Origin of the sequence: Parvularcula sp. IMCC14364 (assembly GCF_030758415.1) — a bacterium.
In the GTDB taxonomy this organism is placed as follows: Bacteria; Pseudomonadota; Alphaproteobacteria; order Caulobacterales; family Parvularculaceae; genus Aquisalinus.
Genome location: NZ_CP132334.1, coordinates 1 through 115,343, shown reverse-complemented (window position 1 = coordinate 115,343; position 115,343 = coordinate 1). Strand labels below are relative to the sequence as shown.

General features: G+C 53.7%; 96 protein-coding genes, 1 tRNA gene and 5 pseudogenes (1 of these 102 running past the window's edge). 41 read left to right on the top strand and 61 right to left on the bottom strand.

Translation table 11 applies throughout. From position 1 onward, the window contains the following. The 3 genes in view from RAL90_RS00510 to murJ are tightly spaced (at most 60 nt apart) and all read right to left on the bottom strand, a layout consistent with a single transcriptional unit that may run on beyond the window. Positions 1-1,138 carry the 5' portion of an endonuclease/exonuclease/phosphatase family protein gene (locus RAL90_RS00510; RefSeq protein ID WP_306252579.1) on the bottom strand. Its footprint begins 134 nt before the window's first position, so 1,138 of the gene's 1,272 nt are visible here — the first part of the coding sequence; the start codon lies at positions 1,136-1,138; its stop codon lies beyond the left edge, outside the window. Between the two features lie 21 nt (positions 1,139-1,159). After that, positions 1,160-2,185 (bottom strand): tryptophan--tRNA ligase, encoded by a 1,026-nt coding sequence (trpS, locus tag RAL90_RS00505; RefSeq protein WP_306252578.1) that lies wholly within the window; start codon positions 2,183-2,185, stop codon positions 1,160-1,162. 60 nt (positions 2,186-2,245) lie between these two features. Continuing rightward, positions 2,246-3,850, bottom strand: a complete 1,605-nt coding sequence (gene murJ / locus RAL90_RS00500) for a murein biosynthesis integral membrane protein MurJ (RefSeq protein ID WP_306252577.1) — start codon at positions 3,848-3,850, stop codon at positions 2,246-2,248. A 189-nt stretch (positions 3,851-4,039) separates the two neighbouring features. On the opposite strand from murJ, the gene RAL90_RS00495 reads away from it, so the two are divergent. Beyond that, complete coding sequence (locus RAL90_RS00495) at positions 4,040-4,267, top strand: hypothetical protein (protein ID WP_306252576.1); 228 nt, start codon at positions 4,040-4,042, stop codon at positions 4,265-4,267. Positions 4,268-4,271: 4 nt separating this feature from the next. Here RAL90_RS00495 and glnD read toward each other — a convergent pair whose 3' ends face one another. Both glnD and mutS read right to left on the bottom strand, forming a co-directional pair. Next, positions 4,272-7,043: a [protein-PII] uridylyltransferase gene (gene glnD / locus RAL90_RS00490; protein WP_306252575.1), complete on the bottom strand. Its 2,772-nt coding sequence runs from the start codon at positions 7,041-7,043 to the stop codon at positions 4,272-4,274. Next, complete coding sequence (gene mutS / locus RAL90_RS00485; RefSeq protein ID WP_306252574.1) at positions 7,036-9,759, bottom strand: DNA mismatch repair protein MutS; 2,724 nt, start codon at positions 9,757-9,759, stop codon at positions 7,036-7,038. The genes glnD and mutS overlap by 8 nt, the downstream gene beginning before the upstream one ends. Positions 9,760-9,865: 106 nt before the next feature. Here mutS and RAL90_RS00480 point away from each other — a divergent pair, with 106 nt between their 5' ends. Continuing rightward, positions 9,866-10,618 (top strand): M48 family metallopeptidase, encoded by a 753-nt coding sequence (locus RAL90_RS00480; protein ID WP_306252573.1) that lies wholly within the window; start codon positions 9,866-9,868, stop codon positions 10,616-10,618. Between the two features lie 2 nt (positions 10,619-10,620). On the opposite strand, the gene RAL90_RS00475 is transcribed toward RAL90_RS00480, so the two are convergent. After that, entirely contained in the window at positions 10,621-12,888 is a 2,268-nt protein-coding gene (locus RAL90_RS00475; protein ID WP_306252572.1) for a PBP1A family penicillin-binding protein, read from the bottom strand. Between the two features lie 411 nt (positions 12,889-13,299). Here RAL90_RS00475 and RAL90_RS00470 point away from each other — a divergent pair, with 411 nt between their 5' ends. Next, complete coding sequence (locus RAL90_RS00470; RefSeq protein WP_306252571.1) at positions 13,300-14,502, top strand: glycosyltransferase family 1 protein; 1,203 nt, start codon at positions 13,300-13,302, stop codon at positions 14,500-14,502. Positions 14,503-14,512: 10 nt separating this feature from the next. Further along, positions 14,513-15,172: a MarC family protein gene (locus tag RAL90_RS00465; RefSeq protein WP_306252570.1), complete on the top strand. Its 660-nt coding sequence runs from the start codon at positions 14,513-14,515 to the stop codon at positions 15,170-15,172. Positions 15,173-15,558: 386 nt separating this feature from the next. Here the strand turns inward: RAL90_RS00465 and RAL90_RS00460 are convergent, their stop codons facing one another. Next, positions 15,559-16,779 carry an OmpA family protein gene (locus RAL90_RS00460; protein WP_306252569.1) on the bottom strand — a complete coding sequence of 407 codons (1,221 nt, stop codon included), beginning with the start codon at positions 16,777-16,779 and terminating at the stop codon, positions 15,559-15,561. A gap of 404 nt (positions 16,780-17,183) precedes the next feature. Here RAL90_RS00460 and RAL90_RS00455 point away from each other — a divergent pair, with 404 nt between their 5' ends. The 5 genes from RAL90_RS00455 (at position 17,184) to RAL90_RS00435 (ending at position 21,890) form a co-directional block, all read left to right on the top strand. Continuing rightward, complete coding sequence (locus RAL90_RS00455) at positions 17,184-18,548, top strand: NAD(P)/FAD-dependent oxidoreductase (RefSeq protein ID WP_306252568.1); 1,365 nt, start codon at positions 17,184-17,186, stop codon at positions 18,546-18,548. After that, entirely contained in the window at positions 18,545-19,369 is an 825-nt protein-coding gene (locus RAL90_RS00450; protein WP_306252567.1) for a DUF1365 domain-containing protein, read from the top strand. Before RAL90_RS00455 ends, RAL90_RS00450 begins: the two co-directional genes overlap by 4 nt. Positions 19,370-19,577: 208 nt before the next feature. Beyond that, positions 19,578-20,180, top strand: a complete 603-nt coding sequence (locus RAL90_RS00445) for a superoxide dismutase (RefSeq protein ID WP_306252566.1) — start codon at positions 19,578-19,580, stop codon at positions 20,178-20,180. Positions 20,181-20,380: 200 nt separating this feature from the next. Continuing rightward, positions 20,381-21,289, top strand: a complete 909-nt coding sequence (locus tag RAL90_RS00440; protein ID WP_306252565.1) for a TraB/GumN family protein — start codon at positions 20,381-20,383, stop codon at positions 21,287-21,289. A 157-nt stretch (positions 21,290-21,446) separates the two neighbouring features. Beyond that, positions 21,447-21,890, top strand: coding sequence for a hypothetical protein (locus tag RAL90_RS00435; RefSeq protein ID WP_306252564.1), 444 nt, complete (start codon positions 21,447-21,449; stop codon positions 21,888-21,890). A gap of 154 nt (positions 21,891-22,044) precedes the next feature. Here RAL90_RS00435 and RAL90_RS00430 read toward each other — a convergent pair whose 3' ends face one another. From RAL90_RS00430 to RAL90_RS00395, 8 genes are all read right to left on the bottom strand, one after another. Further along, the gene (locus tag RAL90_RS00430) at positions 22,045-22,755 is read right to left on the bottom strand and encodes a hypothetical protein (protein ID WP_306252563.1); all 711 of its coding nucleotides are present in this window, start codon (positions 22,753-22,755) and stop codon (positions 22,045-22,047) included. A gap of 343 nt (positions 22,756-23,098) precedes the next feature. Further along, on the bottom strand, positions 23,099-25,018 hold the full coding sequence (gene dxs, locus RAL90_RS00425; RefSeq protein WP_306252562.1) for a 1-deoxy-D-xylulose-5-phosphate synthase: 1,920 nt from the start codon (positions 25,016-25,018) through the stop codon (positions 23,099-23,101). 154 nt (positions 25,019-25,172) lie between these two features. Beyond that, entirely contained in the window at positions 25,173-25,415 is a 243-nt protein-coding gene (locus tag RAL90_RS00420; protein WP_306252561.1) for an exodeoxyribonuclease VII small subunit, read from the bottom strand. 23 nt (positions 25,416-25,438) lie between these two features. Then, positions 25,439-26,065: a histidine phosphatase family protein gene (locus tag RAL90_RS00415; RefSeq protein WP_306252560.1), complete on the bottom strand. Its 627-nt coding sequence runs from the start codon at positions 26,063-26,065 to the stop codon at positions 25,439-25,441. 27 nt (positions 26,066-26,092) lie between these two features. Next, complete coding sequence (locus tag RAL90_RS00410; RefSeq protein ID WP_306252559.1) at positions 26,093-27,022, bottom strand: histone deacetylase family protein; 930 nt, start codon at positions 27,020-27,022, stop codon at positions 26,093-26,095. After that, positions 27,019-27,975, bottom strand: a complete 957-nt coding sequence (locus RAL90_RS00405) for a metallophosphoesterase (protein WP_306252558.1) — start codon at positions 27,973-27,975, stop codon at positions 27,019-27,021. Before RAL90_RS00405 ends, RAL90_RS00410 begins: the two co-directional genes overlap by 4 nt. Beyond that, positions 27,972-28,673 carry a YceI family protein gene (locus RAL90_RS00400; RefSeq protein ID WP_306252557.1) on the bottom strand — a complete coding sequence of 234 codons (702 nt, stop codon included), beginning with the start codon at positions 28,671-28,673 and terminating at the stop codon, positions 27,972-27,974. The genes RAL90_RS00405 and RAL90_RS00400 overlap by 4 nt, the downstream gene beginning before the upstream one ends. Positions 28,674-28,703: 30 nt before the next feature. Next, positions 28,704-29,810 (bottom strand): 2'-deoxycytidine 5'-triphosphate deaminase, encoded by a 1,107-nt coding sequence (locus RAL90_RS00395; protein ID WP_306252556.1) that lies wholly within the window; start codon positions 29,808-29,810, stop codon positions 28,704-28,706. 167 nt (positions 29,811-29,977) lie between these two features. On the opposite strand from RAL90_RS00395, the gene apaG reads away from it, so the two are divergent. From apaG to RAL90_RS00365, 6 genes are all read left to right on the top strand, one after another. Beyond that, entirely contained in the window at positions 29,978-30,370 is a 393-nt protein-coding gene (apaG, locus tag RAL90_RS00390; protein WP_306252555.1) for a Co2+/Mg2+ efflux protein ApaG, read from the top strand. 60 nt (positions 30,371-30,430) lie between these two features. After that, a complete protein-coding gene (locus RAL90_RS00385) occupies positions 30,431-31,906 on the top strand; it encodes a TrkH family potassium uptake protein (RefSeq protein ID WP_306252554.1) in 1,476 nt (491 codons plus the stop codon). Between the two features lie 184 nt (positions 31,907-32,090). Further along, a complete protein-coding gene (locus tag RAL90_RS00380; protein WP_306252553.1) occupies positions 32,091-34,475 on the top strand; it encodes a hybrid sensor histidine kinase/response regulator in 2,385 nt (794 codons plus the stop codon). A 181-nt stretch (positions 34,476-34,656) separates the two neighbouring features. Next, positions 34,657-36,465: a type I secretion system permease/ATPase gene (locus RAL90_RS00375; RefSeq protein WP_306252552.1), complete on the top strand. Its 1,809-nt coding sequence runs from the start codon at positions 34,657-34,659 to the stop codon at positions 36,463-36,465. A gap of 21 nt (positions 36,466-36,486) precedes the next feature. Continuing rightward, positions 36,487-37,800 carry an HlyD family type I secretion periplasmic adaptor subunit gene (locus RAL90_RS00370; RefSeq protein ID WP_306252551.1) on the top strand — a complete coding sequence of 438 codons (1,314 nt, stop codon included), beginning with the start codon at positions 36,487-36,489 and terminating at the stop codon, positions 37,798-37,800. Between the two features lie 6 nt (positions 37,801-37,806). Then, positions 37,807-39,096 (top strand): TolC family protein, encoded by a 1,290-nt coding sequence (locus RAL90_RS00365; protein WP_306252550.1) that lies wholly within the window; start codon positions 37,807-37,809, stop codon positions 39,094-39,096. Positions 39,097-39,103: 7 nt separating this feature from the next. Here RAL90_RS00365 and RAL90_RS00360 read toward each other — a convergent pair whose 3' ends face one another. After that, positions 39,104-40,390: a S9 family peptidase gene (locus RAL90_RS00360; RefSeq protein WP_306252549.1), complete on the bottom strand. Its 1,287-nt coding sequence runs from the start codon at positions 40,388-40,390 to the stop codon at positions 39,104-39,106. A 206-nt stretch (positions 40,391-40,596) separates the two neighbouring features. Beyond that, positions 40,597-41,292 (bottom strand): sugar transferase, encoded by a 696-nt coding sequence (locus RAL90_RS00355; RefSeq protein WP_306252548.1) that lies wholly within the window; start codon positions 41,290-41,292, stop codon positions 40,597-40,599. Positions 41,293-41,565: 273 nt separating this feature from the next. Between RAL90_RS00355 and RAL90_RS00350 the strand changes: the two genes are divergently transcribed. Beyond that, on the top strand, positions 41,566-42,858 hold the full coding sequence (locus RAL90_RS00350; protein ID WP_306252547.1) for an O-antigen ligase: 1,293 nt from the start codon (positions 41,566-41,568) through the stop codon (positions 42,856-42,858). Between the two features lie 19 nt (positions 42,859-42,877). Here the strand turns inward: RAL90_RS00350 and RAL90_RS00345 are convergent, their stop codons facing one another. After that, positions 42,878-43,510 (bottom strand): hypothetical protein, encoded by a 633-nt coding sequence (locus RAL90_RS00345; protein WP_306252546.1) that lies wholly within the window; start codon positions 43,508-43,510, stop codon positions 42,878-42,880. Between the two features lie 174 nt (positions 43,511-43,684). Between RAL90_RS00345 and RAL90_RS00340 the strand changes: the two genes are divergently transcribed. Then, the gene (locus RAL90_RS00340) at positions 43,685-43,942 is read left to right on the top strand and encodes a hypothetical protein (RefSeq protein WP_306252545.1); all 258 of its coding nucleotides are present in this window, start codon (positions 43,685-43,687) and stop codon (positions 43,940-43,942) included. 32 nt (positions 43,943-43,974) lie between these two features. Here RAL90_RS00340 and galU read toward each other — a convergent pair whose 3' ends face one another. The 5 genes from galU to RAL90_RS00315 form a co-directional block, all read right to left on the bottom strand. Continuing rightward, positions 43,975-44,841, bottom strand: a complete 867-nt coding sequence (gene galU, locus RAL90_RS00335; RefSeq protein WP_306252544.1) for a UTP--glucose-1-phosphate uridylyltransferase GalU — start codon at positions 44,839-44,841, stop codon at positions 43,975-43,977. A gap of 89 nt (positions 44,842-44,930) precedes the next feature. After that, complete coding sequence (locus RAL90_RS00330; protein ID WP_306252543.1) at positions 44,931-46,202, bottom strand: UDP-N-acetylglucosamine 4,6-dehydratase family protein; 1,272 nt, start codon at positions 46,200-46,202, stop codon at positions 44,931-44,933. Between the two features lie 89 nt (positions 46,203-46,291). Further along, positions 46,292-47,998 carry a heparinase II/III family protein gene (locus tag RAL90_RS00325; protein ID WP_306252542.1) on the bottom strand — a complete coding sequence of 569 codons (1,707 nt, stop codon included), beginning with the start codon at positions 47,996-47,998 and terminating at the stop codon, positions 46,292-46,294. Positions 47,999-48,004: 6 nt separating this feature from the next. After that, on the bottom strand, positions 48,005-48,670 hold the full coding sequence (gene rpe / locus RAL90_RS00320) for a ribulose-phosphate 3-epimerase (RefSeq protein ID WP_306252541.1): 666 nt from the start codon (positions 48,668-48,670) through the stop codon (positions 48,005-48,007). A 383-nt stretch (positions 48,671-49,053) separates the two neighbouring features. Next, complete coding sequence (locus tag RAL90_RS00315; RefSeq protein ID WP_306252540.1) at positions 49,054-49,680, bottom strand: hypothetical protein; 627 nt, start codon at positions 49,678-49,680, stop codon at positions 49,054-49,056. A gap of 275 nt (positions 49,681-49,955) precedes the next feature. Between RAL90_RS00315 and RAL90_RS00310 the strand changes: the two genes are divergently transcribed. Continuing rightward, complete coding sequence (locus RAL90_RS00310; protein WP_372340490.1) at positions 49,956-50,576, top strand: YdeI family protein; 621 nt, start codon at positions 49,956-49,958, stop codon at positions 50,574-50,576. A 12-nt stretch (positions 50,577-50,588) separates the two neighbouring features. Here the strand turns inward: RAL90_RS00310 and RAL90_RS00305 are convergent, their stop codons facing one another. From RAL90_RS00305 to RAL90_RS00290, 4 genes are all read right to left on the bottom strand, one after another. Beyond that, positions 50,589-50,870 (bottom strand): YggT family protein, encoded by a 282-nt coding sequence (locus RAL90_RS00305; protein WP_306252538.1) that lies wholly within the window; start codon positions 50,868-50,870, stop codon positions 50,589-50,591. A gap of 339 nt (positions 50,871-51,209) precedes the next feature. Then, positions 51,210-52,229 carry a sterol desaturase family protein gene (locus tag RAL90_RS00300; protein ID WP_306252537.1) on the bottom strand — a complete coding sequence of 340 codons (1,020 nt, stop codon included), beginning with the start codon at positions 52,227-52,229 and terminating at the stop codon, positions 51,210-51,212. Beyond that, the gene (locus RAL90_RS00295; protein WP_306252536.1) at positions 52,222-52,653 is read right to left on the bottom strand and encodes a hypothetical protein; all 432 of its coding nucleotides are present in this window, start codon (positions 52,651-52,653) and stop codon (positions 52,222-52,224) included. Before RAL90_RS00295 ends, RAL90_RS00300 begins: the two co-directional genes overlap by 8 nt. 3 nt (positions 52,654-52,656) lie before the next feature. Continuing rightward, entirely contained in the window at positions 52,657-53,625 is a 969-nt protein-coding gene (locus RAL90_RS00290) for a carbon-nitrogen hydrolase family protein (RefSeq protein ID WP_372340489.1), read from the bottom strand. A gap of 167 nt (positions 53,626-53,792) precedes the next feature. On the opposite strand from RAL90_RS00290, the pseudogene RAL90_RS00285 reads away from it, so the two are divergent. Further along, positions 53,793-55,082, top strand: a pseudogene (locus RAL90_RS00285) (7TM-DISM domain-containing protein); the annotation flags it as partial. Positions 55,083-55,323: 241 nt separating this feature from the next. On the opposite strand, the gene RAL90_RS00280 reads toward RAL90_RS00285, so the two are convergent. After that, on the bottom strand, positions 55,324-56,487 hold the full coding sequence (locus RAL90_RS00280) for an IS30 family transposase (protein ID WP_306252534.1): 1,164 nt from the start codon (positions 56,485-56,487) through the stop codon (positions 55,324-55,326). 71 nt (positions 56,488-56,558) lie between these two features. On the opposite strand from RAL90_RS00280, the gene RAL90_RS00275 reads away from it, so the two are divergent. Continuing rightward, positions 56,559-58,088, top strand: coding sequence for an adenylate/guanylate cyclase domain-containing protein (locus RAL90_RS00275; protein ID WP_372340391.1), 1,530 nt, complete (start codon positions 56,559-56,561; stop codon positions 58,086-58,088). On the opposite strand, the gene glk is transcribed toward RAL90_RS00275, so the two are convergent. Continuing rightward, complete coding sequence (gene glk, locus RAL90_RS00270) at positions 58,089-59,093, bottom strand: glucokinase (protein ID WP_306252532.1); 1,005 nt, start codon at positions 59,091-59,093, stop codon at positions 58,089-58,091. Between the two features lie 111 nt (positions 59,094-59,204). Between glk and RAL90_RS00265 the strand changes: the two genes are divergently transcribed. The 6 genes and pseudogenes from RAL90_RS00265 (at position 59,205) to rarD (ending at position 67,109) form a co-directional block, all read left to right on the top strand. After that, complete coding sequence (locus tag RAL90_RS00265; RefSeq protein WP_306252531.1) at positions 59,205-60,797, top strand: alpha-amylase family glycosyl hydrolase; 1,593 nt, start codon at positions 59,205-59,207, stop codon at positions 60,795-60,797. Between the two features lie 220 nt (positions 60,798-61,017). Then, positions 61,018-61,766, top strand: a pseudogene (locus RAL90_RS16220) (IS5 family transposase). A 226-nt stretch (positions 61,767-61,992) separates the two neighbouring features. Next, positions 61,993-63,489, top strand: a complete 1,497-nt coding sequence (locus RAL90_RS00250) for an NAD(P)/FAD-dependent oxidoreductase (RefSeq protein ID WP_306252529.1) — start codon at positions 61,993-61,995, stop codon at positions 63,487-63,489. A gap of 104 nt (positions 63,490-63,593) precedes the next feature. Continuing rightward, positions 63,594-64,823, top strand: coding sequence for an alpha/beta fold hydrolase (locus RAL90_RS00245; protein WP_306252528.1), 1,230 nt, complete (start codon positions 63,594-63,596; stop codon positions 64,821-64,823). A gap of 138 nt (positions 64,824-64,961) precedes the next feature. Beyond that, positions 64,962-65,990: an aspartate-semialdehyde dehydrogenase gene (locus tag RAL90_RS00240; protein WP_306252527.1), complete on the top strand. Its 1,029-nt coding sequence runs from the start codon at positions 64,962-64,964 to the stop codon at positions 65,988-65,990. 75 nt (positions 65,991-66,065) lie between these two features. Further along, positions 66,066-67,109, top strand: a complete 1,044-nt coding sequence (gene rarD / locus RAL90_RS00235) for an EamA family transporter RarD (RefSeq protein ID WP_306252526.1) — start codon at positions 66,066-66,068, stop codon at positions 67,107-67,109. On the opposite strand, the pseudogene RAL90_RS16215 reads toward rarD, so the two are convergent. Together RAL90_RS16215 and RAL90_RS00225 are read right to left on the bottom strand one after the other, a co-directional pair. Then, a pseudogene (locus tag RAL90_RS16215) lies at positions 67,083-67,289 on the bottom strand (PaaI family thioesterase); the annotation flags it as partial. The gene rarD and the pseudogene RAL90_RS16215 sit on opposite strands and share 27 nt — an antisense overlap. A gap of 140 nt (positions 67,290-67,429) precedes the next feature. Continuing rightward, the gene (locus RAL90_RS00225; protein ID WP_306252524.1) at positions 67,430-69,004 is read right to left on the bottom strand and encodes a cation:proton antiporter; all 1,575 of its coding nucleotides are present in this window, start codon (positions 69,002-69,004) and stop codon (positions 67,430-67,432) included. Positions 69,005-69,100: 96 nt separating this feature from the next. Here RAL90_RS00225 and RAL90_RS00220 point away from each other — a divergent pair, with 96 nt between their 5' ends. Further along, positions 69,101-69,376 (top strand): hypothetical protein, encoded by a 276-nt coding sequence (locus RAL90_RS00220; RefSeq protein ID WP_306252523.1) that lies wholly within the window; start codon positions 69,101-69,103, stop codon positions 69,374-69,376. On the opposite strand, the gene recQ is transcribed toward RAL90_RS00220, so the two are convergent. Continuing rightward, positions 69,373-71,205, bottom strand: coding sequence for a DNA helicase RecQ (gene recQ / locus RAL90_RS00215; RefSeq protein WP_306252522.1), 1,833 nt, complete (start codon positions 71,203-71,205; stop codon positions 69,373-69,375). The genes RAL90_RS00220 and recQ overlap by 4 nt on opposite strands. A gap of 98 nt (positions 71,206-71,303) precedes the next feature. Here recQ and RAL90_RS00210 point away from each other — a divergent pair, with 98 nt between their 5' ends. Then, positions 71,304-72,272: an alpha/beta fold hydrolase gene (locus RAL90_RS00210; RefSeq protein ID WP_306252521.1), complete on the top strand. Its 969-nt coding sequence runs from the start codon at positions 71,304-71,306 to the stop codon at positions 72,270-72,272. Here RAL90_RS00210 and RAL90_RS00205 read toward each other — a convergent pair. The 7 genes from RAL90_RS00205 to RAL90_RS00175 form a co-directional block, all read right to left on the bottom strand. After that, positions 72,269-73,387: a serine hydrolase domain-containing protein gene (locus RAL90_RS00205; protein WP_306252520.1), complete on the bottom strand. Its 1,119-nt coding sequence runs from the start codon at positions 73,385-73,387 to the stop codon at positions 72,269-72,271. The two genes, RAL90_RS00210 and RAL90_RS00205, sit on opposite strands and share 4 nt — an antisense overlap. Before the next feature lies 1 nt (position 73,388). Next, the gene (locus tag RAL90_RS00200) at positions 73,389-73,697 is read right to left on the bottom strand and encodes a hypothetical protein (protein ID WP_306252519.1); all 309 of its coding nucleotides are present in this window, start codon (positions 73,695-73,697) and stop codon (positions 73,389-73,391) included. A gap of 13 nt (positions 73,698-73,710) precedes the next feature. Continuing rightward, positions 73,711-74,355, bottom strand: a complete 645-nt coding sequence (locus tag RAL90_RS00195) for a 2-hydroxychromene-2-carboxylate isomerase (RefSeq protein ID WP_306252518.1) — start codon at positions 74,353-74,355, stop codon at positions 73,711-73,713. A gap of 18 nt (positions 74,356-74,373) precedes the next feature. Further along, positions 74,374-75,897 (bottom strand): AMP nucleosidase, encoded by a 1,524-nt coding sequence (locus RAL90_RS00190; RefSeq protein WP_306252517.1) that lies wholly within the window; start codon positions 75,895-75,897, stop codon positions 74,374-74,376. After that, positions 75,898-76,125 (bottom strand): hypothetical protein, encoded by a 228-nt coding sequence (locus tag RAL90_RS00185; protein ID WP_306252516.1) that lies wholly within the window; start codon positions 76,123-76,125, stop codon positions 75,898-75,900. It lies immediately after the preceding gene. Between the two features lie 98 nt (positions 76,126-76,223). Then, complete coding sequence (locus tag RAL90_RS00180; protein WP_306252515.1) at positions 76,224-76,892, bottom strand: SdpI family protein; 669 nt, start codon at positions 76,890-76,892, stop codon at positions 76,224-76,226. Further along, on the bottom strand, positions 76,885-77,208 hold the full coding sequence (locus RAL90_RS00175) for an autorepressor SdpR family transcription factor (RefSeq protein ID WP_306252514.1): 324 nt from the start codon (positions 77,206-77,208) through the stop codon (positions 76,885-76,887). The genes RAL90_RS00180 and RAL90_RS00175 overlap by 8 nt, the downstream gene beginning before the upstream one ends. Before the next feature lie 124 nt (positions 77,209-77,332). On the opposite strand from RAL90_RS00175, the gene RAL90_RS00170 reads away from it, so the two are divergent. Beyond that, positions 77,333-78,511 (top strand): hydroxymethylglutaryl-CoA reductase, encoded by a 1,179-nt coding sequence (locus tag RAL90_RS00170; protein ID WP_306252513.1) that lies wholly within the window; start codon positions 77,333-77,335, stop codon positions 78,509-78,511. A 24-nt stretch (positions 78,512-78,535) separates the two neighbouring features. On the opposite strand, the gene RAL90_RS00165 is transcribed toward RAL90_RS00170, so the two are convergent. From RAL90_RS00165 to RAL90_RS00135, 7 genes are all read right to left on the bottom strand, one after another. Beyond that, the gene (locus RAL90_RS00165; RefSeq protein WP_306252512.1) at positions 78,536-79,165 is read right to left on the bottom strand and encodes a pentapeptide repeat-containing protein; all 630 of its coding nucleotides are present in this window, start codon (positions 79,163-79,165) and stop codon (positions 78,536-78,538) included. Between the two features lie 176 nt (positions 79,166-79,341). After that, a complete protein-coding gene (gene rpsA, locus RAL90_RS00160; RefSeq protein ID WP_306252511.1) occupies positions 79,342-81,036 on the bottom strand; it encodes a 30S ribosomal protein S1 in 1,695 nt (564 codons plus the stop codon). A 210-nt stretch (positions 81,037-81,246) separates the two neighbouring features. Beyond that, the gene (gene cmk, locus RAL90_RS00155) at positions 81,247-81,915 is read right to left on the bottom strand and encodes a (d)CMP kinase (RefSeq protein WP_306252510.1); all 669 of its coding nucleotides are present in this window, start codon (positions 81,913-81,915) and stop codon (positions 81,247-81,249) included. Between the two features lie 76 nt (positions 81,916-81,991). Further along, the gene (locus RAL90_RS00150) at positions 81,992-83,311 is read right to left on the bottom strand and encodes an MFS transporter (RefSeq protein WP_306252509.1); all 1,320 of its coding nucleotides are present in this window, start codon (positions 83,309-83,311) and stop codon (positions 81,992-81,994) included. Positions 83,312-83,314: 3 nt separating this feature from the next. After that, positions 83,315-84,277, bottom strand: coding sequence for an alpha/beta fold hydrolase (locus tag RAL90_RS00145; protein ID WP_306252508.1), 963 nt, complete (start codon positions 84,275-84,277; stop codon positions 83,315-83,317). Positions 84,278-84,355: 78 nt separating this feature from the next. Beyond that, positions 84,356-86,722, bottom strand: coding sequence for a TonB-dependent receptor (locus RAL90_RS00140; RefSeq protein ID WP_306252507.1), 2,367 nt, complete (start codon positions 86,720-86,722; stop codon positions 84,356-84,358). A 97-nt stretch (positions 86,723-86,819) separates the two neighbouring features. Beyond that, entirely contained in the window at positions 86,820-87,872 is a 1,053-nt protein-coding gene (locus RAL90_RS00135) for a helix-turn-helix transcriptional regulator (protein ID WP_306252506.1), read from the bottom strand. A gap of 186 nt (positions 87,873-88,058) precedes the next feature. Between RAL90_RS00135 and RAL90_RS00130 the strand changes: the two genes are divergently transcribed. Continuing rightward, the gene (locus RAL90_RS00130) at positions 88,059-88,304 is read left to right on the top strand and encodes a transposase (protein WP_306252505.1); all 246 of its coding nucleotides are present in this window, start codon (positions 88,059-88,061) and stop codon (positions 88,302-88,304) included. Positions 88,305-88,396: 92 nt separating this feature from the next. Then, positions 88,397-88,909, top strand: coding sequence for a glutathione S-transferase N-terminal domain-containing protein (locus RAL90_RS00125; RefSeq protein WP_306252504.1), 513 nt, complete (start codon positions 88,397-88,399; stop codon positions 88,907-88,909). Positions 88,910-88,997: 88 nt separating this feature from the next. Here RAL90_RS00125 and RAL90_RS00120 read toward each other — a convergent pair. The 3 genes and pseudogenes from RAL90_RS00120 to RAL90_RS16210 form a co-directional block, all read right to left on the bottom strand. Further along, positions 88,998-90,097 (bottom strand): IS3 family transposase gene (locus tag RAL90_RS00120; protein WP_306249654.1). Its coding sequence is split into 2 segments (ribosomal slippage): positions 88,998-89,836 and positions 89,836-90,097, totalling 1,101 coding nucleotides; the frame shifts between segments, so codons are not numbered across the junction. An 87-nt stretch (positions 90,098-90,184) separates the two neighbouring features. Further along, positions 90,185-90,679, bottom strand: a complete 495-nt coding sequence (locus RAL90_RS00115; protein WP_306252503.1) for a hypothetical protein — start codon at positions 90,677-90,679, stop codon at positions 90,185-90,187. A 12-nt stretch (positions 90,680-90,691) separates the two neighbouring features. Beyond that, a pseudogene (locus RAL90_RS16210) lies at positions 90,692-90,823 on the bottom strand (TadE/TadG family type IV pilus assembly protein); the annotation flags it as partial. Between the two features lie 118 nt (positions 90,824-90,941). On the opposite strand from RAL90_RS16210, the gene RAL90_RS00110 reads away from it, so the two are divergent. Together RAL90_RS00110 and RAL90_RS00105 are read left to right on the top strand one after the other, a co-directional pair. Continuing rightward, positions 90,942-91,481: a TadE/TadG family type IV pilus assembly protein gene (locus tag RAL90_RS00110; protein WP_306252502.1), complete on the top strand. Its 540-nt coding sequence runs from the start codon at positions 90,942-90,944 to the stop codon at positions 91,479-91,481. Further along, positions 91,475-92,722 (top strand): TadE/TadG family type IV pilus assembly protein, encoded by a 1,248-nt coding sequence (locus RAL90_RS00105; protein WP_306252501.1) that lies wholly within the window; start codon positions 91,475-91,477, stop codon positions 92,720-92,722. Before RAL90_RS00110 ends, RAL90_RS00105 begins: the two co-directional genes overlap by 7 nt. Positions 92,723-92,785: 63 nt before the next feature. Here the strand turns inward: RAL90_RS00105 and RAL90_RS00100 are convergent. Together RAL90_RS00100 and RAL90_RS00095 are read right to left on the bottom strand one after the other, a co-directional pair. Then, positions 92,786-93,885 (bottom strand): IS3 family transposase gene (locus RAL90_RS00100; RefSeq protein WP_306249654.1). Its coding sequence is split into 2 segments (ribosomal slippage): positions 92,786-93,624 and positions 93,624-93,885, totalling 1,101 coding nucleotides; the frame shifts between segments, so codons are not numbered across the junction. A 164-nt stretch (positions 93,886-94,049) separates the two neighbouring features. After that, complete coding sequence (locus RAL90_RS00095) at positions 94,050-94,229, bottom strand: hypothetical protein (RefSeq protein ID WP_306252500.1); 180 nt, start codon at positions 94,227-94,229, stop codon at positions 94,050-94,052. Between RAL90_RS00095 and RAL90_RS16205 the strand changes: the two are divergent. Beyond that, positions 94,155-94,436 (top strand): annotated as a pseudogene (locus tag RAL90_RS16205) (recombinase zinc beta ribbon domain-containing protein); the annotation flags it as partial. The gene RAL90_RS00095 and the pseudogene RAL90_RS16205 overlap by 75 nt on opposite strands. Before the next feature lie 562 nt (positions 94,437-94,998). Here the strand turns inward: RAL90_RS16205 and RAL90_RS00090 are convergent. Both RAL90_RS00090 and RAL90_RS00085 read right to left on the bottom strand, forming a co-directional pair. Next, positions 94,999-95,075 (bottom strand) — tRNA-Arg (locus RAL90_RS00090). A 188-nt stretch (positions 95,076-95,263) separates the two neighbouring features. Next, the gene (locus RAL90_RS00085) at positions 95,264-95,986 is read right to left on the bottom strand and encodes a YbjN domain-containing protein (protein ID WP_306252499.1); all 723 of its coding nucleotides are present in this window, start codon (positions 95,984-95,986) and stop codon (positions 95,264-95,266) included. A 237-nt stretch (positions 95,987-96,223) separates the two neighbouring features. Here RAL90_RS00085 and RAL90_RS00080 point away from each other — a divergent pair, with 237 nt between their 5' ends. From RAL90_RS00080 to RAL90_RS00070, 3 genes are all read left to right on the top strand, one after another. Then, positions 96,224-97,615 carry an RsmB/NOP family class I SAM-dependent RNA methyltransferase gene (locus RAL90_RS00080; protein WP_306252498.1) on the top strand — a complete coding sequence of 464 codons (1,392 nt, stop codon included), beginning with the start codon at positions 96,224-96,226 and terminating at the stop codon, positions 97,613-97,615. 99 nt (positions 97,616-97,714) lie between these two features. Then, the gene (locus RAL90_RS00075) at positions 97,715-98,440 is read left to right on the top strand and encodes a Bax inhibitor-1/YccA family protein (RefSeq protein ID WP_306252497.1); all 726 of its coding nucleotides are present in this window, start codon (positions 97,715-97,717) and stop codon (positions 98,438-98,440) included. 145 nt (positions 98,441-98,585) lie between these two features. Next, complete coding sequence (locus RAL90_RS00070; protein WP_306252496.1) at positions 98,586-99,827, top strand: hypothetical protein; 1,242 nt, start codon at positions 98,586-98,588, stop codon at positions 99,825-99,827. 243 nt (positions 99,828-100,070) lie between these two features. Here RAL90_RS00070 and RAL90_RS00065 read toward each other — a convergent pair whose 3' ends face one another. Beyond that, positions 100,071-100,421, bottom strand: coding sequence for a DUF2794 domain-containing protein (locus tag RAL90_RS00065; protein ID WP_306252495.1), 351 nt, complete (start codon positions 100,419-100,421; stop codon positions 100,071-100,073). 302 nt (positions 100,422-100,723) lie between these two features. Here RAL90_RS00065 and RAL90_RS00060 point away from each other — a divergent pair, with 302 nt between their 5' ends. Then, a complete protein-coding gene (locus tag RAL90_RS00060) occupies positions 100,724-101,677 on the top strand; it encodes an AEC family transporter (protein ID WP_306252494.1) in 954 nt (317 codons plus the stop codon). A 38-nt stretch (positions 101,678-101,715) separates the two neighbouring features. On the opposite strand, the gene bioB is transcribed toward RAL90_RS00060, so the two are convergent. Both bioB and RAL90_RS00050 read right to left on the bottom strand, forming a co-directional pair. Further along, the gene (gene bioB / locus RAL90_RS00055; protein ID WP_306252493.1) at positions 101,716-102,675 is read right to left on the bottom strand and encodes a biotin synthase BioB; all 960 of its coding nucleotides are present in this window, start codon (positions 102,673-102,675) and stop codon (positions 101,716-101,718) included. A gap of 9 nt (positions 102,676-102,684) precedes the next feature. Continuing rightward, a complete protein-coding gene (locus tag RAL90_RS00050) occupies positions 102,685-104,331 on the bottom strand; it encodes an MFS transporter (protein WP_306252492.1) in 1,647 nt (548 codons plus the stop codon). Between the two features lie 405 nt (positions 104,332-104,736). On the opposite strand from RAL90_RS00050, the gene RAL90_RS00045 reads away from it, so the two are divergent. Beyond that, positions 104,737-106,326 (top strand): SulP family inorganic anion transporter, encoded by a 1,590-nt coding sequence (locus tag RAL90_RS00045; protein ID WP_372340488.1) that lies wholly within the window; start codon positions 104,737-104,739, stop codon positions 106,324-106,326. A gap of 94 nt (positions 106,327-106,420) precedes the next feature. Here the strand turns inward: RAL90_RS00045 and RAL90_RS00040 are convergent, their stop codons facing one another. After that, positions 106,421-107,419 carry a TIGR00266 family protein gene (locus RAL90_RS00040; RefSeq protein ID WP_372340390.1) on the bottom strand — a complete coding sequence of 333 codons (999 nt, stop codon included), beginning with the start codon at positions 107,417-107,419 and terminating at the stop codon, positions 106,421-106,423. A 42-nt stretch (positions 107,420-107,461) separates the two neighbouring features. Next, positions 107,462-109,900, bottom strand: coding sequence for a DNA topoisomerase (ATP-hydrolyzing) subunit B (gene gyrB, locus RAL90_RS00030; RefSeq protein WP_306252490.1), 2,439 nt, complete (start codon positions 109,898-109,900; stop codon positions 107,462-107,464). 371 nt (positions 109,901-110,271) lie between these two features. Between gyrB and RAL90_RS00025 the strand changes: the two genes are divergently transcribed. After that, positions 110,272-110,526 carry a hypothetical protein gene (locus RAL90_RS00025; protein ID WP_306252489.1) on the top strand — a complete coding sequence of 85 codons (255 nt, stop codon included), beginning with the start codon at positions 110,272-110,274 and terminating at the stop codon, positions 110,524-110,526. A 41-nt stretch (positions 110,527-110,567) separates the two neighbouring features. Continuing rightward, positions 110,568-111,002: a hypothetical protein gene (locus tag RAL90_RS00020; RefSeq protein ID WP_306252488.1), complete on the top strand. Its 435-nt coding sequence runs from the start codon at positions 110,568-110,570 to the stop codon at positions 111,000-111,002. A 38-nt stretch (positions 111,003-111,040) separates the two neighbouring features. Here RAL90_RS00020 and recF read toward each other — a convergent pair whose 3' ends face one another. The 3 genes from recF to RAL90_RS00005 form a co-directional block, all read right to left on the bottom strand. Next, complete coding sequence (gene recF / locus RAL90_RS00015) at positions 111,041-112,174, bottom strand: DNA replication/repair protein RecF (RefSeq protein ID WP_306252487.1); 1,134 nt, start codon at positions 112,172-112,174, stop codon at positions 111,041-111,043. Positions 112,175-112,187: 13 nt separating this feature from the next. Next, positions 112,188-113,303 (bottom strand): DNA polymerase III subunit beta, encoded by a 1,116-nt coding sequence (dnaN, locus tag RAL90_RS00010; protein ID WP_306252486.1) that lies wholly within the window; start codon positions 113,301-113,303, stop codon positions 112,188-112,190. Positions 113,304-113,472: 169 nt separating this feature from the next. Beyond that, a complete protein-coding gene (locus RAL90_RS00005) occupies positions 113,473-114,978 on the bottom strand; it encodes a DnaA ATPase domain-containing protein (protein WP_306252485.1) in 1,506 nt (501 codons plus the stop codon). Between the last annotated feature and the right edge of the window lie 365 nt (positions 114,979-115,343).

The window sequence follows — 115,343 nt, the reverse complement described above, 5'->3', positions numbered from 1 at the left end:
CGTATTTCGACGGTAATACGTAGTCAATACGCAGATTACCTGCAGCATTATTTCCATCATCCCGGAAGTCTGCTGTATCCAGTTCATGCGGACCGGTTTGTGTCTCATTCGCGCCGCCCTGCACCTCAGAAGCCGTCCAGGCGCCATCACTTGAGGGCTTTGCATCTATAATGGCCGGGTGATCCAGTAACTGCTGGATAGCGCCGGTCACACTGTCTCCGTCATTCGGGTCTGCATTCAGATCGCCCAGAATGACAAAACGTGTGTTCTCTGCAAGGCCACCTTTGCGGCCTTTTTCGCCCTCGGTATTCAACCAGGCATCATCGTAAATATACTCTGCTTTTTCCGGCGAAATATAATCTGCAAAGAAACGGATTTCATCATGGTTACGGCGTCCATTGCGGTCTTCCGGACCATCAAAGGTTGGCGGTGTAGGGTGCATCATCAAAAGGTGTAGTTCGTGATTGCCAACTGCCACGGGTATATCGACATGGTTCTTGGATGAAAGACGGAAAATATCGCGCGCTTCCTCGCTGTAATAATCTGCAGGCATCTTGTCGTTTGGCATGTCCCGCCATTTGAACTGCTTGAAGCTGCGGCCAAATTCCGAAAGAATGCGCTTTTTGGACAAGATAGCCATACCATATTGTCCGGTGAATTTGCCGTAGCCAAATGAATCACCGGCATAAGCGGCAGAGCCTGGCTCTGTGACGATCTGGCCATTATTGTCAAAGTCCACCGTGCCGGGATTAAGCCCGGTATTTGACGGAATCATTGTTATGAACGGCCAAGAGAGCGGCTTGATACCCGCTTCGTTGGCCGGCAATGTCAGATAGTTGTCCCGAAACACGCCAAGCGGAATGAAGTCCCGGTGCCAGTCAATCTCGTTCAGCACCAGAATATCGGGATCAACTTTCAGGATGATGTCGGCAATGGCCTGAATTTGCGGATCATCACCGCGCATCATGTCTTCCACCAGTTGCCCTTCTTCGTCCCGGTACAAAGAGACGTTGAATGTTGCAATTCGCAGAGACCCTTCCGGTTTTTGCAGACGCTCTTCCAGTGTCGGGGCCGCTTCATCACTGCCCCCGCACGCGGCCAGCAGCAGGGCCAACCCACCCGCAACAAGTTTTTTCATCTGCAACACCCCAATCCGGTTTTAGAGAAATCCGACAATACGTTTTACGTCGTCCAGAACAGGCGTGGCAATGGCTTCAGCCCTTGCCGCACCAGTTTTCAAAATAGTTTCAAGAAAGGCCGGGTCTGCCTGGAGCTTGCGCATTTCAGCCGTTATCGGGCTGAGCTTCTCTACCGCAAGTTCCGCCAGCGCCGGTTTGAAGACGCCGAACCCCTGTCCGGCATATTCGGTAAGGACATCCTCGCTGGTGCGGTCGGAAAGGGCGGCATAAATACTGATCAGGTTCTCTGCTTCAAGCCGTCCCTCCAGACCTGCCATCGTCTCCGGCAGTGGCTCGGGGTCTGTCCTGGCCTTCTTGATTTTTTTGGCAATCGTGTCGGCATCATCCGTCAGGTTGATACGCGACAGGTCAGACGGATCCGATTTGGACATCTTGCTGCTGCCGTCCCGCAACGACATGACCCGTGCGCCAGCCCCTTTGATGAGCGGCTCCGGCAACGGAAAGAACGGGCCTGCGTCAAACTCGTTGTTGAATTTCGTGGCAATGTCGCGTGTCAATTCCAGATGCTGTTTCTGGTCCTCGCCCACCGGCACATGCGTCGCCTTATAGAGCAGAATGTCCGCCGCCATCAGGCTCGGATAGACAAACAGCCCGACAGAAGCGCGCTCCTTGTCCTTGCCCGCTTTGTCCTTGAACTGCGTCATGCGATTGAGCCAGCCCATGCGCGCAACACAGTTGAATATCCAGGCCAGTTCCGCATGACCGCTGACAGCGGACTGATGAAAAATCACCGCCTTTTCCGGGTCGATACCTGCCGCCACATAAGCGGCTGCGATTTCAAGCGTTTGCGCCCGCAACTCTTTCGGGTCCTGCCATTGCGTAATGGCGTGCATGTCCACCACGCAAAAAATGCACTCCATCTCATTCTGGAGCGCGACAAATTTCCGGATCGCACCAAGATAGTTGCCAAGATGCAGATTGCCGGTTGGCTGAACGCCGGAAAACACGCGCTCCGGTCCCTGATAGATATTCTGAGGCTCGCTCATACTGGCTCCTGTTTGAGATCGCCCTGTTACCGGAAAAATTTTGTGCTTTCCAGCCGCAAATCAGACGCGCGGGGCGCGGCCTATGGCTGTCGAAATATCCTGCAATCTTGCGCCCCCGAGCAGCAGGCACAAACCACCATAGAGCGCAAGGCCGATAAAAGTGAGCGCGATCAACACCAGCCAAAGCTGGCCCAGCATCAGGTCTACCAGTTGCGCCTCCCAGTTCAGCGCAAAATAAATCGCAAGCCCCATCAGCAGAGCGGCAATGATGATACGCGGCGCGCGGGCGAGGAGACGCAGGTCCGGTTGCAACACCTTGTCCCGGCTGAGTTGTCGGGCCAGCAAGGTAACCTCTACCCAGGAAGCAATGCCGGTAGCCACTGGCACCGCAAGATAGCTGAGGCTCGGAAACAGGCTGATAGACAGCACCGTATTGATCGCAATCGCCACGAGGGAGAATTTCATTGGTGTGCGTGTGTTTTCACGGGCAAAAAAAGCGGAGGCGAGCACTTTGTGCAAACAGAACGCGGGCAGGCCAAAACCAAACAGCATCAGCGCCATGCCCGTCGCTTCCGCATCAGCCAGCGTATAGGCACTTTCTTCGCGCCCGACCAGTTGCAGCGCATCACCGGCAAAATCCGTATAGAGTGCCGCACAGATCAGAACCGGCATGGCAACCAGCGCCGCGGCGGCGGGCACGGCAAACAGTAGTGCCAGTTCCAGTCCACGATTGAGGCTGTCACGCGCGCCCGCTTCATTGCCCTTTTTCAGGGCGCGGGACATGGATGGCATCAACACGATGCCAAGGGTAATGCCAATCATGGCCAGCGGCAGTTGGTAAAGCTGATCGGCGTTCATCAGCCAGCTGATCGCCCCGGCTTCACGCGAGGCAATATTGGTGCCGATGAAAGTATTCACCTGTAGCGCACTGGCACCAATAAAACCCGGTGTTCCCAATATCAGCAGGCGCTTCACATGCGGCGTCACTTTTGGCAGCCGCAAGCGCAGCAGAAACCCGGATCGCCATGCGCCAAAAACAAGGATCGCCAGTTGGGCGATGCCACCGGCAAAAACACCCCAAGAGGCGGCATACCCTGTCACCACGACATCTTCATTTGCGAAAACCAGCACGGCGATAATCATGCAGATATTGAGTGCCAGCGGCGCTGCTGCGGCGGCGGCAAATTTGTGCAGGGAATTCAGTATGCCCCCGCCCAGTCCGACCAGTGACATCATGGCAAGGTAGGGGAACATGATCCGGATGAACGCAACTGTCAGGTCAAACTTTTCAGGGTCTTCCTTGAAACCGGTTGCCAGCAGAAAAACAAAAAGCGGCGCAAAGATCATCACGAACGCAGACAGGCCCGTCAGGATGAACACCAGCCAGGCCAGAACATCTTCCGCAAACCGCTTGGCCTCCTCGTGACCGCTCTCCACATGCCGCCCCTGAAACAGCGGGATAAAAGCGGCCTGAAAAGCGCCTTCCGCCAACAGACGGCGAAACATGTTGGGCAGGCGAAAAGCAGCCCAGAACGCGTCTGCCACCGGTGAACCGGAGGCACCAATGACCCCGGAAATCAGCACTTGCCGGGCAAAGCCGAAAACCCGGGAAAGCATGATCAGCCCGGAGACCGTTGCCATTGATTTGAGAATACCGCGCGCCATCGCAATGTTGTGCCTTTTACATCGTTACTTTGCTGTTAACCCGAAAAGGGGCCTGACAGGCAAGATTGACGGTTGAATGCCCTGTTTTTGGTCATGTTGAGGCCGCCGGCCAGAATCTTACCTTCAAAACGAACCGGATGCGTCCTGACGTGTTCATTCAGTAACCACACCTGAACACAGGAGATATCAATGACAGCGCATTTCAATCATGCCCTCGCCCATGGCAGCGAAGAAAAAACTGAAGTCGAGCAACAACAGACGGGCTCTGGCGACACAGTGGAAGGCTGGATGATCCCTCACGAGAACGAAGCCAAAGAAGAGAACGACCCCGTTGGCCTTGGCGGCGCTGAAAATTTTTTTCATCTGACACGCAACATGGCGGGCAACCGCATGCAACACAGGCGTCTCAGGCATTGACGCACTATTGCTGCAACAGGACTGTCTTCAATTTTCGCCTGATTACTTCCTGTCGGCGCTTGTCCGTGATCTTGTACCCGGGCAAGTCCTGAACGTAGAAAGTATCTATCGCCAATTCGCCGTAAGTTGCAACGTAGGCAGATCTTATTGATACGCTCACGTCTCTCAACGCTGACGAAAGTTCATAGAGCAGGCCCGGCCTGTCGAGACCTCTCGTCTCTACGATCAGGGAATCTTCAGACGCATCCTGATCGAAGATAATCTCCGGTGCCACCTCGAACATGCCCGTTCTGTCCCCGATACGCGGTTCCACATTCAGGCTAATCTCACCGGGCGATGTGATCGCCTCGTCAAAGCGCTCTGTGAGTTTTTCGAGTGCCTCGCTATCGCTTTCGCCCGCAGCAGCAACACGGCCCTCATCCCTTCTGAAAACGAAAATGTTCGCGGCCATGTCAACGCCTTTGCCCACGGCCGTCACCGGAAAAGCACTGGAAGCCCTGACACTACCGCCGACAGCCGCAATCGTGCCAGCAACTGACGCATACAACCCCGGACGATCACGCGAATAGACCATTACTTCGGTCAGTCCGCTATCAAGCTCAGTAACGATCGACTTTCCAGAACTGCTTGTCTGATCAACAGACTTGGTCAATCGGGCAAAGCGGGCCGCCGATAAAGGGGTTGCGCCATCAAAGAACGCCGGATCAAGGCGGGCAAAGAATTTTTCCAGCTCGGGTACTGACCAGTCGTTCAGATACCGCGCGGTCTTGTTCCTGAATGACTGCCGCCGCTTCAGCAGTAATTTTTCCAAACCGTCATTACCATTTTCAAGCCAGGCCCTCGCTGCCTCATACAGCACAGTGATGTCGCGCCGGGTCCAGTTATCAGACGACTGTAACCCAAGAACCCTCAACCGACATGCTGTCAGCACCATGAGAAGATTCAGACGTTCTACAGAGCCAACATCTTCACAAAAACTCTGTACAAGCCGCGCCTCCATGATATTTCGCCGGGCCGCTGTCCCAGCCATCAGTTTATGATTAGTAACAACCCAGATAATATCACTGATGCGAGCTTTATCTGCGAGCAAGGGGCGGATTGACTTTCGCACTTCTCTCTCTACCCGGTCTACGGACAGATGCGGCAACGCCTCGTGCGCTTCCTGCAATGCCACTGCGAGAAAATACGGCAAGACGGACTCAGCATTGAGGATGATACCTGTCGAAATGGGATACTCTTTTTTGAGACCCTCATGCATGATATCAATCAATATGCCGATTGATTTCAGGGTATGTTCTTCAAGTGTATACGTTCGGAAAAGGCCATATTTCACACGCCCGACAAGGCGACCAAAAACAGGGAAATAGCTGCCCAACAGAGAGACCTCCGTCATGTCGCGCAGAATACTCTCCGTATCTTCAGTATCAGTCAGAATAGCCTCAAAACACGTGGCAATTTCCGGATCGCTTATTGTTGCCTTATCCAGAAAACGTGCCTCAGACGCGACAGTCTTCAAGGCATCGGGGTGAATATCGCAAGCTGGTGCACGCCCGGCAATGCGAAACAGGCGAAACATGTCAACAGGACTTTGCGCAACACTGGCGTGATCGACAAAATCCAGCCTGCCATTACGCAGGGCGAAATTATCGGTATGACCTATTTCATCCGCCCTGATCCTTTTCGCTGATGCACCGAACAATCCTTTGTTCAGCGACTGAAACAGGGACGACACGAAAAGGCGTGGGCTCTTGAGTTCAGCTTCTTCGAGGCTTGCGCAGATAACCCCGGTCAGGCGGCCGACTTCTGCCGCGGTAATAAAATAATGCTTCATCAGACGCTCAGCCGCGGGCATGCGCTCGCGATCCTGATAGCCAAGCCTTTCAGCAATCGCAGGCTGAATATCAAATGTCAGGCGTTCATCCGCCCGCCCGCGTAAATCATGCATCTGCACCCGGACAGACCACATGAAATCCAGCGACTTCCTGTAGCTGGCAGCCTCTTCATCGGAAAACACACCAGCCTCATGATGCTCCGGCAGGCTGGCGCTGCCTTGCGTATAACGGGCCAGCCAGTGAATCGTCTGGAGATCTCTCACCCCCCCCTTGCCTTCCTTCACGTCAGGCTCAACCTGGTAGCGGGAAGCATGGTCCTCCGACAACCGCTGCTCGCGCTCTTCCAGCTTCGCCTCAACGAATTCCCGCACTGTCTGTTGGCGGTGTTTTTCATACCTTGCCCGAAAATCGTCGACGATTGACTGTTCACCAATCAGCATACGCGCATCAAGAAAAGATGTATTGCCTGACAAATCCTCTTTCGCGAAAGCAACGGCACTGGCAGGAGAATGCACGCATTGGGCAATCGAAAACCCAGTATCCCAGAGCGCGTAAAGAATAAAATCTGTAAGCGGCTTTATTTTCTGGCGCGCATAAGGGGCATGCAAAAACAGAAGATCGATATCAGAATAGGGAGCGAGTGCCCCGCGCCCATAGCCCCCAACAGCCAGGATCGCAAGATAACGCGCTTCTTCGGGAAAATGCCAGGCCCCCGCCTCAAACAATCCCTTGATGCCAGCATCAGTTACATCCGACAGGCGCTTGTTGATGATCTCCCCCTTGCGGGTTCGATTGAATACTTTCGCATAGGAATCACTGCGCGTATCACGGATCAGCTGCCCCAGCTTGAAGCTCGACTCACGAAACGAAAGTTCCGGGGCGATTCTGGTAATTGCCGTGCGCAGATTTTCTGATGCGCGTTTCTGCCCGCCACTTTTACTCATGTTGCTGGAGCATTTCTTTCAACTGATAAAGGGCCTCAAGGGCTTCACGCGGGGTCAGCGAATCCGGCTCCACCTGACGCACCTGTTCCGCAAGTTCGCCCCAATCCGCCCCCCCTTCAACTGGCGGCCCAGCAGAAAACAAGGGTAATTCCTGTATCAGGGCGTCAACGCCGCCATGCTTGTGCACTTTGCCCTCTTCCAGCAACCGCAAGACCTCTTCCGCGCGTTTGACGGCGGATGCGGGCAAACCTGCAAGCCGCGCCACAGCCACTCCGTAAGAGCGGTTGGCTGACCCGGGCACCACTTCATGCAGGAAGACAATTTCCTGCTGCCACTCCTGTACTTTCATGGAAACATTCTGCAGACGGTCAAGTCTTTCGGAAAGAACCGTCATTTCGTGATAATGCGTGGCAAACAATCCGCGGCACTGATTGACATCATGCAGATGTTCCGCCGTTGCCCAGGCAATGGAAAGGCCGTCAAATGTTGCCGTTCCCCGACCAATCTCGTCCAATACGACAAGAGACCGCGCCGTAGCCTGATTGAGAATGGACGCCGTTTCCACCATTTCCACCATGAATGTCGAGCGCCCGCGCGCGAGGTCATCAGACGCGCCGACACGCGAAAAGACACGGTCAACGATGCCAATTCGGGCCTGTGACGCAGGGACAAAACTGCCAATCTGCGCGAGGATGGCAATCAATGCATTCTGGCGCAGAAAAGTTGATTTACCGGCCATATTGGGACCGGTGACAAGCCACAACTGTGCCCGATCATCATTTGTCAGCACACAGTCATTGGGAATAAAACGGGCATTCTCATTTTGGGGTGCATGGCGCAGGGCCTGTTCCACAACAGGGTGTCGCCCACCAGTCACTTCAAACGCGAGGCTGTCATCCACGACCGGGCAGAAGTATTTCTGCGTGATGGCCAGTTCCGCCAGCCCGGTGAACACATCAAGATCGGCCAAAGCCTCAGCGATGAGCGAAATTTCTGCAGCCAACTCAACGACCCGTCTGCAAAGTCCCCTGAACAGTTCCAGTTCGCGGGCAACAGCACCATCGCGCGCGCGGCTGATTTTCGCATCCAGCTCTGACAATTCTACGGTTGTGAAGCGCACAGCACTGGCAAGGGTCTGACGGTGAATGAACTCACCCGTGCTGTCCCCCTCGGTCAGACGCTCCGCCTGGGCAACCGGCGTCTCAATGAAATATCCCAGTACGTTGTTATGCTTGACTTTGAGGGATTTGATTTCTGATTGCTGCCGATACTTGTCTTCCAAGCCCGCAATCACCTTGCGCGCATTGTCCCGCAGATGAATCAATTCATCGAGCGTGTCGTCGTAGCGTGATGCAATAAAACCACCATCACGCGTAAGCAGCGGCAGGTTATCACCCAGCGCCTCTTGTAACTCCGCACACAGGGCGCCTGTGGTTTCCGGCACTGCGGCCAGCCCCTCGCACAACTGGTGAATGTGGGTTGGTACGGCTGTGTTGGTGAATGTTTCCGGCAGTGACTGCGACAGCAACTGGCCTAACTCACCCGCCAGAAAGATACCATCGCGCAAGGCTGCCAGGTCACGCGGCCCACCCCGATCCAACCCCAGCCGCGAGATGGCGCGCTGCATATCCGGTGCTTTTTTCAGTATGGTTCTTATTTGTTCCCGCTGCGCGGGCTCATCATGAAAATACTGTACTGCTTGCTGGCGTGCACGAATTTTCTCAACCTCAGTTAGCGGGCGTGCCAGCCAGCTACTGAGATGGCGTGCGCCGGGGCCCGTAACGGTCTGGTCAATCGCTGACAGGAGAGAGCCATTGCTGTCACCGCGTTGTGTCTGGTCAAGCTCCAGCGAGGCACGTGTTACCGCATCAATCGTCATTGTCTCGGTGCGCGCGGTGCGCTGCGGCGTCTTCAACGTCGGCAATTTGCCAGCTTGCGTTAATTCCAGATAGGCAACCAATGCCCCCATCGCCATGATTTCACTGGCCTGAAAATCGCCATAGGCATCAAGTGATCTGACCTGATAAAAGTCAGTCAAGGTGCGTTGAGCCGACTGCAGGGTATAAACGGTAGAGGCCTGCATCGTCAGACAGTGATCGCCATGCAGATCACTTAAGGAACCTTGCCAGGCGTCGCTTAAATTGTCCGACAACAGAACTTCCCGTGGCGATAGAGCAGCAAGTTCTGACGCAAAATCATCCCGCGTCACTGGTCGCGTCATGATCTCACCTGTGGACAAGTCCGCCCAGGCTATGGCCCCGTTGTCACCGCGATTGACGGAAAGGGCCAGAAGGTAATTGTTGCGGCGTGTCTCCAGCAACGTCTCTTCCGTCAACGTGCCCGGTGTGACGAAGCGGACAATCTCACGCCTGACCACAGATTTTGGACCACGCTTTTTCGCTTCAGCCGGGTCTTCTGTCTGCTCGCACAGCGCCACCTTGAACCCAGCCTTGATCAGCCGTGCCAGATAACCCTCATGGGAATGCCAGGGCACGCCGCACATGGGAATGTCTTCCCCCTTGTGCTGCCCACGCCGTGTCAAGGTGATGTCGAGTGCCGCAGCGGCCTTGACAGCATCTTCAAAGAAAAGCTCATAAAAGTCGCCCATCCTGAAGAACAGCAAGGCGTCACCCGCCTGCGTTTTCATCTCCAGATACTGCGCCATCATCGGCGTAACCGGCTTTACGACTTTGCCGGGCTGTGCGCTTCCATCCATAAACCCTCCGATAACCCTGTCTTATACGTGGGCAAGAGGCGAGTCGAAAGGGCGCGTTTATAACAGCGCATCACTTGATCCTGATTTCAACCTGATAGAGGGTAGAATGATGAGACGCCCCCCGCCACAATCCCCAGTCATGATCGTAAATGGCCGCGAAATTCCCGTGGATATTCGTGTGAACCGCAGGGCCAGACGCTTAATTCTGAAAGTAGACCCTTTCCGACCAGCCATTCTCCTCACCTGCCCGTCTGCACGACAGAAAAAGACCGCCCTTGCCTTCGCACAGGAAAGGCAGGAGTGGATCCGGGAGCAATTTTCGGACGCGCCGCCAGCACAGCCCTTTATTGCGGGGGCCACCATTCCCTTGCGCGGTGTGCGCCATGAAATAATCAGCGCACCTGCGCTGCGGCGCAGTGTCGATGCGCACACATCCCCATCACAGATTATTGTAGGCGGTGACCCGACACATCTGGGGCGGCGCCTCCATGACTGGCTGCGCCGTGAAGCGCGCAAGGAATTTTCCGACCAGGCAGACGAGTTCTGCAAGGCGCTGGGTGTTACACGACGACGCATCAGCGTGCGCGACACAAAAACAAGATGGGGCTCGTGTTCATCGACAGGCACGATTTCTTTCAGCTGGCGTCTTATTCTTGCTCCCCGATTCGTGTACAGATATGTGATCGCCCATGAAGTGTCTCATCTCAGGCACATGGACCATTCAGCATCCTTTTGGCAAACGGTTGACACCCTCATCTCTGACAGGATCGAAGCAGAAGACTGGCTCAAACTGAATGGTGCCAGCCTCTATGGATATGGCACAAACCTGCGCGATGAAGCCTCTCAGGCCGCGGCCTGATTTTATATATCAGGTTGCTGGGCCTGCTCATCTGCCGTCATGACGTCAACCAGCAAGTCATCCATGGATTGAGGTTGCGGCCCGGCCACCAGTTGCGGTGCCACGGCGTTATCTGTCATTTGTGGCGGCAGGACTTGCACCTCCGGTTCGGGTGGCAATTCAGCCATGACGCTCTCGGGTGTTGCCTCAGAGCGCATCATCTGCTCAAGCCATCTCAGCAAGCCAGGGTTGCGAGAGCGTGGCTGCCATGGCGTGTACGATGTATCTGGTCTGTTTCTCAATGATGCATACATCATCTCGCGCCAGATAGTCGCTGGTGTATTCGAGCCGCTGATCGCCTCGACACCCGAAACCATGGGAGTATAATTGTCTTTACCGAGCCAGACACTGCCCACCAGGCCAGCCGTATAGCCTACAAACCATGCATCCCGGCTGTCCTGTGTTGTGCCTGTCTTTCCCGCTGCCACATAACCGGGCACTGCCGCCGCCCGACCTGAACCGCTAGTGACAACCTGTCGCAACATGTGTGTTATTGCAGTGTGTGTTTCAGCATCAATGAGCTGCCGCGAGGGCTTGATCTCCCGCGCGTATAACAATTTTCCTGCTTTACTGTAGACGGATGTAATTGCGTATGGCTCTGCTGTATAACCATCATTGGCGAATGGAAGATAAGTCGTTGTCAGATTAAAAGGCGTCGTTTCATTAACCCCCAGCCCAAGCGCCGCGCCCGGGTCAAGATCACCGCGCAGGCCCAGACGCCTCGCAACGGCGATAACTCTGTCTCTGCCTGTTTCTTCCTGCACATGAAGAACAGCAGCATTGAGAGAGCGCGCCATCGCTTCCTGCATTTCAATGCTGCCATAATACCTGTCTTTATAATTGGCTGGCTGCCAGTCACCAATATGAACTGGTGTATCCAGTATAATATCATCAGGCTGCATACCATTTTCAATGGCCGCGAGGTAGACAAAAGGCTTGAAGGCTGAACCAGGTTGACGCTCGGCGTTCAGCGCCCGGTTGTACTGGCTGGCAGCGTAATCCCGGCCACCGATCAGTAACCGTATCGCCCCTGTTCTCTCCATAGTGATGGCAGCGATCTGAACATCATCCGTAAACAGGCTGTCCCTTTGTGCTAAACGTTCCAGATAATTTTCTGTTTTCCGGTGTGCCATTACATCAAGCGTTGTGTGCACAACAATATCTTCACGCGCCGCACCGAAAACATCCTGCAGCTCTGCCATGACATAGTCCGTGGCGTAGGGCACAGGATTATTCCGCATGTTCAGTATCGCAATCGGGCCCGCCAGAAGGGACTCCATCGTATCACGGCTCAGATAACCTGCATCATGCATGGCCCGGATCACAATACGCGCCCGGTCACGCGCCGCTTCCGGACTGGCAGAAGGAGAATAGCGTGACGGTGCCTTGAGAAGCCCGGCCAGCATGGCTGCTTCACCCACTGTCAAACCTTCCGGGGCCTTGTCAAAATAGCGGTGACTTGCCGCACGCAATCCGTAAGCACCCGCACCGAAATAAACATTATTGAGATACAGGGCGAGGATTTCATCCTTGGAATATGCTGTCTCCAGCCTGAAGGCGAGCAGCATTTCCTGCACTTTCCGCTTCAGCGTTTTTTCAGGCGTCAGAAAAGCATTCTTGGCAAATTGCTGGGTAATTGTTGAACCGCCCTGCCGGATATCGCCGCTTTTCAGATTGACCAGCAAGGCGCGCCCGATGGCGAGCGGGTTGATGCCGAGATGGTGGTAAAAGTTGCGATCTTCGGTTGCTACGAAAGCCTGCACAACATGCGGCGGCAACGCGGCAATGCGCACCTGTTTGCTGTGAACATTGCCATAGTGAGTGATTATGTTGCCATCCATATCAAGAAGCGTGATCTGGTTCTGGACCTGCCTCTCATCCAGAGCTGAGACAGAAGGCAAATCCCGTGAGAAATAAAGCAATCCTGCCAGACCTGCGATGAAGCCCAGAAAAGCAACAAAACTCGCACGGTACAGGAATGCCCCCGTGAACCGCAGAAAAGCATACCAGAACCACTGCTGCTGCCGTTTGGCATTCGGGCGCTTACGCCGCTTATGAGCGCTGCGCCGCTTGGGTGCAGGTGTTTTTCTCGAAACCGCAGCGACATTTTTTTTGCGTGGCTTTGCCGTCGCCTTGCGGGCAGCAGGGCGCTTTGACGGCGCACGCACCGTCTTTTTCCTGATCGTCTTTCCGGAACGCCCCTTGCCAGACGTCGTGCGCTTGCGGCTCATGGGCTGACCGTCGCCGCAAGCTGTTAAAAGAGTTTGAATATCCGAGCGGCAAGGCCCGTAAAATGTGGTATTGTCGGTGAGCAAAACAGCCTAAAAAAAAGCCGCAGCACGAGGCTGCGGCAGTTTAATAGGGAGGAAACGCCCAGAAAGGGCATCGACGTCCAGAGACGTCTGAGATTAAGCTAGAAGACCCATCAGGATCGCACCAACTCTTTTTGCAGCGCAACATAATTTCGCGATAATATCCCAAATTTACCGATTATATTGAAATATTACGCCCATAAAATGATCAAAAATAGATTAATATTCCAAGTCCTGAATTCGAATTTAATACTTACACTCTCAAAAATAATTCGACTTCCAAAAGACGGGCAAGACCCATAAACAATCATACCAAGCATAAGCGGTGATATGATGGAAGAACAGAACCAGCCTGACCCAGACAAGCCTGAGAAACGTAAAAGCACCCTCAAGAAGATAGGGTCTGGTGTTGCGCGACTGGCCAAGGCCAAGCAGAAGTTTCCGATGCCAAATCCGCAAAGTGGCTTGAAGGTCGTTATCGCAACTGACGCGTGGAAACCGCAACTCAACGGCGTGGTGACCACTCTTGATACACTGGGCAATATCCTGACGGCGCTGGGCAACCAGGTGATTTACATCACGCCGCAAGATTTCAAATCAGTTCCCATGCCGACCTATTCAGAGATACGCCTGTCACTTTTTCCCAACCGAAAAGTGGCCAAAATCGTCAATGAATTCAAACCGGATGCTATACACATTGCCACCGAGGGGCCTATTGGCCGTGCAGCCCGTCGTTTCTGCAGACGCCGTGGCTATCCGTATACGACATCATTTCATACACGCTTTGCCGAATACACTCATGAGCGCTTCAAGGTGCCTATAGACTGGGGATACGCCTTCCTGCGTGACTTTCACAAATATGGTGAGACCATGATGGTCGCGACGCCCGGTCTGATGACCGAGCTGGAGGATCGTGGTTTTCAGAACATGAAGCTCTGGAGTCGGGGGGTCGATACAACTGTATTCAAGCCAACACCTTCAGATATTATGGCTGACTTGCCAAAGCCGATTTTCACCTATGTCGGCAGGATCGCTGTGGAGAAAACGCTTGAAGATTTTCTGGATCTGGATTTGCCTGGCTCAAAAGTGATTGTTGGCGCAGGCCCACAGGAAGAAGAGCTGAAAGCGAAATATCCGGAGGCTCATTTCGTCGGGAAACATTTTGGTGAAGACCTGGTCAAATATTATTCAGCATCAGATGTTTTCGTGTTCCCGTCTCGCACAGACACGTTCGGTCTCGTCAATGTAGAAGCTCTCGCGTGCGGCGTGCCTGTGGCGGCCTTCCCTGTAAGGGGACCTCTTGAGATTATGGAAGAGGCACCCGAAGGTGCGGGCTGTCTTGATGAAGACCTGAAAGTTGCCTGCATGACTGCTCTGGAGAAACGTGACCCGGAAGCCTGCCGGGCGCACTCGATGAATTTTTCCTGGGATGCGGGTGCCCGTCAGTTCATTTCCAATCTTGAAATACCGGGCTTCGATGAAGAATTCTGGTTACGGTCTGCGAAAATGATCGAAGATCCGTTCCTGCCTTAGGTCATCAGTGATGCTTTCAACTTTCCTCTCTTCGTTCGTTGCAGCGTTTGTGACGCTTTTCATTGTGATCGACCCGATCATGGTGACCCCCATTTTTGCTGCACTAACACAGAATGACAGCCGCAAGAAACAACGGCGCATTGCCTTGCAAGCATCTCTGATTGCAGCGGGTGTACTGACATTCTTCGCTTTGCTTGGCAGTGGGATGCTGCACCATCTCGGCATCTCCATGGCAGCCTTCCGGACAGCTGGCGGCATCCTTCTATTCCTGATGGGGTTCCGGATGTTCTTTGAACCCGAAGGCGAACTTGATGCCAAGACCCCGGGACCCAAAGCCTCAGCGCGTGACAACATTGCATTCTTTCCTATTGCCTTGCCGCTTCTTGCAGGACCAGGCGCGATTGCAACCATCATGCTGTTGATGAACGGTGAGGACGGAATAAGCGGAGCGGAGAAAGTTGCAGTTCAGGCGGGCGCGTTGACTGCTGTCTATGCGACCTTGCTCACGGGACTTGTCATCATGGCATTTGCCGGGCGCATCGCACATGCTTTAGGTCGCACCGGCATGAACATGATCTCACGATTGCTGGGCATGCTCCTGATGGCCCTTTCAACACAATATATATTTGATGGTGTGCGCATTGGTATTCTGGAACGGGTTGCCGCGTAAGACCTAGTCGACGCCGACATGGCAATATGTGCAATCCCCTGACAGGACATCTTATTGGGCAAGCGGAATATACGCTGCTTTGACTTCCGTACTCTGCGCTTCTACGCGCTGATCCACCAAAGACAGGTCAACAGAGATGGTGCCATGGGATATCTGAACCACTGGCTCAACTCAGGGGGCAACAGGCGTGGGGCAGCAGTACGCTGTCCTGATCGTCAGGAAGAACACCCGCCAGTGATAAAAATTGCGCGGCACAAATATAAGATCAAAAAGTTGCGGCCCCTCAGACAGGACATAGCCAAAAACTGGCAAGCCGAACTCTGAGCAATAAAAAAACCGGCGCTCAAAGAACGCCGGTCTTCAAATCCCGTAGTGGGAATTTATTTTTAATTGTCGAAAGTGAACTCGACGTCTGTACGACGGTTCAGAGGCTCACGAACACCATCGGCTGTTGGCTTGGCAAGGTTGTTCTCACCAAGAGCAGCAACATCGATTAAGCCGCCAGATACACCATTGGCAACCAGTGCGTCACGAACAACGGCTGCACGACGTGCAGAGAGTGCGTTGTTGTAAGCAGAGGAACCGGATGTGTCTGTGTTACCCGCAACATCTACGTCAGCAATGTCATACTGCAGAGCTTCGCTTGTGCGCTCATTGATAACACGACGGGCAGCGTCAGACAGGTTCGACTTGTCGTAGTCGAAGTACACTGTGAAACCGAGCTCTTTAGGTGCAACAACTTCTTCCACGATAGCTGCCGGGCAATCGAGAGATGCTTCGATGCGGCTGCCATCAGGGCAGTTCTTGTAAGTTACTGTTGCACGCGGCGCTGGTGTAGCGACAGGTGCAGGAGCACCAAATGTCCAACGGAAGCCAGCTGTCAATTCGTTGGCTTCAAATTCGGAGTCCAGTGATGTCAGTGGACCATTAACGAAACCATCATAATCAAACTCGCCAGTGAGCAGATATTTGTAGCGAACATCGAAATCAAGATTTTCAGCCAAGTCAAATACCAAACCAGCCATCGCTTGATAAGCAACTGCATTATCGCCATCGGCAACGACTACAGTGTAAGGGTCAGTCGTGGACTGGGCCAAAGCCCCACCAGTTACGTTAACATTGTTAACTTCTGACCGCATCCGCGCGAGACCGATACCGGCACCAATGTAAGGGTTCACACGAGAACCGATGCTGAAGTCCAAGTCTTTGTAAACGTTAAACATCAACGTGTTGACTGTGACATCGCCCAAATCACCATCCGACGGAATTCCACCAAATCCGGGTGTAGGAGCAGCAAAACTGTCGACTGTCTGCGTACGGGTGGCGAATTCAACCTCGGCACGATGACCGTTGCTCAATTTTTTACCAATAGCGCCGTAGAGGTTAAGCGCTTCGTCCAAGTCGTAATCCGTGTTAAAACCGAATGTAGCTGATCCTGGAGTACCACTTGATCCTGGTATCGCCGTGTTTGATTCAAAATCATTCTCGTCATTTGAGAATGTGTAGCCAGCGCCGAGAGCTGTGTACCAGCTGCCATCACCAGCATGAGCGACTGAACCAAGAGCCAGTGAGCCCGCGGCAGCCAAAAGTGCAAGTTTCAATTTCATAACCCCTCCTGAAGGTGTACTTTGCGCCGAAACGCGATGGAATCTCATGTAGACACATTTAACTGGATGGTAACCACGAGAGCAACTGTTTTTTCTCAAAAACCCTGTGGATAAAGGAAAATTGAGCACCTGTTGCAAATTCGCCGCGCCTTGGCCCTTTTCATCGGGCCTGACGGTTAATGGCCGGTTAATATTCAGTCTCCCGTGTCAGTTATGACCAGTCATGTCTGCAGTAATGGTGCCGGAATATGGTAGATTCAAGGCAATTCGAATCTCACATCCTGACACTGCAACTATAACCGCATTTTTGCCTGCTGGTTCCCCGAAGAATTAAATTATATCCTTACCGCTGGACGCAGGCGGCAAATAGCCTAGTTTAAATGGGAATTTGAGATAATCCCGCCATGAAAATCGCCATTATCGGCTCCGGCATCACCGGACTTGCCGCCGCTTACAGCCTTCACAAACTGCATGAAATTACAGTGTTTGAAGCTGACAATCGTGTTGGCGGGCATTCTCACACTGTAGAAATGCCTGACGGTCTGGGAGGCACCGTTGCCGTAGACACGGGCTTTATCGTCTATAATACGCATAATTATCCCAATCTGGTACACCTCTTCGATGAGTCCAATGTCACTACAGAAGAGAGTGACATGTCGTTCGCCATTTCGATTGGTGGCGGCAAAACAGAATATCTGGGCGAGCCGCGCGGCATGTTTGCCCAGAAGCGCAATCTGCTGCGCCCGAGTCACTGGGCGATGATTCGCGACATCATGGATTTTTACAAAAAAGCCCCAAAACTGATGGAAAGCGCAAAGCGCGAGCGCAAAACCCTCGGGGACGTCCTGACTGAAGAGAATTATTCCAAGGCTTTTCGCTATCGCCACATCCTGCCTATGGCAGGCGCAATCTGGTCGATGCCAGTTGAGAAGATAAACGACTTCCCGGCTGAAGCCCTCATCAGCTTCCTCGAGAATCACCGGCTTTTTGAGATGGACCTGCTGGCCCGGCCAGTCTGGCGAACAGTCTCCGGGGGGAGCAGGGAATATATCACTAAGATAACCGCCGGTTTTGCTGACCGGATCGTCACCGGCTCCCCCATTGTCAGCGCACAACGAAAAGAAAACGGCGTGCACCTGCAAATTGCCGGAAAGACTAATTCGGAAGACGTGTTTGACGAGGTCATCTTCGCCTGCCACCCGGACCAGGCACTGAACATACTCGGCAACGATGCGACACCGGAAGAAAGCGCCATTCTTAATGGCATACAGTATGAAAAAAATACTGCCGTCCTGCATACAGACCGCCATCACATGCCACGCCGCGAAAAAGCGTGGGCAAGCTGGAATTATATGGCAGACCGCGAAGCGCACAGTGATGAAACGCTGTCTCCTGTTGCCCTCACCTACTGGATGAACCGGCTGCAGAATCTGAAAACGGCGGAACCGGTATTCGTAACCCTCAACCCCTTACGCGCACCAGATCCGGCAAGAACCTATGGCTCTTTTGACTACGCCCACCCACAATTCTCCCGGGCCGCCCTTGATTCTCAACAGGCCCTGAAGAACATTCAGGGCATTGGCGGCCGCTGGTATTGCGGCGCATGGTGTGGACACGGGTTCCATGAAGACGGCGCCGCGTCTGGATTCGCCGTTGCAGCGGCTCTTGGTGCCCCGCCATCCTGGGCAGGCAAAATCACACAGATGAGCCCCGCTGCAGAAAACGCCATGCCGGTACGCTTGTCTGGCACAGGCATCGCGGCTGAGTGACATTACAGGAAAGAGAGCGCGCCCTGAAAGACGACGTGGGAAATTTTGACACAAGGATATATGTGGGGGCTGTGTCCCACCGCCGCGTAAAACCTGTGTCACATCGCTTCACGTACAGCATATTCTCCCTACTGATCAACATAGATGAACTGCCCGATCTGGATCGGTCCAGAAGCTGGTTTGTTTATAACCGTTTCGGCCTGATGGGGTTCAGGGACAAAGACCACGGCGCCAAGGATGGCAGCCCCTTGCGCCCCTGGATTGAAGAAAAACTGCGCGATGGCGGTTATGCGTTCACGCCGGGGGCCATCCGTCTGCTTTGTTTTCCGCGACTGTTTGGTCTGGTGTTCAACCCTCTGTCCATCTGGTATTGTTACGACACAGAAGATAATCTGCGCACCGTCCTTTATGAAGTGCGAAACACTTTCGGTGAATGGCGCGGCTACATGCTGCCTGTCGCAGAAAACAATGCCGGCCGCAGCACCGGCATACGCCAGTCCTGTGACAAGACTTTTTATGTCTCCCCGTTACTGGACATGAATTGCCGGTATAATTTCACCCTGAATGACCCGGCTGAAAAACTCAGCATCGGCATTCGCGAAACGCAGGCCGACAAGCGCACACTTCTTGCTGTACAGACTGGCAAACGTGTCTCCTTTACAGCACGTAATATACGCCGGACACTCCTGTCACATCCGTTGATGTATTTCAAAATCATCGCAGCCATTCACTGGGAAGCCTTGCGCGTCCTGCTCAAAGGCGTGAAATTTCATGTGAACCCGCGCAGCAAATCTGGCGATGTGACGTATCCGGATAAATAGGCACGCCGGGCACCAACCGCAAAATCTGCCTCAATCGGGCCGACTGCGTGACGCCGCGCTGCTTTCCTGACGCCGGTAAGCATTTCCGCGAAGCTGACCCCGGGCCATTGCCACAATTCACCCGCGTCAATGCATTGTGAAACGACCAGTTGACCTTTGCGTTAAGGTGACTAGGTAAGACCAGACGCAACAAGAGAGAGGATTGCCCATGTCCGTAACCCTGCCAGACCTGCCTTATGCGCAGGATGCCCTTGAACCCCACATTTCTGCCAACACCCTGTCTTTCCATTATGGCAAGCACCACCAGGCCTATGTGGACAATCTCAACAAGATGATTGCCGGCACACCCCATGACGGTGCCAGCCTTGAAGCGATTGTCACAGAAAGTGCCATCAATTCAGACATGCAGGGCGTATTCAATAACGCTGCCCAGATCTGGAATCACACTTTTTACTGGCACTCCATGAGCGCCAATGGCGGCGGCAAGCCAACGGGCAAAATTGCCGAACTGATCGACCGCGATTTTGGCTCATATGATGAATTCAAATCTGCTTTTGCCGCAGCGGGCGCAACACAGTTTGGCTCCGGCTGGGCCTGGCTGGTACTGAAAGGCGAAAAGCTGGAAGTGCGCAAGACAGCCAATGCTGACACCCCCCTGACGGAAATTGGTGTCACCCCGCTTCTGACCATGGATGTCTGGGAACACGCCTACTATCTCGATTTCCAGAACAAGCGCCCGGCCTATATCGAGACATTCCTCGATAAACTTGTGAACTGGGACTTTGCCAACCAGAATCTGGCGGCCGCCTGACGGCTTTCTGCCATCACTGACATGACTGACATGCCAAACCCCGGCCACGTGCCGGGGTTTTTTATGCCCGGTGATCGCCGCGCCCTGCCTGCGCCCAAAAATATCTGTAAAGCCTCCTTGACAACCCAGCCTGTAAAGCCCACTTTACATCCAGTCTTGCCGAAGAAGAAGTGTGGGGCGGGCAAAAAGGAGATAAACGGATGATTTACAGTTTTTTGAAGACAACAGGCGTCAGCCTTGTGGCACTGGCGGCCAGCGGCACTTTTGCCGCAACGGCAGAAGAGATGGAAACAACAGCGCCCGATCCGGCCATCTGGTCGGTGAGTGACGCGGATACCACCATCTATCTGTTCGGCACCGTACATATTCTGCAAAAGGATGTTGCCTGGCGCAATGAGGCGTTCAACACCGCATGGGAAAGTGCTGATACGGTCTATTTCGAGACAGACATTTCAGCCGAAGCACAGGCCGCCTTGCAGCCCCTGATATTTGAACTGGGCCTCAACCCGGAAGGCACAACCTTGTCGTCCTTCTTCACCGAAGAAGAACTCGCCCTGATTGAAACAGAAGCAACGCCGCTTGGCCTGCCCCTGTCCAGCCTGCAACCCTTCCGGCCCTGGCTCGCCAGCCTGACCATTGGCGTCATGCGCATTGTCGCCGATGGCGGTGATCCGGAGGCTGGCCTTGAAATGATTCTCGGCAAGGAAGCCGTCGCGGACGAAAAGAACCTGCGCTTCTTCGAAACCGGCGAGCAGCAACTGCGCTTCTTCGCGGACCTGCCGGACGAGATGATGGCTGACATGCTGATTGAGGGCATTCAGCAGACGAATGACTTCCCGAATTTCTTCAACGATATGGTCAGCGCCTGGCAGGCCGGGGACATGGACCGGCTTGGTGACATGATCAACGGGGCCATGCAGAGCAGCGATGGCACCATCGCTGATGTGCTGCTGTATAAGCGCAATGCCAACTGGGCTGACACGCTGGAAACTGTGCTGAATGAAGAAGCAGGCACATTCTTCGTCGCCGTTGGCGCCGGTCACCTCGCGGGGGAAAAATCCCTGCAGGACTATCTGGCCGAAAAGGGCATCGAGGCCGAGCGCCTGTAGGAGGGTCCGACGCTCACCACAGGTCCGGGTTGTAACAAACCCGCCTTGCCACGGCTTGTCCGTAGCACCCACCTCCCGCCGGTCGATGTCATGACTGGATAAATTTTATAACAGTACCCCCCCGGATCGCTGAAAAGCAGTCCGGGTTTTTTGTTTCATGGCATCAGAATTTCTGGTAAATTGGGTTATGATCTTAAAGGAAATGCCTCTTATCAAAGCGACTGCCAAGCTTGGCGCGCACCCTCAATGGGTCTTTGCGAATACACTTATCAGCGGCATGATCGGTTCTTTAATGGTCGCTGTTTTCGGCGCAACAGCAGCCATGTTCGTAGCCGGATTTTTGACCGATGACGGACGGCATCTTTTTCTTGTTCTCGCCCAAGGTGTCGCCTGGGGACTCGGTTTGGCCAGTCTGATATTTCTGGCGCAGGCCATCTCTTATTTGAAGATGGAAGATCGAGACGAAGCAAGAGCCCGAATGAGCGTCATCTATGGCGGCTTCACCGGCATAGCACTGATTGTTTTCTCATTGATTTTGATATGGGTCTTCTTTGAAGAACAATTATCTCAAATAGGACCAGTGGTTCCAAAGGCAGGATAGTTATTACTAAATCTGATCACCATCCGCCCTGACCGAATAAACACCCGTTACAGTCATCACATATAGCTCCCCTCGAAAAATATCAGAGAACGACTTACCCTTGGTACGCCCGCCCTTCCAAAAAAAGAAATTGGTTATTTTCCTTGAAACGGTCTTATACGGATGAAAAATTGAATGTATTATGACCATTCACCTCCTCATCTTCACCACCGAACCTCCCCAGCGAGGTTGATCTGTAGGTCTCATTAATGCCAACATGCTTTGCTAGTACCCCGACGCTGACTTTAGGTGATAACTGCCATGAAACTCCAGCGCGTGCCTCATAGATGGCAAGATATTCATCTTCATCAAAGACGATAGGCCCCACAGTATCCGCAAACTGGGATTGATTCTTTCTGTCTGTAGCTATACCAAAATTGTCAAAATAATCTATGGAATACCCAACACCTGCTCCGATAAAAGGTCTGAGTTTCTTCCCTGCGCGGGCAACATAATCAGCCGTCAACATCACATTTGTCATGTTCTCTGTTCCTGACACCTTGAATGGCTCCACAAAAACTTCGTTCAGTTGAGGGATGAAAGTAAAGTTTGTGCGTTCTTCAAGATGCAGTTTACTCTCTTCTACAGCCAATCCAAGACGAAGCCTTCGCAACGGCCAATATCCAATATTGAAGCCAAATACTTCACCATAATCATAACTTGTTGTACTTGTGAGAAATTCGTCGAATATCTGCCCTTGAGAGGCATCGCGATCGTAGGGATGATTAATTCCTAACTCAAATCCGACATCCCATTTTTCCGAAGACCAAGCTGGCGTCAACAGACCGAACCCAACAATAGATATAGTGCAAACTACCCTCAGCATGAATTTATCACACTTCAATATTTACTAAAATCTTATAGTAGGGGCAGTGAATAAGCAAACCTGATCAAGGTAGAGTATTTGGCATCTGGCATATCCGATATAATATGTTGACTTTGTATTTTTTTTGTTCTATATAAGATCTGGATTATACTCGCAACGAGAAACCCATGCCTTATTCACTAAACCCGCACAGCCAGACCGCCCCGCGTTCTTTGAACGCAGACGCTGCGGCCATAGCGATGCGCGCGCACCCCCGGGGGGAGAGGGCGAAAACTTTTATCAAAACTGTGGCAGATCCTGCTACGCCAGCCAGACGCAACGCAAAGACGAGAAGAACAGGTACTTACGCCCTCAGGTCGCCGCTTTGCTGTTGCAGCTCCACGCCCAACGCATCTGTCACGGTTTTCGCGATCTGCGGGGCGTTCAACGCGGCCATTTCATACATCCGGGCAGGTGACGCCTGATCCTGGAAAATATCCGGCAGGGTCATGGTGCGGATTTTCACGCCGCTATCCAGAAGACCTTCGCGGGCAAGGAAATGCAGCACAAAAGCCCCAAAGCCGCCGACAGAGCCTTCCTCCACGGTCACCACAACTTCATGATGGGCAACAAGCTGGCGGATCAGTGCTTCATCCAATGGTTTGGCAAAACGGGCATCTGCCACTGTCGTGGAGAGCCCTTGCGCGGCCAGCATGTCAGCGGCGCGGTGACATTCAGACAGTCGGCCCCCAAGGCTGAGCAGGGCGACACTGGTCCCTTCACGGACGATACGGCCCTTGCCGAATTCAAGGAACTGCGGCGTTTCCGGCAGCTCAAGACCAACACCTTCGCCGCGCGGGAAGCGGAAGGCAATCGGGCCACCATCATAAAGGGCTGCCGTATGCGTCATATGAGTCAATTCAGCCTCGTCCCCTGCGGCCATGATGACCATGTTGGGCAAGCACCCGAGATAGGCAAGGTCATAGGCGCCGGCATGGGTCGCGCCATCAGCGCCGACCAGACCGGCACGGTCCATCGGGAAGCGGACAGGCAGGTTCTGCAGGGCAACATCATGCACAACGGAATCATACGCGCGCTGAAGGAATGTCGAATAGATCGCCGCAAACGGCTTCATGCCTTCCGCGGCAAGGCCGGCAGCGAACGTGACCGCATGTTGCTCGGCGATCCCCACATCATAGGTCCGGTCAGGGAATTCTTCCATGAACTTGTCGATGCCGGTGCCGCCGGGCATCGCCGCCGTGATGCCGACAATCTTATCGTCATTTTTCGCATTGGCGATCAGTTGTCTGGCGAACACGGACGTATAGGACGGGGCATTGCCCTTGGCCTTGTGCTGTTTGCCGCTGATGACATCGAATTTGGCAACGCCGTGATATTTGTCTGCGGAGGATTCCGCCGGGGCATACCCCTTGCCCTTTTGTGTTACCACATGCACGAGCACTGGCCCGGTTTCCATATCGCGCACATTTTCCAGAACCGGAATCAGGTGATTCATGTCATGGCCATCAATCGGGCCGACATAATAAAAACCAAGCTCTTCAAACAGGGTACCGCCCTGCACCATGCCGCGCGAAAATTCTTCTGCCTTCGCCGCGCTTTTATAAAGGGCTTTTGGCAACTTCTTGACCAGCTGTTTGGCAAAATTGCGGAAGCCCTGATAAACACCGGACGAACTCATCCGCGCGAGATAGGCACTCATCGCGCCAACCGGCGGCGCAATGGACATGTCATTGTCGTTGAGGATGACAATCAGCCGTTTGCCGAGATCACCGGCATTGTTCATCGCCTCATAGGCCATGCCGGCAGACATGGACCCGTCACCAATGACCGCGATGACGTTGTTGTCGTCCCCGCGCATGTCGCTGGCCACCGCCATGCCAAGAGCCGCAGAAATGGATGTCGCAGCGTGTGCCGCGCCAAAAGGATCGTACTCACTTTCACTGCGCTTGGTGAAACCGGACAAACCTTCTTCCTGACGCAGGGTGCGAATGCGCTCTCGCCGCCCGGTGATAATTTTGTGCGGATAGCACTGATGGCCCACATCCCAGATCAGCTTGTCCTTGGGCGTGTCGAACAGATAATGCAGCGCGACCGTCAACTCGATCACCCCAAGCCCGGCCCCGAGATGCCCGCCGGTCGTGGAAACAGCGTCGATAACTTCATCACGCAACTCGTCAGCCACCTGCCGCAGCTGGCCGACCTCCATCTTGCGCAGGTCTTCGGGATAAGTGATCTGGTCCAGAAGGGGGGTGTCTACAGCCATGTAAAAAACTCTCTTTGGGCATTGTGCGCTTATTGTGAGGCGTCGCGCGCATCTACGGCACAATAATGACTGCGCTGCGATAAGACAATGATTTCTCTAAGATTTAGGGGTTACGGGTTTTCAGGCAACTTGCGTGCATCGGCCTGACGACAGGTCAGTCAAAGCGTGCAGGTTCCGCTTTGGGCTCGCCATTTTCATCGAGAATAATTTTCTCGACTTTCTCGCGGGCAGATTTGAGGCGCGCTTCACAATGGGCTTTCAGCGCGGCACCACGCTCATAAAGGGTAATGGACTCTTCCAGCGGCGCATTGCCGCTTTCCAGTTTCTGGACAATTTCTTCGAGCTCGCCAAGCGCATCCTCGAACGATTTTTTTGCGATGTCTTTATGATCCGCCATCCGGCCTGTTCTTTCTTCTGTTTTTATTTCGCGGCTTGCGTCGCTGGTTGCGACCGGTTGGCCGCAGCCTGCGGGGCGCTCATTTCATACGCGCGCCATGACCAGTAATTGTTGCGCCGCTGGTGATCGACCTTGTCCCATTTGCGCCGCTTGCGCATGTGAGAGTCGATCATCCAGTTGAGATACCCATGGGCACACAGGACCACGTCACCTTCACCGGCAAGATCAATCAGCCGGTCTGCAATCATCCGCACGCGCTGCCAGGCAGCACTGTGGTTCTCCGCCCCGTCCGGCGCAAAACCGAAAAACCAGAAAGTGCGCGAAACCACCCCCCAGGTCCCGGGCCGCAAGCGCAGGAAAGGCACCGGCGGGGGCGGCAGCGGCGCTTCAACGAAAAGGGAGTCCTGGGGCACAACGCGCCCCTCCTCCACAATCATACTGGCAGTCTCGATCGCGCGCGGCATGGTTGAGCAGATAATATGCGTGGCATGTTCGGTTGCTTTCAACAGAGAGTCCGGCGGCTGCTCCGCTGGGTCGAGACCGCTGCGATTATATTGCGCCCACCAGTCCCCGTATTCACGGGCTGTGATACGCACATCCCGCGAGATATCCGGCTTGCCATGCCGCACTGTTATAATTCTACCGACCATCGGGCCATGGAATTAACCGATTTACGGTTAGCTGGCGAGGGCTTTCACGTGCGCAGCCGCACTTTTTGCCAACGCCTCCAGATCATACCCGCCTTCCAGAAATGACACGATCCGGCCCTGAGACTGCGCAGCCGCCACAGCCCTTATCTCCTGTGTGACCCAGGCAAAATCGTCCTCGACGAGATTGAGGCCGCCCAGCGGATCAGCCGCATGGGCATCGAAGCCAGCGGAAATGATAATGAAATCAGGGTCAAAGTCCGAGAGCGCCGGGAGCAAATTTTCTCCCCAGACGCGCCGGAAGGCATTCCCCGCCTCCCCGTTTTGGAGCGTTGCGTTGTGGATATGACCGAAAACGCCTGTGTCTGCTTCGCGCCCTGTGCCCGGATAATGTGGCCACTGGTGAGAGGAGGCAAAGAAGACATTTTCCTTATCCCAGAATATGGCCTGGGTGCCATTGCCGTGATGTACATCGAAATCAACCACGGCGACCCGCTCACAGCCATGGGCCGCCTGAGCGTGCAAGGCAGCAATGGCAGCAGAATTGAAGACGCAAAACCCCATTGCCCGGTCCTGCTCTGCATGGTGACCGGGCGGGCGGGCCGCCACAAACGCATTATCCGCCCTGCCCGCCATGATTTCATCAATAGCAGCAACACCGGCACCAGCCGCACGGCGCGTGGCAGAAAGCGAATGCATCCCCATCCAGGTATCGGGATCAAGCTGGATGATACGCTCAGCAGAAGGGGCGGCATCCCGCACGATCTGCGCGAATGGCTCAGGGTGGGCGAGCGCTATACGATCCCAGGCAACTTCCTGTGCCTCTTGGCGCTGAAGATGATCGAATGCAGGCGCAGCCAGTGCATCGCGTACATAGGCATATCGCGCCTGCCGCTCCGGGTGGCCCGCGGGCACTTCATGATTTTCGAAATCGTTATGGCTGTAGAGAAGCGTGGTCATTCAACTGCCTGCCTGTTCGTACAAGGTGCATATTCGATATTCAGCACATCAACAACAGGCGGCACCGCAAAGCGAACCGGGATACCACCCAGACCTGTGCCGGAAGAGACAAAAATGTTGCCCCGACGCTTTTCGGCAAAGCCATAACGATGCACATCGCAGGCGAAAGTCAGGGCGCAGGTGAGAACCGGAAGCAGGACCTGCCCGCCATGGGTATGGCCTGACACCATCAGGTCAAAGGCAGGCAGGCGACGCCGCTCATACAGAACATCCGGATTATGCTGTAAAGCAATCACAAGATCAGCAGGCGTCTCTGGCAGGGCCGCATTAACCGGTTTCTGATCGCGCTGGGCAGTCCAGTGATCACGCATGCCAATGATGCGAATAATATCATCCCCATGCGGCACATCCATATTGCGCCCGTCCAGCACCACGATCCCTGCCCGCGTCAAAACACGGGTCAAGGGGGCGATGACATCAGGGCCTTTTTTCAACCCTGCATCATGGTTGCCCATGACGGCAAAAGTCGGCACCTGCAATTTTGCCATGGGCGCAAAGACATCGGCGATTTCTTCCTCGGGCAGATAATAGGTAAAATCCCCGGGGATGAACACCATGTCCGCCCCAAGGCCGTTGATCCGGCGCACGACGCGCGGCACCGGCATCACATTGCCAAAAATGCCCGTCTGCGGATCAGCCCAAACAGCTGCCCGCAAACTGCCCTCACCTGCGGCGCATAACTGCACCTCATGCTCGCGGGTCAACAGAATGCGCGGCTCAACAAACCGGGCGTAAGCCAGAACAGATATTCCGAGCAAAAACAGACCTGCTGCGCCCTTGAACTTTCGCCCGCTGAAACGACCCCTCTCACGAAACAACAGCCAGATCAGGAAAGGAGTAACGAGAAAATATACATAGCTTGCATGATAGATGAACAACATTAAATCAGTCATGGCCTCGCCTCAAGGTCAGCCAAAAAGTCATCTACAACAGGCGGCAGTGCAAAACCTGGCTCAGTGAGCAAACCCACATTTTGACGCTGCAAATTCCCACTGAATGTCAACACGATATCCTTACGGACAATGCCCTGCAGTCGCGTCATCCCGAACCGCGTGCGATCCACAACCATGCGGGCCTCAAACGGAAAGCTGTCAGGATACGGCTCAAAAAATGGTGACGCCTCCGGAAAGACAATCTCGATCTCTGCCTCACCTGTTATGCCTTTCATGGTCATGTCGCCTGAGACGATGGCCGTTTTTTCACCGGTCATCTGCATGGTATAACCATGGAAGTGACCCGTCGGATGTTGCTCAAGCGCAAACCAGTCCGGCCCGGTTACATCAATCGGCGGCTCGCGCTCGGGATTGAAACTGGTCATGTCCACCACCCCCAGAAAATCAATCACCGAAGGGGCGCGCTCATCAAAAGCGAAAAACGCTTCGAACCGGTCAAAGCTGCCGGTCACCGTTGAAAACGGCATATGTCTGACAGTGAAACCAACATGGGTATCTTCGGGCTGCAACCGATAGAGTTGCACCGGCTCAGGCAAGGCCTCTTCTGGAGCTTCCGGCTGCTGCATGGCAGCCGAGGCCGAGGCGTTTATCATCAGCACACTTATCAAGAGCACATGGTTCAAAAAACGCAACGTCATTTGTCTATACCTGGCCCATCTTTACCCGGCTCAACCTTGCCATGGCATGAAATGTTTGGACAGTTTCAATCCCTGCCCCTGATAATTCGAGGCCATATCCTGACCGTAAAGTTTTTCCGGCGTACCGCACAATCTCTCATAAACCAGTCTTGCCACCAGTTGACCATCCTCAAGCACAAACGGGGCATCATGCCCCCGCACTTCCAGCACTGCCCGGGAGCCTGCATCATCCTGCCCCTCCCAACCGAAACCGGGATCGAAGAAACCGGCATAATGGGCCCGAAACTCGCCAACAAGCGGATCAATCGCCACCATCTCAGCCGCCAGATCCGGTGGAATACGAAGCCATTCCTTTGACGCGAGAATGTAGAATTCATCCGGATCAAGAATGAGGTGTGGGTCGGCGCGCGCAAAAATCGGCTCCCAGTAATCTGCCGGATCTAGCGCCCCGATCTGGTCTACATCGATCAAGCCCGCATGACGCCTGGCCCTGTAGCCGATCACATCACCTTCAGCACCTGACAACTGTACCGTCAGGCGCAAGCCTTGAGCAATGCGTCCGGTATGCGACACAAGCGGCGTTGCTGCATGGCGCGTGGCAAGGTCAGCATCATCTAACAGAACCTGCCCGCGTTTCAGGCGCAACTGGTTCAGCGAAGACCCAGCACGCGCAAGAATTGAGAACGTCTTTGGACTGATTTCAGCATATAGCTTGCCATGGTAGCCGGCTGGCACCTGCTCAAAAGCAGTACCCTGATCCGTTACGAGGCGCACAAAAACATCAATCCGGCCTGTGGAGCTTTTAGGGTTTGCAAAGGCCGAGACATCCTGCGGCAACTGCAACCGCTCACGCAATTCGACCAGATAAACGCAGCCACGTTCCAGAACAGCACCTTCACGCAGGTTCAGTTCATGCATGAACAAACGCCCGGACAGGCAATCTGAGACGTTTCGCGTCGCCCCCGGCAGGAAGGATGCGCGCACACGCCAGGCGCGCTCCCCGAGCGTGAGATCAAGACTGGCAGGCTGAACCTGACGGGTCGAGGCCGCACCAGCGAGCTGAATTACGTTCTCGGCAACTGCTGCCTGCAAGGCCGCGGCGGTGAACACGCCCTGAGTGTTTGACTGAATAGACATGCGCTGACCTTAGCGGCGATTCCTGCAACTGGAAGCGTTTCCTTGTGATGTGCCTTGCACCAGTCGGGCGACACACACGCGATAATTATCAGCTTGCTGCTTGCCGAGTACAGTCCGGGTCGCTATTTTTCTTGCTGTTTGAGATTTAGTATAGCAGGGCAGTTGCCATGTACGAGAACGAAACGCGCGGTATTCGCATTTCCGTCGAACCGGATTACCTTGAAGACCAGTCAGAACCTTATGACGATCATTACGTCTGGGCCTACACAATCCGTATCGACAATACGTCAAGCGATGTTGTCCAGCTTAAAACGCGCCACTGGCGCATTACAGATGCGGATGGTCGCACGGAAGTTGTCAACGGGGATGGCGTCGTTGGTGAGCAGCCAATGCTTTTTCCCGGCGATGTGTTTGAATATACATCCGGCGCGCCACTGACCACGCCCTCTGGCTTGATGGTTGGCAGCTATGGCATGGAAACCATGACGGGCGAGCATTTTGAAGCTGTCATTCCGGCCTTTTCCCTCGATAGCCCTCACGAGTTGCGCCAGATCAACTAGCAACTGTGTGGCACCATTCACTTTATTGACCTCTTCCCCGGTTAGAGTCATGGCTTTGCAATGATCAATCTCAGGCCGGTCTTCCTCATAATGGGTCTGCTGACAGCTGGTCTTGGCGTTGCCATGCTGGTGCCGCTGATCGCCGACCTGCTGCAGGATGACCCGTTACGTCGGCAGGACTGGCGGGGCTTTGCCGCCGCCGCCGTTCTCTCCCTGCTTTTCGGGGTCACAGCCGCAACCGCAAGTTGGGGGCGCATTGAACGCATTGATGTTCGTCAGGGCTTTCTGATTACCTCGCTCAGCTGGCTTGTACTGGTCTTCTTTGCCTCCCTACCGTTCTCAATGGGAGAATATGATCTCAGCGTGACCGATGCCTTCTTCGAGGCCATGTCAGGACTGACCACAACCGGCTCAACAGTCATCAGTGATCTTGATGAGGCCCCGAAAGGGCTATTGCTGTGGCGGTCCATCCTGCAATGGATCGGCGGGATCGGCATTGTCATCATGGCCATCGCCATTCTGCCAATGCTGTCTATTGGGGGGATGCAGCTTTTCCGGCTGGAAAGCTCTGACACATCAGACAAGATTTTGCCCGGCGCATCCCAGATCGCAACAGCCATCACCATGATCTATCTGGTCTTCACGGCGCTTTGCTTTTTTGCGTATTGGCTCATGGGCATGAATGCGTTTGATGCGATCAATCATGCAATGACCACCATCGCGACGGGTGGCTTTTCCACTCATGATGATTCCTTTGGCTATTTCCTGACTGACCCGGATATCGTCGGCCCGGTTGACCTCGTTTGTGTACTGTTCATGTGCCTTGGCTCACTACCGTTTGGTCTGTACCTGTTGGCCGTGCGAGGACAATGGACAGCGGCATTTTCTGACAGCCAGGCCAGGTTTTTCCTCCTCATCGCCTGCATATTCGTGACGATCATGATGTTGCTGATCTTTTTCGAATTCAAATATGACCTCTTTACCGCGACCCGCCTTTCAGCCTTCAACGTCATCTCGATCATGACCGGCACAGGTTATGCCAGCACGGATTACTGGCTGTGGGGCACCTTCGCCCATGGCTTTTTCTTCTGTGTCATGTTTGTTGGCGGCTGCGCGGGCTCCACCTCCTGCGGCCTTAAAGTATTCCGCCTGCAGGTCGTCTTTGCGGCTTTGTCGATTTACAGCAAGCGGCTGATTTTTCCCAATGGGGTTTTTATCGCCCGTTATAATGGCCGACCGCTGACAGATGAAGTTTTCATCTCCGTTTTCAGTTTCTTCTTCGTTTATTTTGCCATCTTCGCGACAGTTGCTGTTATCCTGTCCATGTTTCAGCTGGACCCGGTGACGGCACTTTCCGCGGCAGGGACAGCTATTGCCAATGTCGGTCCGGGTCTGGGCGAAACGGTCGGCCCCACAGGCAATTTCCAGAGCCTGCCCGACGGGGCGAAATGGACCATGTCAGCGGCCATGTTACTCGGCCGGCTTGAAATCTTCACCGTACTGGTATTACTGGCACCCAGCTTCTGGCGAAATTAAAGCCTGAAGCGGATATGTTGAGATCCTGGAAACCAGTCTTAACAGAAGATTAAATAATCTGTAGGGCGACTTTATACAGATACCATCTCTTTACCCTATTTTTATCTCAATGCGCCAGATTGCAGGTTGATCAAGCCGTACGGGCAAACCAGTGTTGTTGAGAACATCCGGAATAACCAACTTTGTGAACAGCCTGTTTGGCCAGTTGATATTACTGGTCATCTCGCTGCTCAGTATCTTGACGGTATCTCTGGCGCTCTACAATTCCTATCTGCTCTCCCGTGAAGAAGCCCTCGCGCTTTATGATACGGCAATTGACAATACTGATTTTGTCGCCCGCAACATTGAAACACAACTGGCCAGCGATAATCTCAACGCGGTCAGTAACGTCCTGAAACTTTTGTCCACGCGCAAGAATATTAGCCATGCAGAGGTTATTGACGCATCACAAACCTATCGTATTACAGACAACCCGTATGGCGATCACACGTTCGAAGGTCCGTTATCCGTCGAAGTGCTTGGCATCCTCAAAGGGGCTAACCGAACGGTTGTCCACGGTGACCTTAATCTCGAAATATATGAACCGCTGCTCGTCAACGGAAACATCATCGGTGTTTTGACAGTAATGGTTGAGCGCCAGGACTACTGGCTGATTACGGCATCCAACCTGAGCCATTATATGCTTGCTGGCATGCCGGTTGTCATATTTGGCTGTCTTCTGGTTTTCCTGCTTGCGGGCAGAATATCTCGCCCTGTGCACACTCTTGCCCGTCGCGCGCACTCCGTTTCTGAAGGCTTTCTTGATACGGACATACCCATCGCCGGGACCACCGAGACGAGGCAACTGGGCCTTGCCCTCCAGCAAATGCTGGACCGCCTGTCGGTCAGTCTTGATGATACCAAGGCTTATGCGGAGGAAGCCCGTAAAGCTGCTGTAAACGCCGAAATGGCTTCCCGGGCCAAGTCCGAGTTCCTGGCAAATATGAGCCACGAAATTCGCACACCAATGAATGGAGTAATCGGCATATCCGAAATACTCCTCAAGACGGACCTTGACCAGAAGCAGAAAGAACTGGCCGAAATAATACTTTCTTCCGGCACCAGTCTTGTCACCATTATCAATGATATTCTCGATTTCTCCAAGATCGAGGCCGGTAAGATGTCTCTGGTCCCCGAACCCTTTAACCTGCGCACCTCTATTCAGGATGTCATGGCGATAGTCTCCACCCGTGCCCGGGAGAAGGATATTGAGCTGCTGGTTGAATATGACCCGGCATTGCCGGAGGGCTTTAGTGGCGATGGCGGGCGTATCCGTCAGGTCATCACCAATCTGGTTGGCAACGCGGTCAAGTTTACCGATCGCGGGCATGTCGCCGTGCGCGTTACGGGTAGTGTTGTTGACGCGAATGCAAATCTGAGAATTGAAGTCGAGGACACGGGCATCGGCATCGCGCCAAGCAAGATCGAGCGCATGTTCGAGCAGTTTGAGCAGGCCGACAACACAAGCACCCGCAAATATCAGGGAACGGGCATCGGCCTTGCCATATCCCGCAGTCTTGTCGAATTGATGGATGGTAACATTGGGGCACAGAGCATTTTGAACAATGGCTCGACATTCTGGTTCGAACTGACGCTGCCCGTGGATGAGAGCATCGCGTCAGGGCGCTATGATGCGGCCGTCACGCTGGAAGGTCTGCACGTTCTCATTGTCGATGACAATGCCGATAACCGACGTATCCTGATTGATCAGACGGCAAGCTGGGGCATAAGCGCCGTTGCAGCTGCCAATGCCGGCGAAGGACTGGAAGCCGTCGCACGCCAGCACCAGACCGGCACGCCGTTCGATCTCATCATTACAGATTACAATATGCCAGGACCCAACGGGGTTAAGTTTACCCAGAAACTCCGGTCTGGCGATACACCCTTTGCCGGCCCTGTGCTGATGCTCTCATCCCTGAGCGAGCGCTCGGAAGCGAGTTCCGGCGCACGCGACCTGTTCGACATGTGGCTGACAAAACCTGCCCGCGCTTCACAGCTGATGGATGCGATCAGCGCCAGTCTCTATAATCGCGGCATTAGCGGCCTCAACAGAGCCCGCACGAAACTACGCGCCGCCAGCCCTCCTGCCGAGAGCACCGAGGCAACAGGCCCGGCACCCAAAAAACTGAATATCCTGATCGCTGAAGATAATGTGGTAAACCAGATGGTCATCAAGACCATGCTGCAGACCCTCAACGCCGACGTGCGCCTTGCTGACAATGGCAAGCTTGCTGTGGAGGCCTTCCAGCAGCAGAAACCTGACATCATCATCATGGATGTTTCCATGCCGGAAATGGACGGCCTAGAGGCAACCCGGATGATCCGCCGCCTTGAACAGGAAAGCAATGAAGCCAGAGTGCCAATTATTGCCGCCACAGCCCATGTGATGGAACAGGACCAGCGCCGCTGTATGGACAGCGGTATGGATGCTGTCGTCACAAAACCGATCAAACAGGCGCTGATTATGGAAACCATCGGCAAATGGACAGGTTTACAGGCGGCGAGTACTCCTCAAAAACAGGCTGGCTAGCCAGCCTCAGGCAATCCGCAGCCACACCCATCCAAAGTGTCCTTTGGGCCATTGACCTTTAGGGCAAATATCAAATGATTACATGGCCTTGAAGGCCAAGCTAAGGCTTCCGTAACCATGTTCCTTTACGTATAACGCACAGAACCTTGGTGGGAGTGTTGCGAGAGCAGCATTAAATATAGTGGACAGTCAACAGAGTACAGACGGGCAACAACATTCAGCCCTGCAACCGGACCTGGTACCGGAAATCAAGTCAGCAAAGCGTGTTTTCTGGCGTTATGTACGTGGTGCACTGGGCTTTACGGTGGCAGTCAATCTGTTGTTGCTGGTCGCACCGATGTATATGTTGCAGATCTATGACCGGGTGCTCACCTCAGGTTCTGTCGAGACGCTGATCGTCCTCACCTTCATCGCTGTCTTCCTGCTTCTCATGTATGTGGCCGCTGAAGGCGGGCGCAAGCGCGTGCTTGCCAATGCCGGCAAGGAATTCGGTGAAACGCTTGACCGCGTATCCCTGCGCGCCGGTTTCCATAATTCCCGCATGCCCCCTGCGGCCATCATCCAGAATGTCGGCAATCTGTCGCGCGCCCAAAGCTTCCTGATCAATGGCACAATCTCGCCAATGCTGGACGCGCCGTTCGCGCCGCTGTTTTTGCTCATCCTGTTCGCCATTCACTGGTCTCTTGGTGTGTTTGGCCTGGCTGGCGCCATAGTCCTGCTGGGTATCGCCCTGTTCACGGACTCGACCTCCAAGAAGTCTGTTGAAGATGCCGCGCAACAGGAAAACGCTGCCCAGACCATGCTCGCACATACAGTGCGGCAACGTGCTGCGATTGTCAGTATGGGGATGGGAGACCGAATTATCGACCGCTGGCAGGAAAAGCGTCAGGGGGCGATTACAGAAAGTCTGCGCTCGGTCAATTCCAGCAATTTCCTCAGCGCCACATCCCGTTCTTTCCGGCAGATTCTGCAGGTAGGCATCCTAGGTGCCGCTGCTGCCCTGGCTCTGCAACAACTGATCTCGCCCGGCGCTATCATTGCCGCCTCAATCATCATGGGCCGCGGCCTTGCACCTATTGACCAGGCCGTTGGCATGTGGCGCCAGATGATCCGTGCCCAGCAATCATGGCTGGACCTGAAAAAATATGTCGCCGCAGGAATGACGTCTGAAATGCTCAAGGAAGGTGAGAAGGTTACAAAAATGCCGCGCCCTTCTCCCATTCTGAAACTGGAAGAGTTTTCAGTGGCAGCGCCGGGTGCGCAGAAGCCCCTGCTGCCGAAACTGACATTTGAACTGCAGCGCGGCGCGATTGTTGCGCTTTTGGGGCCAAGCGGTTGCGGCAAGACATCGCTGATGCAAACGCTTGCCGGTGCCTGGCTTCCCGCCCATGGTACCGCGCGTCTTGGCAATCGCGATATTCATACCTGGAATTCAGAAGACCGGGGCCGCTATGTTGGCTATCTGCCACAGCATGTGGAACTGCTGACCGGCTCAGTTTTTGAAAACATTTCGCGCTTCACAGATCCTGATACGGACCTCGTTTATGAAGCAGCCCGCCGCGCCGGATGCCATGACGTTATCCTGGGCCTGCCGGAGGGCTATGATACCCAGATCGGCGAACATGGTGCACACCTTTCAGCCGGTCAGCGCCAGAGCGTTGGTCTTGCCCGCGCCTTTTTCGACAATCCTGTAATGATGTTGCTGGATGAACCAACAGCGCATCTTGACTCGACCATGGTCGGAGCCTTTTTGCAACAGATTGCGCGCCTCTCCAAAATCCCTGAGGCTGATCGGGACAGCCTGTATATCATTGCGACACATGATGTAAGGATTATCAATGCAGCCGACCGCGTTCTGGTGATACAGAATGGTAAAGTCGGCCTGATGCCGCGTGACGAATATTTACGCAAGATCAGTGATCTGAACCAGAAACGGGCCCAGCTCAATCCGCCTTCCCAAGGTGGTACGGGGCCGGGGCAAAACGACTAAGAACAGTAACAGGTCATCAAGATGCAGCCTACAGAAAAAAAATTCTTCCTGAACTTCCAGGACTGGCCCACTTTCTGGGCTTCTGCAGCCTGCCTTTTCTTCATTGGGGGTTTTGTGCTGTGGAGTGCCTTTGCGCAACTGGCCGAAGGCGTGACAGCCTCTGGTCAGGTTGTCGTTGAAGACAACCGCAAGGTAGTGCAGCATCTTGAAGGCGGCATCATTCGTACACTGCATGTCAAGGAAGGTGATATTGTCGAAGAAGGTGATGTACTGGTCGAGCTTGGCCAGATTGCCTCTCTCGCGCGACGCGATGAAGTCGCCAATGAGCTCGCGGTAGAGCTTGCCTCCATTGAGCGATTGACCAGTCTTCTGGATGCTGGCGATGCACCTGATTTTTCAGTTCTCGACGATCTGCCTATTGACGAGAGAACACGTACAGAAATTATCGCGCGCCAACAGCGCCTGTTCGACCAGACCGTCAGAAGTCTCGATTCAGAAATCAGCGTACTGACCGCTCGGCGCGCAACGCAAAAAGCCCGCGAACGTGACCTGGTCAGTCAGATTGACGCCGTTGGCCGTTCTCTGCGTCTTGCCAGCGACGATCTGACCAGACGTCTGTCTTTCCTGGACCAGAAATGGGAAACCATTGACCGTGTTCAGGCATCAGAGCGTGAGGTGGCCAGCCTGGAAGCTGAATTATCCGCATTGCGGGCCAGCCAGAACGAAGCGCGTGTGACGGCCCTGGAAATTGATGAAGAAATAAAGAGTGCTGTTGCTGTGGCGCAAGCACGCTATTCCGGCGAATTACTCGAAGCGCGGCGCAATGCTGAAATGGCTGAAGAAAAACTGGGCGCCTCCCAGGATGTGCTTTCCCGGACCATCATTACAGCCCCGCGCTCTGGCAAAGTATTGAACCTTTCGTTCACAACAATTGGCGGCGTTGTCGGCTCCGGCGAACCGATTATGGAAATTGTGCCCGATACTTCGGACCTGGTTGCGCAGGTGCAAATCAACCCCACAGACCGGGATGCTGTCCAGCCGGGCCAGAGTGTCAAGGCACAGCTTTCGGCCTACAAGATGTGGGTACAGCCGCGCATCGATGGCGAAGTTCTCTCCATCAGCGCTGATCTGAAGCAGGTGCCGGAAACAGGCGTCAGCTATTATGAAGCGCGTATTTTGCTTGACCGCTCCACCCTGAAAACTGAAAATAACATTGATATTATACCCGGAATGCCGGTAGAGGCTTTTATAGCGAATGGTCAGAAGAGTACCTTCGCAGAGATATTATTCGAACCGATCTTCAATGTCTTCGATAGAGGCAGCAGAGTAAGCTAGGTCCCCATGCACCGCGTCGTCGCCATCATCACTGCCATAGCTTCTCTCTCTGGCACTGCGATGGCCCAGACTGACCAAAGTTGCATTGCCTTCGAAGATGCTCTGGCCATTTCTGGGGAGATAAACCCCCAGATTGAGGGGGCGGAAGCCGAACGTGATCTTGCCAGAGCGAATCTGCTGGCCACTCTCTCCCAGAACCGTCCGCAGGTTGTTTTCTTCGCCCAGACAGGTCAGGGCGACGGTCGTTTACAGAACAACCAACGCGACAATCAGGTTGGCATCCAGCTTCAGCAAACCCTGTATAACTTTGGGGCCAACAAGATGGCGCGCGCCAGCGCACAGGAACAGGTGCAGGCCGCAGAATACAGCATCGCAGAAACGCAAGTGCGCGTAGCACAGGAAACCGGCACAGCCTATCTTGAAGCATTACGCTCTGCTGCCATTCAGGTGCTAACCGAAGAGCAGGAACAATATTACCTGCAAGACGCCATGACCGCAGATGAGCGCTTGCGTGCTCAGGCCATCACCATTGCAGATGCGAGTCAGGTAAAAGCCAGTGCCGCCATTGCGACCTCACAACGCATTGATGCAACACTCGTTCGGGATCAGGCCCTCACCAGGCTTGCCTTGCTGCTGGACTTTGACACGGCCTGTACGACCGGTCTCTCAGCCTTTATTTATGCGGATGATACAGAAGACGTGATCGAGCGTGAAACACTCGACAGCATTCTGGATGTCGCTGCCCGCAATGCTGCCTCGCTCAAACGTGCCCAATCGCAAATCCGTTCTGCCCGGGCAACTACAGAACAGAATAGGCGGGCCGGCCTGCCCGTCATCAGTTTTCAGGCATTTGCGGCGTATGAAGAGGATATTGACGTTAACGGCCCCACAGGCGACTTCATCACGCGGGACCGGATCGGCCTTAATGTTACCAGCCAGCTCTATAGCGGCGGCCTCGGCAAGGCGCGGGTAGATGACTCCCTCGCGCGTCTGCGCAGTGCCAACAGCGAACTGACCTCGGCCCGCATTGCTCTGGAAGACACGGTGACCCGTTCCTGGGTGCGCATTCAGGCACAGCAGGAAACACTTAAAGCTCTTGCAGATGCCCGTATCAATTATCGTACACAACTTGACAGTATACAGAGTGAATACAGAATTGGCACCCGCCCGCTAGGTGATGTGGTGCAGGCAGCAGAGCGCTACTATTCGACGGCCAGTCAGGAAATCAATACGCGTTATCAGTATTACAATAATCTGTTTACGCTGCGCACAACCGTTTTCGGTCTGGACGAATAGCCACAGGCTATTCCCTAAAATGCGCCTCCAGAAAGTCAAAAAAAGCTGGCCAGTCATCTTCGGTCACACCGTGGGTGCCCGGGCGAATATGAAATGACAATGTTGCATCAGGAATGAATGCTTTCAGGTCTGTCTGTTGCAGACCACTGGTGCCAAGCAGGTCATATACAGGGTGCGCGCCCTGCGCGGCAACGAATGTCCCCTCAGGGTCGGACCACACATCGCGCCGTGCATTGCCGAGCAACATCGGACGCGGCGCAATCAATGCCAGTAACTGATGCTGATCCACTGGCAATTTCTCCTCCTGTCCTGCATAAGCCGCATACTGACGGGCGAACCAGTGCGGGTAAGCATCCGTGATTTCACCAACACTTTCACCGGCCTTATCGCGACTGAGCGCTGCGCCGCCCGTACCTGACTGATGGGCGATCACGCCCGCAATACGCTCATCAAAAGCAGCGGCAAACAACGCCGCCTTTCCATAACGGGAATGTCCATAGGCAATCACCCGGGCCATATCCACTGTCGGCTCTTGTGCCAGCACATCCAGCGCCCGCGAAAATCCCCATCCCCAGGCAGCCACAGCTCCCCACCGCGTTTCGTCATCAGAATGCCCGTCTGAGAAACGCCTCAAGGCGGAGAGGCCGGCACCTGCCTGATCGGGCACAAACTCACTCGGATAGAAAGTGGCGAGCGCATAACCACGATCAAAGATTTCAGCCAGTGGCGGTGTTGCAATGTACCGCCCGAAAACATAGGTCACAGCCATTGCCATTGGCCCCTCGCCATCACATCCGCCCCCTGTGTCTGGCCGGGAGACGCCCTCATGAGGTATCGTATTGTGATTGGGACAGAATGTTTCCATCAGGATCAATGGAGAAGAGCCCTTCACGGCGTTGGGCGTTGCCAGAAGCAGTTTGAACGTGGCGGCTCTTTCCGGCACTTCCCCAAAACGAGCCGACACCTCAACCGTCAGCTCTTCCAACCGGGCGCGCCCTTCGAGCAAATCATCTGCAACAAGACGGCGATCAACGATACGTGCACCCGACTCATCCGGCAGAATGCCATAAACATGTTCCTGAAAGGCCTGTCTCAGGGCAGGAACACGCTCCTGCCAATCAGCTGTCGTCAGCACCCGCCCCTGATCATCAAATGCAGCAAGCACTTCCGGTGTCGCTTCCGGTCGATCCGGGGTCAGGTCAGCCCATGACATGGTCAGGCGCACGCAGCCTGTGACCAGAAAAAAACACAGTATAATCAGTGAAAAGCGTATTCGTTTAGCGTCCTGCATCATGATCAAATCCCATGCCCGTCAGCCTGAAGACCCTTTTCAAAGCCTGCGGCAACATGACGATGTCATAACTTCACATATGGAACAAAGCCTCAGTGCGCGAAAATTTCATTTCACGCACTTATCACGGCAGGCAAGTAAATCTGCGACTGAGTGTGCCCCGTCAGGACAGGCAAGCAAGAAGCTGGACGCGCGTACTGCTTGACCAGTTACACAGCGCCTTTGGACATCAGCACGGCCGGGACGGTTTTCAGAAGAATGCGCATATCACGCACGAGGCTCCAGCTTTTTGCATATTCAGCATCGTAATCTATCCGTTGCTGGTATGTGAGCTGACTGCGACCATTCACTTGCCACAAACCGGTAACGCCAGGGCGGGCCGCCATATAATAAGAGAGTTTGCTGCCGTAACGCGGCAACTCGTCAAATGTCACGGGGCGCGGCCCAATGACTGACATGTCGCCAGCAATGATGTTGACCAGTTGCGGCAACTCATCAAGGCTGGAGCGGCGCAGGAAGCGACCAATCCTTGTAATGCGTGGATCATTTTGCAGTTTCTGGGTTTTTTCCCATTCTGCCGCTGCTTTGGGGTCTCGCTGCAACAGGTCTTCCAGTGCCTTGGGGGCATCGATGTGCATGGTGCGAAATTTGTAGCAGGTGAACGGCACCCCGCCGCGGCCACAGCGGACCTGACGAAAAATTACGGGTCCATGTCCCTGAGCGCGGATCAGAATGGCAATAGTTGCCAGCAGAGGCAAAATGAAGATGAATAGCGGGATCGCGATGGCCAGATCCTGCGTGCGTTTCAGGACACCTGTCAGGCCTGTCGGCACGTCTGCCGGTGCGGCAAAAGCCTGATCCAGTTCCTTGAAGCTGGTAAAGTCCCGTTCTGCAACAGCTGTCATGCTTCTATCTCCGGTTCACAAAAGCTTGCCGAAGGTGTTGCAAAGATAGGGCCAGATACGCGCCAGGCGCGTGCCAAAAACTCAACTTACCCGTCATTGGGATAACCCCATCACCACAAGCGGCAATAATAAAGAACCGCTTCCCCTGCGTCAAATCTGCACTCTCTCGGTCTGGATTACAATTTGAGGCTCCGCTGCCAGCCGTAACCAATTCACAAGACTCACATGGTTAACTTGGCGGTAGTAAAGGGGTTTGACCCGATCAGGTGAGGCATGGCCGGACTGTTACGCTTATTCTATCCATATGGCCTGCTGGTGATATTGCTGGCCGGGGCCAGCCTGTTTTTTGGCGCTGACACGCCAATGACCTCGTTTCTTTTTTCCGCGGCTCTATTGCTGCTGGCAGGTACAAAGCTGGTTACCGGAAAATCTTCGCGCTTGCCGCAAGTCGTAGCGATGGGATTGATCCTGCTGGGCTGTGCATTTGTCTTTGATGCGATCACCGGACGCACTGTTTTTGCCATGAACCATTACGCCATCATTGCTGCGGCGCTCTGCGTTTACATGCTGGCAGAAAGTGAAGGCAGGCTGGCGAAAGATGCACACCGGCTGTGGCAGGTGATACTGATTGTGCTGTTGATGATTGCTGTCTGGGCCTTTGCCGATTTCACACTTAATCCTGACATGATCCATGGGCAGCCGCGCCCTTATCATGAGGACCGACTTTCAGCCGCATTCCTCTCCGCGAACACAGCAGCAACTTTTTTTGGCATCACCATTCTGGCGGCGACAGCCTCCATTTTGCGTGCCCTGCGCAAGGTTGTGAGCCTGAACCCGCTGGTGCTGATGGAAAGTCTTTTCCGCCACGGAATGCTGGGGGTTGTTACCTTCCTTTTTGCCGCTGTGTGTCTTTTGCTGACGGCCTCAAGAGCGGGGCTCACATTCACGCTGGTTTGCCTTGGGATCCTTTTTTTCTGGGAGGTACTCTCACGCAGGACCAGCGCATCAGACGGCAAGACGGACTCATCGCTTTTCCGCCTGATCATACTTGCTGTAGCAGGCATCAGCCTGCTCGGCGTTTTTTTCTGGAACCTGTCCGGCGATGTGGCCGGCGCGCGCTATGCTGACCTCGACGAAGATGCCAACATGCGCCTCGTCATGTTCTCTGCCTATTGGGAAGCTTTCCTTGCCCGCCCATTCACCGGTTATGGCTTTGGTTCGTTCAGTACGGTGAATGATATGATCATGACCAGTGAGAACGCCCACATTCTGGCAACACAAGGCGCGGCGCATAATATTGCCCTGCAATGGTTGCTGCAAACCGGCATTGTCGGCACGCTCTGCGCCGTTGGCATTGTGGTCTGGATGATATGGACTGTGCGCACCGGCTTTGCTCACAAACGCTATGGCACGTATTTACGTACAATACTGATTATATCCCTATTCATCCTGTTGCACGGACAGGTCGACTATGCCCTGGAGATACCCGGGGTCATGTGGTGGTGGATGCTGTTTTTGGGGCTTGGCGCTGGTCTCGCCGCGCGCGGGTCACGCAAACGTCAATAGGTAGTGGCTTGATACCAGCCTATCCCGTTTGCGGCCTACCGCCTGTTCCCGGTCTGACAACACCCGGTGCAATATCACAGGCGGCCCGCCAGATCTGCTCATGGGGATTTTGCCGACACGCGCCTACACGCCATTCCCACGAAACACCGAAACGACCAATCACGGGAATTTGTGCCAGCGTACGCGCGCGCAAATCATCCGGCAGGGACGACCAGACGCTCGAGCCAAACTCAACGCGCCAGATCATCATCGCCAAGTCACCGTAAGGGCTTGCGTCATAAGATTTGTAAAGTGCCGCAACACCATCTCTGGTCAGTTGCCGGTTCTCGCGCAGATCAATAAAAGCAAGCCGGTTCCAGGCCTGCGCATCCTTGCTGTTGCGATTGAGAATCTTGCCCGTCGCTTGCTCAGCCAACACATAGTCGCCAGGTCGCACGGCAAGCGCGTAATCTGCCAGCGCTGTATAGTAATTCACTGTCTTGCCCTGCGGCAAAGGCGTCAACGCTGCCAACTGCTGAGCTGTTGCTTCCTGGCGGGCCAACCTCCAGGCTTCTGCCTCCCCCAGAAAAGCCCCGCCGCATAATACGCCGACTGCAAACATGCCGGCCCCAAGCAGACGTTTAACCTGCCTTGATCTAATATAGAGCGTCATTTTTCAGCCTCCTCCGGCAGATATAAATGCCACAAAAACTGATAGCATGGACAAGTTTAGAAAAGTTCAATCCATTCCGTTCAGGGAACCCTAACCCAGGTTAAGCACTTGTTAAGAGGATCATGCATATGATGTTAGTACGTTAGTACATGAGTATCAAAAGGAGTTGCCATCATGGCGAAAGCACAGCGCAAACAGGAATTCTCGTTTGAAGCTGAAGAAGCACAATCAGCTTCACCTCTGGAGCCGTTGAATATTATCGGTGGCCTCAATTCTCCTGCCCGTCGCCTGCAATCTGCTCTGGAGCAGCAGTGGGACGCACCGGTCGCAGACGAAGAAAGATGGCCTGTAGGCCGCACCATTGCCTTTGTATTTGTCACCTGCTCCCTGTTCTGGGGCGGTGTATTTTACTTCGGTCAGGCAATTTTCTAGGGCCAGCCCCGAACTTTATCTTAACTGACAGTCTAAAACAGTTCCCCAACGTAGCTCTGTAGTTCTTGCACAAACTCCGGACGATCGGTCGCGAAAGCAAGATTGGCTTTTAACCAGCCAATCTTGCTGCCGCAGTCATGGCTTTCTCCTGAAAAAGTACAGGCAAAAAATGGCTGTTGCGTCATCAAAGCTGCCATCGCATCTGTCAGCTGGATTTCATTACCGGCACCACGTTCGGTTTTTTCCAACAGGCTGAAAATCTCTGGCTGCAGGATATATCGGCCAGTGATGGAGAAATTGGACGGCGCATCCTCAACGGACGGCTTTTCCACCATACCCGTCATTTCCATCAAGGCTTCATCAGTCGATTTGGGGGCGATGATCCCGTATTTGTTGACTTCCTCGCGGGGCACTTCCTCCACTGCGATAATATTCCCCTGACATTTATTATAGTGGTCCACCATCTCCCGCAAACAGCCTGGCTTGCCACGGATAATCACATCAGGCAGCGAAATAGCGAAAGGCTCATCCCCGATAATTTCCCTGGCGCACCAGATCGCATGACCAAGACCTGCCGGAGACTGCTGTCGGGTATATGAAAGGCTGCCAGGCGTCATAATCGGCTGCCGGACATCTTCAAGAATTTCTGTCTTGCCTTTGGCTTCGAGCCCAGCCTCAAGCTCAAAAGCATGGTCGAAATAATCTTCCAGTGCGCCCTTGCCGCGACCAGTGACGAAAACAATATGCTCGATGCCCGCTTCAAGCGCTTCCTCTACCACATAATGGATCAAAGGCCGGTCCACGACGGGCAACATTTCTTTTGGTGTCGACTTGGTCGCTGGCAATACACGGGTGCCGTGGCCGGCAACGGGAATGACAATCTTGCGGATTGGCTTCATGGGGCATGTCCTCAGGGATTGATAACTGGGCGGATAGCATTGACGTCGTTATGACGTGTCTCACATAAATCGCAAGCTCGGCTGCGCGCTCATTCCGCAGCGGTTTGTGAGGCCGCCATGTCGGCAACAGCAGAAGGCCCACGAAATTCCGGCACCAGATGGTGAACAGCTTCGGCTAGTTTCACTTCATCGCAGCTCTGGGCATAACTGATCACATCAGCAAAACGCGGATTGAGCAAAGGCAGATCAATCATTGTTGGCGAGGCCAACAGAACACCGTCAGCGCCGGTCTTGATCAGCTTTTCTGTATCAAGGAAAATTTCCTCGAACAGCTTCTCCCCTGCCCGAAGGCCGGTGAATTCGATTTTGATGTCTTCATCCGGTTTCAGGCCATGAGCTTCGATCATTCGTTTCGCCAGTTCGACGATGCGGATCGGCTCCCCCATGTCGAGTACAAATATACGCCCATCATGGGTGACGACACCGCGTTGACCATGGTCGAGACTGGCGGCCTGGAGCACCAGTTGCACTGCCTCGCGCGTGGTCATGAAATAGCGCGAAATATCCGGGTGGGTCACAGTCACAGGACCGCCGGCAGCAATCTGACGCTCGAACAGAGGCGCAACTGATCCCGTCGAGCCGAGAACATTGCCAAAGCGCACCGTCACAAACCGCGTGTCAGTTTGCGCGACATCCAGTGCCTGCGCATAGAGTTCGGCAATGCGCTTGGTTGCTCCCATAAAGCTCGTCGGATTCACGGCCTTATCAGTGGAGATAAACACAACAGCCTCGGACTTGAATTCCACCGATGCGTCAAAAACATTCTTGGCACCAAGCACATTGGTCAACGCAGCGGGTGACTGGTTCTGCTCAACAATAGGTACATGCTTGAAAGCAGCCGCATGAAGAACAATTTCCGGCTTCGTATTCTCGAAAAGACGTGTCAGGTGATTGCGACGACAAACATCGACCAGATAGGCCTCCACGGGCACATCAAGACCCAGCTCCCGCATTTCCATGTCAATCTGATAGAGGTTGAACTCGGAATTATCCACCAGAACCAGCTTTGATGGTTTGAAGGAAGCAGCCTGACGCACGAGCTCTGAGCCGATGGTGCCCCCTGCGCCGGTGATGAGAATTCGCTTACCACTCATCAACGTGCTGGCGGCATGAAGGTCTATCGACCGTGGCGGGCGCCGCAATAACTGCGTTGAATCCATTTGCAACCCGCTCAAGTCACAAGGGGCAAGCCGGGGGCTGACCATCTCAGTGGGGGCCTCCATTGACGCATTGGGATTCAGCAACGCCCGTAACCTGTCCCAGAAACCGTGCTGTTGTCCGTTATTCATGTCAGCTGACATGCATTTACTCCTCGTCGGGCCCAAAGTAGCAGACCATTACAGGTTCGCAACATATCCATACTGTTGAACGCAACAGTTTCATGATTCCGTCACTTTTTCAGCGCCCACTTAACCTGTTGTACAACACCTCTGGCGCGCGCCGGTTTCACGATAATCTGTTCTATTTTCTGCACCGGCCCCTCAACACCACAATATATGCTGGGTGCCAGCTCCATCATCGCGTCACCCGCTATAAAGCGCCATCCTTCATTTTGTGGAGTGACAAGGATCACAGTATGTCGATCACGCGACAGCGACGCCTTGATCCCGGGATATAAATGGAACCGCAGCAGCCATTTGGGGGCGCTCTCCCCCCCTGGGGGGATCAGCACATCTTCCCCGCGCAAATCATCCCCGTCGATACCCAGAAAAAGACGCCGTCGATGCGTACAGCCTGTTGCGCCGGGCACGTCAGTGCGCTCGAGCTCCAGGAGTTGTCCGTGACGATCTTCTTCCAGGTGATGGTAGCTATTTCCACCTGCACCGTTACGTGCTGTTCCGGAGAAAGGCGTATCAACGCCGTCAACACAAAGGCCTGAATGGGCATCAGGCCCGGCAAGGGCTTCATGCCATTGCCGGTACTCAGCCAGCGACAAGCCGGAATCAGGCGTTGCGAGCGCATTGGCAGAACCACAATTTGTGATGATCCGCTGGCGACCGGCAGAAAACTGGATCGCGAATGTCCCTTTTGCGCTATCAGCAATCTCATTTGAGACTCTGCCCGGACTGGCTGCAGGCACACCAATGTCAGCATACAAATAGGTACGCGCGCCATAAAGACGCTGGAACCCTGACTGTGAGGCAAAATCAATCCGGTTACGGGCCACACTGTCAAAGGACAACGCTCTTGCAAGCGCCTTCGGGTCATCCTCTGTTCCCTGATTGAAAACAGCAAGTCTGCCGTCGCCACAGCGGAAAAACTCCGTCATGTCGGTTGTCCGGCTCACCGCGTGATGCAGGAAATTCGGTGCCGACAGAGACAACAGCCGATAGGCCTTCATCAGATCCTGCAGGCATAATGTAATGCGCAGCTGCAACGACGGATTGCGGCTGATGTGACCACCGTCCGCTCTTAATTGCAGTCGCAATTCACGACGCAAAAGGGTGCTGCCCTGCTCTTCGCAAGTGCGATGATGCGGCAATGCCAAACCCATCAGGATCAATGTCATGGCACTGAACAATCGCTCGACAGGTTCCTCAACCCGTGCCACGGCCTTGGCAAGGTGTCGCGTCTGGCGCGCCATAGAGGATAAAAGGCGGGAGCGCCAGGTGGCCTCTGCGCCGCGCATCAACCATTGCCCATCGCGGGCCAGATGCCAGAGCCGGTCACATACCAGATGTGGATGCCATGTTTCTGGCTGGTACTTCTCGTTATAATGCAGCCATCCATCAACCATGGCTCTTGCAGCAGGCAAGCTGGACTGTCCCCCGGCGGCCATCCCAGCGAGCCAGGCAAAAGAATGATACCGACGATATTTGAGGTCTTCAGAACAGAGGTCACGCCAGGGTGTCAGAAACCCCTCCTGATGCTGACTGATAGATGAAATATGAAGTTGCTCATTCTCATACTGCTTCAGCAGTTCTATTGCATCTGTGGTGTCCGGCTTGTACGGATTTACAAGATTGAACGTCAAACGGTCTGGCGCAGGGCCATTTAATTGCAGTTCATAAAACAGACCGTCATGCCAATGTCGCCAGGGCTTTCTGGCACTGACATTCGCAGCATAGGGAGTCTGTTTTCGACTGGATTTCGCCATTTACACTCAGGCCACTCCGTTGACACGCAGCGCACGGATATTGTCAGCATACGCGCCGGGATCGCCCCTGAACACTGCGCTGCCAGCAACAAGCGCTGTTGCCCCGGCAGCAATGACACCGGGGACTGTTTCAGCATTCACACCGCCATCAACTTCAAGCATGATATCATATCCACTACAATCAATCATGCCGCGCAGCTGACGAATTTTTTCAAGCTGACTGTCGATAAATTTCTGCCCACCGAACCCCGGATTAACACTCATCACCAGCACCAGATCAATGCTGTCCAAAACCGGTGCGATCAGTTCCGCTGGTGTGGCCGGGTTCAGCGCCACGCCCGCTTTCTTGCCCAGAGAGCGGATCAGTTGAAGGGAGCGGTGCAAATGCGGCCCCGCTTCTGGGTGGATGGTGATGATGTCCGCACCTGCCTCGGCAAAATCAGGAATGTAAGCATCTACGGGCGAAATCATCAGATGCACGTCGAAGGGCTTTTGAGAATGGGGGCGCAATGCCTTGACCACCGCTGGGCCAATCGTCAGATTAGGGACGAAATGACCATCCATGACATCAACATGGATCATGTCAGCACCGGCAACATCTACAGCGCGCACTTCTTCTCCGAGACAGGCAAAATCTGCGGAAAGAATGGAAGGGGAAATCAGGACAGACATAGGTTTTTCTTATCCTGCGCCGCCTGCAAAAAGCAACATTGGCACGGCCTCTCATACGTGAATTCCATGTTTCGTTTTTCCCAAAAAAAGCCCCCGCACGTGGCGGGGGCTGAGAAGGTGAGGGGTGCAAGTTGGTAGTCGTAAAAAAATCAGTATCTGGAAACCTGGAGAATGAGACCATCAAGGCCATCTTGAGCGCGCGCACATAAAAAATTTTGGCCGGGATACGTTCCGGCTGTGTGTTTTATGATCGGGGGGCTCATCATGTTCATGTCTATCATATGGAATGGTTTTGCGGCCAAATTAGGGCCATGAGTGGTCAAAATTGCCCAAATCATTGATATTACTCAGAAAAACTGTGCCAAGCTGAAACGCCGTGCCTATTAGGCCGGCTTCACCTGCTCGGCCCTGCGCCTGCCGGGGACTTTAGCCATGAGATTTCTGACAAACTTACCCGTCCGGTCAAACCCATATGCTGCGGCGCTTGCCGCGCCGGCGCCGGTCAATAATCCGGCCTGCCATTCAATATCAAACCAGGCAATGCCGGTGAGGGCGAAAAGCGTCAGGCCTCCAACCAGAAACAGAACCCGCATCGGCTTTCGGGATACGCGCGCACCGACCCTGCCAGCCGCCGAGGCAGTGGCCTTGGTGGCGGACCATGATGCAGAAGCAGCCTTCTTAGTACTGCTGCCCAGCCAGTTTCCGGCACTGGCGAAAAACTGCAACAGTCTGTTCGCGCCAAACAAGGTAAAAGCACTGGCGAGCAAACCCGAGAGGGCTGTCACAGCAAGCCACCTTGAGCCTGTATCCACAACCACACTGGTTGCAGGATCGCTCTGATCAGGACTGCCTGCCACTAGAGAAGAGCTATATTCATATTGCGCGGTCGGTGTCTGACCAGCACTGACATCATCAGCCTGCGCCGTGGCACCGCCCGCAAGCGCTGTAGCCAAAGCCGCCATGGCGGTTGTCATGAGTATTTTTTTACGGGGCAGACCTGAAAACTTCATACCGGTTCAGGTGTGCATTGTCTGGGGCTAATGCAAGTGTAATATTCTGCCGGACCAAAAACTTGATGATGAGCATCGAAGCCATTGATTGCTGATTTTTTTCGCTGCTTGGCCTGTGAAGAGTGGCAGGATATGGCATGGCCCGTACCGGGGTGATGGTTTCCTGGCTTGCGGGTAAAGTGTCTCTGCGCTGACCGGATTGCCGAGGACCGCCTGCAGCCAGAACCAGCGCTCAAGAATTTCCATCGGAGGTTTGGCCGATGCCAGATAGAACCATGATCACCAACATTGAGGATTATTTTTCAAAGGGCTGTGGCCGTTGCGAGCGATTTGACACACCGGACTGCTCAACAAAACAATGGGAACCCGGCCTGAAAGCGCTGCGACAGATTTGCACGGCTGCCGGGCTGACCGAAACTGTGAAATGGGGTCACCCTTGCTATACACATGCGGGCAGAAACATTGCGATCATCGGCGCTTTCAGAGACAATTTCCGCCTGAGTTTTTTTTACGCAGCGCTGATGAAGGACCCTGACAACATCCTGCAAAAGCAGGGGCCGAACACACAATATGCGGACATGATCCCCTTCACGCAGAACGAACAGGTTGCAAAGCTGAAAGCCTCTATCAGCGGCTATCTTCTGGAAGCCATGCAATATGCCGAGAACAATGTCAGGCCGGAGAAGATAGAAACAGAACTCAGCCTGCCGGATGAGCTGGTTAATGCACTGGCGGCGGACCCGGAACTGGCGGAAGCCTTTGATGCGCTCACGCCGGGCCGGCAGAAAAGTTATGTGATCAATCTCAACTCGGCCAAAAAACCAGAGACGCGATACAACCGTATCGGTAAATTCCGCGAAAAAATTATTTCCGGCAAAGGGGCAATGGAGCGCTGAAACCCGCCGCGCTCAGCCCATCAGCGGGCGCAGGATGTATATTTGCACCGCGTTGAGAGCGATCAGCAGAAAAATAGGACTGATATCAATACCACCGATCGCTGGAATGATCTTGCGGATGGGTTCAAGTGCCGGGCGCGTCAGAGCATCACAAAAGGCCATGATATTGGCGACCAGCGGTGTCTGGTAACTCAACACACCGAATGCAATGAGCCAGCCAAGAATAATCCAGGCGAACAGCACGAAGATGAACAGGCCGATGAGTTGATACAAGATGTAGGCAATGAATCCCATGAGGCAGGCCCCGTAACAAGATATGACGATCACTTCAGTATCTAGGGCTGGTTGCCACATGCCGCAAGGAGTGAAGCCCGGATATGGCAAAGCGGCGCACAATTAAGTGCGCCGCCTCGTCCCCTCTACCGCCGTCTGACAGTTTTCAGACGCAGTGTCTCGGGATCCGCCAGCGAATGCCCCCTCGGCTGACGGACTTTGCGTCAATATAAACAGCACTTTGATTGCGAGCTGTCAGCCTTTTAATAGACTGTTCGGGATATTTGGAAGCGTGGTGTGTCGTAAAGGCCACCATGTGGTCTGGCCAATGCGGCTTTCTTTCGCACCTGCAGCAAAAAATCAGACATTGGTACCCTGAGGCGAACCTGAAGCAGTCGCTTCACGCGTATCAGGTGCCTGCATCATGCCAGAACCCGACAAGGGCAATCCGGGTCGCCCGGCCAGCTCTGGGTGTTTCTCCACAAAGTCAGCCTTGAGCGCGCGCGAGCCCTTGCGGCTGCCATCATGGCTCCAGCCCGGGGGCGCAAAAACATAAGCAAGGCGCTGTTTCAGCGACAGCCCGCGCCGCGAGACATCCTGCCCGATAGCAACATATTCATGCGTGGCCACCCGTAATGGGTTGAACGTGCCAAGGCTTTTGATGATCCCGTAACGTACCGGTTCGGTATCATCCTCCGGCACGAAAGTACCAAACAGCTTGTCCCAGATAATCAGGACACCCGCATAATTCGAGTCGAGATAACGCGGGTTGCGGCCATGGTGAACCCGGTGATGGGACGGCGTATTGAAGACGGCCTCTATCCATGGATGCATCCGCCCTACAGTCTCCGTATGAATAAAAAACTGATAAAGCAGGTTCACAGACCCGGCAAAGGCGATCATTGCCGGGTGAAAGCCCAGCAAAACCAGCGGTATCTTCAACACGAAAAAGCCTGTGGTGAAACTGAACCAGGGCTGTCGCAAGGCCGTGGACAGATTATAGTGCTGGCTGGAGTGGTGGATCACATGATTGGCCCAGCCCCAGCGAATAGTGTGGCTGAACCGGTGTGACCAGTAATAGCGCAGATCATCCAGCAGGAAACAGGCGAGAAATGCCCAGAGTGTAAATTCCCATTTGACCGGCGCGAACTGATAAAACCAGAACAGGATCGCATAGATACCTGCCAGAACAATACCGCCGATCAGCAAAGGCACAACCGCACTGCCCAGCCCCATGGCAACACTGACAGTCGCATCACGTGTCTCATAAAGGCCTTTTGCCTTCTTGCCAGTGATCAGAAAAATCTCCAGCAGGATCAGTACCATGTAAATGGGACCGGCGAATTCCTCGACTTTTGGCAGGTCTGGCATTTCAGGCATGTGTTTCCTGCTCCTCCAGCGGACCGAAGTAACCGGCCCAGCGTTCAGCCTCTTTTGTTTCACTGAATGTAATCGAAAAATCAGGATCGGCAAAATCCCGCAATTTCAGTTTCACAGTTGTCTCATGAACCTCGACAGAGCGTACACTCTGCGGGCCTACTTTTCGTGCGAGAGAGAATTTACCCATGGCCCGCACCAGACCAATGTAAGGCTCATTGGCAAGTGTCAGCATGGCGGCACGCCCGTCCCCAGAGAGCGCCACCTTATCGACGCGACTGTCGGGAAATTCTTCCAGAAAAACTGACCCGGCTGCCGCACCATCTGTAAAAGCGTGGTTTGTTGACTGCCCCAACCGATGCAATAGAAAAGCCATCAGGCTGATCGACACCACTGAAAATACAACGAGCAGTTGGAAAGCTGTCATCGATCAATCCTGATCCTTGAACTGCACCGTTGATTGCCGTTCGCGATTCACCATCAGACGGGTGACATCCGGCCGGGAATAGTGACCAACAACGTCAAGGTTCTGGCGTTCACGGCGCACCTGCGCCTGGTCTATATCCGCAATCAACAGCGCTTCCTCGCCAATCACCGGCTCAATAACCCAGCTTCCATCCGGCGCAGCAATACAGGACGCCCCATTCGCCATAAAGTCCCCGGCATTGGCGGCAATCTCATCGGCATGGGGAAAATCATCCGGAATATCTGTTTTACGCATCAGGCCCGAGACGGCGATAACATAGGACCGGGCCTCTTTGGCGATGAAAACCGGCAGATCCTGCGTATTGTGCAGCCCGCCCGGCCAGATCGAGACATGCAGGTCTTCCCCCTGCCCGTAAAGCGATGCGCGGGCAAGAGGCAGCCAGTTTTCCCAGCAATTCAGACCACCGACTGTGAAGTTGCCCAGCGGATGTACCCGCAACCCATGACCATCGCTCGGGCCCCAGACCAGCCGTTCATCATATGTGGGCTGAAGTTTGCGGTGGACAGAACCAACGATGCCCTCAGGCGAGATATAGACGATGCTTGCATAAAGCGTATGCCCACCCCTGTCCGGCGCGCGCTCCATGATGCCAAGATAGACGGCAATTTTTTTTTGCCGCGCCAGGTCACAAAGCGGCGCGAGGTCGCCCCGTTCAATTACGACGCCCTGGTCGAGATAAAGCGCATAAAAATTTTTCTGGCGTTCATCATTAAACCTGGCACCACCTGTGCGCTCTACCCAGAAAGGATAGCCCGGTAACAAGGCCTCGCCGAAGGTGACCAGATCAGCCCCCTCATCGGCTGCCTGCGAGACGCAGCCCATGATTTTCTGCAAGGTAGCACTGCGATCAAGCCACACTGGCGAAATCTGCGCCAGCGCCACGCGCAAGCCGTCCTGCGCTTGTGGCGACATTGATGTTTCAGCAATGACAGTTTTCACAACACATTCTCCCTTCCCACAATCTAGCGCGTATCGGCCAGCATTGAAATGCACTCGCGCCGTATGCCTTGCGCGAAGCAATTCTTTCTTTGCCTGACCCGATTTTTGGCTGTAGCGTTAATGTTCAAAGAGGCGGGGACATGCATCAGAGTTGGGAAAACGAATTTCGCGATACGTTGCCGATCAGCAATACGCTGATCGCTGCAGGCATTCTCATCATCATGACGATTCTGGGCGGTCGCTTCTTCGTCACCTCCACGCCAGCGGATGCGCCAACTATCGAGGCTGGCCAGCTCAGCCTTGCAGATTGGGATTTTTCCAGGGGCACGGTGCAGCTGACCGGTGAGTGGGAGTTTTACTGGAAAAAATATCTTGGCGAAGACAATCTCGCCCCATCGCCGACCCCAGTTTTTGGCAACGTACCTGATGTCTGGCACAATTTCGATATTGATGCCGTGCAGCAGGATATTGGCAGGGATCATACAGCTCGGGGATACGGGACGTATCGCCTGACCATTCAGGACCTGGAGCCGGGACCATATTCGGTCTTCATCCCGATACTCTACGCGCCGAGCCGAATCTGGGTGGATGGCGAATTACTCACAGAAAACGGCGCGCTTGCCCGCGATTTCGGCGCCGGAGAAGAAGCCATCTGGAAGGGCCATTTTGCCGGCTTCAATACTGATGACTCGGATATTGAAATCCTGATCGAAATTTCAGATCACATTCATGGTGATGGCCGCTTCATTGTCCCGCCGGTCTTCGGGCCGCCGGATGTCATTTCTGATTACATCACTGTATTCAATGTCCGGGACCTGCTGATCCAGGGAATCGCAACCGTTCTGTTCATATTCGGTGTTGTGCTGTTCCTGTTCCGGCGCAGTGATTATGCCTCCCTCTATTTCGCAATTTTCGCGCTGTCCTTCGGCACGGTACTTTCGTTTCTCGGGGTGAGCCTGCCGGAAGTGTTGATGCCGAATCTCGACTTCTGGACCAAGCTCAATATCTTTTACGCCGCAGAATGCGTGGCCGTGATCTCTGCCGCTGCCTATATCGCGGCATTATATCCTGATGAACGCTTCAGAATCGTCGACAGACTTATCCTGATCATCCCGGCATTCTTCCTGATTTATGTGACCATCATTCTCTCAGCAAAACCGGATCCGTTTGACTTTCCTCAGTATGCCATTTTCCTGAATGTGATCATTCCTCTCACGTCTCTCTACATTCTGGTGACGGTCATCCGCGCCGCCCTGAACAACCGGGATGGTGCCTGGATATTCCTGTTCAGTATGCTGATCCTGATCTACTGCGCGATTGGGGAGATTTTGGTCACAAACGGGACACTGCCGACCATTCCGGCGATTGGCCTTGGCCTTGGCATGACATCTCTGGGCTTTATGATTTTCCTGATCGCCCAGGTTATCGTGCTCGCGCAGCGCTGGACGCATACGCTGCAGACATCCGAAAAAATGACCACCGACCTCTCGCGGTTGATTGAAGTTACATCCGCCATCTCTTCAGAAATACGGCTGGAAACCCTGCTGGGGCGAATTGTGCATGGCGCAACGGAATTCATACATGCTGAACGCTCTACGCTCTTTTTGTATGATGAGCGCACGGACGAACTCTGGTCCCTGATTGCTGAGGGTCTTGAAAACCGGTGCCGATTCAACCGGTCATCGCAACACAGGTATTTAATCGCTCAGCTGGGGTCTCATAGTCCAGTGTTTTTCTTGGGCGCTCATTTAGTTCTCTGGCGATCGCGTCCAACTGCTCCTGGGAGTGCACTGACAGATCCGTTCCCTTGGGGAGATATTGGCGCAATAGCCGATTGGTGTTTTCGTTCGTGCCGCGCTGCCATGGACTTTGCGGATCGCAGAAATAGACTTCGATATCCGTTTCAACAGTGAAGCGCTTATGCTCTGCCAGTTCATGGCCTCGATCCCAGGTAAGGGATTTATAGAGTTCGTCTGGGATTCTGTTGGCATGTTCGATCAACGCATCGACGACGGTTTCAGTGCGCCGGTTGGCTACCTTTGCAAGCATCACATAGCGCGAGTGACGCTCAACCAGGGTCACGATGAAGCTATGCTTGGGACCACAAATCAGGTCACCTTCCCAGTGACCGGGGACGGCGCGATCCTCCACCGAAGCAGGTCGTTCGCTGATCGAGACCGCATCCTTGATCTGTCCGCGTGGGTCTTTGCCTTTAAGCGCATGTCTTGAACCGCGTAACTGGCGACACGTTCGTAAATACTGCACGAGCTCTTTCTTCAGCACACCGCGCGCCTGTACGTATAGGCTTCGATAGATCGTTTCATGAGACACGTTCATCGCCTCTTGCCTTGGGTGCGCCCGCGCTAACCAGCCGGCGATCTGCTGTGGTGACCAATGGCGCTGAAGCTTGCAAACTACAACTTGCCGCAACTCATCATGCATGGCCAGCTTGCAAGGCTTCGGACGTAGGGCCTGCTTCCAGGCGCGCTTATCTGCTTTGACCGCGCGGTAACGCCTGGCGCCACCATTGCGCTTGATCTCCCGGCTGATGGTTGAAGCAGCACGCCCCAAAGCGCGTGCAATCGATCGGATGGATCGGTCCACCATAAGTCCTCGAGAAATCTCTTCACGCTCAGCCAAACTCAAACAGCCGGGCGCGCGGCGACGTTCAACCGGAGTATACCCACCCGTCGAACGAATATGTTTGAAAATGCTCGAAGATGGTTTTCCGAACTCTCGCCCGATCGACTTCATTTGTTCGCCGCGTCGCCATCGCTCCCACAGCTCTGCCTTTTGAGCCGGTGTAAAGCCAACCCGTACGTATTTCTTCCTCATCACTGTCGCTCCACATATCGAATTTATCGTATGTGTTGCGACGACCCATTGAACGCACACGGGAAATCCGGATGCCGGCGACAGCTGGCCTTGCCGGTGCCTGCTTCCAGACGGGCTCCACCATCAACGTGCCTGATGCCTATGCGGACCCGCGCTTCAACCAGCAATGGGATGTCACGAATAATTTCCGTACCCGTAACATCCTGACCATGGCTGTGGAGGGCAAGAGCGGGAAACGTATTGGCGTCATGCAGGTGCTGAACAAGATCGGCCGCCGCTTCGAGGCGATTGACGAAGAACGCCTGCACGCTTTTGCTGCTCAGGCGGCCATCGCCATCGAGAATGCAGAACTGTTTGGCGAAGTTATTTCGGCCCGGAATTACAATGAAAGCATTCTCGGCTCGATGTCCAATGGCGTTGTCACCATCAACGCCTTTGGCAATATTGAAAAAATCAATGCCGCCGCCCTCGCGATTTTTGGCGGTGAAGAGCTGGATTATATGGGCACAGATGCCAATACATGGCTGGCCCGGGACAATGAATGGCTGATTGAGGAACTTTCCACCATGCGCGGCGAGGGTGTTGCCCGTACGCTGCTTGACGTTGACGTGACTATTCCGGGCGGTGACAGCAAATCACTGAACATTTCTATTGTTCCCCTGATCGATCAGGACGGGGATGATAATGGCACCTTGATGCTTGTTGAGGATATTACGGGCGAGAAGCGTCTGCGCGGCACCATGAGCCGCTTCATGACCAAGGAAGTCGCTGACAAGATCCTTGATGATGGCGAGGATTCGCTTGCCGGCTCCCGGGTCAATGCCTCGATACTGTTTGCAGACCTGCGGGGCTTCACGTCCCTTTCCGAACAGTTGGGCGCGCGCGGAACGGTTGCCATGCTGAACGAATATTTCGGCGAGATGACCGACGCAATCTTCAACTGGCAGGGCGTGCTCGACAAGTTTATTGGCGATTCAATCATGGCCGTTTATGGCGCCCCGATTGAAGGGGACCGTGACGCTGACAACGCACTTGCCAGTGCCGTCGAGATGAAACAGATCCTGACACGCCTCAATGCTGTTCGCGCAGAACGCAATGAAGAGCCGCTGAATATCAGCGTCGGGATTGCAACCGGCGAAGTTATTGCCGGGACGATCGGCTCTGCCAAGCGGATGGAATATACCGTGATCGGTGACTGTGTGAATGTGGCGGCGCGGCTTGAAAATCTGACCCGTTACTACGGCGCTGATATCATTGTCAGCGAGGATACGCTTGAGCAGGCAAAGGTTTCTGTCCTGAACCGTGAACTGGATTTGATCCGCGTCAAGGGCCGTGCACGCCCGGGTGGCATTTATGAAATTCTTGGCCACCATACGGAGGAAACTTTCCCGAATATGGAAGCTGTGCTGCATCACTATCAGGCGGGTTTAACTGCCTACCGGCAACGCAACTGGGACCAGGCCATAGCAGAATTTGCAGCGGCGCTGGCAGCCCATGAAGACGATCGCCCATCACAAATCTATATCGACCGCGCCCGCGTGTTCAAGGAAAGTCCGCCACCGGATGACTGGGATGGTGTCTGGACGATGACCAGCAAATAATCACTGCCAGGAACCGTTTTCAGTCAATTGCCGCAACCAGGCGCTCGCTCCAAGCAACCCGGTATTCTCCGCCGTGACCAGATGCACGGGCACGCTGGCAAGGTAATTCTCCATCGGCGCCTTGTTGGCGAAACCAGCGGCAAAGTCTCCTGCCAGCAGGATGTCCGGCAATCGTGGCAATATCCCGCCCGCCAGTCGTACACCGCCGCGCGCGCCACTCGCCAGCACAGCATCACCAGCGACCTGCCCCATGATCCGGCAAAACAGGCGCAGCGTCGCCAATGCCGTTTCATCGCGCCCGGCAACACCTGACTGCGTTACCTCTTCCTGTGTGCTTAGCAGCCGGTCTTTGCCTTCAACCTCGCAGAAAGCCTTGTACAAACTCAATAATCCGTTCCCGGAAAGAATATGCTCGTTGTGGACGCGCGGAGTAACTTTGCGCAGGAGCCCATGAATTTCGCGTTGCATCTCGTCTTGCGGCGCAAAGGAGACATAGCCGGCCTGTGTTGCGACCACACGGCTTTGCCCGGCTTCGCGCAACAGAATCGCCTGACCGAGTCCGGTACCCGGGCCTGTGACCAGCACAGGCGCAGTTCCATCCGGACTGCCCGCACATACACAGATTAATTCGTCCTGGTTTACATGCTCCGTACCAAAGGCCAATGCTTCAAAATCGTTCAGGATATGCAGCGCGGTAAACTCCAACGCGTCTGCCACCTGATGTATCTCAAAATCCCAGCTCGCATTTGTCATCGTCACGCGCTGCCCGGATCGTGGCCCTGCCACGGCCATGCAGGCATGAGTTATTGTCGCATTCACATCCTGAAGATACGCGCATACGGCCTCTACGGGACTGGAGAAATCAGCAGTCCTGAGTTGCCTGATTGCCTCTAGCTGCAACGGCCCGACAGAGCGGGAGAGCGCAAATCTGGCATTGGTGCCGCCAATATCAGCGACCAGAAAAGTTTCTGCCATGCCCGTGCCTTTCTTTACGGCAAATGCCATTGCCCTTGTTCATGAATACCTCATAGGGTGCAAATTCATGTTTCAAGCCTGTATCATCAAGGCCCCATAAAGACCAATACCCGGCACGGCACCGGGAAGGAAAGATAACAGATGAAAGAATGGTGGCGCGGCGCGGTAGTCTACCAAATCTATCCGCGCAGTTTTCTCGATACCAGTGGAGACGGGACAGGTGACTTGCCGGGGATCATCCAGAAACTGGATTATATCGCAAACCTTGGCGTGGATGCGGTCTGGCTGTCACCTTTCTTCCCCTCACCTATGAGGGATTTCGGGTATGATGTTGCCAATTATTGTGACGTAGACCCCCTTTTCGGCTCCCTTGAGGATTTTGATGCGCTGGTTTCACAAGCGCACGCGCTGAGCCTGAAGATTATCATTGATCAGGTTTATTCGCATACATCGGACCAGCATGAGTGGTTCATGACCAGCAAAATGTCTCATGATAATGAAAAAAGTGACTGGTATGTCTGGGCAGACCCGCAGCCTGACGGTACACCGCCAAACAACTGGCAGTCGGTTTTTGGTGGCCCGGCATGGACATGGGATAACCGCCGTCGGCAATATTATTTGCACAACTTCCTGTCGAGCCAGCCTGACCTGAACCTGCATAATGAAGATGTTCAGGATGCGCTGCTGAATGTTGCGCGTTTCTGGCTGGATCGAGGCGTGGACGGTTTTCGTCTGGATGCCCTTAATTTCGGGATGCATGACGAGACCCTACGCAATAACCCGCCGCGCCAGCATTTTGAGACTGAACCAACGCGGCCATTTGACTTCCAGGAGCACGCCTACAACCTGTCACATCCAGAACTGCCAGTGTTTCTGGAGCGGTTGCGCAGCCTTCTTGACCAGTATCAGAACGAACGCTTCACCGTGGCTGAAATTGTCGGGCCTGAGCCTTTGCAGGAAATGAAAGACTATACAAAAGGGTCCAACAGACTGAGTGCCGGATACAGCTTTGACTATCTCTATGCAGATGACCTGTCCGCCGACCTGGTGCGGAATGTCTCTGCCGACTGGTCAGATGCGGGAGATTCCGGCTGGCCTGCCTGGGCGTTTTCCAATCATGACGCGCCGCGCGTGAATTCACGCTGGGGCGGTGAAAACGCTGACGCCGAGACAGCGAAACTCTTCGCCATGCTGTCACTCGCCTTACGCGGTACTGTCTTCCTCTATCAGGGGGAGGAACTCGGGCTACCACAAGCGGAAATACCCTTTGACCGTTTGCAGGACCCGGAAGCCATAGAGAACTGGCCCGAAACACTCGGGCGTGATGGTGCACGCTCTCCCATGCCGTGGACTGAAAACGATCACTATGCGGGCTTTTCAACCGTAGACCCCTGGTTGCCGATTGACATGCGACATTACGCACTTGCAGTTGACCTTCAGCAAAGGGATGAAAAATCAGTCTTGAGTTTTGTACGTGACTTGATCGCCTTCAGAAAGTCCTCTGATGCCCTAAAAACCGGCTCTCTTGTTTTTCTGGATACGCCGGATGACGTGCTGGCATTCACCCGCGGCACTGATGAGGGTCAGGTTTTTTGCATCTTCAACCTTGGCAGAACACAGGCGAATCTGGACCTTCCATTATGCACACAGACGGAGATAAAGTTTAGCAACAGATCTGCAAAAACCAGCGTTCTACCTGAAACTATCCCTGCCATGACAGGCTACTGGCTTTAGTCTTGAAAGCATCGCGTAAGTCAGTCGATGATCCGTCTGATGCCTGCAAACCTCTGAAAGCGTTGCCAGAGCTGTTCAGCAGAGATTTATTTTTCAAGGTACGACCAAGATGGAGGAGCACCCGCTTCAAGCGCCCCTTGATCTAGGGTCTGTACCCAATTTAACTGATTGATTTGTTTGTGCAAAGCGTGATTCAGGGATTTCCGAAAGGGAGTCTTAAATGGCGCGGTTTGATTTGTCGGATGAAGAATGGGCGGTGATTGAACCGTTGTTGCCAAAGGTTAGCCGCGGCCCGAAGCGCAAAGATGATCGTACGATCCTGAACGGCATCTTTTACATTTTGCGCACAGGCGCGCCATGGCGGGACTTGCCGGAACGATATGGACCGTACACGACTGCTTACAATCGGTATAACAGGTGGGGCGAGCGCGGCGTCTGGAAGGGCATATTCGATGCGCTCGCTGAAGAATGTGAGGACAGTCTGATCTTCATAGACGCCTCGATTGTCAAAGCTCACCGCGCAGCGAGTGGCTCAAAAAGGGGGAACTGGCGGAAGATATTGGACGCTCACGGGGCGGTCGCACAAGCAAAGTTCACGTGGCCGTAGATGAAAATGGCAGGCCATTGCGCATTGAGGTCACTGGCGGCCATGTTCATGACAGCCAGGTGATGAATGTCTTCCTCGACTGGGAGATGCCGCCTCTGGCGATGGTCCTGGACAAAGCCTATGGCAGTGCGAAGATCAGGCGCGATATCGCCGATGAAGGTGCGTTGGCGGTTATTCCCGCCAAGTCCAATGCGCGCAATCCGGTCCCGCATGACACCAGCCTTTACGCCATGCGTAATATTGTCGAGCGGTTCTTCTACAAAATGAAAGACATGAGACGGCTGGCTACACGGTTCGAGAAATCTCGAAGGAACTTCATCAACATGATATATCTCTTCGCAGCAAAATGCTGGATCAATTGAGTCCACACCCTAGCCTTTACAGGAGTTTGAGCGGAGTTCTCGGACTTCATTGACTATACCGCCTATCCAGATTTTACCTGAGTGGAAGAAACGCCCTACGGGTCGGCTATGAAGGCTGATAGAATTTGCTCAGCCTATATCAGCACCAATAACAGACCTATAATGTTTACAGTGACAACATCCATGCTGTATAGTCCGGTATGCGCCTCAGCAGAAGGACACGCTTATGGCAAGGCAACATGTGGATGTACTGATTGTTGGTGCTGGAATTTCCGGTCTGAGTGCTGCCTGGCACCTGCAGAAACATTGCCCCGGAAAATCCTTTGCGATCCTTGAGCAACGTGCCCAGATCGGCGGCACCTGGGACCTGTTCCGCTATCCCGGCATCCGTTCAGACAGCGACATGTACACACTTGGCTATCGCTTCAAACCCTGGACCCACAATAAAGCGATCGCCAGCGGCGAGGCAATTCTCACCTACCTGAACGAAACAGCAGACGAAAACGATATTCGTCAACATATCCGCTTTAACCGGGAGGTGTTGACGGCCCACTGGTCTTCTGCGCAGGCCCACTGGCTGGTGACATTTCGGAATCTTGAAAATGGTGAGACAGAAGAGATAACCTGTTCGTTCGTCTGCGTATGTGCTGGATATTACAATTACAAAGCAGGGTACACGCCGGATTTTCCCGGTTGTGAGGATTTCTCCGGTGAGGTCGTGCACCCCCAGTTCTGGCCAGAAAATCTTGATTATTCAGGCAAGCGTGTCGTCGTTATTGGCTCGGGCGCCACCGCAGTCACGCTTGTCCCGTCCATGGCGAGTGCGGCACAGCATGTCACCATGTTGCAACGCTCCCCCTCCTATGTTGTTTCACGGCCAGCAGAAGACAAGATCGCGCAAGGCCTGATGAAGGTATTTCCTGCCAGCTGGGTGTACACACTGATCCGCTGGCGGAACGTCCTGTTGCAGATGTATATGTTCCGGTCTGCGCGCAAGAACCCACAAAAGGCGCGTACATTTGTTCTCGACCTTCTGAAAGATGAACTGCCGGAAGGATACGACATTGAACGTCATTTTACGCCGGCATATGACCCCTGGGACCAGCGCCTCTGTCTGGTACCGGACAGTGACCTGTTCAAGGCAATCAGTAGTGATTCCGCCTCTGTCGTGACCGATCATATTGACCGCTTCACCGCAGATGGCATACTGCTGAAATCCGGTAATACACTGCCCGCGGATATTATTGTGACGGCGACAGGCCTTGACTTGCATAATTTTGGCGGGGCGCAAGTCTATGTTGATGGCAGGCAGGTCAATTCCGGTGACGCCATGACCTATAAGGGCATGATGTATTCTGATGTGCCCAACATGAGCGCGACATTTGGCTATACGAACGCTTCATGGACATTGAAAGCCGACCTCACCTCGGAGTTCATATGCCGCATCCTGAATCACATGGACAAAACAGGCGCTAAAGTCTTTACGCCGCGTCTGACAGATCCAACCATCATCCCCGAACCAGTCGTTGACTTCAGTTCCGGTTATTTCAAACGCGCTGAACACAAGATGCCCAAACAGGGCTCTGCCAAACCCTGGCGCCTGAACCAGAATTACGCACTGGATATTCTTGCCCTACGCTTCGGCAAGATTGAAGATGGCGTCCTGGAGTTCTCTGAAGGCACCAGCGCAAACGACGCGATCAACGCCATCGCGGCTGAGTAAACCATTCTGTGGGTGATTGCCCGGTCACAGCTCTAGGCCAGGTCCTCAAAGGGACCGCACAGAAAAATGTTGACGCACCAACGGCATAATGCCCAACTGCCTGTATGAAGATATTCAGGCCTATCATAATCGGCACTATCCTTATTGTCGGCGGCATCACAGTTTTTACCCTGATGTCAAAGCGTGGTGATCACCCCCCGGCAGCGCCGCGCGGGGATGTTGTCCTCTCTGATTTTTATGTTCCGCCCACAGATTTACCTGACAGGCCGGGCGTCCTTGTTCGCCACGAGCGTCTGAATGACGCTTCACATCTGGGGAGCGCTGCGGATAACATTTCTGTTCTTTACACCTCCACAGAAGGCCTGGGTGGTGAAGTGATCAACGCCGTCTCAGGCGCGCTCTACCTGCCAGAAGGCACGCCGCCCGCAGATGGGTGGCCATTATTGGTCTGGTCTCATGGCACGGTTGGGATCGGTGACGTCTGTGCGCCATCTGATGCGGGGCGCAGCGACCGGGATCGTACTTATCTGAACCCATGGCTGGAAGCTGGCTATGCCATTGCTGCCTCCGATTATCAGGGGCTCGGCACACCAGGCACGCATCCATATATGGACGCCCGGACAATGGCCTATAATAATCTCGACCTGATACGTGCGGTCCAGGCAAGTTTTGCGGTGAGTAAAGAAGTTGTCATCGCCGGTCAGTCACAGGGCGCGTCCGCCGCCATCGCAACCGCAGGCCTTGCAAAGCAATATGCCAGTGACATTGATCTGCGCGGAATCATGGCAACCGGCATCCCCTATTTCTCGTGGAAAGTGATATTTGACCTTGTCAAAAATTCCGATCCTGACGCCGTTAATGCCTCACTCACCCTCTCTCTATACATGCTTACCCTGACAGAAATGCTTGACCCAGCGTTCAGCCTGGATCGTGTGGTCAGCGATGAAGCAAAGCCAATCGTTGACGAGATTGGTAAAACATGTGTTTTTGATTTTATCGGCAAGACACAGGACGCAGGCCTTACATCCCGAAAGACGTTTAAACAACGGACAGAATTTGCGCTCATAAAAGCCTTTGGCCGTATGAGATATCCGGCACCCAATTTGGACACCCCTATTTTTACAGGAACGGGTACGGATGATAAAATCACGCCATTCGACATGCAGCAAGCCTTCGTCGAAGACACATGCAAAGCAGGCGCAATTATCGCGCCGCACGTCTATGAAGGTGCCAACCATGATCAGGGCCTTCTCCTGTCCACGCCGGATGCAATGAACTTTGCCCGATCCGTGATGAACGGCGAGAGAGTTGAAAACGCCTGCCCGGCCCAATAAGCACGCCATAGAAGGCAGATTACCGGGTCGGACGATGAGGCATTAGCCGCGCTCACTCTACCTGCAGAATCCGTGGCTTGACTCGCGCTGCTGTCGGGCGCAAGGCGATTTCCTCTTGAACGACTGAAGGGAAATGTCATGGCATATAATATCGCAATCGTAGGCGCGACAGGCGTTGTCGGACAGGAAATGCTGAGCATTCTGGCGGAGCGTCTGTTCCCGGTAAATGAAGTATTTGCCCTCGCTTCACGCGCCAGCATCGGGCGCGAGGTGTCATTTGGTGACAAGGACCTGAAATGTCTGGACCTTGCAACGTTTGATTTTTCCCGCGTCGATATCGCTCTGTTCTCTGCCGGTAGCGCCGTTTCAAAAGAGTGGGGGCCAAAGGCGGCAAAGGCTGGCGCCATTGTAATCGACAACTCCTCACACTTCCGGATGGACCCGGATGTGCCGCTGGTGGTGCCGGAGGTAAACCCGGATGCCGTGGCCGGTTTTGCAAAGAAGAACATTATTGCCAACCCGAACTGCTCCACCGCACAACTTGTCGTCGCCCTGAAGCCGCTGCATGACAGGGCCCGGATCAAACGGGTTGTTGTGTCCACCTATCAGTCTGCTTCAGGGGCAGGCAAGGATGCCATGGACGAATTGTGGAACCAGACCAAGGGTATTTATGTCGGCGATGAGCCGACACCAGAGCAATTCACGCGGCAGATTGCATTTAATGTTATTCCGCATATTGATGACTTTATGGAAGATGGATCCACCAAGGAAGAGTGGAAAATGGTTTCAGAAACCAAGAAGATGCTCGACCGTTCCATAAAGTTGACGGCAACCTGCGTGCGCGTGCCCGTTTTTGTCGGGCACTCCGAAGCGGTCAATATCGAGTTGGAAGAAGAACTGAGCGCTGAAGAAGCCCGTGCCATCCTGCGAGAATCACCCGGCCTGCTGGTTATCGATAATCCGGAGGAAGAGCAATATGTCACACCTGTTGAGTGTGTCGGAGATTTTGCCACTTTTGTCAGCCGTGTCAGGGAAGATCCGACCGTCGAGAACGGCCTTGCCCTATGGGTTGTGTCAGACAATCTGCGCAAAGGCGCGGCTCTTAATGCCGTACAGATTGCAGAATTGTTGCTGAATCGCGGTCTGTTACCCCAGCGTGACGCCTGAGGTGGGCGCTGACAACAAACCGTGCTCGAACAGACTCTGCCTTGATCTGATCCGGAAGAGCTTGGGACGACACGGATGAGCGAAGAAGAACGCAACATTCGCACCGGCGTGTTCTCTGCCATGGCGGCCTACACAATGTGGGGCTTCTTCCCGATCTATTTCAAGGTCGCGGACGGCGTCACCGCAACAGAAATGCTGGCACAACGCATCATCTGGGCGGTTCCTGTGGGGGCACTTATCCTTACATTTCGCCATCAGTGGGCGGAGGTGCGCAAGATTTTTCCGGATACGCGAAAATTGCGCGCCCTTTTCCTCGCAGCCATTGCCATCGCGACCAACTGGGGCGTCTATATCTGGGCTGTGCAGACGGAAAAGATATTTCAGGCAAGCCTCGGCTATTATATCAACCCGTTGATCTTTGTACTCGTTGGCGTGCTGGTCACAGGTGAAAAACTGAGCCGTCTGCAAATGATCGCCGTTGGCCTTGCAACAATAGGTGTCTCTATACTGACCGTTTACGGTGGTGTCTTCCCGTGGGTTTCAATCTTCCTGGGCATCAGCTTCACCCTATATGGCTATATCCGCAAAACGGTTGGTGTTGGGGCCATGCCGGGCCTGTTCATCGAGACTTTGCTCTTGCTGCCATTCGCCCTTGTCTATTGGGCATGGCTCATCAATGCTGGCAGCTCAGCCTTTTTCGAAGGGGGCATGAGACTGCCGCTGCTTTTGCTGCTGGCCGGTCCTTTCACAGTATTACCATTGCTCTGTTTTGCGATTGGCGCCCGACGCCTGAAACTGTCGACAATCGGTTTTCTGCAATATATTGGCCCGACCCTGCAATTCTGTGTAGGCCTTTATTATGGTGAAGATTTCACGACAGCACACGCATTTTGTTTTGGCTCAATCTGGATTGCGGTGGCAGTCTACTCACTGGATGCCTGGCAGAAGGGACACCCGCGCTCAAGCGTCCCGCGCGCGGAAACGTTTGATAACACCGTTGAACCTGATGAGTTCCTCACCTCCCCCAAGCAGGGACCCTTCAACAAAGATGATACTGGAGCCCTCACGGACGATCCGCCCCTCGGCATGGATGAATTGCCCAAGCCGCCCCGGCCGTAGGTAATTCATATTGAGCGATAATGTGGCGCCATTCATCGCGGTATTGCCACCGGTCGCCAGTACAAACATGCTGATATCCGCCAGTGTTGCCAGTGCGCCGCCATGCACCACGCCGTTCAGATTGCTATGGCTCGGATTGGCCAGAAAACCAAGTCCCGGTGGGTCGCGTCGCACAAACATCGGCGCTATGGACTGGGAGTAATGGGATTTCACTTCAAACGGCGTCCACCCGGCAGGAATATCTTCTTGTGTCTGATCTGTCATGCCCCCGGCTTAAAGTGTGATGGCAGGGAATGCAAAAACCCGCAGCACTGCACGCGCTATGTACCTGATGCATTTTCCTCCACCACATGCCCGGCAAAACCGGACCCGGCCTCGGCATAGACATTGAAAACAGTGTGCGCCCCAGCCTGTTCCAGCGCCTCCACCTCATCCTGAAACTTGGCCGTCGCCGCAACCCGGCCCTGATATGCTGCAAACTTGATTTGTTCGAGCACGGCAAGGTTGGTCTGCAATTTAGGTAGAGCCAGCATGATGAGTTCCAGCGAACTGGTTGCCTGTATCCGGTCCCAGAAGTCAGCATCACTTGGGTCCCCATGAAGGACATTCTGTCCGGCAGACCGGTGGTTCATCACCGTGGCAGGGTCAATATCCACGCCGATCACGGCAACTCTGGCCCCTTTTGTATCAAGAGACTGGTCATCTGTTATCAGATCATTTCTCTGTAACCGCTTCCAGAAGGGGCGGCGATGCGCATAAAGACTATGGGCATTAGTATTCAACGCTGCCGCCACAATGAATGAAAGCGACAGGGAAATCGCGATAATGATGAGCCAGTCAGCCGAAATCCAGCCATTGGCAACGCCCACTGCCGCAACAATCAAACCAAACTCACTGAAATTTGTGAGATTGAGCGACGCCAGCAGGGAGGTTCTGGCGCGCAGTTTGAAACGGGTCATCAGGACAAAGAACAGCGCTGACTTCAGGAAGATCAAAGGCGTCAGCAAAGTGCCGATCAACAGCGTTTCCGCAGTAGGCGTTCCTGAAAGACCAATGGAAAGAAAAAAGCCAAGCAGGAACACATCCTTGAAGCCGAGCATGGTCTTGGCCAGTTCATCTGCCTTGGCATGGCTTGCGACCAGCACACCAAGCACAAGTGCCCCGAGATCACCTTTCAATTCCAGAGATTCGAAAAACTCTGCTCCACCCAGAGCCAGGATAAAACCAAACAGAACAAGTAATTCTCCGTGACCGACTTTTTCAAGAAGCAGGTGCAGGAAAGGCCTGAGGGGAATGAGTAACAGGACCGAAAATACCCAGGGAGAAGGGGCCTGGCCGGTAGAAAAAGCCAGAAACGCTACCGCCGCAATATCCTGCATAATCAGGACACCGATCGCAATGCGGCCATGGAGTGAGGCCATGTCGCCGCGCTCTTCCAGCGATTTCACGACAAATACAGTGCTGGAGAAACTGAGGGCAAAGGCGACCAGAAGCGCGCTGGACAGATCAAGCCCGGACACAAAAGGCGCCCCAAGCAGCGCCAGCGCATAGAAAGCAAAGCCAAACAGAATGACGACAACCGAGGTATGCAAGCCCGTCACGGCCCAGACCTGTGGCTTGGCCAGCGTCCTCAAATTCAGTTTAAGCCCGACGGTGAAAAGCAGCAGCGTGATGCCAAGGTCAGAAAGCTTCTCCAGCACTTCACCGCTGGTAAACCCGAACCCGTTCAGAACAAAACCAGCAGCCAGATAGCCCAACAGCGTTGGCAAACCAGCCATCCGCGACAATAGGCCGAGCGCAAAGGCGACAGAAATCCAGGCCACGTCTCCGAAAGCTATCGCCACCCACTCAAAATCCATCAACATCCCCGGCTGGTTTCCGGTACTGAGCGCCACGATCTCGCCGCCCCTTCCGGGTTACTGCAAAAAATACTCTATCGTAATTCGCGCCACAGCAATCGCGTCCAGTTACAAAAATCTTGCATGGATTGTTTGGCGTTGAATGATCACGATATTTTTGACCTCGATCAATATGAGAAATGGCTCCAGAATTATATTGACTTATTTCTCTTTTTGTTCTATGTTTTTTTCACTGGCAGCGGCTCTTTGACATTATGGTATGCATATTCGCTCCGGCCCTGGAATGAGCTGGCGACAACTGACTTCAAACACTGGCCAGAAAATGAAACTGGCCGGGCAACACTGCGTCCTTTTTGCTTTTGGCAGATCCAGTGCGCGGGGCGTTTTCCCGCACCAGTGACAGGTTAAGTTCCAGCCTGATGTTCAGTGATAACGCTCAGGAACGTCTCCGCATAGGCCTCTATCTTCTTGTCGCCAACGCCGAACAACTGACTGAACGCTTCAATATCTGATGGCTTCTTATCGGCCATATCGATCAGGGTGCGATCGGAAAAAATAACATAGGCCGGACATTGTTTTTCGCGCGCAAGGTCAAGCCGCTTCTGTTTCAAAAGGGTAAGCAGTTTCGCATCCACCTGGCCTTCTGCGAGTTTCTTTGCAGGTGACTTTTCCTTCTTGTCCTGCCCCAGGGCATCCTGCCGGAAAGAAACTGCAGCTGCGCCTGCCAGTACCTGCTGCCCGCGTGCAGTGAGCACCAGCGAGCCGAATTCGCCTGCCGGAGCAAGAATGTTCTGTGCCAGCATCTGGCGAAACATCCGTCGCCATTGCTTGTCAGTATATTGTCGGCCCTGTCCGTGTGAGGAGAGTTTATCATGGCCTGCTGTGCAGACTTTCTCCGACTGGCTGCCACGCAGAATATTGATAATATGGCTCTGACCGTAAACTTCGCCCGTCGCAATAATGGCTTCCAGCGCCGCTCGGGCAGCAGCAGTGCCATCTGCCATCAACGGCGGCACGTCGCAGATGTCACAATTACCGCAGGGTACATCCTGCAATTCACCAAAATACGAAAGCAGCATGTTGCGACGACATGTCACGGCTTCGCAATAGGTGGCGAGTGTGTCTAGGCGGCGGCGCTCCACGCGCTTCACGTCCTCCGGCGCACCAGACTCATCAATCATGGTACGGCGCAGGCGTAAATCATTATAGCCATAGAACAGGATTGCCTCTGCCGGATTACCGTCTCGCCCCGCCCGGCCAATTTCCTGATAATAGGTTTCGAGGGAAGCTGGCAGGTTCATGTGGATGACATAGCGGATATCCGGCTTGTCGATTCCCATCCCGAAGGCAATCGTCGCACAAACCACCAAATCATCCTCTGTGAGGAAACGATTGAGGCGGACAGTGCGCTCCTCATCCGCCATGCCGGCATGATAGGCGATAGCATTATGCCCCTCCCGGGCCAACATATCAGCGGCAGCTTCTGTTCCCTTGCGGGAAAGACAATAGACAATCCCCTGCTGTCCTGTGCGTGCGCGCACCAGCGTCGCAAGGCGTTTCTCGGCCTGCTTCTTTTCTTCCACCTTGATGGCAATGTTGGGTCGGTCAAAACCCTGCACAAAGACCTTTGCGGCCCCGTGAAAAATACGCGAAACCATGTCCTGCCGTGTGGCATCATCTGCCGTGGCTGTAAAAGCTGCAACCTGTGCTGACGGAAACAGTGATTTCAATTCAGCAAGGCGGATATATTCCTTGCGGAAATCATGCCCCCACTGGCTGATGCAGTGCGCTTCATCAATGACGATCATTGACAAGGGCAATGCCTGCAAAGCCTCTATCATGCGCGGGGTCACCATGCGCTCCGGCGACATGTAAACGAGGTTGACCTCACCGGCAGCAACAGCGCGCCAATCCGCCACATTATCCGCACGCGGCCGACCTGAATGGATCATCCCGGCACGCACGCCAAAAGACTCCAGCAACGCTACCTGGTTCTCCATCAGGGCAATCAGCGGCGAGACCACAACCGTCAAGCCGCCGCGCATTAGGGCTGGCAACTGAAAGCACAGGGATTTTCCCGCGCCTGTGGGCATAACGGCGAGCACATCCTCGCCGCTGAGCAGCGTATCAATGACTGGCTCCTGCCCCGGTTTGAACTGGTCAAAGCCAAAAACATGGGACAGCACCTCGTGCTTGTCCTGCACGAGATCGGAACGGGTGGTGGTATCTGGCTGCATCACGGTCATATTTGTGGAGCGACTATGACGTGCGTTGCACGCCGCAACAATCTGAAGCGCTGCGGCCTGTGCTTTACGTTTTCCACAGCTGGTGGCACATGAAGACGATGACTGATTTTCCCGCCCCACGCATGGTCCAGGCTGGCGACGTGACTTTTGCCACCTATGAAACTGGCCCGAAAGACGGACGGCCTGTCCTGCTATTGCATGGCTGGCCGGAGCTGGCTTTCTCCTGGAGCCAGATCATGCCTGCCCTGGCTGAAGCAGGTTATCGCGCCATTGCCATCGACCAGAAAGGCTTTGGCCAATCTGCAAAACCGGATGACGCACGCCTTTACGGCATGGATATATTGACCGCGGATTTCGCCCGGCTCATCGAAGCGCTCGGATATGACAGAATCCTGCTCTGCGGCCATGACTGGGGCGGTGCCATGGTCTGGCCGATGGCTTATACTTACCCCGCACTGATTGAGGGCGTGATCGGTATTTGCACGCCGCACCGCAAACGCGCGCCTGCCCCCCCGATCGAAATCTACCGAACAAAATTCAGCCCGGACCACTACATCGTCACATTTCAGGATCTGGACGCGCCGGACCGGGTCTTCGGCGGTCATGAGGAAAGAATGTTCCGCTTCATGTTCCGTGGGTCGCCGCCGCGCAGTGTCTGGCCCAAACTCTTTCCAGCGCTATATGACCAGATAGGACGGTTTGAAGAGTTCAAGGGCTTCGAGGACAGTCAACTGATCATCAGCCCGGATGTCCTGAAACACTTTGCCGAAACTTATGCGGCTTCAGGTCACCGCACCCCGACGCATATCTATCGCAATGTGGATCATAACTGGCGATTGACTGAGGGCGTGGACCTGACCGTTCATCAACCTGTGCTGATGTTCCCGGCAGAACTGGATATCATGCTGCCACCAGAGTCTGCGGACCAGATGCCGGCGTTATGCCCCGATCTTACCATGCACCTGCTGCGTGACTGTGGTCACTGGGCCATGTGGGAGAAACCGGCAGAGATCAACCGTGTAATGACCACCTGGCTCCAGCAACGCTTTCCAGCCTAGAGTGATTTGTACACAGCGTCGATAAGGCGTGCCGGGCGCGGGTCGCCCATAAGATGATGAGACATTTTGTTCATCACATACGCAAAGCTGAGCCCGTTCTCACGATCTGCGAAAACGCAGGAGCCGCCAAAGCCAGAATGGCCAAGCGTTGCCTCGACTGGCCCATATACTTTGTTGCTGTTGCGCATCAGGCCGCAGGCCCAGGAAATCTCATACGGCAGGACAAGATCCTGCCCTCTTATTTGTTCTCTGGACAGAAGGTCAATCACTGATGATGCGGCAAATTCCTGCCCATCAATTCTGCCATCTGTCGCAATGATTGACATCGCCCTGGCCAATCCCCTTGCATCTGCATGAATGTTGGATGCGGGGATCTCCGCCCGTGACCAGTCTTCACGGCTGACCCCGGCAGGGGCTGCCCATTTGGTCAGGAAAGCCGCCTTTGTGGGTTCATTGATCTCACCCATATCAGCCAGTTTGGTGGGCTTGCTCATATGGCTGGCCCGCGCCATTTGCCCTTCATCAAGGCCACAATAGATATCCAGATCGAACGGCTCTGCCAGGTGCAAAGTAATCAGCTCACCAACCGTCCTGCCCGTGACACGTCGCAACACTTCACCAGCAAGGTAGCCGAAAGTCTGCGGGTGGTAGCCATGGGCATTGCCCGGCTGCCACATGGGTGGCATGGCGGCGAGCTTTTCACAAATCGCTCCCCAGTCCAGCCATGTGGCCGGGTCCATTTCATCCGGAAACCCACTCAGACCTGCCTGATGGGACATCAGTTGCGCCAGCGTGATCTCGCCCTTACCCGCCACCGCAAAGTCTGGCCAGTAGTCGGCAACCGGGGCATCATAGGATAAAAGACCGTCATTCACCGCTCTGGCGATCAGTAAGCTGATGACAGCTTTGCCGGAAGAATAGATACCAACGATTGTCTCCCGCGCCCACGGCACTTCTTTCTTGCGGTCCTGATACCCACCGAAAAGATCGACAACCAGTTCACCCCCAAGGCACACAGCACACGCTGCGCCAAGGTCATCGCCACTATCAAGATTGGCAGCAAAAGCTGTACGGACCGCCTCGAAGCGGGGATCATGCGCGCCTTGAATTGTCATTTCAGCGACTGGGGGAGAAGCCGCAGGAGATACCTGACTTGAGTACCGCGCCAACTATGCCCGGATTTTCAATGTCCAGCAGAACATCCACGCCCTCACCAGTCGAGTCCGCACGGGTCAGGCTGGAGAGGAAATCTGCCAACTCATTCAACTGATCACTGTCAAGACGATCTCGCAACTGCTCAGCCATACAATCAGCGCGGTTGGGGGCAATGCCAATATCGCGCAGGCTGTCTTCTATCCTGTATTCTGCCACGCTCGCACATGCGGCGAGTAGCAGAAAAGCTGTCAGTAAACCCATGATACGCATACTATCGTCTCCTTTAATTCTTTAGGGTCTCGAGGCGCCACCTCAAGGCTGGCATCCTGTCCTGACCGAAAAAGCCCTCGCCATTCAGCACCATCAATGGCACCCCCCAGTGATATTTCTGCTGCTCGGCTTCATTTTCCTCAATCAGCTTCTGCAGCATGGCATCTTCTTCAGCCGCTGTTTTTTCCATCGCCGCAAGATCAAACCCGGCGCGGGCGGCAGCCTCTGCCAGATGATCGCCTTCATGCCAGTTATCTGTCTGACCGTTCCAGATGATGGCTGAAACTTCTTCGAAGAAACTGAATGCCGCCGCCCCTTTTTCATTCTGTGCAATCGCACCCAAGCGCATAAGACGATCGATGCGCGGCTGCTCTTTAGCAACATCAAGGGTGTCAGTATCCTGCACAATCGGGTCCGGCATGGGCCAGCGAAATGGCGCGTTAAGGCGCGCAGCTTCACGCACCATATCCAGCATCATGTAGGGCAAAGTTTGCGGGCGACGATTAGTAAAGAAAGATACATCACGTACAGCCAACGGATATACCGGACGGATCGTTACTGCCACACCCAGATCATCTTTCAGCTGCCGCAGCTGCGGCACGGCAAGATAGGAGTACGGACTTCTGAATGACCAGTAAACATCAACATTCTGCTGCATGGATCACCTTATCTCGGTTTAACGGAAGGGCGGTTCGTTGAAGCTGCGCAGTTTGCGTGAATGCAGCGCGTCGGCCCCATCCTTGCGCAAGTCTTCCATCGTCTGGATACCGATTTTCATATGCTCGGAAATAGACTTCTCATAAAATCTGTTCGCTGCGCCCGGCAGCTTGATTTCACCATGCAAAGGCTTGTCGGATACGCATAAAAGCGTGCCATAGGGAACGCGGAAGCGATAGCCATTGGCCGCGAGAGTCGCGCTTTCCATATCAACGGCAATAGCACGCGACTGATTGAAGCGATGCGCTTCCTCAGAGAAACGCAGCTCCCAGTTACGATCGTCATCGGTGACGACGGTGCCTGTCCTCAGCCTCGCTTTCAACCTGCTGCCCGTATCTCCCGTAATTTTGGAAGCTGCCGCAGACAGGGCCAACTGAACCTCTGCAATGGGCGGGATCGGCACCTCAGGGGGCAGGTCATTATCAAGGACACCATCATGACGCAGATATGCATGCGCCAGCACATAATCACCCAGTCGTTGCGAATGGCGCAGGCCACCACAATGGCCGATCATGATCCAGCATTGCGGGCGCAGAACAGCAAGGTGATCTGTGATGGTTTTGGCATTAGACGGACCGACACCGATATTCACCAGCGTCACACCCATGCCATGATCGGCAACAAGATGGTAGGCCGGCATCTGATGCTTGCGCCATGGGCCTTCTGCCACCTTTTCCTTGGCGTTCTTGCTGTCTTTGGTAATTTCGATATTACCTGGCGCAACGAGGCGGGAATAAGCGCTGTCATCTTGCAGTTTTTCAATCGCAATATCTACGAATTCATCAATATACCGTTGGTAATTCGTAAACAGAATGAACTGCTGAAAAGCCTCAGGGTCCGTGCCTGTATAATGCTTCAGCCGTTGAAGTGAATAATCCGTGCGCAGCGCTGAAAAAAGAGACAGTGGTTTGGGGCCTGCATCAACGGCCGCCCCCTCGCTGGACATGGTCAGTACCGGTTCGCGGTCACCATTTGGCACTTTGTCATCTATTTGCGACAGGTCCGGTATCGGGAAGACACGGGCCAGATCAGAAGGCGGGAACTGGTCCACATCAACACCGCTGCCTGACTCCAGCGCATAGGGATAGGGAATATCTGCATCCGATAAGCCAACTTCCATCCTGAAATCATAGGTCTCGAACAGGATATCGAGTTGCTCTGCAAGATAGTCCCGGAACAGGGCGGGGCGTGCAATATCAGTTTCAAATACGCCGGGCGTATCAAATTTGCCGAAGGCTCGGGAAAAAGCCGGGGCAGCGGCCTCCGGCATATATGTCAGGCGAATTTTGGGATATGCAAAAAGGCCGTAGGAGACATCTTCCGGGTTCGGCGGCGATGACGTTTCAATATAGGTATTGAAAGCGTCGCGAAGGGCTTGCGTGCTGCGATCATAAACAGCACACAGAATGTCGAGACATTCATCAACTGATGTGACGACCTGCCAGTCTTCACGGCTAGACGGTATGGAGAGCTTATCGGGCAATCAGCTCTCCTGGCTTGCCTCGCGCTTGACGAATGTCACAGCGAACAAAGGTTGACCGTCAAAAATATCCTTTGGCGATTCGTGGCCTTCGATCATCTGGAAATGGCGCGGTGTAATCGTGCCTTCCATGCGGTAACCGCGCTCTGCCATTTTACCGCGATGAAACTCGAGGGCAGCTGCCGTGAATTCACTGGCAAGGATGGTAATGCGTTCTGGGTCGTTGGACATGGGCTGTCTCTCCTGAAAAAGGCTGTATATTTTCAGACATGACTAGCGCTTTTTTTGCCCCGCTGGCAAGCGCCCTGCATCTTCGCAGGACGAAAGCTTCAGCTACTGCTGGCACCAGCCTCAGGATCATTGCGCCAGGCAAAATATGACGCCACCGTCGAGGCAATAATGGCGGAGAACGAGCCAACAAGTAACGCTGATGTTGACCATATCACCCCCATCGTGAAGGCGCAGACAACAACCGCGACACCTGTGAGGACAAACATATATCCACACATGCGATTAGCCACCGTCCAGGCATGTTCACTACTCAGGGTCCATGGATTGCGCAGACCAGCCACCCAGTTGGACTTGCTTTTGGCCATGTAGTTGCCAATCAGAACGAAGAAGGCACCGACAAGCGCAATAATCATCGCCGGGTTTGGTTCCTGACCGGTTGCACCACCCCAGACAATCATACCATGCGCGCCAGCCAGTATCGCCATGGCGCCAATCCAGGCAACAAGATAGAATGTGCGGCTTTTTTCCAGATTCTCCTTGCGCGGAAAAATCTGCGGGATAACGGCGAACGTCCCCATCAGGAAAAGTGCCAGCAGAGGCTGTCCAAGCAATATCACCATTTTACTGGAATACCCGTCAGGGTTACCGTTGATATCCGAGTGGCGCGCCACCATTGTACCGTCTGGTATTTCCATCCAGCCATAAACCGACATGCCAATCATGATTATCAGGAAGGGCAAACTCCAAAACAAACCGCTTTTAGCCATCTTTTTCCTCCTTCTCTTCCAATTCCCCTGAGAAGCCGGCCTGAACCTCAGGCGCACTTTCAACGCCAAGCAAGGCCAGCAGATTTTCAATCAATTCTTCCGCGACAGACATATTGAGGCTATAGGTCAGGGTCGTGCCCTTTCTGTCTGACGTGACAAGGTCAGCCTGTTTCAACACATTCAGATGCCCGGACAGGGTTGGCTTGGCGATCTCGAAATTATCCGCCAACTCCCCTGCAGTATGGGCTCGCTGCCGCAAGAGCCGCAGAATCTTGCGGCGGACCGGGTGGCTGAGTGCTCTGTATGTATTGTCCATGATTTGTTATTTAGGGAATAACCTAATTATATTCAAGGACCATCAAGCATTTATGGACTGATATTGTCGTTTGGCGCTGAAAGGGGGACACCATACACTTCCAGATAAAATTGAGGAAAAAACCATGTCCGACACGCGCAAAACCATCCCCCGACTGAAAGGAGATGATTATTCTGCTGGCATAATCGCCGAACGGCAGGATTTTGTCGCGCGTGAAACCAGCACAACACTAGACCATGTAAAAGCGGCCTCTTTTGACCCGGCAATGCTCGAAGGCAATATCGAAAACGCTGTGGGCATCGCGCAAGTGCCAATCGGCCTGGCCGGGCCCCTGCTGGTGAACGGGGAACACGCCAAGGGCACTTTCTACGTGCCCATGGCGACAACAGAGGGCACGCTGGTTGCAAGCTACAATCGAGGGATGCGCCTTCTGGCTGAATGCGGAGGGGTGAAAACCACTATTATCGAGCGCTACATGCAACGTGCGCCTGTGTTCCATTTCGATGATGCCAGGCAAGCGCGGGAATTTGGCGACTGGTTCGATCAGCATATTGATAAAATAAAGGCAGCGGCTGAAGAAACCACATCGGTCGGCAAACTGCATCACGTCGAACAATATGGCGTTGGGCCCATGCGGTATCTGCGCTTCAATTATACAACAGGGGATGCCGCAGGTCAGAACATGGCCGGGAAAGCAACTTTTGCCGCTTGTAACTGGATTGCAGCAAATTACCCCGAAAAGTGTCGCTTCACCCTATCGGGAGCCATCGATACAGACAAGAAACATTCACAACTTAACACGCTGCATTCGCGCGGCGCACGCGTGGTCGCGGAAGTAACGATCCAGAATGAAATCATGACACGGATCATGCGTGCCGATAACCGGGCCCTTTTCAATGCGCGACTCGTTTCCCACACAGGCGGGATGCTGGCGGGCACCACCAATAACGGCATGCACGCAGCCAATGGTCTGGCTGCGATATTTATTGCTACAGGTCAGGATGCCGCCAACATTGCCGAATCCCATGCCGGCATCACTTTTGTCCAGCTGAAGGAAAACAACGACTATTACTGGTCAATCACCCTGCCCTCGCTGATCGTCGCCACTTATGGCGGCGGCACAGGCCTGGCTACGCAACGGGAATGCCTCGAGATGATGGACTGCTACGGCAAGGGGAAAGTGGAGAGGTTCGCAGAAATCTGCGCTGCAACTGTGCTGGCAGGCGAAATATCACTGGCAGCTGCCGTGGTTGCCGGTGACTGGGTCGAAAGCCATGACAAATATGGACGCAACCGGCCCTGAGGCTCGCAGCGAACGCTATATTCCTTATCCCGTCAAACGGGCAGCGAGATCAGAAAGTTGGGCGGCAACCGGTGATGTGCCCTCGGGGAAAGAGGCCCCCTCGAATGTTGCCCCGTTTTCAAAACGCGCTCTGTTGAAAGACGCCGGCAAATTAAAAATGGTTTCATCAAACCACGCCTTGCCAATAAAGACAGCATTATCAAAATTGGCTTCATCCACAAATTTCGCATTATCGAAACCTGCATTGCCCTCAAACAGGCAAAGAGGGAAATTGGCTTTCCCGCCAAAAACGGACTGACCGAATCCCGCTTCGCCATGAAAAAGGGCTTTCTCAAGATCAGCAGAAGCATTGAACTTGCTGCCACGGAACCAGGCATCCTTGTAAAAAGTTGCCCCTCTCAGTGAGACATCATCGAAAGATGCATCCCTGAATTCCACCGTGTCATAAAAGACCGCGCCAGTGAAATCTGCCAGTCTGGAAAACTGGCAGGCTTCAAACCAGACTTTCTGGTGGAATACCGCACCCTTAAAATCAGCGCCCTGACGGAACATGCTGCCGTTGAAATAGACTTCTTCGTGAAACTCTGTTTGTGCAAAGTTCGCATCATCGAGCACACGCCCGGCCCAGTCATAGGTTTTTTTCACGATACGCATTTGCAAGCCGCCTGATTAATTGACAGGTTAACAGATTAACAGATTCTGCACTTTTACAACAACACGCCTTTTGCGATTGGTTAAGGCATCAAGCGCATGGCAGACCTTCACCAAAACAAAGGCCGCCCTGAAGGCGGCCTTTGCAATTCATAATAATACTGATCTGATAAAAACAATCAGTCGTTGTCTTTCAGGGCTGCGCCAAGAATGTCACCGAGAGACGCCCCACTGTCAGCAGAACCGTACTGCTGGACCGCTTCGTTCTCCTCAGCAATTTCTCGCGCCTTGATAGACAGGGAAATGCGACGGGACTTGTTGTCTACCGCCGTAATTTTCGCGTCAATCTTGTCGCCAACGGCAAAACGCTCTGGACGCTGCTCATTGCGATCACGACTGAGTTCGGATTTGCGGATGAAGGATTTTGGCCCATTCGCACCGCCAACGCGCACCTCAATACCACCATTTTCAATGGCAGTAACTTCACAGGTAACATTGTTGCCGCGTGACAGACCATCAATCATTTCCATTGGGTCAGAATCAAGCTGCTTGATGCCAAGCGCAATACGCTCTTTGTCAGGATCAACATCAATGACCTTGGCCTGGACAACCTGGCCCTTTTCATAGTCCTTGATTGCATCTTCACCGGAACGATCCCAGTCAAGATCAGACAGGTGGACCATGCCGTCCATGTCTTCTTCAAGACCAACAAAAAGACCAAACTCTGTGATGTTCTTGATCTCGCCTTCAATGACAGAACCAAGCGGATGACGCTCTGCAAAGTTCTCCCACGGATTATCAAGACACTGCTTGAGACCGAGAGAGACGCGGCGCTTGCCTTCGTCTACTTCCAGCACCATGACTTCGAGTTCCTGACCCGGTGTCACAATCTTGCTTGGGTGCACATTCTTTTTCACCCATGACATTTCCGAGACATGGACAAGGCCTTCGATACCATCTTCAAGCTCAACAAAAGCACCGTAATCAGTGATATTTGAGACTTTACCATTGAACTTGGCGCCCAGTGGATATTTTGCAGCCACGCCTTCCCATGGATCAGGCCTCAACTGCTTCATACCCAGCGAGATACGGTGACTTTCCGGATTGATCTTGATAATCTTTACCCGGATAGAATCATTCACGCCAATCATCTCTGACGGGTGATTGATCCGCGACCAGCTCATATCTGTGACGTGCAACAAACCATCAACGCCAGGCGCAAGTTCAACAAACGCACCATAGTCGGTGATGTTCTTGACCACACCATCGCGCTCATCGCCCTCGTTAAGTTCCTTGACGACTTCTTCACGATGTTCCGCCCGATCCTCTTCAAGGATGGCACGGCGAGAGACAACAATATTGCCGCGACGCTTATCCATTTTCAGGATGCGGAATGGCTGCGTGATATTCATCAGCGGGCTGGCATCGCGTACAGGGCGAATATCAACCTGTGAACCTGGCAGAAAGGCAACGGCACCACCAAGATCAACGGTGAAGCCACCCTTGACCCGGTTAAAGATTACGCCTTCGACGCGCTCTTCAGCTTCCTGTGCTTTTTCCAGTTTCGCCCATGCTTCTTCACGACGGGCTTTTTCGCGGCTGATGCCGGCTTCGCCAGAGGCAGTTTCAATGCGCTCGACGAAGACTTCTACTTCATCGCCGACCTGCAGGCTGACATCCTGGCCGGGTGTGGCAAACTCGCGCAACGGTACGCGGCCTTCCATTTTAAGGCCCACATCAATAATCGCCATGTCTTTTTCAATGGCGGTTACCGTGCCGGTGACAACAGAATTTTCGAAAGTTTCCTGGCCTACAACTGAGGCCTCGAACATCTCCGCGAAATCATCCACGGAAGGGGTAAGTGTTTCAGACAAACGTCTTCTCCAGTCAAATAGCTTTCCTGCCAACCGGTTAGCTCATATCAAGCATCCGGCGGTCTTCCCTTTCCATATCCTTGCACAGCGCAAGGCAGATCAGGCGACAAGCTGGTGTTACAATAATGATGGCAGCACAGCACGAGATTGACAGTCACACACACATAAAACGATGTCAGACTGTCCATAAAGCTCAGTTATAAGCTGTGGCTAACCCTCCATCGCACTCTTCATCAGAGTTTTGTCAATCGCACGGCGCACTACCGTGAATGCGGCGTCTATATCCAACTCAGAAGTATCAATCAAGTGCGCATCCTGTGCGGCTTTCATGGGCGCGGCCTCTCGGCTTGAATCGCGCTGGTCGCGGCGCTTGATATCTTCCAGCACCTGCTCAAATGAAATTGAACTGTCACGTTGTGTCAGCTCGGCCCAGCGACGCCTTGCACGAACGTCAACAGCGGCATCAATGAAGAGTTTCACTGTTGCATCAGGGCAAACCACGGTGCCGATATCCCGGCCATCCAGCACGGTTCCGTTTAGCCCAGACGGCGGATGAGCAGCAAAGTCCCGCTGGAATGCAAGCAATGCATCACGCACTTCCGGCATGGCTGCGACAACCGAGGCAGCGCGCCCCACGTCAGGCGTGCGAATATCAGCGCCATCAAGCTGGTCGAGAGTAAATGCCTGTGCCGCCGCCTCTGCATCCTCAACGTCACGCGGGGACAGCCCTCTGGAGAGCATGATCCACCCGACACCCCGATAGAGAGAGCCGGTATCAAGATAGGCCAGTCCGTAAAAACTGGCGACCCGGCGGGATAGCGTTCCCTTGCCGGAAGCTGCAGGCCCATCCACTGCAATGACAATATTTTCAGTTTTCATGAGGGCGGCTTTTAGGCGGTCTGTGCCAACTGATGCAAGCCTCGCCGCTATGATGAAGTCGATTGACTGGCCTGATTCACTTCTCCCAGTCCTGCTCAAGGCGGGACGCTGTCATGAACAGGAACAGAGCGGCAAGAACATAGAACACAACGCCGCACAGGATTGCATAGCGCAGGGACTCATCCCCCATGCTGGCAGACAGCGCATCAGATATTGCCCCTATGGCCAGGTTCCCAAGGCCAATCCCGATGAGATTGTTGATGAAAAGGAAAATCGCCGAGGCGGTTGCCCGCATATTTGGCGGCACAAGGTGCTGAAAAGCCGACAGCACAGGCCCTAGCCAGGCCAGGACAAGCGCCTGAATAACAATGAACGACAGGAAAACATAAAGAAGTGTATCCGCCAGCACCCCAATCAGGAAAAAGGGTATCGTCGCGACAAATGCCCAGGCCGGGATAAGAGCGTATGCAGCCTTGCTGCGCTGGCCGAATTTATCAGCCAGAAAACCGCCAGCCCAGATCCCGATCAAGCCACCAACAAACAGGATCGTGCCATAGAAATAGGCAGCATAGGAAAGCTGTGTTGGCTCTGCCGGCAGCAGAAATGACGGAATGAAACTCATGAACTCCGGCAGGGCTTCACCGAAACTGCGCACAAAGAAGGATGGCAACCAGAAGATTAATCCGTATCCCATCATTGAAGAAGAGGCTGCACCGATCGATAAAAGCCAGAAGCTGCGTTTTTGCAGCAACGTATTCACAACCTGCTTGAATGGCGCGGGTTCAACATTGGCTGAAGGGGGGTCATATTGACCACGCTTGGGTTCGCGCATGGTCAGCCGGAAGATTGGCGCGATCAACAGGCCTAAAAGGCCAACAATGACAAAAGCAGACCGCCAGCCGATTATATCAGTCAGTATACCTCCCAATATGATGCCAAGTGCTGAGCCTATCGGAATGCCAAAGGAATAAACGCTCAAAGCCCTGGCGCGCTGGTTGGGCGGGAAATAGTCAGAGATGAGAGAATAGGCTGGTGCGACGCCGCCTGCTTCCCCGACCCCAACCCCAAGCCTTGCCAGAAAGAGCTGAAGAAAATTCTGTGCCAGACCGCACAAAGCCGTCATTGCGCTCCACACCGAAAGAGCAATCGTCATAATCCAGGTGCGGCTCTTGCGGTCAGCAAGGGCCGCGATCGGAATACCCAAAAATGTGTAGAAAAGCGCGAATGCCAACCCACCCATGAGGCTGAGCTGTGTGTCAGACAAGCCCAGATCTTCCTTGATCGGAATAGCCAGAATGCCAACAATCTGCCTGTCGATAAAATTAAAGGTATAAACAACAACCAGTATGAACAGGACATAGGCGCGATAAGCGGACGAGACAGCCGGTGTTGTCATCTCTTATTGATCTCCGGTTACGGGACGCGCAAGGGCGCCTTCCAGAAAAAGTCTGACATCTGCGACCGTCTGCGCCGGTGCCTCTTCCTGTGCGGAATGGCCCACACCGGGATATGTTATCAGCCGTGCATCAGCTATCGTTTTCTGCATCCGCACTCCATCAGCAGGGGGAATGAGTAAATCCTCTTCCCCCCATAATATCAGTGTCGGCACCGTAATCTTCGACAATAACGGTTCAGGATCCGGCAACACAAACTCTTCAACGGATTCAATCATGGCAGGACCGTTGCCCTCACGGCGCATCATATCACGCAAAACAGTCAGCCGTTCTGGGGTAATCTTGTTACCATCCGCGTAGATCAAATCTGCACTCATCTTCACACCTTCTGGCGGGGCCAGAAGCAGATACGCCTTCATGGCATCCGGCACTTCCGCGGGCTCTTCTGTCACGCCATTTTGCGGATATGCACCCGGCGAGACGAGGATAAGGGCCGCAAGGCTTTCCGGCGCCGTCGCAGCAAAGCGCCAGGCCGCAAGACCCCCCAGGGAGTTACCGGCAATAACAGGCTGCTCGAGTTCCAGTGCTTCCAGCAACTGGCCCAGAAAAACAGCACGTTCCTGAGGGGCATAGCGCGATTGTGGGTCAGGTCCGGTCAGGCCATGACCGAGTAAATCATAGCGGATAACACGATAATCACTTTTCAACTCTTCAGCCCAGGCATCCCATGTCTCAAGGCTGAAAGTGAAACCGTGAATAAGCACCAGAGGTTGCGCATCAACAGGTCCCTCTTCGCGCACCCGCACACGCACACCGGCAACTTCAACAAACCTGTCAGCAGGCGTCATGTATGTTTGCTCAAGCTGGTTGGCTGGCTCACCTTTGGTCTGGAACCAGATCATGAAGCCACCGGCGAAAATAATAAGGATCACCACAACAAACAGGAAGATGAGTAGTTTTTTTATCATGGCGACCTCAAAAAATGGACAAAGCAGGGCGCATGATAACGCCTGCACCCTGCTTTGTCAGTTACCCGGGAGGAGGGCCTAGTAATTGTATTCAATACTCGCGGTGAATGTCTGTGGTGCGCCATAAAATGCGGAATAAGCTCCGTCGACACCCAACTGCGCACTGCCGGCGAAATTATAACCGGCAACCTTGTACTCTTCGTCAGTGAGATTGCGCCCGATCAGGCTCAATGACCAGTTGTCATTCACTTCCCAGACCACACTGGCATCAAAGAGTGTGTAGGAATCAGGATCAAGCGGCTCTGTCCCTGCTGGCAACAGCGGATCAGTTGCCGGACCTTCATTATCTACATTGAAGATATTGTAGTCACCCCGATAGGACGCAGATGCGGTAACCAGAAGGTTACTGCCATCATCCAATGGGAAGTTGGCATTCAGGCCAAGGCGCCCGGTCAACTCAGGTGTATTCTGAACAACGAACTGATCTGAAATATCAACCTCAACCGGCGCACCCGTTGTGTCAGGCACCACCGTCACGGCCTGGTTAATCTCAGCGTCAATATATCCCATCATGAAGTCGAGGCTGAATACATCTGACATGCGCCACAAGCCTTCCAGCTCAAGTCCGGAATACTCGGACTCCCCTGCGTTCAGGACCGTGGAAACAAACGTATCAAGCCCTGTAATAGGATCTACTTCAGCCGTCTGCACAGTGATCTGCTGATCTGTATAGTCTGACCAGAAGGCCGTAGCAGCATATGTCAGATTACCGTCCAGAAGGTTCCCTTTCGCGCCAATCTCATATGTTTCAACGAATTCAGGCGCAAACCCGGACGTGATCACCTGGAATGTGACGCTCGGATCGTCTGCCTGACCATCTCCATCGGCATCAATAAACTCCGGTCCTGCATTACCGCGCGGGTCAAAGCCGCCTGATTTGAAGCCCTCAGAGAATGACGCATAGAGCGTAAGGTCATCATTAGGCTCGTAGTTGATCGCAACACGCGGCGTAAAGGCATCATCTGTGCGCGCAGAAGTGAAGTCACTGCTGGTCGCAAAAGCGGCCCGGTCAGGCCCGCCAAGAAGCGGGCTGGGAGCTGTACCAAGAAAAGTCTGCCGCAGAACTGACGCTTCAGTATCATCCTCCGTGTACCGCCCGCCAAGGGACAGCGACACCCGATCTGTCAGGTCGATGCTGATATCCGCGAATACTGCAATACTTTCCTTGCTGACCTGACCAGCGGTAGGAACATTTACCCCGAAATTGCCCAGCACAACATCAAAGGCACCATCATACTGTCCATCGAGGTAGAACAGGCCGGCAACGCCAGAGATCCGGTCATATTCGAAATTGGCCAGAATTTCCTGCGTAAACTGCTCGTTGTCGTAGAAGGCAGGGACATCAAAATCATTGACAGCCAGTGCGTCAAAATCGATTGGCGTTGTTGTGAAGTCTTCGCGCATGGCGGTAATGGATTTGAGCGTTACAGCATCCGAAACATTCCACTCAGCTATAATTGAGCCACCTTCAGATTCTACACTGTTATCATCGCCAGCTCCGCCGCGTGTATCATAGATGTCGCTTGTAACAGGCTCACCATTGGTAACGCCCGGCAACAACCGGTGGCCGTGCTTGGCGTCGGAGTTATCTTCAGTCTTGTCATAGGCAAGACGTACTTTCACGGTGTCTGTTGGTACCCAGAGCGCATTCAACCGGCCTGCAATAACATCCTTGTCGTAATGATCCGCGCCGGTCGTCAGGTTCGTGCCGAAACCATCGCGCTTGTAATTGGCGATCGCCCCGCCAATGGCAAATGTATCAGAAAGAGGAATAGAGCCGGTCAGAATCTGATCGAACTGACCGTATGTGCCCACGTTCACTCTGGCACTGAATTCCGGCTCTTCCAGATTCAGGTCCTTGGTCACATATTTGATCGCACCACCAATAGTGTTGCGTCCATAAAGCGTGCCCTGCGGACCACGCAGGACCTCGATGCGCTCGACATCAAAGATATCCAGAATAGCGCCCTGGGGGCGTGCGATATAAATATCATCCACATAAAGACCAACACCTGGCTCAAAACCCCATAGGGGGTCCTGCTGGCCAACGCCGCGAATAAAGGCAATCAATGTGGAATTGGTGCCCCGCGCCACTTCGATGGTGGAGTTCGGTGTAAACCGCTGCACAGCCGTTATATCGACTGCCCCTGTTGCCTCAAGTTTCTCACCGCTGACAGCAGTAACAGCAACCGGCACATCCTGCAGGCTTTCATCGCGACGACGGGCTGAAACAACAATCACATCCTGATCGTCAGCAGCGGAGGCCCCTGTCTCCTGTGCCATCGCAGCTGAGACACCGCCAGCAAGCGCGACCGTTGAACACATGCTCAGCAGAGCGGATTTAAGCAGGATTTTCTTTCCTGTAGTTAAGCCAGTGACAGCCATGCCAGTTCTCCCTTTATGTAGATTTATGACATAACCCTAAGACACTTGCCCTGCGCCGCCTATGTCCCGACGGCTCACGCAAAGTGTACAATTTCGCTCAATTTTCCGCTGAACTGTCTCTGTTGTTGCTGATAAATACTGCCGGTGTAACGCCGTTCCAGTTTTTGAACGCCCGCACAAAGCTGCGAAATTCAGCAAAACCCAATTGCTCCGACACTTCCATTACCGAAAGCCCCTGAAGCAGCAGCATTTTCGCCTGACGATTGAGCACTTGTTCCCGCAGGTCACGAAAGCTGGTGCCCTCCTCGCTCAATCTGCGCCGCAATGTCGCAACGCTCATCCTCATTTCACGGGCAATTTCATGCTGCTCATGAAGGCCTTGTCGGAAGCATTCTTCAACCTGATCGCGCGCAGCTTTGCTGTGATGCGGCTCAAGTCTGGCAACCGACATCTGAATGGTATCATAAACTGCCCGGGCACTAAGTTGTGTCGCCGCGGGCTTGGGCATTTGCCTGGTAGCAAGATCAGCATCAAACCGCATACGGTACACCGACTGATTGTATTTAACCGGTAGCTGCCAGTAGGACAGATGACTGCAGCGATCATCTCGCTTCGGTCGTTTCAAACTTAGCGCCGTAACTGCCTCAGTCGCAATTTGCGGGCTGATAGTCACAAGCATGCAGTGCAAAAATATCAGGGTGCTTTCCATAGAAAAGAAAACTATGTCTGAACCTGGTTCAAACGTGTAGGGAAACTCATTATCGTCAATGATGTAATCGACAAATGAGCCACTGACTTCAACGCGATTATATGCACCGCCATGCAGCATGTTGTAGGATTCGGCGATCACCCGCATCGCCTGCTGCAGGCTGGTACAATCGCCGACATGCCGAAGTACAAAATCCGTACTGCCCGGAATAAGCTGCCGCTGTGACAGGTGACAGGTTTCATCCCCTATCAAAATGGCAAGCAGGTTTTGTATCCTGTAATAATCCGCAAGGGAAACAGCCCCGTCCTCAGGTGCCCTTTCCATGCTATCCGATATCGCCGTTTCTTCAAGCAAGCGGGATGGACTGATGCCCGCCGAGGCACCCTGATCGAGCAAGGGGCGCACGCGCTCCAGCGGCACGCTGATTGGCTGCGCGCTCAAATCACTATCATCAATCCGGACATACGGCACTGGCGATCTCGATTGTTATCGTCACTCACTCAATAAATAATATGGTATCATCTGGCCGCTTTTACAAATGCCTGCCCGCGCATGATCACCTGGACTGCTCCGGAAAAAGTGGTCTGAGTGTTGAATTAGGTCTGGCTCCAACAAAGGAGCCAAGAGATGGCGAGAAGAAAGTATACGCCTGAAGAGATCATCACCAACCTTCGCGAGATAGAAGTGCGTTTAAGCCAGGGCGAGAGTGCTGCGCATGCAGCACGGGCTGTGGGTATCACAGAACCGACCTATTATCGCTGGCGGCGGGAGTATGGCGGTCTGAAGACCAGTCAGGCCATATCGGCCCTCCATCGGAGGCAATATAATGGTTACATAAAAAATGGCTGCGCCATCGGGGTTTCGTCATTGTGAAACGGTGAGCCGTGATCCGGGCGAATTCGTCGAGCAAGTTAAAGGCAGCAACCCGTCCAGACGCCAGTGCGAATGACGGGGGAGGCGCGTTTATGGAAAATATGACCGTCTATGGCAGCAAGATATCCTATTACACATGGAAACTTGAGACCTATCTGCGGCTGCGGCGCATACCTTATTTGCTATTGCCCACGACAGCGGGGCCCCTAAAGCGCCTGAAGGAAAAAACGGGCACAACCCAGATGCCGGTTGTGCGTCTCGGCGATGAACGTTGGATGACTGATACAACGCCCATGCTGGCATGGCTGGAGACGCAGTTTGAAGGGCGTTCAATCTATCCTGCGGACCCTGTGCTCAACGCCATCGCGCTCCTGATTGAGGATTACGCTGATGAATGGCTCTGGCGGCCCGCCATGCATTATCGCTGGAGTTTCCGGCAGAGCCGTCAGTATGCTGCTGAGGTGCTGTATGAAGAACTGATCAGGGGCCATTTGCCGATGCCACGGCCCATCGGGATCAACTATCTCAAGCACCGCCAACTTACCGGTTTCGTCTGGGGGGATGGCGTGACGCGCCAGACCCGCGCCTGTCTTAGCCCCCTATAACTGTGCCACTTAAATCGTATTATTCTATGAGAATTGAAGTGCTCCCCGATGTTGGACCACCTGGCCGGAGGATTTTCCGGTTTGATGATCATGGCGGTGATTGGTCCGCCATTCGATTTACCAGTTCGACAGGCGAGATATTGCCAATCGCACTGTGGGGTCGAAACTCATTATAGTCTCTACGCCAGTTCTCCAGTTTTTCCCGCGCATCGTCAAGGTTCATAAACCAGTGCGTGTTCAGACATTCCGCCCGGAACTTGCCGTTGAAACTTTCAATGAAGGCATTATCCGTCGGCTTGCCCGGCCGTGAGAAGTCCAGTGTGACGTTTTTTGTGTATGCCCACAGATCAAGATCTCGAGAGATAAACTCAGGACCGTTGTCCGCCCTAATAGACTTTGGATAGCCGAACACCCGGCAAGCCTGCTCCAGTGTTCTGACGACATCTTCTCCTTTGTAGCTGAACCTTGCATCAATCACTGGAGAGAACCGGGAGAATGTATCCACTACAGTCAATACTCTCAGCTTACGTCCTGTCACCAGTTGATCATGAACGAAGTCCATGGCCCATGTTTCATTGACGGCTGTCGCCTCCTTTCTGTCATCGCGCAGCTTTGCCTTTACCCGGCGTTTGGGCGTCTTGTTCCTCAGCTGCAGCCCCATTTCATGATAGAGTCGATAAACGCGTTTCGCGTTTATCGCCCATCCTTCTCTTTTCAGAAGAACATGGATGCGCCGATAGCCATATCTGACCCGGGTTTCAGCAATCTCTTTGATACGTTTCTTCAGATCGGCCTGACCGTCTCGCCGGGTTTTGTACTGTTGTGTCGATCGCGGCGCCTGCAGGACACGGCAGGCACGCCGTTCACTGACTTTCCAGACAGCAATCAGATCATTCACAAGATCCCGGCGGCGAGCAGGCCTTAGAGCTTTCGCTTGATAACGTCCTGCAGCATGGCTTTGTCGAGAGACAGGTCAGCCACAAGCTTCTTCAGATTGTTGTTCTCTTCTTCCAGCTGTTTTAACCGCTTCATCTCGGATGGCATCAGCCCAGCATACTTTTTCCGCCAGTTATAGAAGGTGGCATCCGAGATGCCTGCCTTTCGGCAAACCTCCTTTACTGGCGTTCCTTCATCTGCCTGCTTCAAAATAAATGCTATCTGTGCGTCGGTGAACTTCGTTCGTTTCATGGAATTCTCCTCGTCCCGTAAAGGGACCCTAAATTAGAAAATTCCAGCCATAAATGGTCCAGTTTTTGGGAAGCACGTCACTGAATTTCACGAGCAATCTTGATAGAACGCACTCGCATTGTTCGGGTACGAAAATGCCTCTCCTGTATGGCGAACACTATAGGCGTACCGTTTGATATTGACGGCCCCATCACTCAGCGACTCAATGACCCTAGCCCCGAATATTGGTTTGTAATCTACCTGGTGCCCGACCACAATGACTATGATTGCCAGCCCATCAATGGATGATGGAATTTCAAGAATACTATCAGGTTTCTCTCCTGGACTAAGAACATGAACGTCACATGATCGTGAGTCCAACCTGTCACTAAAAATGAAATCACGTGCAGGGACGATTTCGCAATTACTGGTACACGCTGGATCTGCTTGTTCAAATAGAATCTGGCTGAAAGAATATGGCACTTCTCCATCAATTGAGCCCGTCGGATTCATAATCCTGGCGATTTGACGAATTTGATGCATTGAGTCCTCATTCCCAACGCCACTTTCTGCGAGCACTTGGGCCATAGAATTATTTGCCATTTCTGCGCGCCGGGAAACAGTCAGGTATCCTGTATATTCTACTACAGCTAAATATAAACCTATAAGGACCGGTAGCACCAGGGCGAATTCTATTGAGACGGACCCTGCTTCAGAATAAATTAATCTTTTTACTTTACTTATCATTAACAATAATATTTTTACTTACTTTTGTATAAAGCGCTCAAATTAATTATACGTGAAGATAATATTTTAATATATTTTCGGTAAAAATATTGAACAATCAGCGTTATCAATATGACCCATGCCCACTAAGATAAAAGTAACATTTTCCCCTTTTTGGAAAAATTGCTCCGGTAGCGTTGCTATAGAATTCGCGATGCTACTACCGTTTTTCATAGCAGTTATACTGGCAATTGTCCTGCAATGGTACAATGCCCTGACGGTCTCCTTACTCGACAATGCGACATATGAAGCAGCTCATCAATTGCGTATCGCAAACTCGACAGTTAACAATGCCGAAGACTATCGTGATAGTGTATTGTGTCCACTATTGCCATCTATCATAACGTGTACAGATATTGAAATTGGCGTAATCTCAACAGATGATTTCTCAACACTGGAAGATTGGCACACCACTGATCGAGACAGTGTTTTAAATCAGTTCTGCACGGGTGCCGCAGGTGATATAATCTGGGTGTATGTCAGATTGAACCTGAACTCCGGCATGAGGTGGATTCATCACTACATTACCCAAAACACTCATGATGATGCCATTTTTCAAGAATCCAGCGCCGTAGTGGTACGGGAACCAATTGTTACGGGGACAGGTTTAACATGCTGAACTCAATTATTTCACTGGTGCAAGACTTCAAAGTTAACCGTCACGGTCATATGGCAATGCTGACGGCGCTTCTTATGGTACCACTTATAGCCGCTGTTGGGGCCGCATTGGATTATGCCCAAATAACCACCGCGCGAATGAACATTGAGCGAATAGCAGATGTTGCGGTTTTAGCAGCTATTGCAAACGCCAGAAACGATGCTGCTACTCTTGACGAAGATCAGCTACTTACGGCTACAGAAAACACAATTGCCGAGATGCTCGAAGCTGGTAAGGCTGCGGAGTTATCAAGCGGTACACTAACTTATACGATTACCGCCGACACAGATGATGATGGGTTACTGACAGCCCATATCTCATACACGTTCGCAATAGATACAGATTTTTTACGATTGATCGGACAATCGACGGTGAAAACAAGTGGCATTGCTACCGCTCGAGGGTCCGTGAAAACATTCAAGAACTTCAGCATACTCGTAGACGTAAGCAGTTCTATGGGCATTGGCGCCAGGCCAAGCGATATATCGCAACTCGAAAGCAAGGTAGGGTGTGCCTTCGCCTGCCACAGCACAATTGGGAATATTCGCTCTAAATATCCAGAAATCCGTGTGCGAATTGATGCTGCAAGAGACGCAATGGATCTGGCAGTTGATGTGATTGAAGAAGAGGCTCATCAATTCAACAGCATCAGGTTAGGTTTCTACACAATGCGAAATGGATATGCCGTTCAGCATGTTTCAGCAATGGATGTGAACAAGAGCGAAGACTATGATTACGTGAGAAATGTCATTAATAATAATACAATACTCAAAGGTTCACATGCTAAAATCACTCGCTCTATTGACGATCTGGCGGATGAACTCCAGGAGGGAGGCAGGGGTTACACTAAAGAAGAACCTGAGCAGCACGTACTGATCATAACCGATGGATCAGATGATGGTGTTAACACGCCAGGGGCAGTTAGAGCATCCAATCGAGTGTCGTCAATTCCCGCTTCTGCATGCGATCCGCTTAAGGATAAAAACATCAACGTTTATATTATTTATACGCGTTATTATGCGGCTAATCATAATTTGTCAAAGTCAATACAAAATGTTGTCCATCCACGAAATTTGATTGACCTGCCTAAATGCGCTTCATCATCAGAAAACTTCTACTTATCTGAAAACATCACGGACCTAGAAGAAGCTATGACCGACATATTTCATAAAGTGGCAGTCCCAAATCACGTTGCACAATAACTGCGCAGCTGAAGTGCTCCCCGATGTTGGACCACCTGGCCGGAGGATTTTCCGGTTTGATGATCATGGCGGTGATTGGTCCGCCATTCGATTTACCAGTTCGACAGGCGAGATATTGCCAATCGCACTGTGGGGTCGAAACTCATTATAGTCTCTACGCCAGTTCTCCAGTTTTTCCCGCGCATCGTCAAGGTTCATAAACCAGTGCGTGTTCAGACATTCCGCCCGGAACTTGCCGTTGAAACTTTCAATGAAGGCATTATCCGTCGGCTTGCCCGGCCGTGAGAAGTCCAGTGTGACGTTTTTTGTGTATGCCCACAGATCAAGATCTCGAGAGATAAACTCAGGACCGTTGTCCGCCCTAATAGACTTTGGATAGCCGAACACCCGGCAAGCCTGCTCCAGTGTTCTGACGACATCTTCTCCTTTGTAGCTGAACCTTGCATCAATCACTGGAGAGAACCGGGAGAATGTATCCACTACAGTCAATACTCTCAGCTTACGTCCTGTCACCAGTTGATCATGAACGAAGTCCATGGCCCATGTTTCATTGACGGCTGTCGCCTCCTTTCTGTCATCGCGCAGCTTTGCCTTTACCCGGCGTTTGGGCGTCTTGTTCCTCAGCTGCAGCCCCATTTCATGATAGAGTCGATAAACGCGTTTCGCGTTTATCGCCCATCCTTCTCTTTTCAGAAGAACATGGATGCGCCGATAGCCATATCTGACCCGGGTTTCAGCAATCTCTTTGATACGTTTCTTCAGATCGGCCTGACCGTCTCGCCGGGTTTTGTACTGTTGTGTCGATCGCGGCGCCTGCAGGACACGGCAGGCACGCCGTTCACTGACTTTCCAGACAGCAATCAGATCATTCACAAGATCCCGGCGGCGAGCAGGCCTTAGAGCTTTCGCTTGATAACGTCCTGCAGCATGGCTTTGTCGAGAGACAGGTCAGCCACAAGCTTCTTCAGATTGTTGTTCTCTTCTTCCAGCTGTTTTAACCGCTTCATCTCGGATGGCATCAGCCCAGCATACTTTTTCCGCCAGTTATAGAAGGTGGCATCCGAGATGCCTGCCTTTCGGCAAACCTCCTTTACTGGCGTTCCTTCATCTGCCTGCTTCAAAATAAATGCTATCTGTGCGTCGGTGAACTTCGTTCGTTTCATGGAATTCTCCTCGTCCCGTAAAGGGACCCTAAATTAGAAAATTCCAGCCATAAATGGTCCAGTTTTTGGGAAGCACGTCAGTTCGGTCGTCGGGACAAGGCAAGATTCTCAAGCGCGTCGAGCCTGTGGCCTCAATCATCCAAGAGGGTTTGGAGGGGTATGCCTCAGGTCGCTTCGACCTTCAGGTTGAAGTGAAACGCTTCTTCGAGTCTTTTCCTGAGTTTCCACGCGATCGGAACGGCATTGTCCGCAACCAGCGCGTCACCGAAATTCTGACCAAGCCGGTCTATGCCGGATATGTCGAAGCACCGTCCTGGGACGTTTCGCTTCGCAAGGGCCATCATGAGGGGTTAATCAGCTTTGCCACGTTTCAGCGTATTCAGGAACGTCTCAGAGGCAATGCCAAAGTTCCCGCGCGCAAGAACATCATCGAAGATTTTCCGCTGCGCGGCTTTATCGTCTGTGGCCATTGCAATACGCCACTGACCGCATGTTGGTCGAAAGGTCGCTATCAACGCTACCCCTATTATCTGTGCCCGCAGAAGGGCTGTGAGGCCTATCGCAAGTCGGTTCGTAAGGAGCAACTTGAGGGGGAGTTCGAAGCGCTGCTCAAGAGCCTTCAACCCACTGCAGAGCTGTTCTCCATAGCCGAGAAAATGTTTCGCGTATGGTGGGAGCATTGCGCATCAAGCGGCGTTGCGCGCGCGAAATCGCTGCAGTCCGAGGCGCGAAAGATCGAGGAACAAGTTGAGCAATTGCTCGACCGGATCGTCGACGCAGACAGCAAGGCGATCGTGTCGGCGTATGAGAAACGTATTACCACGCTCGAAGTGCGCAAGCTGGAAATTGAAGATGCGGTGGCCAGATGTGGGCGCCCGGTAAGGGACTATGATGAAACAGTTCGAACCGCTTTAGACTTTCTCGGAAACCCTTATAAACTCTGGGCTTCTGAGCGTCTTGAGGACAAAAGAACGGTGCTCAAACTCACTTTTGCGGACCGTTTGGGCTATGTTCGAAATGAGGGACTTCGAACCGCATCCCCAACGCTACCTTTTCAAGTAATTCAATCACTTAACAGCAACCCAGGAGGCCAGAATATGGTGAAAAACAAAATGGCGCACCCGAGAGGATTCGAACCTCTGGCCTCTGCCTTCGGAGGGCAGCGCTCTATCCAGCTGAGCTACGGGTGCCTGTCGGGCCTTGCCGACTTTTTTTCTTAGGCGAAAGACCGCAGGCTGGCAAACGCTAATGGTAGCAACGGTCAAAACCACAGCACAGGCCGGAAAAGACACTCTTGAAATAAAGAGTTTGAATCAAAGAAGGGGCCATCTTTGGCCCCTCCTTCAGCAAATCAATTCGAAATTTTTGCGCTGGTCGATCAGTTCGCCACATCGTTGATTATTTTTTCCGGTACCTGCTCACTGGCTTCGAACAGTACGCTGATAAAGGCGGCCGTCTGCTCGAGGCTGACTTCGTGGCCATTGGTATCGATGCCGACGCGCAGTGCCAGTTCCTCATCACTGATAATCGTCTGCAGGTTGAGGTTGTTGGCCGCCATATCACCTGGATAGGCTGCGCGATTGACCGTAACAGTCGCCGTTTCAAGCGTGTCGCGGAAATAAGCTGCCTGACTGAGAAACACATCAAGTGAACGGGCAAAATTGCCACGCGGTGTCCCGAAGTCGGCGATGTCGTAACGACTGATAAAAGCAGAGCCTGATTTATCTATCCCGGCACTGGTGTAGGGATATTTGTAATTGAACGCCTGCACTGTGCGCTGATCTGCGTCGCCAGTGAAAATGGCGATCATGTTCACACCATAACAACCGTCATCCACGGCCCGTACACACGCTGCGGGTGCCAGAACAAACTTGATACCATTCTCGGCTTCTGACAGCACAACCTTGGCGCCGCCAGGTGCTGTGCGTCCTTCCCATGGCAGACCGAGTTCCTGCAGCATAGGAATGATTGTCTCGACATCGTAATCATATAATAGCTCGTCCGGCTTGCTCACCGGCGCATCTGATGGTGGCGCCGCAATGGCTGAACCGGCCAGAGCCAGACCTGCTGCAGCGACTGATAAAATTGTTTTCCCGACCATGCGTATTTCCCCTTATGCTACAGACCGGACACGACACGGACCGGATACGACAAAGATTAATCATAGGCCGAAAATCATCGTTTGGCGAATCCCCTCGTGATTACTTTATAGCAATAGCCGAATTCAGTTGCCTGCCGGTCAGTTTTGGGCCTATGGCAGCGCGCTAGACACATCACCAGAATGATTATGGCCAGCTCCGATAACCAGCCCCGAAAATTTCCACCGTCAGAAAAGCGCATGCCTGAACGTGATGGCGCGGCAGACCCGCGCAAAGGACGGGCGATTGAGCAGCTGGAAGCGCTCGAGGAAAAAATGCCAGGCCTTGCCGCGAGGCGCGCCGCGCTCGACATTCTCATGCTGCTGCGCAAAGGCCGCACCCTCGACAATGCTTTCTCGGACTGCCGAACCTTTAGCGTACTGGAAGGCCCGGACCGTTCGTTTGCCTTCAACCTCGTCAACACCACGTTGCGACGGCGCGGCAGCCTCGATCAGCTGATTGGTGAGTATCTGAACAAACCCCTGCCGAAAGGCGCTATGGAAGTGCAGGATATCCTGCGCCTGGCCGCGACGCAGGCAGCCTTCCTTGAAACGCCCGCACACGCCATTGCTGCAACATCAGCCGAACTTGCCGGACAGAAACGTGAGACAGCCGGATACAAAGGGCTTGTGAATGCCATCGCCCGCAAGATTGCCGGCCGAGGCAAGGCACAGATAGAAAAATTACCGCTTCGGGCAGATACGCCGGGCTGGCTGTGGCGCAGCTGGGAGCGCTATTATGGCGCAACGACAGCACGGGAAATCGCCGCCGCTCATCTTGCCGGCGTGGCACCGCTGGATATTTCTCTCAAGCCAGAAGCAGACCCTGACCTTTTTGCCGGCTTTGAAAATGTCTCAAGCTTCACCCCGTCCCATCGCCGCCTGCCCCCAAATCACGCAGTGCCGAGCCTGCCCGGATTTAATCAGGGCAACTGGTGGGTACAGGACTTTGCCTCCAGCCTGCCGGTGACCATGCTCGGAGAAGTCTCGGGCAAGCAGGTTCTGGATCTGTGCGCTGCACCAGGCGGGAAGACCATGCAGCTTGCGGCACTTGGCGCACAGGTTACCGCCGTGGATAATATCGGCACCAGATTAAAGCGCGTCACGGAGAACCTTGCCCGTACGAAGCTATCTGCCGAAACACTCAAGGCCGACATCCTTGAGTGGCAACCTGAGGCGCTTGTTGACGCTGTGCTGCTTGACGCACCCTGCTCCGCCACTGGCACCATCCGGCGCCACCCTGATGTGGTCTGGAACCGCACTGAAGATGAAGTACGCACCCTTGCACGCCAGCAAGGCACTTTTATTGATCGTGCGCTGGAATTCCTCAAACCCGGTGGATTGCTGGTCTATTGTGTCTGTTCGCTCCAGCGTGAGGAAGGCGAAGACCAGGTCCGCGCCGCCCTCTCCCGCCATCAGGGGCTTGAACTGGTGCCGCTCACCCGGGAAGAACTCACTGCACTGCCTGAAGCAGTCACACGGGAAGGCTATTTGCGGACACACCCCGCCATGCGGGTGCCGGAGGGCAGTATGGATGGGTTCTTCGCCGCAAGGTTGCGTAAACCATCTGCGCCGGCGGCAGGTGATAATTAAATCCTATCAGGGCCTGATCACCTTGTATTTACCCGGCCAATGCCAATATACTGATGCTAGAAGTTTATCCATTATCCAATAGTGACTGGAGAGAAAAACATGAACGATTTTAACCGTCCTTATCAGGCAGACACCACCACAACGGGTGTTGCCTATGATGAAGGGCTCCGCAGCTTCATGCTGGGTGTCTACAATTACATGACCCTTGGCATTGCCGGCACAGCACTGATCGCCATGTTCATGATTGGCAATCCGGGCTTAGTAAACTCCATTTCCGGCGTGCTTCCATGGCTGCCCTTTATCGGCATTATCGGGCTCGGCTTTATCGCACCGCGCATTATTGCGACCGGCTCGCCCGCTGTCGCCCATGGCGCTTACTGGGTCTATGTCTTCATGTGGAGCATGTTGATTGGACCCGTGGTTGCGATGTTTGTCGGTGTCGGCTGGGCGGACCTTGTCTATCAGGCATTCTTTGCTGCTGCCGCTGTTTTCGCGGGTGCCAGCCTTTATGGTTACACCACAAAGCGTGACCTATCCGGCATGAGCCAGTTCCTGTTCATGGCAGGTATTGGTCTGCTGGCAGCGATTATCCTGAACTTCCTGTTCTTCAAAAGCGGTCTGTTTGGCTTCCTGACATCATGCGCTGTCGTGCTTTTTGCCAGCGCAGTGACCATGTTTGAGACCCAGATGATCAAGCATATGTATCGTGAAGGCATGAGCGAAAGTAACTCCCGCGCGTCCATCCTCGGTGCGTTCATGCTGTACGGTTCTTTTGCGACCCTGTTCATCAATATCTTGAACATTCTCGGCTTTGCCCGCGACTAGAATCTTACTGGCAGAAAATCTGCAAAGCCTTCGTTAGCAATGACGGAGGCTTTTTTCTTGCAATATCTCCCAATCTGGCGAGAACGTGAAAGATAGTGCGCTGTCAGCGCATTCCTTTATGGGCAAGACACGATAGTTTGAGTTGATGAGTACCACAGGGCAGGCACACAGATATATTACGCGCGGCAATGCTGACATCGAGGCGGCCTATGATGAGTATTGTCATGAGTTGCTGGGATATGGCCCGAACCTGCGCAACCTTTTTATTGCTGCCGATGCAGCACCAGACTGCGCGCTCCTGAATGCAAACGCAGCAGCGCTTCATCTGGCCTTTGAAGGGCGTGAAGGCTGGAATGACGCCGCGCCTTATCTCGCCCTAATGAACAACCATCTTGCGGCAACAACAGAGCATGAAAATATCTTCTGCCGCGCGATCAATGCCTGGGCAGCGCACGATTTTCGCGCCTCCCTGGAGCTGTTCCAGCAAATCGCCAGCGACTGGCCGGAGGACCTGGTCAGCATCAAATGGGGTCAGTATCACGCCTTTAATCTGGGCGATCAGGCCGCCATGCTGGCTTTAGGGGAACGCGCTGTCAGCGCCTGCCGCGACAAGCCCTATGTTCATGGGCTTTACGCTTTCGCCCTTGAACAGAACCACGACATGCGTGCCGCGGAGCGCGAAGCACAACATGCTGTCGAAATCGCTATTGATGACGCCTGGGCCCAACATGCTGGCGCCCACGTTATGGAGACCGAGCGGCGAATAGCAGAAGGGGCCACTTGGCTTGGCCATTGCGCACATATCTGGGATGCAAAAGGCACATTCATCCGTGAGCATAACTGGTGGCATACAGCCTTATTTCACCTGGCACTGGGCGACCACGACAAGGTTTATGAGATTTTTGATACCCAACTCTGGGGCGAATGGCCGGAATTTCCGCAGGAGCAGATCGGCGCTGCCTCCCTGCTCTGGCGTCTGGAACTGCACGGCATAAAGGCAGGTACGCGCTGGCAGCCGGTAACGGAACAGGCGCTGGCGCGTTCCGGCGATCATATTTTCCCCTTTCATGACCTGCACTACCTGTTTGCCCTGACACAGGCAGAAGATAATCTATGTGCTGAAAACCATGTATCAGCGATGAGGCAGAAAGCGGAAACATGCAGCGAGGAAACCGCCGAGGCCTGGCAGAAGGCCGGCTTGCCCGCGGCAGAAGGTATTCTGGCATTTTCAAGAGGTGACGCCGAGGCGGCAGTACACCACCTAGAAAAAGCCCTGCCGCACCTGGGAATGATCGGTGGCAGCCACGCACAACGTGCCATATTCCATCAAACCTGCGCCGTCGCGAGATTGCGCGTTTCAGGACAGATCGCCGCCTTAGGTGAATAGAGTTTTACCGCAGTACACGGTCAAAACTGACCACAAGCCCGACCGAAAAGGTTTCTGGCGATGCACCAAGCGTAACAGGTGCTACCGCTTTTCCGTTCCCGTAATTATTGGACATGAAACCGGCAATTTGCATCAATAAATACAAGGACGTTGACTGATAATCAGTTTAAGGAACAGTTCATTATGTAATGACGGGTAGACCTTTCGGCAAAGCAGGCCATCCCTAGATGCCAAAAGCTGACGCTAATCGGCCAACTTCAGCTTCTGACGGTCAAATATCCGCAGGACCTGTGGCAGATCCTGCCCGCGCTTGAGCACCTGACCCGACATGGAAATGACTGCGTAAGCGCCCTGCTTGCGCGCCAATTTCGGGTTTTTCTCGATACGGTAGAGGGGGGCTTCGGATGCGCGCCGAAAAATGGAAAACACAGCCACATCTTTCAGCATGTCTATTGCGTAATCTTTCCAGTCACCGGACGCGACAAAAAATCCGTAAACATTCAATATCTGATCGAGCTCAGCTCTGGTGAAGGCAACATTGGCGGGTTGGCGACGACCGCGCGGTACAGCATTCGGTAAAATTTCAATACTCATATGGTCAGCCTAAAATGCTACGCACCATGTGACAAGACCGCTAAAATCAACCACAAAAAACGTCTTAGCGCTATCTGATAACACCAACCCGCTAACCATGTCCTCAAATCGCCTTCTTTTGCCCTCCTGCCCGCCCTATTCAGCAGGCAGGGTTCAATCATCAGGCGGGCCGGTGGTGCCTGAAACCGGATGTTTAGTAATTGCCCCCCAGCCCCTCCGATTTCAGGTTTGATTGCCCGTCTGATACTCCCCTGATGCTATGATAGATTGCCGAGATTGCAGAGCCTGCCTATAGCGAGCGCATGTCAACGCTTCTCACCATTGTTCTGCCACTCCTGCTGGTGGTGCTGACCGGATATATTGCAGGTGCCGGCAAGTGGCTGGATATCGCAGCTGCCCGCACCCTGTCCCGCTTTGTGTTCATGTTTGCGATGCCAATCGCGATTCTTAATTTTTACACCAAGGCGCCGCCGCCCGGCCTGGAACTGGTCCCGTTCCTCACAGGATACTTCCTCGCCATGATCAGTATTATCGCCCTTGCGGCATGGACAGGCTTCAGATTGCTGGATCTTGATATAAGGCAATCTGGCGCACATGCCTTTGTTTCCACCTGTGGGAATGCCGTTTTTCTTGGGCTACCTATTGCTTTGCAGGTTGAGGGTTGGGGACAACCATTCCTGATGCTGATGATCCTGGAGGGGATCTTCGTCTTCGGCATCGCCACAACCCTGATGGGGTGGAAAAGTGATGAGCGCGAAAACAGATCGGCGCTGAGCAAACTAACAGCGGGCATAGTAAAGTCGTCTGCAACGCCGTTCAGGAATCCAATCGTCCTTGCGTCAATCGCCGGGGTGCTGATTGCCTATAGCGGAGTAACATTCCCGACGCCCGTAAACACTTTCCTGAATACTTTCGGGCCGGTGGCCGGGCCGACCGGCTTGTTCGTGCTCGGCCTTTATATCGCAACCCTGCCAAGGGAAGGGGTCAAGTCATTATGGTCCAACATCGCGGCTGCCAGCGCCGTGAAACTTCTGGTTTTTCCGGTCATTGCCGGTCTGGTTGTTTACATATTCACCGGCGCAGATATGCGCCTGACCGGCGCGGTGGTGTTATTCACCTGCATGCCGCCAGCAGTTGCTTCGCTGGTACAGGCCAGCCATTACCGCATTTACGAACGTGAAACAGCAGTTGCCGTGAGCGTTGCCAGCATTCTCAGCCTGCTGACATTAACGATAGTACTGCTCATCTTTGCCTGACAGCTGTTTCGACATACAGGCAAATTCGTCTCTGGAATTCAGGCCAGTTCCAGGCCAAGACTTTCAAAGAGTTTCGCGTCACGACTCCGCCCAGGATTGGCCGTTGTCAGAAGTTCTTCACCGATAAAGATCGAATTCGCGCCCGCAAGATAACACAACGCCTGTGTCTCATCGCTCATCTTTTCGCGGCCGGCGGATAACCGGACCATGGAAGTTGGCATCATGATTCGCGCAACCGCAATGACTCTCGCGAACTCAATGCCGGGCAATGCCCCATCTTCGTCCAGCGCCAGATCACCAAGCGGCGTACCCCGCACAGGCACCAGCGCATTGATAGGAACTGATTCAGGGTGAGGCGTCATCGCGGCCAGAGCCATCAACAGACCTGTACGGTCTTCCGCCGCTTCTCCCATGCCGACAATACCGCCACAGCAGACTTTCATGCCAGAGGCACGCACACGCTCAAGCGTTTCAATCCTGTCCTCGAAAGTGCGGGTTGAAATCACTTTCTCATAATACTCCGGCGCCGTGTCGATATTATGATTATAATAATCCAGTCCCGCCTCTTTCAGTGCAACAGATTGATCATCTGTCAGCATACCAAGCGTCATGCAGGTCTCGAGGCCCATTGACTTGACGCGCGAGACCATCTCGGTCAGGGCATCCATGTCACGGTCTTTTGGCTCGCGCCAGGCTGCGCCCATACAAAAGCGTGATGCCCCGCCAGCTTTGGCTTTCTCTGCAGCTGCCACCACAGTCTCCACGGCCATCAACTTGGAGGCTGATAAGCCTGTGTCAAACTTCGCAGACTGATTGCAATAACCACAATCTTCCGGGCAACCGCCTGTCTTGATCGAGCAAAGCTGGGAAGCCTGCACCGCGTTGGCATTATGGTGGGTGCGATGCACGCTCTGGGCCTGGAACATCAATTCAGTGAAAGGGAGCGCAAAAAGAGCGTCCACCTCGCCACGTTTCCAGTCATGTCTCGTTTCGCTCATCTTGCTCACCTAGCCGTTTTTGTCGTTATCAGAAGGATTATCCCGTTCTGCCGTAAGAGGGTGTTGTTTTTCAATCTCTTTTTCTCGCGATGGACCTGAGGAGAAAAGGCGCAGGAAGCCAAGAATGATATGCCTTGCCTGACTGCGGAAGGAGCCACGCTCTATCGTCTCCGAGATAAAAAATGCTGAAACAATCACACAGGCCAGCATGACGCTGATGGAAACCAGTACCAGGGCCTCGAAACTCGTCACCATCGCATCCTGAAAATCAATCAGCGCAGCGCCGGTCAGTTTCTCACCGGAACCATACCCGACGAGCCTGGCTTCCGGTCCTGCCGCCATGTCAAAAGCGAACCCGACAATCGCGCCATAGGCAGCCACAAAGAAAAGCGTGCCCGCACGCCCTGCCGCATTGTTGACGCCCGAGGCAGAACCATGACTCTCTTCGGGAGTTGCATTGAAAATGGCTGTGGTCATCGCTGGCACAACCAGTGCCATGCCGATCCCGAAAATCAGCATGGAGATGAAAGCGCCAGAAATAGTGCCTGCCGCCGGAATGAAGCACATCGAGTAAAAGGCGATCCCGCAGATGGCCGAACCAAGGGATAACATCAACCGTACTCCGAAGCGCTTCATCAGATAGCCAGAGACAATCGTGATAATCGCCATCGGCGCAACAAAGCCCAGAAAAGCAATGCCGGTTTCATCAACACCCAGACCATAGGCATCTTTTAACACAATGGGATAGAAGACGAATATCCCGCCCATAGCCCCGTAAAGCAAAAGCGTCACCACATTGATGGCATTGAACATCCCTGAGCGGAACAGCTCAAGCGGCAGCATAGGCGTTGCCGCCTTGCGCTCCACACGGATCATCCAGGCCAGCGCAGCAATGCCGATAATAATAGGCCCAAGCCAGGTCACAGATTGTAGCGTGAACATGCTGCGTTCTGATGTTTCCGAGAGCGTAATCAAGCCATAGCTGATACCGGCAAAGCCTGTGAAAGCGAGCAACGCCCCGAGAATATCCAGGCTCTCCGGTTTGCGCGGCGGCGGCTTCGCCTTGGTCAGAAAAAGTGTGACTGCCAGAGCAATCAACCCCAGCGGAATGTGCATGTAAAATACCCACCGCCAGGAAACATTTTCCGCCAATATCCCGCCAAGGGGTGGCCCGAGAGCTGTCATCAGCGCGGAAGCCGCCGACCAGATACCCATGGCCATACCACGAGATTTCTTGGTGAAAGCATCAGCTATAAGGGTCAGCGACATGGGTGTTAAAAGCGCCGCACCGACGCCTTGCATGGCGCGCGCTGCCGTCAACAGATCAGAATTGGGCGCAAGGCCGCAAAAAAGGGAGGCCACCGCAAATATACCGACCCCCCAGGCAAATACTGCCCGGCGCCCGAAAAAGTCTCCCAGCGCACCACCAATGAGGATCAATGCGGCCATGAAAACCATATAGATATTGGCAACCCAGAGGATTTCTCCGAGACTCGCATCAAGGTCCAATTGAATGGGGTCTAATGCCAGCGCAACTGCCGTCCCGTTCACAAAGGCCATGGACGACCCCAGCACAGACGCCGCCAGCACGGCATAACGCTCAACCACCGGATATTCGGTCTCGCCGGGCGCGGGAGGTGTTTTCGTTTCTGTCATTGCGTCCGGTTGCTGCCTGCCTGACTTATCTTCTTAGCCACGTTTTGCCGGAATGTAATCGCCTGATGCAAGCTGTGAAGGAAGTCCGCCCGTTAACCCTGTCTCTCAATGGTCTGTTTATCGCCCCATGCTAGCAATATCGCGGGCGCATGGGGAATGATGATGAGTGAAGCAACACCTGCCTTGGCCTTTTTTGGTCTCACACTGCTGACAATGCTGCTGATGGCAGCCGGCATGGCCTGACAAGAAGACACATACCTTTACGGCAATTCTGAAAGTTTATGTTGCATTGCAGCATAACTCCGCTTACCCGTGGCCTGAGGGAAAATCAGATTTCAAGATCAGGATCACGCCATGGCAAAGCCGGGACTGAAAGCGTTTGCCGAACGCATTACCATTGCTGACATGACCGGCGCGGACACATTGTCCGACTTCACACCGGGTCGAATCAAAACAGAAACACTCGCAGGATTGACTGTTGCACTGGCACTGGTACCCGAGGCGGTAGCATTTGCTTTTGTTGCTGGGGTGCATCCCCTGGTCGGGCTTTATGCTGCGTTCATCGTCGGACTGATTACAGCCGTCATCGGCGGCAGGCCCGGCATGATTTCCGGTGCCACTGGCGCGCTTGCCGTGGTGATGGTCGCCCTGGTTGCACAGCATGGCGTAGAATACCTGTTCGCCACTGTCGTCCTGATGGGCCTGCTGCAACTGACCGCCGGGGCCTTGCGCCTTGGCAAATTCATCCGGCTGGTGCCACACCCTGTCATGCTCGGATTCGTCAATGGTCTCGCCATCGTCATCTTCCTTGCACAGCTTTCCCAGTTTCAGGTGCCAGGCACGGCCGTTGCCACGGGACACGGCATGTCCGGTGGTCAGTGGATGAGCGGCTGGCCGCTGTTTCTCATGTTGGGGCTGACGGCGCTGACAATGGCGATCATCTGGGCGACACCGAAGGTCACTAAAGCCATTCCCGCCCCCCTTGCCGGCATTCTGATCGTCGCGCTGATCGTGATCATCTTTGGCCTGGATGTGCCCCGGGTTGGTGATCTCGCCAGCATTGAAGGCGGCCTGCCAGCCTTTCACATTCCGGTTGTACCATTCACGCTGGAAACGCTCGAAATTATTCTGCCCTATGCTGTCATTCTTGCGGCCATTGGCCTGATCGAGAGTCTGCTCACCCTCAACCTTGTTGGTGAAATGACGGGCAGGCGGGGCGGCGCGTCCCAGGAATGTATCGCACAGGGAACGGCAAACGTCGTTACCGGCTTTTTCGGTGGCATGGGTGGCTGCGCCATGATTGGTCAGTCCATGATCAACGTGAAATCCGGCGGCGTCACGCGCCTGTCAGCGATCGCCGCCGCACTCTTTCTTCTGGTTTTCATTCTTTTCGCCTCAGGCCTTATCGAACAGATCCCGCTGGCCGCGCTGGTTGGCGTAATGTTCATGGTCGTGATCGGCACGTTTGCATGGCGCAGCCTCATGATCCTGCGCAAAATTCCAATCACGGATGCTTTCGTGATGATCCTCGTGACCTGTGTCACGGTGCGATATGATCTCGCCACGGCTGTAGTGGTTGGAGTCATCGTCTCAGCACTTGCCTATGCATGGAATAACGCCAGACGCATTCATATTTCAGCGCGTGACAGTGTTTCAGTACCGGGTGCCAAAACCTATGAACTCGACGGGCCGCTGTTCTTCGGCTCAACGGATGGTTTTAGCGAGCTGTTCGACCCGGAGAGTGATCCTGATATTGTTATTGTCGATTTCATGCGCTCCCGCGTGGTTGACCAGTCTGCCTTGCAGGCGATTGAAGACCTGGCCGCAAAATATGAAGCACAAGGAAAGACGTTGCGTCTGCGACATCTTTCGCGTGACTGCCATCAGCTCTTAAGCCGTGCTGGCCAGTTGATGATCGATTCAGATGACGACCCGGATTATCAGGTTGCGACTGATTATTCTGTTCGCACAGGCATCTTCGGTGTTGGTCACTGACCTGAAAGCTCGCAAGAGCTAAGCCCGACGGAAAATCGCCCTGATTGCTGTTTCTGTCTTGGGGGTGGAAACCGGCACTGCGCTGCAAAACCGGCTAGCGGCCATCACCATCTAGCAAGTTGCCAACACCGCCCAACAGGGACCCTTCTCCCTGACGGCGGCCACCAGGCGCAATCTGCCCGGCAATGCGGTCTGCCAGTCGCGCGAAGGGCAAGCTCTGCAAATAGACCGTGCCATGACCTTTCAGGGTAGCCAGAAAAAGCCCCTCACCACCAAAAATCATGGATTTCAGATTGCCGGCACGTTCAATATCGTATTCGACAGTCGGCGCGAAGGCGACAAGACAGCCTGTGTCTACCCGAAGGGTTTCCCCTTTCAGCTCTTTTTTCACCACAGTACCGCCAGCATGGACAAACGCCATGCCGTCACCCTGAAGACGTTGCAGGATGAAACCTTCACCACCGAACAGTCCTGCACCAAATTTCTTGTTAAAGGCGATAGAGAGCTTGGTGCCTCTCGCTGCGCAGAGAAACGAATCTTTCTGACATATCAACTCACCGCCTATCTGGGACAGATCAACTGGAATGATCTTGCCGGGATATGGCGCCGCGAAAGCGACCCGCTTCTTGCCCTGCCCTTCGTGGGTGAAATGCGTCATAAAGATGGACTCACCCGTCAGTACACGACTACCGATATTCTTGATGATACCCATGATGCCGCTCTCGGTAGCATTCGACCCATCTCCCATCCGCGTATCAAATGTGATCCCTTCTTCGACATAGTTCATGGCACCAGCTTCAGCGATGACTACCTCTCCGGGATCAAGCTCGACTTCAACAATCTGCATGTCATCACCGAGAATGTCATAATCAACAACATCGCTATTGATCACTTTCGCAGGGATAGAAGGCAGATTCACATCAGGCTTGTCGTCAAAGAGCTCCGGCCGCACTTCTGAGGCGGGCTGCCAGTCAGCCATACCATCCGTCCACATCAAGGTCGATGGTTTGATGGCGCCCTGCTCTTCCAGCAATGGCAATTCATCCGCATGTGCCTGTTTACGCTGGTTGCTGTCGGTGATGTAGTACCACATGAAACGGTTTTCCTCTCCGGCTCTTTGTATCGGGTAACGCGCTTAAATATCCAGCTGCGCTGACAAGGCATTATCCTGAATGAACTCACGGCGTGGCTCCACCACATCCCCCATCAGGCGCGAGAAGATGCTGTCGGCCTTATCGGCTGCATCGATTTTGACTTGCAACAGCAAGCGCGCATTCTCATCCAGTGTTGTTTCCCAGAGCTGGTTGGGATTCATCTCGCCCAGACCCTTATAGCGTTGCAGGCGTATGCCCTTCTCTCCAGCCGCACTGGCCGCGGCCAGCAAGCCAGCCGGGCTGTATATCCTTGTCTCATCTTCCTTCACACGCCATGTCGCCGGTTTGGCAAAGGCTTCCTGAATAGCCTCCGTCGCCTCAGCCAGTTTGCGGGCGTCAGCGTTGGCCAGTAACTCAGTATGCAATGTATGTATCTCAAGGACACCGCGCACTTCGCGCTCGACGGACAGGCCGCCTGAGCCATCAAGGTTGGCAACCCAGCCACGCTCAACCTCATCCGCCACCATATCGAGACGCGCCGCAACACGGACTGCTGCGGCCTGATCCTCTACAGATTCGCCCATGACCCCGGCAAGTGCTGCCTGAACAATGACATCGCGCGAAAAACGCGCCGGAAACGGATCAAGTTTTTTCTCGAAAGCCCGACACTTTTCAATCATATCGGAAAGATCGTTGCCGGTGATAATCTCACCATCAGCTAACTCGACATGCGCACCCTCGATACCTTCACGGTAAAGATAGTTTTCCAATTCCTCATCATCGAGCAGATATTGCTGCGACTTGCCACGTTCAATTTTATAAAGTGGTGGATTGGCAATATAAAGATGACCACGCGCGACCAGCTCCGGCATTTGCCGGAAAAAGAACGTCAGCAACAGCGTGCGAATATGCGCCCCATCGACATCCGCATCGGTCATGATAATGACCTTGTGATAGCGCAGCTTGTCGATATTGAAATCATCACGACCGATGCCCGTACCAAGTGCCGTAATCATGGTGCCAATTTCCTGGCTGGACAGCATACGATCGAAACGCGCGCGCTCCACATTGAGGATCTTGCCGCGCAGTGGCAGGATCGCCTGGTTCTCCCGATTCCGCGCCTGTTTGGCAGAGCCCCCCGCCGAGTCACCCTCCACAATGAACAGTTCTGACTTGGCAGGATCGCGCTCCTGACAGTCCGCGAGCTTTCCGGGCAGGGACGAAATATCCAGAGCGCCCTTGCGCCGTGTTAACTCACGCGCCTTGCGGGCAGCTTCACGGGCAGCAGCCGCTTCGACCACTTTCCGCACGAGATTCTTGGCCTCACCCGGGTTTTCCTCAAACCAGATAGACAACTGCTCGTTGACAAGGCTTTCCACGACAGGCCGCACCTCTGAAGAGACCAGCTTGTCTTTAGTCTGTGACGAGAATTTCGGGTCAGGCACTTTCACAGACAAGACGCAGGTCAGGCCTTCACGCGCATCATCGCCTGTCAGGCTTACTTTTTCTTTTTTCTGGAGGCCGGTGGACGTAGCATAGCCGTTCACAACACGCGTCAGTGCCGCACGGAAACCAGCCATGTGCGTGCCGCCATCGCGTTGCGGAATGTTATTGGTGAAACACAGAACTTTCTCATGATAGCTGTCATTCCACCACATGGCGACATCCACGGTGATACCGTCCTTCTCCGCCTGGAAACCGATTGGTTCGGACATGATCGGCGTTTTCGATTCGTCCAGATACCGCACAAAGGCTTCAAGGCCGCCCTCATAAAACATCTTTTCTTCGCGTAAATCTGCATGACGCTTGTCCTGCAGAATGATCGTAACCCCGGAGTTCAGGAACGCGAGCTCCCGCAAGCGGCGCTCAAGTGTATCGAAATCGAATTCTGTCTGGGTAAAGATCGTATCAGATGGGTGAAACGTCACACGCGTGCCGGTTTTGTCCGTGTCACCCACGGCCGCCAGATCTTTATCAGCGTTACCATAATGGAAACGCATATAATGTTCTTTACCGCCCCGCCAAATGGTCAAATCCAGCCAGTCTGACAAGGCATTTACAACGGATACCCCCACACCATGCAAACCACCGGAAACCTTGTAGGAATTCTGGTCGAATTTGCCACCAGCGTGCAGCTGCGTCATGATAACCTGCGCGGCGGAAATACCTTCTTCCGTATGCATTGCAGTGGGAATGCCGCGGCCATTGTCACTGACAGAAACAGAGCCATCTTCATTCAGGATAACGGTCACCGTATCACAATGGCCAGCCAGCGCTTCATCTATGGCGTTATCGACAACTTCATAGACCATGTGATGCAGGCCGGAGCCATCATCCGTATCCCCGATATACATCCCGGGGCGCTTGCGCACAGCGTCCAGTCCTTTCAGAACCTTGATCGAATCCGCGCCATAATCATCGCTTGCTCCTTCTGCGGGCGTGCCGTTTTCAGGCGAATTTTCAGCCGAATCTGAAGTCATAATATCCTGTCAAAAAATGGTTATCTGAGTCGGCAAAATGTACACGAATTGGCGAGGCAGGTCCAACGCAATGACGATTATTTTACCGTGCAAAAACAATTACTTACAAAGTTTTTCAGCATGATTTTCCAATGGCACAACAGCCCACCTGAAAACAGTTGTAAGCCCCACGAAACGACACCGGCAAAAAGCAGATTCAGACCTGTGCAATAATGATGGATCGTATTGCACAAACCTGCCTGACCGTACTTCTGCGACGGACATTCCCCCTCAGCCAGGCGGCATCTCTTTCGCGCAAAAGCGCAATAAAAAGTTTTCCTTACACGAGAGTTTGCACTTCCATATACTGGTCTGAACAGGGAATAGAACAAATGCTCTCACAACGCATTGCATCGGCTTTGAAGCGTCAAGATTGGGTAACCGTCTTTATCGAGTTTGCACTGGTTCTGGTTGGCGTGCTGACCGCCTTGCAGCTCAATAACTGGAATATTGAGCGCACCAACAAAGAAGGCGCAGACAAGGCCCTCGTGCGCTTGCGCAGCGAAGTTGAGGTCAATATCGCAGCACTTGATGGCCGCATGGCGCTGCTCACTGAGTCAAATGATATCCGCCCCGCGCTGGCGTAAAGGCCCTGCGCATCTGTGATACCAGTGATGAAGCGGCAAAGATGATCAGTACAGCCATAGGGGAGATGACCAGTGACATTATTCCATCCTTTGTGGACAATACGTTGCGTGAGTTATCCCGCCAGGACCGCTTTCTTGATTTCATGTCCGACGATTTCCGTACCAACCTCAATATCTATAGCGGGCGCTTGTCCGACGAGCGCGATCAGTTAAGTGTAAACTTCAAACTGATGTGGGATGAGCATGTCATCACTCATCCATCGGTGGGCATCTACGCGCCCGACACGGGCGTGACTGATTCAAGATTTACGCTCAACCAGCCGATAGCCGTATTGTGCAAGGATCCTGTTTTCAACCGCCAGTTCAATATGACTGAAATCTGGCACCAATCGACCATGCTTCGAATGGATCGTTTCAAGGGATGGAGTCAGGAGTTTCTGGCAGTTCTCGACGAGGAAATTGCTGCGTTACAGTAGGGCGTGTCATCAACAGCGGTATTTATTCTAGATACTGATCAGAGCGAGCCCGATATGGTACTGTCCCGCACATCGAGATGCTCTGCCCTGTTGCCCCAAGCCTCAAAAAGGTCCGCATCAGTGCCAGTCATGAATGCCTGCATCCCTGTTTCATGGAGAATGTCAAACAGCGCCGCCCGGCGGTGGGCATCCAGATGGGCAGCAACTTCATCCAGTAGCAAAATCAATGGCACCCGGCTGTCATTGGCCGCTATGGCCGTAGCATTGGCCAGCACCAGACCGATGAGTAACGCCTTCTGCTCACCCGTCGAACACAGCCGCGCTGCCTGCTGTTTTTCGCGATGCATCACAAACAGATCGGATCTGTGCGGCCCTTCGAGCGCGCGGCCAGCTGCCGCATCACGCCACCGCCCATCTTTCAGCCGCTTCTCGTAAGCCTCCTCAACATCCCCGGCACTCTCAACAGACAACGCTTCTTCCAGCGCGCCTTCGAGTGCCAGATCAGCAGCAGGAAACGCGGCGTTGTTCAACTGATCCGCACCAGCCGCCAGCCTTGAGGTCATCTCGCGCCGCGCTGCGGCCATGGCCACGCCGGCCTCTGCCATCTGCCGCTCAAGAATGCCAAGGAGAGTCTGGTCAGCACGCGGCAGATCTTCCAACAACTTCGTACGCTGGCGCATCGCCTTTTCGTAAGTAGCGGCAGATTTGCCATGCGTGGGATCATGCGAGAGCACCATCCGGTCGAGAAAACGCCGGCGCTCAGCTGCGCCTTCCATGAAGAGCCGGTCCTGGGCAGGCGTCAGCCACTGGAAGCTCAGATACTCAAGCAAGGTAGCCGGCCCGGGCGCTGATGCACCGTCGATCCGTACCACTCTCTTTTCAGGTGACCCTGCCTCTACGCCGACTCCAAGCTGACTCTCGTCAAGCGCACCACTCAACAGAGCCGTTACCGTCCAGCCCCCTCGACCATTTTGCCGTGCGATCTCGCCCAGCCGCGCGCGGCGCATACCTCGCCCGGCTGACAGCATGGAAAGTGCCTCCAGCAGATTTGTCTTGCCGGAGCCATTGGGGCCGCTCAGCACGACAGGCTGACCACGCAATTCAAGGTTCAGGCTTGCATAGGAGCGGAAATCCGTCAGTCTGATATGGCGAATTGCCGCTACTTCAGCCATGCTGACCGCGCAATCAGACCCGCAGCGGCATCAGCACATATAGCGCCTGCACATCCTCTTCATCAGAAATAAGGGTTGGCGAAGAAGGGTCAGCAAATTCGAATGTTGCTGTATCGCCATCAATCTGTGAGGCAACATCCAGCAAATACTTGGCATTAAAGCCGATTTCGAGGGCTTCCGCGCTGTAATCTACAGCAAGCTCTTCCTGGGCACTGCCGGTTTCAGGATTGTTGACGATCAACTGCAGGTGATCTGACTCAAGGATCATCTTGATCGAACGGGTCTTGTCCGCAGAGACTGTCGAGACACGATCAACCGCCTTGGCAAAATCGGCCGTCTCCACCTTCAGTGTACGATCATTACCAGACGGAATAACCCGCTGATAGTCAGGGAAAGTACCATCGATCAGCTTTGAAGTCAGGGTCACATCATCAAAGATGAACCGCACCTTGGCTTCCGATACGGAAACCTGCACCTGCTCGCCGGCATCATCAAGCAAGCGCCGCAGCTCCAGAACGGCCTTTCGGGGAATAATCACACCGGGAATCGACTCGGCCCCATCCGGTAGTGGGCTGTCCAGCCGCGCCAGCCTGTGACCATCCGTTGCCACAGCACGCAAGGCCCGCCCCCCTTCTGTGACAGCATGAAAATAAACACCGTTCAGGTAATACCGGGTTTCTTCCTGCGACATGGCAAAGCGCGTCTTGTCAATCAGGCGCTTCAGTTCTTTTGACGGCATCGAGAAGATGACGCCTTCATTGTCCACGGTCAAACTCGGGAAATCCTGATCAGGCAAGACCGCCAGATTAAAGTCGGATTTGCCGGCTGTCAGCTTAAGACGCCCGTCACTGCCTTCAGTATCAAGACGAACCTGCGCCCCTTCAGGCAGGCGGCGTACAATCTCATAAAGCGTCAGGGCGGAGGCCGTTATGGCACCGGGCTGTTCCACATCAGCCGAGACCTGTTCAGCAATCTCTATATCAAGATCAGTGGCCGTTAATGCCAATGCACTCCCCTCAGCCTGCAACAACACGTTTGACAGGATCGGAATGGTGTTGCGGCGCTCAACAACGCTCTGCACATGCCCAAGTGCTTTCAGAAATGTCGACCGCTCAATTATGACCTTCATGCTATCTCATCTCTCCGTTGGAAACCGCCCACCCGGCCAGAAATGGCAGCGGACACCCTCTCATAACGAGCCTGGAATGCCCGCAGGGTGAGAGACTATAGACAGGCACGGGACAGATAGGAAGCCCCGCGCCCGCAATGTCGGGATAAATTTATAAACACTTGTGCGATCAGTCCTCAAATTCATCCATCAGGCCGGAAATCAGGTCGCCGAAAACAGGATCTGTCTCCGCCAGCACTTCAGCACGCTCAACACTGGAGAGAACGGTTGTGTGATCCCGGCTGATCATCGCGCCAATCGTTTTCAGCGGCGCCGATGTCAGCCGCCGTGCCAGCAGGCAAAAGGCATGACGTGCCCGGGCAATAGGTTGCATCCGTTTGCGCCCCATAATGTCATGGGTGGAAAGGTTAAACGCTATCGCCGTCGCATTCATCAGATCTTCAAGCGAGGTCTCCTTAGGGCGGGAGCTGAGATGACGCCGCAGAAGGGTTCGCACTTGTGGCTCTGTCAGAGCATCTGTGCCATCTTCTTCACGTTGTGCCCTTATGTTCAGGCGGATCATTTTGTAGGCCCCTTCCAGCTCGCGGATGGAAGCATCGCAAGAACGGGCGATCATCTGAAGAACCTTCTCCTCACAAACAAAACCGCTCTGGGCCATATCAAGATCAGCCATCTGCTTGAGAATTTTCATGCGCAGCTGATAGTCAGGCTTGTCGATCGGCACACAGACACCACCACTCATACGATCTGTAAGGCGTTGGTTCAGGCCCGTTTCTGCGAGGCGAGAGGGGGCCATGGAGCCGGCAATCACGATGGTCTTGCCATAGGCAATCAGCCGGTCCAGCAGATGCAACAACTCATCCTGGGTGGCCTTGCGCCCGCGCAACAGGTGGATGTCATCCACCAGCAATATATCTACTCCATCAAGATAGTCGCGTAGCTCGCTGACGCTTTTGGACAATACTGCACTGACATAGCCATTAAGCAGATTATCATGCGTCAGGTAGAGCACGTTTTCATGGGCCCGGCGCATCTTCCAGTCATGCCCGATCGCATTCAGCAAATGAGTCTTGCCGCGCCCGGATGAGCCATAAACGCAAAACATGCGGTCATCTGACCCATCAACGATGCTGCGAGCCCCGAGAAAAGCAACGCGATTGGCATCACCGAGGCAGAACCGGTCAAACGTGAAATCTGAATGTAGGGGAGACGCAATGCCGGTGCCATTTCCTGCCTTTGAGCCGGCATGGTCTTCCTGTGGCTCCTGACGTGTAACCGCTTTGCCGGCAGATGCCGTGGAAGATTTTCGGAATGTCTCTGCCATTTTTGGCGGCAGCGGACCGGCACCCCCGCCGGGAATATTGTCCTCGCGATATTCTTCAGCCCGCTGCGCCATGTTATCTGCGTGCTGACGAACATCCCTGAAACCACGAATAGAGATCTGGCCTATGGGACCGATATTCTTTCTCCATAGCTCAAACATGCCTCGGGAGTAATTCTCTGTAATGCGCGATGCACAAAAAGCAGACGGCGCACCGATTACGGCATGACCGTTCTGCACCTTCACCAAAGACAATGGTTTGAACCAGTGATCATAAGCTGCATTACCATATCGTGCTTTCAAAGCTGTTTTGTACAGATCAAATTTTTGCTGCAATTCCATATCGCCAGACATAATAGTCCCCTGTTCGCACAGCTCTAAAGGCCGCGACGAGTCGTTTTGTAATTTTTCAATTTTGGTGAGTGTGGCGCCTCAGCACCAACAGACAGAAACCGGCGTATCTAAAAGCCCAGGCGGCCCGTAAAAATCAGCACTCGACGGAAGGCTTGCTTCTCCCGAACACTAAAATTTTGCTCCCTGGTGATTGCCGTCATGTTTTTCATGATACTGCCTGCTTTTATCAGATTTTTCCGTAGACCTTCCATCCGTGAAGAATGATCCTTCACGCCTTCCAGCCTGACCCCTTAATGTTGTTTACTCTAGAAACTGATACGCCGTTTTACCGACTTGCCCCTGGACCTTTGTGAACTGAGAGAATC

What these genes read in the sequence shown, in the direction of transcription:
- RAL90_RS00365 (WP_306252550.1), top strand. Translation starts at nt 37,807, where the DNA reads ATGCACCGCGTCGTCGCCATCATCACTGCCATAGCTTCTCTCTCTGGC.
- RAL90_RS00495 (WP_306252576.1), top strand. Translation starts at nt 4,040, where the DNA reads ATGACAGCGCATTTCAATCATGCCCTCGCCCATGGCAGCGAAGAAAAA.
- RAL90_RS00205 (WP_306252520.1), bottom strand. Translation starts at nt 73,387, where the DNA reads ATGACAATTCAAGGCGCGCATGATCCCCGCTTCGAGGCGGTCCGTACA.
- RAL90_RS00325 (WP_306252542.1), bottom strand. Translation starts at nt 47,998, where the DNA reads ATGGCGAAATCCAGTCGAAAACAGACTCCCTATGCTGCGAATGTCAGT.
- RAL90_RS00465 (WP_306252570.1), top strand. Translation starts at nt 14,513, where the DNA reads ATGCTTTCAACTTTCCTCTCTTCGTTCGTTGCAGCGTTTGTGACGCTT.
- glk (WP_306252532.1), bottom strand. Translation starts at nt 59,093, where the DNA reads ATGGCATTTGCCGTAAAGAAAGGCACGGGCATGGCAGAAACTTTTCTG.
- RAL90_RS00095 (WP_306252500.1), bottom strand. Translation starts at nt 94,229, where the DNA reads ATGATGGCCCTTGCGAAGCGAAACGTCCCAGGACGGTGCTTCGACATA.
- RAL90_RS00415 (WP_306252560.1), bottom strand. Translation starts at nt 26,065, where the DNA reads ATGGTCGGTAGAATTATAACAGTGCGGCATGGCAAGCCGGATATCTCG.
- RAL90_RS00040 (WP_372340390.1), bottom strand. Translation starts at nt 107,419, where the DNA reads ATGTGGTACTACATCACCGACAGCAACCAGCGTAAACAGGCACATGCG.
- dxs (WP_306252562.1), bottom strand. Translation starts at nt 25,018, where the DNA reads ATGGCTGTAGACACCCCCCTTCTGGACCAGATCACTTATCCCGAAGAC.
- RAL90_RS00330 (WP_306252543.1), bottom strand. Translation starts at nt 46,202, where the DNA reads ATGTCAGCTGACATGAATAACGGACAACAGCACGGTTTCTGGGACAGG.
- RAL90_RS00360 (WP_306252549.1), bottom strand. Translation starts at nt 40,390, where the DNA reads ATGATGCAGGACGCTAAACGAATACGCTTTTCACTGATTATACTGTGT.
- RAL90_RS00460 (WP_306252569.1), bottom strand. Translation starts at nt 16,779, where the DNA reads ATGAAATTGAAACTTGCACTTTTGGCTGCCGCGGGCTCACTGGCTCTT.
- RAL90_RS00385 (WP_306252554.1), top strand. Translation starts at nt 30,431, where the DNA reads ATGATCAATCTCAGGCCGGTCTTCCTCATAATGGGTCTGCTGACAGCT.
- rarD (WP_306252526.1), top strand. Translation starts at nt 66,066, where the DNA reads ATGAGCGAAGAAGAACGCAACATTCGCACCGGCGTGTTCTCTGCCATG.
- RAL90_RS00245 (WP_306252528.1), top strand. Translation starts at nt 63,594, where the DNA reads ATGAAGATATTCAGGCCTATCATAATCGGCACTATCCTTATTGTCGGC.
- RAL90_RS00420 (WP_306252561.1), bottom strand. Translation starts at nt 25,415, where the DNA reads ATGGCGGATCATAAAGACATCGCAAAAAAATCGTTCGAGGATGCGCTT.
- RAL90_RS00410 (WP_306252559.1), bottom strand. Translation starts at nt 27,022, where the DNA reads ATGACCACGCTTCTCTACAGCCATAACGATTTCGAAAATCATGAAGTG.
- RAL90_RS00150 (WP_306252509.1), bottom strand. Translation starts at nt 83,311, where the DNA reads ATGACAACACCGGCTGTCTCGTCCGCTTATCGCGCCTATGTCCTGTTC.
- RAL90_RS00470 (WP_306252571.1), top strand. Translation starts at nt 13,300, where the DNA reads ATGATGGAAGAACAGAACCAGCCTGACCCAGACAAGCCTGAGAAACGT.
- murJ (WP_306252577.1), bottom strand. Translation starts at nt 3,850, where the DNA reads ATGGCGCGCGGTATTCTCAAATCAATGGCAACGGTCTCCGGGCTGATC.
- galU (WP_306252544.1), bottom strand. Translation starts at nt 44,841, where the DNA reads ATGAAGCCAATCCGCAAGATTGTCATTCCCGTTGCCGGCCACGGCACC.
- RAL90_RS00290 (WP_372340489.1), bottom strand. Translation starts at nt 53,625, where the DNA reads ATGTCGCCACAAGCGCAGGACGGCTTGCGCGTGGCGCTGGCGCAGATT.
- RAL90_RS00005 (WP_306252485.1), bottom strand. Translation starts at nt 114,978, where the DNA reads ATGTCTGGCGATATGGAATTGCAGCAAAAATTTGATCTGTACAAAACA.
- RAL90_RS00430 (WP_306252563.1), bottom strand. Translation starts at nt 22,755, where the DNA reads ATGCTGAGGGTAGTTTGCACTATATCTATTGTTGGGTTCGGTCTGTTG.
- RAL90_RS00195 (WP_306252518.1), bottom strand. Translation starts at nt 74,355, where the DNA reads ATGCAGCAGAATGTTGATGTTTACTGGTCATTCAGAAGTCCGTACTCC.
- RAL90_RS00145 (WP_306252508.1), bottom strand. Translation starts at nt 84,277, where the DNA reads ATGATAAAAAAACTACTCATCTTCCTGTTTGTTGTGGTGATCCTTATT.
- RAL90_RS00400 (WP_306252557.1), bottom strand. Translation starts at nt 28,673, where the DNA reads ATGACGTTGCGTTTTTTGAACCATGTGCTCTTGATAAGTGTGCTGATG.
- glnD (WP_306252575.1), bottom strand. Translation starts at nt 7,043, where the DNA reads ATGAGTAAAAGTGGCGGGCAGAAACGCGCATCAGAAAATCTGCGCACG.
- RAL90_RS00345 (WP_306252546.1), bottom strand. Translation starts at nt 43,510, where the DNA reads ATGACGCTCTATATTAGATCAAGGCAGGTTAAACGTCTGCTTGGGGCC.
- dnaN (WP_306252486.1), bottom strand. Translation starts at nt 113,303, where the DNA reads ATGAAGGTCATAATTGAGCGGTCGACATTTCTGAAAGCACTTGGGCAT.
- gyrB (WP_306252490.1), bottom strand. Translation starts at nt 109,900, where the DNA reads ATGACTTCAGATTCGGCTGAAAATTCGCCTGAAAACGGCACGCCCGCA.
- RAL90_RS00085 (WP_306252499.1), bottom strand. Translation starts at nt 95,986, where the DNA reads ATGGTCGGGAAAACAATTTTATCAGTCGCTGCAGCAGGTCTGGCTCTG.
- RAL90_RS00350 (WP_306252547.1), top strand. Translation starts at nt 41,566, where the DNA reads ATGGCCGGACTGTTACGCTTATTCTATCCATATGGCCTGCTGGTGATA.
- RAL90_RS00045 (WP_372340488.1), top strand. Translation starts at nt 104,737, where the DNA reads ATGACCGGCGCGGACACATTGTCCGACTTCACACCGGGTCGAATCAAA.
- RAL90_RS00475 (WP_306252572.1), bottom strand. Translation starts at nt 12,888, where the DNA reads ATGAGCCGCAAGCGCACGACGTCTGGCAAGGGGCGTTCCGGAAAGACG.
- RAL90_RS00185 (WP_306252516.1), bottom strand. Translation starts at nt 76,125, where the DNA reads ATGTCCAACGACCCAGAACGCATTACCATCCTTGCCAGTGAATTCACG.
- RAL90_RS00130 (WP_306252505.1), top strand. Translation starts at nt 88,059, where the DNA reads ATGGCGAGAAGAAAGTATACGCCTGAAGAGATCATCACCAACCTTCGC.
- RAL90_RS00075 (WP_306252497.1), top strand. Translation starts at nt 97,715, where the DNA reads ATGAACGATTTTAACCGTCCTTATCAGGCAGACACCACCACAACGGGT.
- recQ (WP_306252522.1), bottom strand. Translation starts at nt 71,205, where the DNA reads ATGCAGCCAGATACCACCACCCGTTCCGATCTCGTGCAGGACAAGCAC.
- apaG (WP_306252555.1), top strand. Translation starts at nt 29,978, where the DNA reads ATGTACGAGAACGAAACGCGCGGTATTCGCATTTCCGTCGAACCGGAT.
- RAL90_RS00140 (WP_306252507.1), bottom strand. Translation starts at nt 86,722, where the DNA reads ATGGCTGTCACTGGCTTAACTACAGGAAAGAAAATCCTGCTTAAATCC.
- RAL90_RS00305 (WP_306252538.1), bottom strand. Translation starts at nt 50,870, where the DNA reads ATGGGATTCATTGCCTACATCTTGTATCAACTCATCGGCCTGTTCATC.
- RAL90_RS00105 (WP_306252501.1), top strand. Translation starts at nt 91,475, where the DNA reads ATGCTGAACTCAATTATTTCACTGGTGCAAGACTTCAAAGTTAACCGT.
- RAL90_RS00065 (WP_306252495.1), bottom strand. Translation starts at nt 100,421, where the DNA reads ATGAGTATTGAAATTTTACCGAATGCTGTACCGCGCGGTCGTCGCCAA.
- RAL90_RS00310 (WP_372340490.1), top strand. Translation starts at nt 49,956, where the DNA reads ATGATCACCAACATTGAGGATTATTTTTCAAAGGGCTGTGGCCGTTGC.
- RAL90_RS00250 (WP_306252529.1), top strand. Translation starts at nt 61,993, where the DNA reads ATGGCAAGGCAACATGTGGATGTACTGATTGTTGGTGCTGGAATTTCC.
- RAL90_RS00395 (WP_306252556.1), bottom strand. Translation starts at nt 29,810, where the DNA reads ATGTCTATTCAGTCAAACACTCAGGGCGTGTTCACCGCCGCGGCCTTG.
- recF (WP_306252487.1), bottom strand. Translation starts at nt 112,174, where the DNA reads ATGGCTGAAGTAGCGGCAATTCGCCATATCAGACTGACGGATTTCCGC.
- RAL90_RS00070 (WP_306252496.1), top strand. Translation starts at nt 98,586, where the DNA reads ATGAGTACCACAGGGCAGGCACACAGATATATTACGCGCGGCAATGCT.
- RAL90_RS00455 (WP_306252568.1), top strand. Translation starts at nt 17,184, where the DNA reads ATGAAAATCGCCATTATCGGCTCCGGCATCACCGGACTTGCCGCCGCT.
- cmk (WP_306252510.1), bottom strand. Translation starts at nt 81,915, where the DNA reads ATGAAAACTGAAAATATTGTCATTGCAGTGGATGGGCCTGCAGCTTCC.
- RAL90_RS00295 (WP_306252536.1), bottom strand. Translation starts at nt 52,653, where the DNA reads ATGACAGCTTTCCAACTGCTCGTTGTATTTTCAGTGGTGTCGATCAGC.
- RAL90_RS00440 (WP_306252565.1), top strand. Translation starts at nt 20,381, where the DNA reads ATGATTTACAGTTTTTTGAAGACAACAGGCGTCAGCCTTGTGGCACTG.
- RAL90_RS00300 (WP_306252537.1), bottom strand. Translation starts at nt 52,229, where the DNA reads ATGCCTGAAATGCCAGACCTGCCAAAAGTCGAGGAATTCGCCGGTCCC.
- RAL90_RS00180 (WP_306252515.1), bottom strand. Translation starts at nt 76,892, where the DNA reads ATGGCTAAAAGCGGTTTGTTTTGGAGTTTGCCCTTCCTGATAATCATG.
- RAL90_RS00200 (WP_306252519.1), bottom strand. Translation starts at nt 73,697, where the DNA reads ATGCGTATCATGGGTTTACTGACAGCTTTTCTGCTACTCGCCGCATGT.
- RAL90_RS00275 (WP_372340391.1), top strand. Translation starts at nt 56,559, where the DNA reads ATGCCGGCGACAGCTGGCCTTGCCGGTGCCTGCTTCCAGACGGGCTCC.
- RAL90_RS00315 (WP_306252540.1), bottom strand. Translation starts at nt 49,680, where the DNA reads ATGAAGTTTTCAGGTCTGCCCCGTAAAAAAATACTCATGACAACCGCC.
- RAL90_RS00480 (WP_306252573.1), top strand. Translation starts at nt 9,866, where the DNA reads ATGATGAGACGCCCCCCGCCACAATCCCCAGTCATGATCGTAAATGGC.
- rpe (WP_306252541.1), bottom strand. Translation starts at nt 48,670, where the DNA reads ATGTCTGTCCTGATTTCCCCTTCCATTCTTTCCGCAGATTTTGCCTGT.
- RAL90_RS00060 (WP_306252494.1), top strand. Translation starts at nt 100,724, where the DNA reads ATGTCAACGCTTCTCACCATTGTTCTGCCACTCCTGCTGGTGGTGCTG.
- RAL90_RS00445 (WP_306252566.1), top strand. Translation starts at nt 19,578, where the DNA reads ATGTCCGTAACCCTGCCAGACCTGCCTTATGCGCAGGATGCCCTTGAA.
- RAL90_RS00405 (WP_306252558.1), bottom strand. Translation starts at nt 27,975, where the DNA reads ATGACTGATTTAATGTTGTTCATCTATCATGCAAGCTATGTATATTTT.
- RAL90_RS00265 (WP_306252531.1), top strand. Translation starts at nt 59,205, where the DNA reads ATGAAAGAATGGTGGCGCGGCGCGGTAGTCTACCAAATCTATCCGCGC.
- RAL90_RS00050 (WP_306252492.1), bottom strand. Translation starts at nt 104,331, where the DNA reads ATGACAGAAACGAAAACACCTCCCGCGCCCGGCGAGACCGAATATCCG.
- RAL90_RS00240 (WP_306252527.1), top strand. Translation starts at nt 64,962, where the DNA reads ATGGCATATAATATCGCAATCGTAGGCGCGACAGGCGTTGTCGGACAG.
- RAL90_RS00340 (WP_306252545.1), top strand. Translation starts at nt 43,685, where the DNA reads ATGGCGAAAGCACAGCGCAAACAGGAATTCTCGTTTGAAGCTGAAGAA.
- RAL90_RS00125 (WP_306252504.1), top strand. Translation starts at nt 88,397, where the DNA reads ATGGAAAATATGACCGTCTATGGCAGCAAGATATCCTATTACACATGG.
- RAL90_RS00355 (WP_306252548.1), bottom strand. Translation starts at nt 41,292, where the DNA reads ATGACAGCTGTTGCAGAACGGGACTTTACCAGCTTCAAGGAACTGGAT.
- RAL90_RS00110 (WP_306252502.1), top strand. Translation starts at nt 90,942, where the DNA reads ATGCCCACTAAGATAAAAGTAACATTTTCCCCTTTTTGGAAAAATTGC.
- RAL90_RS00210 (WP_306252521.1), top strand. Translation starts at nt 71,304, where the DNA reads ATGAAGACGATGACTGATTTTCCCGCCCCACGCATGGTCCAGGCTGGC.
- RAL90_RS00280 (WP_306252534.1), bottom strand. Translation starts at nt 56,487, where the DNA reads ATGAGGAAGAAATACGTACGGGTTGGCTTTACACCGGCTCAAAAGGCA.
- RAL90_RS00080 (WP_306252498.1), top strand. Translation starts at nt 96,224, where the DNA reads ATGCCTGAACGTGATGGCGCGGCAGACCCGCGCAAAGGACGGGCGATT.
- mutS (WP_306252574.1), bottom strand. Translation starts at nt 9,759, where the DNA reads ATGGATGGAAGCGCACAGCCCGGCAAAGTCGTAAAGCCGGTTACGCCG.
- trpS (WP_306252578.1), bottom strand. Translation starts at nt 2,185, where the DNA reads ATGAGCGAGCCTCAGAATATCTATCAGGGACCGGAGCGCGTGTTTTCC.
- RAL90_RS00170 (WP_306252513.1), top strand. Translation starts at nt 77,333, where the DNA reads ATGTCCGACACGCGCAAAACCATCCCCCGACTGAAAGGAGATGATTAT.
- bioB (WP_306252493.1), bottom strand. Translation starts at nt 102,675, where the DNA reads ATGAGCGAAACGAGACATGACTGGAAACGTGGCGAGGTGGACGCTCTT.
- RAL90_RS00165 (WP_306252512.1), bottom strand. Translation starts at nt 79,165, where the DNA reads ATGCGTATCGTGAAAAAAACCTATGACTGGGCCGGGCGTGTGCTCGAT.
- RAL90_RS00370 (WP_306252551.1), top strand. Translation starts at nt 36,487, where the DNA reads ATGCAGCCTACAGAAAAAAAATTCTTCCTGAACTTCCAGGACTGGCCC.
- RAL90_RS00025 (WP_306252489.1), top strand. Translation starts at nt 110,272, where the DNA reads ATGCTCTCACAACGCATTGCATCGGCTTTGAAGCGTCAAGATTGGGTA.
- RAL90_RS00115 (WP_306252503.1), bottom strand. Translation starts at nt 90,679, where the DNA reads ATGGCAAATAATTCTATGGCCCAAGTGCTCGCAGAAAGTGGCGTTGGG.
- RAL90_RS00020 (WP_306252488.1), top strand. Translation starts at nt 110,568, where the DNA reads ATGATCAGTACAGCCATAGGGGAGATGACCAGTGACATTATTCCATCC.
- RAL90_RS00435 (WP_306252564.1), top strand. Translation starts at nt 21,447, where the DNA reads ATGGCATCAGAATTTCTGGTAAATTGGGTTATGATCTTAAAGGAAATG.
- RAL90_RS00175 (WP_306252514.1), bottom strand. Translation starts at nt 77,208, where the DNA reads ATGGACAATACATACAGAGCACTCAGCCACCCGGTCCGCCGCAAGATT.